This window comes from Vibrio algarum (genome assembly GCF_028204155.1).
GTDB lineage: Bacteria > Pseudomonadota > Gammaproteobacteria > Enterobacterales > Vibrionaceae > Vibrio > Vibrio algarum.
The window spans coordinates 3,111,864-3,227,206 of the sequence record NZ_JAQLOI010000001.1 but is presented as its reverse complement, the minus strand read 5'-3'; the positions used below and the strand labels follow the sequence as shown (position 1 = coordinate 3,227,206).

Annotated in this window: 97 protein-coding genes, 1 other RNA gene, 8 pseudogenes and 2 other annotated features (2 of these 108 cut by a window edge); of the genes and pseudogenes, 69 read left to right on the top strand and 37 right to left on the bottom strand. The window is 41.0% G+C overall.

The features are described 5' to 3' along the window. Positions 1-599 carry the 3' portion of a LysR family transcriptional regulator ArgP gene (locus PGX00_RS15065; protein WP_272137817.1) on the top strand. The gene continues 301 nt to the left of window position 1, outside the view, so 599 of the gene's 900 nt are visible here — the last part of the coding sequence; its start codon lies beyond the left edge, outside the window; its stop codon occupies positions 597-599. A 78-nt stretch (positions 600-677) separates the two neighbouring features. Continuing rightward, positions 678-1,379: an oxidative stress defense protein gene (locus PGX00_RS15060; RefSeq protein WP_272137816.1), complete on the top strand. Its 702-nt coding sequence runs from the start codon at positions 678-680 to the stop codon at positions 1,377-1,379. 63 nt (positions 1,380-1,442) lie between these two features. On the opposite strand, the gene serA is transcribed toward PGX00_RS15060, so the two are convergent. From serA to zapA, 5 genes are all read right to left on the bottom strand, one after another. After that, positions 1,443-2,672, bottom strand: a complete 1,230-nt coding sequence (gene serA / locus PGX00_RS15055; RefSeq protein ID WP_272137815.1) for a phosphoglycerate dehydrogenase — start codon at positions 2,670-2,672, stop codon at positions 1,443-1,445. 218 nt (positions 2,673-2,890) lie between these two features. Next, on the bottom strand, positions 2,891-3,547 hold the full coding sequence (gene rpiA / locus PGX00_RS15050) for a ribose-5-phosphate isomerase RpiA (protein WP_272137814.1): 657 nt from the start codon (positions 3,545-3,547) through the stop codon (positions 2,891-2,893). A gap of 79 nt (positions 3,548-3,626) precedes the next feature. Next, positions 3,627-4,232, bottom strand: coding sequence for a 5-formyltetrahydrofolate cyclo-ligase (locus PGX00_RS15045; protein WP_272137813.1), 606 nt, complete (start codon positions 4,230-4,232; stop codon positions 3,627-3,629). Positions 4,233-4,234: 2 nt separating this feature from the next. Further along, a non-coding RNA gene (gene ssrS / locus PGX00_RS15040) (6S RNA) lies at positions 4,235-4,420 on the bottom strand. A gap of 44 nt (positions 4,421-4,464) precedes the next feature. Further along, the gene (gene zapA / locus PGX00_RS15035; protein WP_272137811.1) at positions 4,465-4,761 is read right to left on the bottom strand and encodes a cell division protein ZapA; all 297 of its coding nucleotides are present in this window, start codon (positions 4,759-4,761) and stop codon (positions 4,465-4,467) included. Positions 4,762-5,024: 263 nt separating this feature from the next. Here zapA and PGX00_RS15030 point away from each other — a divergent pair, with 263 nt between their 5' ends. The 3 genes from PGX00_RS15030 to PGX00_RS15020 are packed head-to-tail and all read left to right on the top strand — an operon-like array spanning position 5,025 to position 8,032. Then, positions 5,025-5,597 (top strand): YecA/YgfB family protein, encoded by a 573-nt coding sequence (locus PGX00_RS15030; protein ID WP_272137809.1) that lies wholly within the window; start codon positions 5,025-5,027, stop codon positions 5,595-5,597. 14 nt (positions 5,598-5,611) lie between these two features. After that, positions 5,612-6,787 carry a 2-octaprenyl-6-methoxyphenyl hydroxylase gene (ubiH, locus tag PGX00_RS15025; protein ID WP_272137807.1) on the top strand — a complete coding sequence of 392 codons (1,176 nt, stop codon included), beginning with the start codon at positions 5,612-5,614 and terminating at the stop codon, positions 6,785-6,787. 3 nt (positions 6,788-6,790) lie between these two features. Then, the gene (locus PGX00_RS15020; protein WP_272137805.1) at positions 6,791-8,032 is read left to right on the top strand and encodes an FAD-dependent 2-octaprenylphenol hydroxylase; all 1,242 of its coding nucleotides are present in this window, start codon (positions 6,791-6,793) and stop codon (positions 8,030-8,032) included. Between the two features lie 82 nt (positions 8,033-8,114). On the opposite strand, the gene PGX00_RS15015 is transcribed toward PGX00_RS15020, so the two are convergent. The 3 genes from PGX00_RS15015 to ygfZ form a co-directional block, all read right to left on the bottom strand. After that, complete coding sequence (locus tag PGX00_RS15015; protein ID WP_272137803.1) at positions 8,115-8,321, bottom strand: DUF1107 domain-containing protein; 207 nt, start codon at positions 8,319-8,321, stop codon at positions 8,115-8,117. Between the two features lie 568 nt (positions 8,322-8,889). Continuing rightward, a complete protein-coding gene (locus tag PGX00_RS15010) occupies positions 8,890-9,357 on the bottom strand; it encodes an aminoacyl-tRNA deacylase (protein WP_272137801.1) in 468 nt (155 codons plus the stop codon). Then, positions 9,354-10,319 (bottom strand): tRNA-modifying protein YgfZ, encoded by a 966-nt coding sequence (gene ygfZ, locus PGX00_RS15005; RefSeq protein WP_272137799.1) that lies wholly within the window; start codon positions 10,317-10,319, stop codon positions 9,354-9,356. The genes PGX00_RS15010 and ygfZ overlap by 4 nt, the downstream gene beginning before the upstream one ends. Positions 10,320-10,495: 176 nt before the next feature. Between ygfZ and PGX00_RS15000 the strand changes: the two genes are divergently transcribed. Together PGX00_RS15000 and PGX00_RS22965 are read left to right on the top strand one after the other, a co-directional pair. Next, positions 10,496-10,756 (top strand): FAD assembly factor SdhE, encoded by a 261-nt coding sequence (locus tag PGX00_RS15000; protein WP_272137797.1) that lies wholly within the window; start codon positions 10,496-10,498, stop codon positions 10,754-10,756. Continuing rightward, positions 10,725-11,162, top strand: coding sequence for a protein YgfX (locus PGX00_RS22965; protein WP_407702364.1), 438 nt, complete (start codon positions 10,725-10,727; stop codon positions 11,160-11,162). Before PGX00_RS15000 ends, PGX00_RS22965 begins: the two co-directional genes overlap by 32 nt. Positions 11,163-11,178: 16 nt before the next feature. Here PGX00_RS22965 and nadB read toward each other — a convergent pair whose 3' ends face one another. Beyond that, positions 11,179-12,792 carry an L-aspartate oxidase gene (nadB, locus tag PGX00_RS14995; RefSeq protein WP_272137796.1) on the bottom strand — a complete coding sequence of 538 codons (1,614 nt, stop codon included), beginning with the start codon at positions 12,790-12,792 and terminating at the stop codon, positions 11,179-11,181. 410 nt (positions 12,793-13,202) lie between these two features. On the opposite strand from nadB, the gene rpoE reads away from it, so the two are divergent. The 11 genes and pseudogenes from rpoE (at position 13,203) to acpS (ending at position 22,385) form a co-directional block, all read left to right on the top strand. Next, positions 13,203-13,781 carry an RNA polymerase sigma factor RpoE gene (gene rpoE, locus PGX00_RS14990; protein WP_272137794.1) on the top strand — a complete coding sequence of 193 codons (579 nt, stop codon included), beginning with the start codon at positions 13,203-13,205 and terminating at the stop codon, positions 13,779-13,781. A 43-nt stretch (positions 13,782-13,824) separates the two neighbouring features. Then, positions 13,825-14,427 carry an RseA family anti-sigma factor gene (locus PGX00_RS14985; RefSeq protein ID WP_272137792.1) on the top strand — a complete coding sequence of 201 codons (603 nt, stop codon included), beginning with the start codon at positions 13,825-13,827 and terminating at the stop codon, positions 14,425-14,427. Next, positions 14,424-15,425 carry a sigma-E factor regulatory protein RseB gene (rseB, locus tag PGX00_RS14980; RefSeq protein ID WP_272137790.1) on the top strand — a complete coding sequence of 334 codons (1,002 nt, stop codon included), beginning with the start codon at positions 14,424-14,426 and terminating at the stop codon, positions 15,423-15,425. The genes PGX00_RS14985 and rseB overlap by 4 nt, the downstream gene beginning before the upstream one ends. Further along, a pseudogene (locus PGX00_RS14975) lies at positions 15,422-15,909 on the top strand (SoxR reducing system RseC family protein). The gene rseB and the pseudogene PGX00_RS14975 overlap by 4 nt, the downstream one beginning before the upstream one ends. A gap of 163 nt (positions 15,910-16,072) precedes the next feature. Beyond that, a complete protein-coding gene (lepA, locus tag PGX00_RS14970) occupies positions 16,073-17,866 on the top strand; it encodes a translation elongation factor 4 (protein ID WP_272137788.1) in 1,794 nt (597 codons plus the stop codon). Between the two features lie 77 nt (positions 17,867-17,943). Beyond that, positions 17,944-18,840, top strand: a complete 897-nt coding sequence (lepB, locus tag PGX00_RS14965; RefSeq protein WP_272137786.1) for a signal peptidase I — start codon at positions 17,944-17,946, stop codon at positions 18,838-18,840. 16 nt (positions 18,841-18,856) lie between these two features. Next, positions 18,857-19,537, top strand: coding sequence for a ribonuclease III (rnc, locus tag PGX00_RS14960; RefSeq protein ID WP_272137784.1), 681 nt, complete (start codon positions 18,857-18,859; stop codon positions 19,535-19,537). After that, positions 19,530-20,501, top strand: a complete 972-nt coding sequence (era, locus tag PGX00_RS14955) for a GTPase Era (RefSeq protein WP_272137782.1) — start codon at positions 19,530-19,532, stop codon at positions 20,499-20,501. The genes rnc and era overlap by 8 nt, the downstream gene beginning before the upstream one ends. Positions 20,502-20,542: 41 nt before the next feature. Further along, on the top strand, positions 20,543-21,262 hold the full coding sequence (gene recO / locus PGX00_RS14950; protein WP_272137780.1) for a DNA repair protein RecO: 720 nt from the start codon (positions 20,543-20,545) through the stop codon (positions 21,260-21,262). 6 nt (positions 21,263-21,268) lie between these two features. After that, positions 21,269-22,000 carry a pyridoxine 5'-phosphate synthase gene (gene pdxJ, locus PGX00_RS14945; protein ID WP_272137778.1) on the top strand — a complete coding sequence of 244 codons (732 nt, stop codon included), beginning with the start codon at positions 21,269-21,271 and terminating at the stop codon, positions 21,998-22,000. 4 nt (positions 22,001-22,004) lie between these two features. Continuing rightward, positions 22,005-22,385 carry a holo-ACP synthase gene (acpS, locus tag PGX00_RS14940; protein ID WP_272137776.1) on the top strand — a complete coding sequence of 127 codons (381 nt, stop codon included), beginning with the start codon at positions 22,005-22,007 and terminating at the stop codon, positions 22,383-22,385. A gap of 74 nt (positions 22,386-22,459) precedes the next feature. Here the strand turns inward: acpS and barA are convergent. Next, positions 22,460-25,245: pseudogene (barA, locus tag PGX00_RS14935) on the bottom strand (two-component sensor histidine kinase BarA). 135 nt (positions 25,246-25,380) lie between these two features. On the opposite strand from barA, the gene rlmD reads away from it, so the two are divergent. The 13 genes from rlmD (at position 25,381) to rpoS (ending at position 39,276) form a co-directional block, all read left to right on the top strand. Then, positions 25,381-26,715: a 23S rRNA (uracil(1939)-C(5))-methyltransferase RlmD gene (rlmD, locus tag PGX00_RS14930; RefSeq protein WP_272137775.1), complete on the top strand. Its 1,335-nt coding sequence runs from the start codon at positions 25,381-25,383 to the stop codon at positions 26,713-26,715. Positions 26,716-26,779: 64 nt separating this feature from the next. Further along, on the top strand, positions 26,780-29,002 hold the full coding sequence (gene relA / locus PGX00_RS14925; RefSeq protein WP_272137773.1) for a GTP diphosphokinase: 2,223 nt from the start codon (positions 26,780-26,782) through the stop codon (positions 29,000-29,002). A gap of 43 nt (positions 29,003-29,045) precedes the next feature. Next, a complete protein-coding gene (gene mazG, locus PGX00_RS14920) occupies positions 29,046-29,840 on the top strand; it encodes a nucleoside triphosphate pyrophosphohydrolase (protein WP_272137770.1) in 795 nt (264 codons plus the stop codon). Positions 29,841-30,112: 272 nt separating this feature from the next. Beyond that, the gene (locus tag PGX00_RS14915; RefSeq protein WP_272137768.1) at positions 30,113-31,753 is read left to right on the top strand and encodes a CTP synthase; all 1,641 of its coding nucleotides are present in this window, start codon (positions 30,113-30,115) and stop codon (positions 31,751-31,753) included. A gap of 77 nt (positions 31,754-31,830) precedes the next feature. Continuing rightward, complete coding sequence (gene eno, locus PGX00_RS14910) at positions 31,831-33,129, top strand: phosphopyruvate hydratase (RefSeq protein WP_272137766.1); 1,299 nt, start codon at positions 31,831-31,833, stop codon at positions 33,127-33,129. Between the two features lie 176 nt (positions 33,130-33,305). Beyond that, positions 33,306-33,587, top strand: a complete 282-nt coding sequence (ftsB, locus tag PGX00_RS14905) for a cell division protein FtsB (RefSeq protein ID WP_272137764.1) — start codon at positions 33,306-33,308, stop codon at positions 33,585-33,587. A gap of 13 nt (positions 33,588-33,600) precedes the next feature. Continuing rightward, positions 33,601-34,344, top strand: a complete 744-nt coding sequence (ispD, locus tag PGX00_RS14900; protein ID WP_272137762.1) for a 2-C-methyl-D-erythritol 4-phosphate cytidylyltransferase — start codon at positions 33,601-33,603, stop codon at positions 34,342-34,344. Positions 34,345-34,359: 15 nt separating this feature from the next. After that, on the top strand, positions 34,360-34,845 hold the full coding sequence (gene ispF, locus PGX00_RS14895; RefSeq protein WP_272137760.1) for a 2-C-methyl-D-erythritol 2,4-cyclodiphosphate synthase: 486 nt from the start codon (positions 34,360-34,362) through the stop codon (positions 34,843-34,845). After that, complete coding sequence (gene truD, locus PGX00_RS14890; RefSeq protein ID WP_272137758.1) at positions 34,842-35,888, top strand: tRNA pseudouridine(13) synthase TruD; 1,047 nt, start codon at positions 34,842-34,844, stop codon at positions 35,886-35,888. Before ispF ends, truD begins: the two co-directional genes overlap by 4 nt. 9 nt (positions 35,889-35,897) lie before the next feature. After that, positions 35,898-36,647 (top strand): 5'/3'-nucleotidase SurE, encoded by a 750-nt coding sequence (gene surE / locus PGX00_RS14885; RefSeq protein WP_272137756.1) that lies wholly within the window; start codon positions 35,898-35,900, stop codon positions 36,645-36,647. Further along, positions 36,644-37,270 (top strand): protein-L-isoaspartate(D-aspartate) O-methyltransferase, encoded by a 627-nt coding sequence (locus tag PGX00_RS14880; protein ID WP_272137753.1) that lies wholly within the window; start codon positions 36,644-36,646, stop codon positions 37,268-37,270. The genes surE and PGX00_RS14880 overlap by 4 nt, the downstream gene beginning before the upstream one ends. 3 nt (positions 37,271-37,273) lie before the next feature. Beyond that, a complete protein-coding gene (locus tag PGX00_RS14875; protein ID WP_272137751.1) occupies positions 37,274-38,230 on the top strand; it encodes a peptidoglycan DD-metalloendopeptidase family protein in 957 nt (318 codons plus the stop codon). Positions 38,231-38,292: 62 nt separating this feature from the next. Further along, positions 38,293-39,276 carry an RNA polymerase sigma factor RpoS gene (gene rpoS / locus PGX00_RS14870; RefSeq protein WP_272137749.1) on the top strand — a complete coding sequence of 328 codons (984 nt, stop codon included), beginning with the start codon at positions 38,293-38,295 and terminating at the stop codon, positions 39,274-39,276. A gap of 70 nt (positions 39,277-39,346) precedes the next feature. Here rpoS and mutS read toward each other — a convergent pair whose 3' ends face one another. Beyond that, complete coding sequence (mutS, locus tag PGX00_RS14865; protein WP_272137747.1) at positions 39,347-41,908, bottom strand: DNA mismatch repair protein MutS; 2,562 nt, start codon at positions 41,906-41,908, stop codon at positions 39,347-39,349. 281 nt (positions 41,909-42,189) lie between these two features. Here mutS and PGX00_RS14860 point away from each other — a divergent pair, with 281 nt between their 5' ends. Continuing rightward, on the top strand, positions 42,190-42,672 hold the full coding sequence (locus tag PGX00_RS14860) for a CinA family protein (protein ID WP_272137745.1): 483 nt from the start codon (positions 42,190-42,192) through the stop codon (positions 42,670-42,672). A gap of 3 nt (positions 42,673-42,675) precedes the next feature. On the opposite strand, the gene PGX00_RS14855 is transcribed toward PGX00_RS14860, so the two are convergent. The 6 genes from PGX00_RS14855 to gltB all read right to left on the bottom strand — a co-directional run bounded on the left by PGX00_RS14855 (position 42,676) and on the right by gltB (position 52,168). Then, the gene (locus PGX00_RS14855; protein ID WP_272137743.1) at positions 42,676-43,296 is read right to left on the bottom strand and encodes a TRIC cation channel family protein; all 621 of its coding nucleotides are present in this window, start codon (positions 43,294-43,296) and stop codon (positions 42,676-42,678) included. A gap of 188 nt (positions 43,297-43,484) precedes the next feature. Next, complete coding sequence (gene btuF / locus PGX00_RS14850) at positions 43,485-44,318, bottom strand: vitamin B12 ABC transporter substrate-binding protein BtuF (RefSeq protein WP_272137740.1); 834 nt, start codon at positions 44,316-44,318, stop codon at positions 43,485-43,487. A gap of 1 nt (position 44,319) precedes the next feature. Beyond that, a complete protein-coding gene (locus PGX00_RS14845; RefSeq protein ID WP_272137738.1) occupies positions 44,320-45,273 on the bottom strand; it encodes a cobalamin biosynthesis family protein in 954 nt (317 codons plus the stop codon). Between the two features lie 5 nt (positions 45,274-45,278). Further along, positions 45,279-45,974 (bottom strand): 5'-methylthioadenosine/S-adenosylhomocysteine nucleosidase, encoded by a 696-nt coding sequence (gene mtnN, locus PGX00_RS14840; RefSeq protein ID WP_272137736.1) that lies wholly within the window; start codon positions 45,972-45,974, stop codon positions 45,279-45,281. Positions 45,975-46,148: 174 nt separating this feature from the next. Next, positions 46,149-47,621 (bottom strand): glutamate synthase subunit beta, encoded by a 1,473-nt coding sequence (locus tag PGX00_RS14835; RefSeq protein ID WP_272137734.1) that lies wholly within the window; start codon positions 47,619-47,621, stop codon positions 46,149-46,151. Then, positions 47,621-52,168: a glutamate synthase large subunit gene (gene gltB / locus PGX00_RS14830; protein WP_272137731.1), complete on the bottom strand. Its 4,548-nt coding sequence runs from the start codon at positions 52,166-52,168 to the stop codon at positions 47,621-47,623. Before gltB ends, PGX00_RS14835 begins: the two co-directional genes overlap by 1 nt. Positions 52,169-52,767: 599 nt before the next feature. On the opposite strand from gltB, the gene PGX00_RS14825 reads away from it, so the two are divergent. From PGX00_RS14825 to PGX00_RS22960, 4 genes and pseudogenes are all read left to right on the top strand, one after another. Beyond that, positions 52,768-53,724 (top strand): TIGR01212 family radical SAM protein, encoded by a 957-nt coding sequence (locus PGX00_RS14825; RefSeq protein ID WP_272137729.1) that lies wholly within the window; start codon positions 52,768-52,770, stop codon positions 53,722-53,724. A gap of 42 nt (positions 53,725-53,766) precedes the next feature. Beyond that, positions 53,767-55,506: a sensor domain-containing diguanylate cyclase gene (locus PGX00_RS14820; protein WP_272137727.1), complete on the top strand. Its 1,740-nt coding sequence runs from the start codon at positions 53,767-53,769 to the stop codon at positions 55,504-55,506. A 79-nt stretch (positions 55,507-55,585) separates the two neighbouring features. Then, positions 55,586-57,505: pseudogene (gene arcB / locus PGX00_RS14815) on the top strand (aerobic respiration two-component sensor histidine kinase ArcB); the annotation flags it as partial. 80 nt (positions 57,506-57,585) lie between these two features. Then, a pseudogene (locus PGX00_RS22960) lies at positions 57,586-57,936 on the top strand (Hpt domain-containing protein); the annotation flags it as partial. Positions 57,937-58,041: 105 nt separating this feature from the next. On the opposite strand, the gene arcA reads toward PGX00_RS22960, so the two are convergent. Then, positions 58,042-58,758: a two-component system response regulator ArcA gene (arcA, locus tag PGX00_RS14810; RefSeq protein ID WP_272137725.1), complete on the bottom strand. Its 717-nt coding sequence runs from the start codon at positions 58,756-58,758 to the stop codon at positions 58,042-58,044. 333 nt (positions 58,759-59,091) lie between these two features. Between arcA and PGX00_RS14805 the strand changes: the two genes are divergently transcribed. Further along, a complete protein-coding gene (locus tag PGX00_RS14805) occupies positions 59,092-59,493 on the top strand; it encodes a DUF3293 domain-containing protein (protein ID WP_272137723.1) in 402 nt (133 codons plus the stop codon). 97 nt (positions 59,494-59,590) lie between these two features. Further along, positions 59,591-60,073: a putative 4-hydroxy-4-methyl-2-oxoglutarate aldolase gene (locus tag PGX00_RS14800; protein WP_272137721.1), complete on the top strand. Its 483-nt coding sequence runs from the start codon at positions 59,591-59,593 to the stop codon at positions 60,071-60,073. On the opposite strand, the gene PGX00_RS14795 is transcribed toward PGX00_RS14800, so the two are convergent. Further along, complete coding sequence (locus tag PGX00_RS14795; protein ID WP_272137719.1) at positions 60,070-60,543, bottom strand: ribonuclease regulator; 474 nt, start codon at positions 60,541-60,543, stop codon at positions 60,070-60,072. The two genes, PGX00_RS14800 and PGX00_RS14795, sit on opposite strands and share 4 nt — an antisense overlap. Positions 60,544-60,882: 339 nt before the next feature. Continuing rightward, positions 60,883-60,999 (top strand) — a sequence feature (Thr leader region). Positions 61,000-61,027: 28 nt separating this feature from the next. Here PGX00_RS14795 and thrA point away from each other — a divergent pair. The 3 genes from thrA to thrC are packed head-to-tail and all read left to right on the top strand — an operon-like array spanning position 61,028 to position 65,742. Further along, the gene (thrA, locus tag PGX00_RS14790; RefSeq protein WP_272137717.1) at positions 61,028-63,487 is read left to right on the top strand and encodes a bifunctional aspartate kinase/homoserine dehydrogenase I; all 2,460 of its coding nucleotides are present in this window, start codon (positions 61,028-61,030) and stop codon (positions 63,485-63,487) included. An 18-nt stretch (positions 63,488-63,505) separates the two neighbouring features. Beyond that, positions 63,506-64,462 (top strand): homoserine kinase, encoded by a 957-nt coding sequence (gene thrB, locus PGX00_RS14785; protein ID WP_272138093.1) that lies wholly within the window; start codon positions 63,506-63,508, stop codon positions 64,460-64,462. Beyond that, a complete protein-coding gene (gene thrC / locus PGX00_RS14780; protein WP_272137715.1) occupies positions 64,459-65,742 on the top strand; it encodes a threonine synthase in 1,284 nt (427 codons plus the stop codon). Before thrB ends, thrC begins: the two co-directional genes overlap by 4 nt. A gap of 57 nt (positions 65,743-65,799) precedes the next feature. Here thrC and PGX00_RS14775 read toward each other — a convergent pair whose 3' ends face one another. The 3 genes from PGX00_RS14775 to grcA form a co-directional block, all read right to left on the bottom strand. Continuing rightward, a complete protein-coding gene (locus PGX00_RS14775; RefSeq protein WP_272137713.1) occupies positions 65,800-66,204 on the bottom strand; it encodes a hypothetical protein in 405 nt (134 codons plus the stop codon). Between the two features lie 451 nt (positions 66,205-66,655). After that, positions 66,656-67,849 (bottom strand): MFS transporter, encoded by a 1,194-nt coding sequence (locus PGX00_RS14770; protein WP_272137711.1) that lies wholly within the window; start codon positions 67,847-67,849, stop codon positions 66,656-66,658. Between the two features lie 175 nt (positions 67,850-68,024). After that, on the bottom strand, positions 68,025-68,402 hold the full coding sequence (grcA, locus tag PGX00_RS14765) for an autonomous glycyl radical cofactor GrcA (RefSeq protein WP_272137708.1): 378 nt from the start codon (positions 68,400-68,402) through the stop codon (positions 68,025-68,027). Between the two features lie 349 nt (positions 68,403-68,751). Here grcA and nfo point away from each other — a divergent pair. From nfo to PGX00_RS14750, 3 genes and pseudogenes are all read left to right on the top strand, one after another. Further along, positions 68,752-69,607, top strand: a pseudogene (gene nfo, locus PGX00_RS14760) (deoxyribonuclease IV). Positions 69,608-69,979: 372 nt separating this feature from the next. After that, positions 69,980-70,656 (top strand): annotated as a pseudogene (gene ung / locus PGX00_RS14755) (uracil-DNA glycosylase). A 118-nt stretch (positions 70,657-70,774) separates the two neighbouring features. Beyond that, the gene (locus tag PGX00_RS14750; RefSeq protein ID WP_272137706.1) at positions 70,775-71,320 is read left to right on the top strand and encodes a hemerythrin domain-containing protein; all 546 of its coding nucleotides are present in this window, start codon (positions 70,775-70,777) and stop codon (positions 71,318-71,320) included. Between the two features lie 86 nt (positions 71,321-71,406). On the opposite strand, the gene PGX00_RS14745 is transcribed toward PGX00_RS14750, so the two are convergent. Then, entirely contained in the window at positions 71,407-71,592 is a 186-nt protein-coding gene (locus tag PGX00_RS14745; RefSeq protein ID WP_272137704.1) for a DUF3545 family protein, read from the bottom strand. 271 nt (positions 71,593-71,863) lie between these two features. On the opposite strand from PGX00_RS14745, the gene PGX00_RS14740 reads away from it, so the two are divergent. Next, positions 71,864-73,282, top strand: coding sequence for an alanine/glycine:cation symporter family protein (locus PGX00_RS14740; protein ID WP_272137703.1), 1,419 nt, complete (start codon positions 71,864-71,866; stop codon positions 73,280-73,282). A 115-nt stretch (positions 73,283-73,397) separates the two neighbouring features. Next, complete coding sequence (gene yaaA / locus PGX00_RS14735; RefSeq protein WP_272137702.1) at positions 73,398-74,174, top strand: peroxide stress protein YaaA; 777 nt, start codon at positions 73,398-73,400, stop codon at positions 74,172-74,174. 100 nt (positions 74,175-74,274) lie between these two features. Here yaaA and srmB read toward each other — a convergent pair. Further along, a pseudogene (srmB, locus tag PGX00_RS14730) lies at positions 74,275-75,503 on the bottom strand (ATP-dependent RNA helicase SrmB). Between the two features lie 80 nt (positions 75,504-75,583). Beyond that, positions 75,584-76,231 carry a tRNA1(Val) (adenine(37)-N6)-methyltransferase gene (locus tag PGX00_RS14725; RefSeq protein WP_272137698.1) on the bottom strand — a complete coding sequence of 216 codons (648 nt, stop codon included), beginning with the start codon at positions 76,229-76,231 and terminating at the stop codon, positions 75,584-75,586. 362 nt (positions 76,232-76,593) lie between these two features. Here PGX00_RS14725 and brnQ point away from each other — a divergent pair, with 362 nt between their 5' ends. After that, positions 76,594-77,907 carry a branched-chain amino acid transport system II carrier protein gene (gene brnQ / locus PGX00_RS14720; protein WP_272137696.1) on the top strand — a complete coding sequence of 438 codons (1,314 nt, stop codon included), beginning with the start codon at positions 76,594-76,596 and terminating at the stop codon, positions 77,905-77,907. Between the two features lie 65 nt (positions 77,908-77,972). Here the strand turns inward: brnQ and fldB are convergent, their stop codons facing one another. Continuing rightward, positions 77,973-78,491: a flavodoxin FldB gene (gene fldB / locus PGX00_RS14715; protein WP_272137694.1), complete on the bottom strand. Its 519-nt coding sequence runs from the start codon at positions 78,489-78,491 to the stop codon at positions 77,973-77,975. Between the two features lie 151 nt (positions 78,492-78,642). Here fldB and xerD point away from each other — a divergent pair, with 151 nt between their 5' ends. From xerD to PGX00_RS14635, 16 genes are all read left to right on the top strand, one after another. Further along, positions 78,643-79,536, top strand: coding sequence for a site-specific tyrosine recombinase XerD (gene xerD / locus PGX00_RS14710; protein WP_272137692.1), 894 nt, complete (start codon positions 78,643-78,645; stop codon positions 79,534-79,536). A gap of 31 nt (positions 79,537-79,567) precedes the next feature. Beyond that, positions 79,568-80,404 (top strand): thioredoxin fold domain-containing protein, encoded by an 837-nt coding sequence (locus PGX00_RS14705; RefSeq protein WP_272137690.1) that lies wholly within the window; start codon positions 79,568-79,570, stop codon positions 80,402-80,404. A gap of 115 nt (positions 80,405-80,519) precedes the next feature. After that, the gene (gene recJ / locus PGX00_RS14700) at positions 80,520-82,256 is read left to right on the top strand and encodes a single-stranded-DNA-specific exonuclease RecJ (RefSeq protein WP_272137688.1); all 1,737 of its coding nucleotides are present in this window, start codon (positions 80,520-80,522) and stop codon (positions 82,254-82,256) included. Between the two features lie 149 nt (positions 82,257-82,405). Further along, positions 82,406-83,504, top strand: a protein-coding gene (prfB, locus tag PGX00_RS14695) for a peptide chain release factor 2 (protein ID WP_272137686.1) whose coding sequence is annotated in 2 segments (ribosomal slippage) — positions 82,406-82,480 and positions 82,482-83,504 — 1,098 coding nt in all. Because the reading frame shifts where the segments join, the coding sequence is not laid out codon by codon here. A 24-nt stretch (positions 83,505-83,528) separates the two neighbouring features. Further along, positions 83,529-85,043, top strand: coding sequence for a lysine--tRNA ligase (gene lysS, locus PGX00_RS14690; RefSeq protein ID WP_272137684.1), 1,515 nt, complete (start codon positions 83,529-83,531; stop codon positions 85,041-85,043). 132 nt (positions 85,044-85,175) lie between these two features. After that, on the top strand, positions 85,176-85,550 hold the full coding sequence (locus tag PGX00_RS14685; protein ID WP_272137682.1) for a YacL family protein: 375 nt from the start codon (positions 85,176-85,178) through the stop codon (positions 85,548-85,550). Between the two features lie 43 nt (positions 85,551-85,593). Beyond that, positions 85,594-86,340: an MFS transporter gene (locus tag PGX00_RS14680; protein WP_272137680.1), complete on the top strand. Its 747-nt coding sequence runs from the start codon at positions 85,594-85,596 to the stop codon at positions 86,338-86,340. Beyond that, entirely contained in the window at positions 86,247-86,807 is a 561-nt protein-coding gene (locus PGX00_RS14675; protein WP_272137678.1) for an MFS transporter, read from the top strand. Before PGX00_RS14680 ends, PGX00_RS14675 begins: the two co-directional genes overlap by 94 nt. Before the next feature lie 329 nt (positions 86,808-87,136). Next, positions 87,137-87,475: a P-II family nitrogen regulator gene (gene glnK, locus PGX00_RS14670; RefSeq protein ID WP_272137676.1), complete on the top strand. Its 339-nt coding sequence runs from the start codon at positions 87,137-87,139 to the stop codon at positions 87,473-87,475. An 18-nt stretch (positions 87,476-87,493) separates the two neighbouring features. After that, the gene (locus PGX00_RS14665; protein ID WP_272137674.1) at positions 87,494-88,723 is read left to right on the top strand and encodes an ammonium transporter; all 1,230 of its coding nucleotides are present in this window, start codon (positions 87,494-87,496) and stop codon (positions 88,721-88,723) included. 165 nt (positions 88,724-88,888) lie between these two features. After that, positions 88,889-89,902: a Fe(3+) ABC transporter substrate-binding protein gene (locus PGX00_RS14660; RefSeq protein ID WP_272137672.1), complete on the top strand. Its 1,014-nt coding sequence runs from the start codon at positions 88,889-88,891 to the stop codon at positions 89,900-89,902. A gap of 198 nt (positions 89,903-90,100) precedes the next feature. After that, the gene (locus tag PGX00_RS14655) at positions 90,101-91,729 is read left to right on the top strand and encodes an ABC transporter permease (protein ID WP_272138091.1); all 1,629 of its coding nucleotides are present in this window, start codon (positions 90,101-90,103) and stop codon (positions 91,727-91,729) included. Then, positions 91,729-92,760 (top strand): ABC transporter ATP-binding protein, encoded by a 1,032-nt coding sequence (locus PGX00_RS14650; RefSeq protein WP_272137670.1) that lies wholly within the window; start codon positions 91,729-91,731, stop codon positions 92,758-92,760. The genes PGX00_RS14655 and PGX00_RS14650 overlap by 1 nt, the downstream gene beginning before the upstream one ends. Positions 92,761-92,917: 157 nt before the next feature. Then, on the top strand, positions 92,918-93,232 hold the full coding sequence (locus PGX00_RS14645; RefSeq protein ID WP_272137668.1) for a YbjQ family protein: 315 nt from the start codon (positions 92,918-92,920) through the stop codon (positions 93,230-93,232). An 8-nt stretch (positions 93,233-93,240) separates the two neighbouring features. Next, entirely contained in the window at positions 93,241-93,717 is a 477-nt protein-coding gene (locus tag PGX00_RS14640; protein ID WP_272137666.1) for a YbjQ family protein, read from the top strand. A 9-nt stretch (positions 93,718-93,726) separates the two neighbouring features. Then, on the top strand, positions 93,727-94,530 hold the full coding sequence (locus tag PGX00_RS14635) for a M48 family metallopeptidase (RefSeq protein ID WP_272137664.1): 804 nt from the start codon (positions 93,727-93,729) through the stop codon (positions 94,528-94,530). 185 nt (positions 94,531-94,715) lie between these two features. Here the strand turns inward: PGX00_RS14635 and PGX00_RS14630 are convergent, their stop codons facing one another. Beyond that, positions 94,716-96,461 carry a glycoside hydrolase family 9 protein gene (locus PGX00_RS14630; protein ID WP_272137662.1) on the bottom strand — a complete coding sequence of 582 codons (1,746 nt, stop codon included), beginning with the start codon at positions 96,459-96,461 and terminating at the stop codon, positions 94,716-94,718. Between the two features lie 243 nt (positions 96,462-96,704). Between PGX00_RS14630 and PGX00_RS14625 the strand changes: the two genes are divergently transcribed. Further along, positions 96,705-96,977 carry a D-fructose-6-phosphate amidotransferase gene (locus tag PGX00_RS14625; RefSeq protein ID WP_272137659.1) on the top strand — a complete coding sequence of 91 codons (273 nt, stop codon included), beginning with the start codon at positions 96,705-96,707 and terminating at the stop codon, positions 96,975-96,977. A 236-nt stretch (positions 96,978-97,213) separates the two neighbouring features. Here PGX00_RS14625 and rsmC read toward each other — a convergent pair whose 3' ends face one another. From rsmC to hemL, 3 genes are all read right to left on the bottom strand, one after another. Then, on the bottom strand, positions 97,214-98,239 hold the full coding sequence (gene rsmC / locus PGX00_RS14620) for a 16S rRNA (guanine(1207)-N(2))-methyltransferase RsmC (RefSeq protein ID WP_272138089.1): 1,026 nt from the start codon (positions 98,237-98,239) through the stop codon (positions 97,214-97,216). A 71-nt stretch (positions 98,240-98,310) separates the two neighbouring features. Next, positions 98,311-99,396: an AI-2E family transporter gene (locus PGX00_RS14615; protein ID WP_272137657.1), complete on the bottom strand. Its 1,086-nt coding sequence runs from the start codon at positions 99,394-99,396 to the stop codon at positions 98,311-98,313. Between the two features lie 402 nt (positions 99,397-99,798). Beyond that, positions 99,799-101,082, bottom strand: coding sequence for a glutamate-1-semialdehyde 2,1-aminomutase (gene hemL, locus PGX00_RS14610; RefSeq protein ID WP_272137655.1), 1,284 nt, complete (start codon positions 101,080-101,082; stop codon positions 99,799-99,801). 271 nt (positions 101,083-101,353) lie between these two features. Between hemL and erpA the strand changes: the two genes are divergently transcribed. The 3 genes from erpA (at position 101,354) to PGX00_RS14595 (ending at position 106,073) form a co-directional block, all read left to right on the top strand. Then, a complete protein-coding gene (erpA, locus tag PGX00_RS14605; RefSeq protein WP_272137653.1) occupies positions 101,354-101,695 on the top strand; it encodes an iron-sulfur cluster insertion protein ErpA in 342 nt (113 codons plus the stop codon). Positions 101,696-101,962: 267 nt separating this feature from the next. Continuing rightward, positions 101,963-102,967, top strand: a complete 1,005-nt coding sequence (locus tag PGX00_RS14600; protein ID WP_322107866.1) for an efflux RND transporter periplasmic adaptor subunit — start codon at positions 101,963-101,965, stop codon at positions 102,965-102,967. Between the two features lie 13 nt (positions 102,968-102,980). Beyond that, complete coding sequence (locus tag PGX00_RS14595) at positions 102,981-106,073, top strand: efflux RND transporter permease subunit (protein WP_272137651.1); 3,093 nt, start codon at positions 102,981-102,983, stop codon at positions 106,071-106,073. Between the two features lie 159 nt (positions 106,074-106,232). Here the strand turns inward: PGX00_RS14595 and PGX00_RS14590 are convergent. The 3 genes and pseudogenes from PGX00_RS14590 to ettA all read right to left on the bottom strand — a co-directional run bounded on the left by PGX00_RS14590 (position 106,233) and on the right by ettA (position 109,467). Then, positions 106,233-107,260 (bottom strand): annotated as a pseudogene (locus PGX00_RS14590) (M23 family metallopeptidase). Between the two features lie 5 nt (positions 107,261-107,265). Then, a complete protein-coding gene (locus PGX00_RS14585) occupies positions 107,266-107,634 on the bottom strand; it encodes a PilZ domain-containing protein (RefSeq protein ID WP_272137647.1) in 369 nt (122 codons plus the stop codon). Between the two features lie 165 nt (positions 107,635-107,799). Beyond that, the gene (gene ettA / locus PGX00_RS14580; protein ID WP_272137645.1) at positions 107,800-109,467 is read right to left on the bottom strand and encodes an energy-dependent translational throttle protein EttA; all 1,668 of its coding nucleotides are present in this window, start codon (positions 109,465-109,467) and stop codon (positions 107,800-107,802) included. 218 nt (positions 109,468-109,685) lie between these two features. On the opposite strand from ettA, the gene sltY reads away from it, so the two are divergent. After that, entirely contained in the window at positions 109,686-111,614 is a 1,929-nt protein-coding gene (sltY, locus tag PGX00_RS14575) for a murein transglycosylase (RefSeq protein WP_272137643.1), read from the top strand. 60 nt (positions 111,615-111,674) lie between these two features. Beyond that, entirely contained in the window at positions 111,675-111,977 is a 303-nt protein-coding gene (gene trpR, locus PGX00_RS14570) for a trp operon repressor (RefSeq protein ID WP_272137641.1), read from the top strand. Positions 111,978-112,101: 124 nt separating this feature from the next. Here trpR and yjjX read toward each other — a convergent pair whose 3' ends face one another. The 4 genes from yjjX to PGX00_RS14550 all read right to left on the bottom strand — a co-directional run. Further along, positions 112,102-112,629, bottom strand: a complete 528-nt coding sequence (yjjX, locus tag PGX00_RS14565) for an inosine/xanthosine triphosphatase (protein ID WP_272137639.1) — start codon at positions 112,627-112,629, stop codon at positions 112,102-112,104. 9 nt (positions 112,630-112,638) lie between these two features. Beyond that, entirely contained in the window at positions 112,639-113,817 is a 1,179-nt protein-coding gene (gene pheA, locus PGX00_RS14560) for a prephenate dehydratase (protein ID WP_272137637.1), read from the bottom strand. A 22-nt stretch (positions 113,818-113,839) separates the two neighbouring features. Beyond that, positions 113,840-113,961 (bottom strand) — a sequence feature (Phe leader region). Between the two features lie 117 nt (positions 113,962-114,078). Then, positions 114,079-114,435: a ribosome hibernation-promoting factor, HPF/YfiA family gene (hpf, locus tag PGX00_RS14555; RefSeq protein ID WP_272137636.1), complete on the bottom strand. Its 357-nt coding sequence runs from the start codon at positions 114,433-114,435 to the stop codon at positions 114,079-114,081. A 368-nt stretch (positions 114,436-114,803) separates the two neighbouring features. Continuing rightward, positions 114,804-115,343, bottom strand: partial view of an MltF family protein gene (locus PGX00_RS14550; RefSeq protein WP_272138084.1) — the final stretch only. The gene runs 867 nt beyond the window's last position; 540 of the gene's 1,407 nt are visible here — the last part of the coding sequence; its start codon lies beyond the right edge, outside the window — the gene reads right to left on this strand; its stop codon occupies positions 114,804-114,806.

The following is a 115,343-nucleotide window of genomic DNA, read 5'->3' as shown; positions in this document are numbered from 1 at the left end:
ATAGTCTAGCGACTTGGGTCCTGCCTAGCCTTGCTCCGCTTCTTGTTGAATCTAAGCTCGCGCTTAACTTTGTTGTTGATGATGAAAGTCGAACTTTAGAGAAGCTAAGAACAGGGGAAGTAGTAGGGGCAATATGTATAGAAGATACGTCTATACCAGGCTGTACAGCAGACTATTTGGGGGTTTCAGAGTATATATGCGTAGCTAGTCCGGATTTTTGCCAGCGTTATTTCCCTAACGGTGTTACGAGAGAGGCGTTGTTGGAGGCTCCAGCGGTTGTATTTAATCAATACGATCATATGCATGAACAATTTATTAAAAAACATTTTTCATTGTCTATTAGCAATGTTGTTAAGCATACGGTGAGAAGTTCGGAAGCCTTTGTTAGTTTGACTAGTTTAGGTGTGGCTTACTCACTGATACCTAAACTGCAAATTTGTCAGGAACTAGAACAAGGATGCTTAATTAATATTGTCCCGGAGCATAGTATCTCTAATGAGTTGTATTGGCATCATTGGCAGTTAGAAAGCGGAGTGTTAAAACAACTCTCTAACGCAATTATTCAATATGCGAAAGAAACGCTCCCACAACAGAAGTAAAACCTAACTTTTCGATGACCGAAATGAAGCTTTAATCGTTAAGATATCAAGTTATGAAGAATGACAAAGGTTATTAGAATGAAAAAACTGTTTACTTTAGCTATGGCAATTTTGTCATTTTACAGCTTTCCTTCTTGGGCTGAAAACTGGGACTTTCCTTACCTTGAGACGACGGGCTATGGACAGGTAGTTTTAAAGCCGGATATGGCTGAGTTTACTGTTAGGGTTGAAGAGTCAACGCTTACCGCCGAAAACGCTAAAAAAAGAGTGGATAGTGTCGTGAGTAAGTTTATTGAGAGATTGACTGACGCCGGGGTAAATAGAGATGAAATCACAGCAACCAACATCCATTTGTCTCCTAAATTTAGCTATCTTAAATCCGGTAAATCTGAGTTGGTAGGCTATCAGGCAACGAGAAGTATAACGGTAATGGTAAATCAGCTTGAGGACTTAAATCACTATCTAGATAGAGCATTAGACGCGGGAATAAATCGAATTGACTCAATCGAACTTAAAGTAAAAAATCAAAAAGAACATCAAATAATGGCGAGGAAGGCTGCTATTAATGATGCGAACGAAAAAGCAGAGTCATTGGCAAAGGGTTTTGATATAGAATTAGATGGAGTATGGCGCATTTCCTATAACAGTTCACATACTCAACCAACCATGATGAAAGCGATGGCAATGGATAACAATACCGGCATTTCCCCGAATGGGTACGAAGATTCGAAATTAGTTATTAGGGACAAAGTGACGGTCACATATAAATTGTCTAACTAATTTCAAATATGTAAAAGGCATCGAATTCGATGCCTTTTACATACGGAAGAAAGCGTAATTAAATTAGTGCAGCAATCGCGCTCTAATTGTACCCTCAATCTCTTTCAATTTAACAAGTGCTTCTTGCGAGCGACTTGCTTCAACATCAATAACGACATAACCCATTTCAGCATTTGTCTGAAGGTACTGACCAGCAATGTTAATCCCTTCTTCGGCGAAGATGGTGTTAATTTGAGTCAAAATACCTGGACGGTTTTCGTGGATATGTAGCAGTCTAGAAGCATTTTTATGAATAGGTAAAGATACTTCAGGGAAGTTTACTGAAGAGAGCGTTGAACCATTATCAGAATACTTAGCGAGTTTGCCAGCAACTTCAATACCTATGTTTTCTTGTGCTTCTTGAGTGGAACCACCTACATGTGGCGTTAAAATAACGTTATCGAATTTCATTAATGGAGATTCAAATGGGTCTGCATTTGTTTTTGGTTCCGTTGGGAATACATCAACAGCAGCGCCACCAAGGTGACCTGATTCAAGAGCCCCACACAACGCTGGAATATCAACAACTGTTCCGCGAGCCGCGTTAATAAAAATAGCCCCCGGTTTCATTAGTGAAAACTCTTCTGCACCCATCATGTTCTTTGTACCATCAGTTTCAGGTACGTGAAGTGAAATGACGTCACACTTATTAAGTAACTCAGCCATGGTATGAATTTGAGTGGCGTTACCCAAAGATAATTTGTTTTCTATATCGTAGAAATAAACGCGCATACCTAAGTTTTCAGCAATAATACCGAGTTGAGTACCAATATGGCCATAACCTATTATACCGAGTCTTTTACCGCGAGCTTCGTATGAACCATCTGCTGATTTTTTCCATATCCCTCTGTGTGCTAATGCATTTTTCTCTGGGATGCCACGGAGCATAAGTAAAATTTGGCCTAATACTAACTCTGCCACACTGCGCGTATTGGAGAATGGGGCATTAAAAACTGGAATCCCACGTTTTGCCGCTGATTTCAAGTTTACTTGGTTTGTCCCGATGCAGAAACAACCAACAGCAACTAACTTATTAGCTGCTTGGAATACTTCTTCAGATAAGTTGGTTCGGGAGCGAATTCCAATAAAGTGCACATCTTTTACGGCTTCTAGTAACTCTTTATCAGATAGAGAGCCTTTGTGGTATTCAATATTGGTATAACCAGCAGATTCCAAAACCTCTACTGTTGAAGGGTGTAATCCTTCTAATAATAGAATTTTAATCTTATCTTTTTCCAGTGATACTTTAGCCATTTATTCTCGTCCTTAAAATGGGGTGTTTTCGTCGGCACAAATTATAGTAATTAATGTATAAACCTTGTCTGGCGTAATCGCCAAATGATATTTCTGTACATTTTCTGACTACTAAATTATCAAAAAAACTGGCAAAAGGGTAAGAATATTACGGAATAAATAATAAAAAACGGTGCATAAATGCACCGTTTGTAGTCAAGTTACGGAAAACTTAAGATTTACTCTTCGATTTTTGCACCATTAGGTGTACCAGTAATGACGACATCGGCACCACGATGAGCGAAAAGACCAACAGTGACAACACCGGCCAATGAATTAATTTGATCTTCAAGTTGTTTTGGATTAGTGATTTTTAAACCATAGACGTCAATAATAATATTGCCATTGTCCGTTGTGACACCTTCACGGTAAGCCGGGTCACCACCTAATTTAACCAGTTCACGGCCAACATATGAGCGAGCCATTGGGATCACTTCTACAGGTAATGGAAACTCACCCATCACATCAACCGCTTTAGTACCATCTACAATGCAGATGAATTTTTCTGAGATAGCAGCAACAATTTTTTCTCGAGTGAGTGCTGCGCCACCACCTTTGATCATTTCTTTCGCTGGATTAATCTCGTCGGCACCATCAACATAGACATCTAGTTTGTCTACTTCATTACAGTCAAATACTTCGATACCCAAAGCTTTTAGCTTCTCTGTTGAATCTACCGAGCTTGATACGGCCCCTTTGATGTCATCTTTCATTGTTCCAAGTGCGTCAATGAAGTGCTTTACCGTTGAGCCTGTACCAACACCAACAATGCTTCCTGCTTCAACATATTTAAGCGCCGCCCAGCCAGCTTCCTTCTTCATTTCATCTTGTGTCATGATGTTCTCCAGAACGTATAATTAAATAATTAGGGTATGATAGTCTTTATAATGCGTGCGGATTATAGCGATTAATTGATTAATTTCCCAATGAAGCGAGTGACCATTGCCAAACTTTACGTGGTGTAATTATTATTGGTAAGGGGATATCCCAACTTTGATGCGGTAATCTATCAACTTTCTGACATTCGTGTGCAATGCCAATTGGGACTGCGCCTTGACCTGTTTTAAACCATTTTTCTAAGCTTCTGTCGTAATAACCACCTCCCATCCCTAACCTATTTCCCGTTTCGTCGAAAGCAACTAGTGGTGTAAATATGATATCCAGTTTGGCAATAGGAAGTAGTTTTGTTTGGTCGAGTTTCGGTTCTTTTATATTGAACTTGTTCTCGATCATTGGTGTGTCTTTATCATAACGTAGAAAAAGCAGATGTCCTTTGGAAAAAGGATGTAACACTGGTAAGTAAACGTTTTTGCCTTCTTGCCAGAGATATTCAATGATTGGGGTGGTGTCTAGTTCACCATCGACCGAAAGATAAAGGGCTATATTTTGTGCTTCTTGAAGTGGAGTCAGGTGCTTTATTTTTGACAGCGTATCGGCTGCCGCTAACGTTTGTTCAAGGGAAGAAAGGTTGTTTCTTTTTTGTCTGATATCATTTCGTATTGTTATACGTTTGTCTTGCATAAGGATACCCCAGAGTGCCGTTGAGGATTAATGGCCCTTGAACCAGCTGGTTCAAGGCGGATCAGCAATGACTACCGTAGGCTTCTCGATACGAGCCGAGCTTGCTCAATAGTAATCAAGTACTAACCCTTGGGTATTGCTTATCGGCTCAGGGACTTAAATCCTGCTGACAAACACCCCAGGGTAAATTAGGTTACAGCAATCCTAGCTAAACACTTATCCGAGTGAAAAATCACTTCGGTAAGTTAAGTGCCTCATCCAATGAAGCACTAAGTTGTTCTATACGCTTTGATATTTGATCTTGATTGTTGTTCTTTTCGCTCTTTATTTGTTGTAATTCATAGCAAACATTGAGCGCAGCGATAGTGAGCAATTTTTCTGTATTAGATACTTTAGTTCGCTCATTCATCTCTTTTAGTCGATTATCCAAGTCTAACGCAGCTTGACGCAAAGACTCTTCCTGACCTGGTGGACAATTGACCCGAGTCAGTTTACCTAATATCTCAATTTCAACCGCATGATTACTCATAGTGAATGAACTCTTATCACGTATATACCCAAATAACCTGCATTCTAAAATTACTTGGGTATATATTTGTGCTGCCACAGAGCAAGCACTATAGAAAATGCCTTGTGAAGATTCAAGTATTTCACGTTATTACTAGCAAAATGGCGATGTAACTACACAGTAAATCCCCAATATGTCCAAAAGGTAATCAATTTTTCTTTCAGTTTTCGCTAACATGTGGAAATGTTAGAATACGTTACCTTTACTAAACAATGTGAGCAACCATGAGCAAAACAACTCTTCCAGACTACGTAACTATAGCATTAGGACTTCAGTCTTCTAAACTTTCTGTCACTCCAGCAGAATTACATGGATTATTAGTCGGTATGCTTAGTGGTGGGTTGTCTATCTCAGACAAAAGTTGGCAACCACTGATTTTTGATTATACGAATGATGGGATGGGGTGGCCAGACAAGGCTTTAAAGTATGCAGAGTCTGTTTTATCGGTAAGTATAGATGAGTTAACCGGTACAGGGATGGATCTGTTTATGTTACTACCTGATGATGACGCTGACTTAATGGAAATGGCAGATGCTTTGTCTGAATGGGTTAATCACTTTATTTCAGGCCTTGGTTTAGTCAATGTTGCATTGAAAGGTGCATCTAGAGATGTCAAAGAAGCCCTGACTGACCTAGAAGAAATTAGTAAGCTAGGTATAGATGAAGATGACGATTTACAAGAACAAGCGGACATATTAGAGCAGGTTATTGAACATGTGAAGGCATGTGTACTCATTATCCATGCAGAGTTTGGTAAAAAGCCACTTCAAGAAAAAACAGCTCCAACGATTCACTAAGGTGAAATAACGAAATGAAAACTTACGATATTGCAATAGCTGGTGGAGCAATGGCAGGGGCAACTTTAGCTCTGGCTTTAAGCCAAGCATCTAATGGTGCACTTTCCATTGCGGTTGTTGAGCCTTTTAGGGTGGATAAAGATAATCATCCGGGGTTTGATTCACGATCTATCGCCTTGTCGTACGGTACTAAATTAATTTTAGAGCAGTTTAAGCTTTGGTCTAAAATTGAACCTTTGACTACCGCAATCAATCACATTCATGTATCTGATCGCGGCCATGCAGGAATGACTGAAATAGACAAGAATGAAGAAAATGTTGCTGCATTAGGTTATGTTGTTGAGTTAGCAGCTGTCGGGTCTCTTTACAGTCAGCTTATCTCACAATCAGGCAATATAGATTATTTTTGTCCAGATTCAGTAGCATCAATTTCAAGAGATATTGAAAGTAACTTAATTAAACTCGGTAGTGGCAACGAATTGAGATGCAAACTTTTGGTTGCAGCTGATGGCGCAGATTCGATATGCAGCCATAGTTTAGGCCATAGTAATAGTGAGCTGGACTTCAATCAAACGGCTGTTATTGCAAACGTAGAAGTATCCGAAAAACATAATGGTAGAGCGTTTGAACGTTTTACAACAAGTGGACCTCTAGCATTATTACCTATGTCTAAAAATAGAATGTCAGTTGTATGGTGTTTAGAGCCTACAGAAGCTGAAAAGGTGGTTAGGTTACCAGAAGAAACATTTATTGCTCAGTTACAACACGCGTTTGGGTGGCGGCTGGGTAAAATTACTAAGGTTGGTACGGCAGCTAGTTATCCCTTAGTTTTAAAGCAGAAAGATCAGGTTGTTTCTCATCGATTTGCTACCGTAGGCAATGCCGCTCAGTTGTTGCATCCTATTGCTGGCCAAGGGTTTAACCTTGGAATTCGAGATATCGCGAGTCTAGTTGATTGTATTACGGGAAAAAAAGATGTTGGAGACTATTCGGTATTGAGTCAATACCGAGAATGTCGAGAGCATGATCGTACTCAAACGATAAGTTTAATTGCTGGTATGGTAAGTGTTTTTTCTAATGATTGGCTCTCTTTACGCATAGGGCGAAACCTTGCACTTATGACTATGGACAATATTCCTTTATTCAAATCACCGTTGTTAAGAAGAACAATGGGCTTGGTGAAAAGATAAATTATGATGCAAAGTTTTGATATTACGATAATTGGCGGTGGAATGGTGGGGCTTACGTTAGCGGCAGCCCTTAAAGATGCGGATTTACGTATAGCGGTAATAGAAGGCTATGAACCGGAAAAAGAGCTAAGTGAATTGGCAGACGTCCGAGTTTCCGCTTTAAGTCGAGCAAGTGAGCAGATATTAAAAAATGTTGGTGCTTGGTCTGGAATAGAGCAGAGAAGAGCGTCACCGTATAGTGCTATGGAAGTCTGGGAGCAAGATAGTTTTGCGCGTATAGAATTTAATTCAACATATCTTGGCCAGCCCAATTTAGGTCATATTGTAGAGAATAGAGTCATCCAGCTTGCTCTGCTTGAGAAAATTGTAGCCCAAGAAAATGTATCTCTCTTCATGCCTGCTAAATGTAATACGCTTGCTATAGGGGAAAGTGAAGCGTGGTTGACGCTTGATACAGGCCAATCTTTAACTACCAAATTAGTTGTTGGTGCTGATGGTGCGAACTCTTGGGTTCGACAGCAAGCTGATATCCCGCTGACTCATTGGGATTATGGGCACAGTGCTTTGGTTGCTAATATTCAGACTGTCGAAAGCCATGAAAAGGTAGCAAGACAGGTATTTACTCCACTAGGTCCACTGGCTTTTCTTCCTTTATCTGATGAGAACCTAAGCTCTATTGTATGGTCAACTGAGCCGAATAGAGCCAGTCAGCTGCTTTCTATGTCTGAAGACGAATTTAATAAACAGCTAAGCGCAGAGTTTGATATGAGATTAGGTAAGTGCAAACTGATCGGTGAGAGGCAAGCGTTCCCGTTAAAAATGAGATATGCCAGAGATTTTGCCTTAGACAGAATTGCATTAGTTGGAGATGCTGCACATACGATCCACCCACTAGCAGGACAGGGTGTTAATTTAGGATTATTAGATGCAGCCAGTCTTGCACAAGAAGTCATTCGGTTATGGAACACTGGAGAAGATATTGGTAAACGCAGTAATTTACGTACGTATGAGCGTTGGCGTAAAGCCGAAGCTGCAAAAGTCATTGCAGCTATGCAAGGGTTTAAGGATCTGTTTGAAGGAAATAACCCTGCCAAAAAACTTATTCGAGGTATTGGTATGACGCTCGCTAGTCGATTGCCGGGAGCAAAAGATGAAGTAATGAAACGAGCTCTAGGTTTAAAAGGAAATCTGCCGGAATTAGCGATGCGAGAGCATTACTTTAGTTGCTCAAATGTTGATAACTAATTGAACTGAAAACTAAAAAGGTTGGCAATTGCCAACCTTTTTAGTTTATGTATTGTTTTATTCGTCAGTGTTATCTAAATAATTATGCGTATGCACAACGAAGTCTCATTATCTCTTGATTGACCTCTTTAACCGTTTTGAAATGACGCCTTTCTGCTTTTTCTGGGATGATTAACTTCCCATTATCAAATTCAAATTTACCTATTCCGTATATGTATATTCTTCCTTTAAAAAGTCTACTTATATGCTTAGCTATCATACTTGGAGCATAGCGCTTAAACAGCCTCATGTCTTATCCTTTTATATACCGTACGATGCGAATTATACCTTTCGGTACGTGAAAGTATTGTGACTGATTCGGTGGAATCTCGTTACAATAAACAGCAATTTGGATTTTTGTGCTGATTTCATCAAAATTGAAGAGTTATCTCTATCTGGATGTGATATGCACCTCAAATGTAATTATTAATTAGCAATTGATTAAATACTCAAAAACCACTATCGATGAAACTTTGTACAATCGACAATAGATACATTAAAAGGATAGACCATTTTTAATTTTTTGTATTAAGAGAGTGATCTATTGGGCAAAAAAAAGCCCGCCAAAAGTGGCGGGCGAATAGTCACAGATGCATTACACAAAAGTGGATATTACTGACTCAATCAGTGGATTCACTTTGCCTGTTTTTAGATGTTAATGGAGTATAAAAACAGGGTGAGAGAGCATATAGGAGATAACTCCAAATGAATAGTAATGCTTTTATATTTGAATAAAAATGCATGCTTGAGGTTGGATTATTGTGCATCTGTTCCAATATTTTTGTCTGCTGTTACAGTAATTCTCAACTTTGATAAAGTTAATCTCTAATAATATCGGTGATTTGAGGGAGGCAAAGTGAAATTAAATCGTGAATGTTGAGCGCTATGCCTGCCATATTACAACCACTACTAATCGTGATTTCTTGCATATCTAACAAGCTACTATCGAAGAAAATAGGTATGGGGAACTTTAATAGGAGTGGAGAAATAGTCCCAACTTGATATCCGGTTACTGCTTCTACCTCGTTGAGCGATACACATGTTATGCGTCGGCACTTTAAAAAGGCTCGGATTTTTTTAGGATCAACGGGTTTATTACCAGGGACGCAAGCGATGATGTAATTATCATCCATATCTCGTAAAAGTATGGATTTGACCATTTTAGATGTAGGTATACCTCTCTGTGCCGCTGTTTCAACGATTGATGTGCTTGGAGATGAATGAGGTAGCACACGATATGCCACCCCTTCTTGATCTAATAACGCGGTGATTTTTGTTTTTATCATTCTTCAATTTCATATGGAAGATCGACTATCTGCCAGATAGAGCTAGGCTGATTAGCTAATCTAAACTTTGTATCTTGTTCAAGATTATTAGGAAGAACAATTAAACCCATGGCCAAACCATCTGTATATCGATAATGAGTAAAGATTGTTCCGACTGAACGCCAGTTTTCGCCTACGCTTCTTTCTAGCTCCAAAGGTAAATCAGATGCAATTTCTATGTGCCCTTTAACTATCGACATGGATCTTTTATTTGTTCCTCGATATTTGGCTCTGGCAACGGTTTCCTGACCCGTATAACACCCTTTGCTGAAGCTGATGCCATGGATGGCTTGAAGGTTAAACGCTTGAGGAATTTGCGTATTCTGATTGCCTTCTACAATTCTAGGTATACCACTTTCAATATCAAATTTATCCCAAATATCGTCTTCTACAAAAATTGCGCTACTCATTTTATCTAGCGTTGTTGCAATTGAGTTGCGATCAACAACTAGAATCCATCTATTATCTTCGACTTTTATGGCGCTGCCATTCTCTACTGTACGAACGTTTCCCCTGGTTGAAGTAATACTATCTATAAAGTTGTCGGCATTTTTACCAAGTACTCCGAGCGTAATATCGGAACTGATATCTAATTCTACTTTAGAAAAAACAGAATATTTTTTAATTTCAGTTAAAGAGGATGCGGTTGTAGAGGCGTGATGAAAAAGCGCATAGCCATCATTGTGCTTAAAGCAACGGAATATACTTAACACTTTACCCTTTGCATCGCAGTGGGCACCAAGGGTCGACTCTTGTGGGTCGAGTGCGACTAAATCGCAAGTTAGTTGACCTTGTAAGTATGATTTTTGATCTTCACCTGTTACAGAGAGTAAGTTCCATGAGTTAAGGTCGCTTACCATTAATTCTGGGAGGGGATCTTTGGAGCCCAATTCTAGTTTTGTAAATCTGTTTTGCCATTCCATATTAGTATCGCCTTGGCTATTTTATTCTTTGAGTAGGTATATTATGGCCATTATGTTAATCCGCTTACATTTTTTTGTCAGCTATCGTTTCATTATTGTTTATACCTATACCATTAGCGTTATCATGTCTAGGTCGCTGTAATATTCAGTATAAAGGACTAATCAGAGGTAGTTAGATGTATAAACGAGAAGAAAGAGCACGTATTAAATGGGCATGTCGTAGAGGAATGCTAGAACTCGACGTTGTAATAATGCCGTTTTATGATGAGTGCTTTGACTCACTTTCTGAGGCTGAACAAGATGATTTCGTTGCTCTTTTAGAGTGTGACGACCCTGATCTTTTTAATTGGGTCATGCAGCATGGAAGAAGCGAAGATGAGAAGCTTGCTAATATGATAGACAAAATTGTCGCGCATAACCGAAGCAAACTACGCTAATAATAGCTTAGTTCATCTCTATTTAAGCCCTTCTAAAATAGCTCATATTGTTCAATCAGGTATATTGATTTTAATAATATGGGCTGTTTTAATTTCTCCTATGCCGATAGTCGTTTCTTTGTCTTTAATCGCATCTATAATTCGACAACTTTTAATTGAAAGGCAGCCTTCAATCTCTGGAAGGTTAGAGCTGTATTCCTCGGGTAAGCTGACCTTAAATAACCAGCGTTTAAGGTGTGGAAGTATTTTTACGTTATACAAACCATTAATGATTCAAATAGCCACCGTTCAAGGTGTCAAAATTAATATTTGGCGAGATGCTTGTGTTGAGAAAGAGTATCGACAACTTTTGGTGATGCTTAACTTTCTAGCAGCCCAAAAAAGGAGTGACTATATCACTCCATGATTTTCACAATAGTGATTTAGGATTCATCACCTGGAACCAATATTGTAGGCCCAGAGTCTTCCATTAGGTTTGGATAATCAAGGGTATAATGCAATCCTCTGCTTTCCTTACGTTTCATAGCACAGCGAACCATTAGCTCTGCGACTTGAAGCAAATTACGCATTTCTAACAGATTATTAGATACTCTGAAATTACTATAATAGTCATGAGTTTCTAACTGAAGCATTTGAATTCGCCTCATAGCCCTTTCTAAGCGCTTATCTGTGCGTACGATACCCATGTAATCCCACATAAATAACCTCAGTTCGTGCCAATTATGCTGAATAACAACTTCTTCGTCTGAATTACACACTTGACTCTCATCCCAAGCTGGTACTTCAGATGGTAATTCAGCAAGGCCGATATTATTAAGAATATCTTGTGCGGCAGACCAAGCATAAACGACACATTCTAAAAGGGAGTTAGATGCCATACGATTGGCTCCGTGTAAACCGGTATAGCTTACTTCACCAATAGCATATAGGTTTTTTAGGTCTGTTTGCCCTTGTTTATTTACCATTACACCGCCACAGGTATAGTGCGCAGCAGGAACTATAGGGATGGGTTCCTTTGTCATATCAATACCGAGGTCTTGAAGTCGCATATGGATAGTTGGGAAGTGTTTTTCAATAAAATCTTTGGATTTATGACTGATATCTAAATACATACAGTCAGCACCCAATCGTTTCATTTCAAAATCGATGGCTCTTGCCACTACATCGCGTGGGGCGAGTTCTTCTCTTTTATCAAAGTCTGGCATAAAGCGAGACCCATCAGGACGAAGGAGAAAAGCACCTTCGCCTCGCAAAGCTTCTGTAAGCAAAAAGTTACGAGCTTCTGGATGGAATAGGCAAGTGGGATGAAATTGATTGAATTCCATGTTTGCTACTCGACATCCAGCACGCCATGCCATCGCGATACCATCTCCAGATGAAACATCTGGGTTTGAAGTATATTGATAAACCTTAGATGCTCCACCAGTGGCTAATACAACAAATTTCGCACGAATAGTTTCAACATGCTCATCGTTACGGTTCCATATGTAAGCACCGATTATTTTTGTCTCATCGCCACCAATTTTATCTTCAGTAATCAGGTCGAGAGCATTGTATCTTTCAAAAATAGAAATGTTGGGGTGGTTATGCGCGTTGTCTTGCAATGAGGTTTGCATCGCCATCCCCGTTGCATCAGCTGCATGGAGTATACGACGATGGCTGTGGCCACCTTCTCGCGTTAGGTGATAGCGAGGTTTATCATCAGAATAGTCATCTTCTCTATCGAATGGAACGCCACCATCGATAAGCCACTGTACGCACTCTTTTCCGTTTTCAGCAATAAACTCTACGGTTTCTTTTTCACAAAGATCGGCTCCTGCTATGAGCGTATCCTCGACGTGTGACTCAATACTATCCGATTCATCAAAAACAGCAGCAATACCTCCCTGAGCATAGAAAGTAGAACCTTCGCTTCTTGGTCCTTTACTCAGCACAACAACTTTTGCATTTTTTGCAATACGAAGTGCTAAAGAAAGTCCAGCAGCACCGCTACCGATAACTAATACGTCACACTGATGATCTCGATTTGTGTCCATAAATCTATTTATTCCCGTTTAAGAACACGAAACTACGCATTCTTTATTTAACTGAGTTACACGATTGATTATGTGGCTAAAAGGCTTTGTCTTCAAATTTCTTTCACAATTAAGACAGAAGAACGGTTGCAATTCATTAATATCGCCTCCACTATCCCACTTAAAGAGGCCATTAGGCCGTGTTTAATAAGCGTATTAAAACGTAATTTAAACAACGAATAACCATCCAGTTTTTGTTTACACACCACACTGTTCAATAAATTGATAAAATATTCAATAATCATTGAACTTCTTTAATTTACTAGAGTCACAATAGTGCTCATGTAAGTGGTGGTGTCAACACTACATTTTGCATAATAAAAGCTCATATCTGAGAAGATAAGGCCGATAACATAGGAGTATGTGCTCGAATGAACGAGCAGTTGACAGATCAAGTACTCATTGAGCGAGTTCAGAATGGAGACAAGCAAGCATTTAATCTTTTGGTCATAAAATACCAAAATAAAGTGTGTAATCTTATCTCTAGGTATGTTGGTAATTCTGGTGATGTCCAAGACGTCGCGCAAGAAGCATTTATCAAGGCTTATCGTGCTATCCCAAATTTTAGAGGGGAAAGTGCCTTTTATACTTGGCTTTACAGAATTGCAGTTAATACCGCTAAGAACCACATAGTAGCGCAAGGAAGAAGACCTCCAGCAAGCGATGTGGACGCTGATGAAGCTGAATATTACGAAACGGGTAGCGCATTAAAAGAAATATCGAACCCTGAGAACTTAGCGTTGTCCAATGAATTGAAACGTGTGGTTTTTAGTGCGATAGAGGCGCTGCCAGAGGATTTAAAAACAGCAATGACACTTCGAGAGCTTGATGGTTTAAGTTATGAAGACATTGCTGTAGTAATGGACTGTCCTGTTGGAACGGTTCGTTCGCGTATTTTCCGAGCAAGAGAAGCGGTTGAAAAGAAAATTGAACCGCTTTTGAAACGTTAATGTTATTTCTGGTTGGTTCCAGAATACTGATATGGTGAATTAAATGGCTGACAAAGAACTACTTTCAGCGCTCATGGATGGAGAAACTGTGGATGAAGCTCTAATCGCAGAGCTCGAGCAGGATGTTGAAAGTCAGGATACTTGGAAAAACTACCATCTCATTGGTGATGTGATGAGAGGTGAAGCTCCTGAAACAGCAAATTGGAATATTGCCGAAAGTGTGGCAGCAGCGCTTGATGCAGAGCCAGCACATAGTCCAATAGTAACACCGTTAATAGAGTCTCAACCGACGCCAAAGCAAGCTCGACGTCAATTGCCAGCATGGTTAACGCAGATTGGTCAAGTTGGTGTGGCGGCATGCGTATCGCTTATGGTTATTGTTGGAGTTCAACAATATGGCGGTTCAGATTCATCTGAACTTGCATCTAAACCATTGTCTGTATTGCAAACAGTTCCTTTTGCAGGGAGTGTTGAGCCAGTTAGTTTGACCAGAGAATCTATACCTCAAAAGCAGAATAACGAGGCTCAGTTATTACAGCAACGCAAGCGTATAAATGCCATGCTGCAAGATTATGAGCTTCAACTTCGTCTCTCATCTGATCAGTCAGGTGTTAGCGGGCTAGAAACAGAATCGGTAATTGAATGAAGAAACTTCTGATCAGTGCTTTGACACTGTTCAGTTTGATACCAATGCAAGCCTCAACTGAAGAGATTTCAGCTGAGGCTTTGTTGCATCAAATGAACCATGCAAGTCAGCACTTAAATTACGAGCTCTCCTATATTTTAATAAAGAAAAATAGTATTGAGCCTCTTCGATATATCCACGCTAAAAATCAAGACATGGTGTATGCACATCTTGTTTATCTCAGCGGCCCAATTAGAGAAGTGATACGTCGTGGCAAAGAAATCAGCTACGTAGAGCCTGGCGTAGAACCATTTTCTATAGAGTCGGGCAATATGGTAGCTCCTCTCATTCCTATGCTAGACAGTAATATACAAGAATTGAGTGAGTTTTATGATTTTGTATTGATGGGTAGAGCAAGAGAAGCTGGGGCAGCGAGCCAAGTTGTTCGAGTTGTGCCGAAAGATGGTCAGCGATATTCTTATGTAATGTGGATAGATGAAAAATCAAAGTTACCTCTTCGTGCGGATCTTGTAGATAGAGATGGCGAAGTGTTAGAACAATATAGAACGATTTCTTATGCTGTAAACGAACGCATCGCTGAAGTATTGTCTCAACTAGATGATATTAAATTACCTAATGTTATAACCATGCCTAAACAAGAACCGACAGAATCTTTTTGGAACGTGAAGTGGGTACCGTCCGGGTTCAAAGCTCTTAATCTCAATCGTTATAAGATGGAGACAACACAAAAAGATGTTGAGAGCCAAATGTTTAGTGATGGGTTGTTTAGTTTTTCGGTATACGTCTCTGAAAGTGATGATTTTTCATTAAAAAATCAACTTGTTAGGCATGGTAGAAGGACGCTTCAAAGTTTAGTTGTAGGAAAGCGAGAGATCACGGTGGTTGGCGATATTCCACCAGCTACTGCAGCTCAAATTGCCAAATCAGTGAAATTTAATGTTCCTTCTATTACATCGGAAGCTAATGTTGCTTTGAAGGAAGAGGAGTCAGTTGAATGATGACTGCGCTGGCAACGGTTATTTCTGTGACAGAAACTACACATGGATATGAAGTTGGTTTGTCATGTGAACAACAAACTAGTTGCAGTCACTGTGCGTCTCAAAAAAGCTGTGGTACTGGTATTGTTTCTAAAGCAATAGGTAACAAAAGTCATTCATGGACATTAACAACTCAAGAGATAGTTAAGCCAGGGCAAACAATTGAGATCGGATTACCTGAAAAAAATCTAATTCAATTCGCTTCTGTGGTGTATCTCCTTCCTCTCATCGCTATGATGATTGGCGCGCTAGTTGGGCAGTCTTTTGTCGGTCCATTGCTCGGTGGGGGAGAGGGGGGACAATACTGACATCCGTCATTTTTATGGGAGGAGGTATCTGGCTTGCTCGTCACTTTTCAACTAAACTTCAATCGAAATCAGAGCAAGTAGTCACTCTATTACGAGTATTGGGTGACAAGATTGATATTGCTGAACGAATAACCTGACGTTATTCATCGGCAACAAATAACATCAAATTAACGTTTGAAGGTAAATGAAGATAGCGACAATGCCCGAAATTCGGTAGAATCGCGCAACTTGATCGAAATACCATCAGAGATGCGTATTTTTCCCATTCAATTTTTGCAACGAGTTAAGTCACACCAACCTATGAAGCACATTCGCAATTTTTCGATTATCGCCCATATCGACCATGGTAAGTCGACACTTTCAGACCGCTTGATTCAAGTTTGCGGAGGCTTAAGTGAACGTGAGATGGATGTTCAAGTTCTTGATTCTATGGATATAGAACGTGAGCGCGGCATCACGATCAAAGCACAAAGTGTTACACTAAATTATAAAGCTCAAGATGGCGAAACATACCAGCTTAACTTTATCGACACACCTGGACATGTAGATTTTTCTTACGAGGTATCTCGCTCATTAGCTGCATGTGAAGGTGCGCTTTTGGTTGTAGATGCTGGTCAAGGCGTAGAAGCTCAAACAGTAGCCAACTGCTATACCGCCATTGAAATGGATTTAGAAGTGGTTCCTATTCTAAATAAAATCGATTTACCAGCCGCTGATCCAGAAAGAGTTTCGGAAGAGATCGAAGAAATTGTCGGTATCGATGCATTAGAAGCAACGTGCTGTTCGGCTAAAACAGGTTTAGGGGTTGATGCAGTATTGGAAAATATTGTGACAGCAATTCCGCCACCGCAAGGTGATCCTGAAGCGCCCTTACAAGCTTTGATTATTGACTCTTGGTTCGACAACTATCTTGGTGTTGTTTCTCTCGTTCGTATTAAGAACGGTGTTCTAAAGAAAAACGATAAGATTAGAGTTATGAGCACCGGGCAAGATTGGGGGGTAGACAGAATTGGTATATTTACTCCTAAGCGCCTTGATACTACTCAACTTAGTACCGGAGAAGTTGGTTGGGTTGTTTGTGGAATTAAAGACATATTAGGTGCTCCAGTTGGTGATACGTTAACTCATGCTAAGCATGGAAGTGATGAAGCATTACCTGGTTTCCAAAAAGTGAAGCCTCAAGTATATGCTGGTCTATTCCCTGTTTCCTCTGATGACTACGAGAACTTTCGTGATGCGCTAGGAAAGCTAAGCTTAAATGATGCGTCACTTTTCTATGAGCCAGAAAGTTCTGCAGCTTTAGGTTTTGGCTTCCGTTGTGGCTTCTTAGGTATGCTTCATATGGAGATCATTCAAGAACGTCTTGAACGTGAATATGATCTCGATTTAATTACGACAGCCCCAACAGTTGTATATGAAGTGAAGAAAAACAACGGTGATATCCTTTACGTAGATAGCCCTGCAAAGTTACCTGCGGTAAACGATTTAGAAGAGATTCGTGAGCCAATAGCTCGCTGTAATATCCTGGTACCATCTGAATATCTAGGTAACGTTATTACACTTTGTGTTGAGAAACGCGGTATTCAAATTGATATGATTTATCACGGAAATCAAGTTGCTGTTACCTATGATATACCGATGGCAGAGGTTGTTCTCGATTTCTTTGACCGTCTGAAATCGACTTCTCGTGGATACGCGTCACTGGATTATAATTTCCATCACTTTGCTGAGTCAGATATGGTTCGCGTAGATGTACTTCTTAACGGCGAAACCGTAGATGCACTTGCGATCATTACACATAAAGATATCGCTCAATCTCGCGGACGACTTTTGGTTGAGAAAATGAAAGAATTCATTCCTCGTCAAATGTTTGATATCGCTATTCAAGCTGCTATTGGTAATCACATCATAGCCCGTTCCACCGTTAAGCAGTTACGTAAAAACGTAATCGCTAAATGTTATGGTGGTGATATTAGCCGTAAGAAAAAACTGCTAAAGAAACAGAAAGAAGGTAAGAAACGCATGAAGCAAATAGGTAATGTCGAATTACCTCAAGAAGCTTTCTTAGCGATTCTTCATGTCGGAAAAGATTAATAATACAATCTTCATAAAATAATAGTTAAGAAAGGGTATTCGATGCCCTTTCTTCTTTTAGAAATAAAGGGAAATCGATGGCTAATACATTTTCGCTCATCTTGGTAATAGTAACCCTAGTCACTGGAATTGTTTGGCTTCTAGAAAAGTTAGTGTGGGGTAAAAAACGCCAGTTAAAGGTAGCTGAAGTCGAGGCACAGACCAGTGGTTTAACGCAAGATATTACAAGTAAACTATCTGCACAACCATGGTGGATCGAAAATAGCGTGTCTATTTTCCCGGTGATTGCGTTTGTATTAATATTGCGCTCGTTTCTTTATGAGCCATTTCAAATTCCATCAGGTTCAATGATGCCAACCCTTTTGGTCGGTGATTTTATACTTGTTGAAAAGTATGCCTACGGGATTAAAGACCCTGTTTTTCGCTCTCAGTTAGTAGAAACAGGCAAGCCAGAACGTGGTGATGTTGTTGTATTTAAATATCCACCACAACCTAATATCGACTATATAAAACGTGTTGTCGGTATGCCTGGAGATACGGTTCGTTACAATAAGAAGAAAGAAATTTGTATTCAGCCACAAGGTGAGAAAACCTGCAAACAAGTTGGTTTATCTAATGTCGTGGAAAGTGAATTTCAACAACAAGGTATTCCTCTCATCCAGCTTGATGAAAAGCTAGGAGAAGTGGGACACCAAATTTTAATCAATCCTCTTCGCCAAGATAATGTTGGTGCGTATCAACCACGTGGTGGCGTGAGCGAATGGGTTGTACCTAATAATCAGTACTTTGTTATGGGTGATAACCGTGACAATAGTGCAGATAGCCGTTACTGGGGGTTTGTTCCAGAAGCGAATTTAGTTGGCAAAGCTGTCGGTATTTGGATTAGCTTTGAGTTTGAACGCGGTGCAAATAGTGCACTACCTTCATGGATTCCTACTGGTGTGCGTTTTAACCGCATCGGTGGCATAGATTAATATTAATAGAGAGAGCATGGTTACTACTCCTATTTCCAAATTAGAGAAAAAGATCGGCTATCAATTTAATGATGCTGATCTTCTTCATTTAGCGCTTACTCACCGTAGCGCTAACGGAAAACACAACGAACGTCTTGAGTTTCTGGGCGATTCAATTTTAAGTTTTGTCATTGCGGACGACCTATACCACCGCTTCCCTAAAATTGATGAAGGGGATATGAGTCGCATGCGTGCAACTCTAGTACGCGGAAAAACGCTTGCTGAATTAGGGCGAGAGTTTGTCCTAGGAGATTACTTAAAATTAGGTCCAGGTGAGCTAAAAAGTGGTGGTTTTCGTAGAGATTCAATTCTTGCTGACGCAGTTGAAGCAATTATTGGTGCAGTTTACCTTGATAGTGATATTGAAGTAGTAAGACGTATTATTCTCTCTTGGTATCAATCCCGATTAGAGTCGATTGAACCGGGAGTATCACAGAAAGACCCTAAAACGCGCTTACAAGAATTTTTGCAAGGTCGAAAAAAACCGTTGCCAATCTACACTGTGACTAATATTAAAGGTGAAGCCCATAACCAAGAGTTTACGGTTTCATGTAATTTAGCGGGTGTGGAAAAACCTGTTATTGGAATTGGAACCAGTCGTCGCAAGGCAGAACAAGCGGCTGCGGAATTAGCACTGGAGAAAGTAACCAATGGCTGAAGATAACAACGAATTTGATTTAGATGCATACTTTGCCAAAGATAGTAAAGAAAGCGCATCTGCAGATGATCAGCATTGCGGTTTTATCGCGATTGTTGGCCGCCCTAATGTAGGTAAATCTACGTTGCTTAATCATATTCTTGGGCAAAAAATATCGATTACATCGCGAAAGCCGCAAACGACTCGTCATAGGATTATGGGTGTAGAGACCGAAGGCGATTTCCAAGCTATCTATGTGGATACTCCTGGGCTGCACATCGAAGAGAAACGAGCGATCAATCGGTTAATGAACCGTGCTGCAAATAGCTCATTAAGTGATGTTAATTTGGTTCTGTTTTTAGTCGATGGTACGCACTGGACTAGCGATGACGAAATGGTTTTGAATAAACTTAAGAAAGCCAATTTTCCTGTTGTTCTTTGTGTAAACAAAGTGGACAACGTTAAGGACCGCAATGACGTAATGTTGCACATGCAGGAACTGTCGACCAAGATGGATTTTGTAGATGTTGTTCCTATTTCAGCGAAAAGTGGTAAAAACACAGATGTATTGCGAAAGCATGTTCGTGAACATTTACCTAAAGCTGTGCATCACTTCCCGGAAGAGTATGTAACAGACCGGTCGCAACGTTTTATGGCATCTGAAATCGTACGTGAAAAGCTCATGCGTTTCACCGGCGACGAATTGCCTTATTCGGTTACCGTTGAAATAGAAAGGTTTGATTATAATCCGGATACAGATGGTTTTCATATCAATGCTCTTATCCTCGTTGAACGCAGTGGCCAGAAAAAAATGGTTATTGGTAAAGGTGGCGACAAAATCAAAACGATTGGTCGCGAAGCTCGTTTAGACATGGAAGAGTTGTTTGGCCGCAAGGTGTACCTCGAAACTTGGGTTAAAGTGAAATCTGGCTGGGCAGATGATGAAAGAGCATTACGTTCTTTAGGTTATATGGATGATCTTTGATCGTATTGAATCGCTCTGAGAATTAAAATCTGGGACGCGCAATGACAGAAAATTTGCAAAGATGTTTTGTACTTCATAGGCGTCCCTATAGTGAATCCAGCTTAATTCTCGATGTGTTTAGTGAAGAATATGGACGCATCAGCCTTATGGCTAAAGGAGCAAGAGGAAAACGCTCAAATCTAAAAGGAGCATTACAGCCGTTTACACCTCTACTTATTAAGTGGTCAGGAAATGGCAGTATGAAGACACTTCGCCAAGCTGAACCAATCAGCTTAGGGCTGCCACTTCACGGCATTAACCTCTACTCTGCATTCTATGTTAATGAACTGCTTGACCGGGTAATAGAAAGCGGCACCCCTTACCCCGCACTTTTTCATGATTACCTTCACTCACTGACCGAACTAGCTCAAGCTGAAAACCCTGAGCCTGCACTGCGGCGTTTTGAATTAGCGCTTTTATCTGCTTTAGGCTACGGAGTCGACTTCATGCACTGTGCAGGCACAGGTGAGCCTGTTGAACCAGAAATGACTTATCGCTTTAGAGAACAAAAAGGGTTTATTGCTAGTATTCGCCAAGACAACCTCACTTTCTTTGGGAATGAGCTAATAGCAATTGCAGAAAGAAGATTTCTAACTAAAGAGCAGCTAAAAGCAGCAAAACGCTTTACACGTATGGCCTTAAAGCCTTATCTTGGCGGCAAACCATTAAAAAGTCGGGAACTATTTGCTGTAAGAACAGCAAAACCCAAAAACACGGAGTAATGAGAAATGAGCTCTATTTTTCTAGGGGTCAATATCGACCATATTGCCACTTTACGTAACGCACGTGGAACTAAGTATCCAGATCCTGTACACGCTGCTGAAATAGCAGAAAGAGCCGGAGCGGATGGTATTACGGTCCATTTACGTGAAGATCGACGCCATATTTTAGACCGTGATGTACGGATTCTTCGTGAGACAATCCAAACTCGCATGAATTTGGAAATGGCGGTTACAGACGAGATGGTAGACATTGCGGTAAAGACTATGCCTGAATTTGTTTGCTTGGTTCCGGAAAAACGTGAAGAGCTCACTACTGAAGGTGGGTTAGACGTTAAAGGTCAACTAGAGAAGGTTAAGGCTGCTACTCAAACACTATCTGAAGCGGGTATTAAGGTCTCTTTATTTATCGATGCCGACCGTGAACAAATTGATGCAGCCAAAGCATGTAAAGCGCCTTTTATCGAGCTACATACAGGTCACTACGCGGATGCCGAAACCGAGCAAGATCAGCAAGATGAGTTAAAGAAAATTGCTGCCGCAGCGAGTTACGCTGCTGATCTCGGTATTACTGTCAACGCAGGGCATGGGCTTACGTATCATAATGTAGGGGCTATAGCGGCACTTCCTGAGGTTTACGAACTGAATATAGGCCACTCTATTATTGGACGCGCCGTATTTGATGGTTTAGATAAAGCAGTTGCCGATATGAAAATGGCAATGATAGAAGCTAGACGATAAACCGATGGCTATCCTTGGGCTTGGAACTGATATTGCCGAGATAGAGCGATTAGAAAAAGCATTATCCAGAAATGGTGATGCTTTTGCTGAAAGAATTCTCGCAGAATCTGAATATCAAACCTATTTGACTCTTAAGCAAAAAGGCCGTTTTTTAGCCAAACGCTTTGCTGCAAAAGAAGCTGCCTCTAAAGCTTTGGGTACTGGGATTGCTCATGGTGTCACCTTTCAAGATTTCGTTGTTAGTAACGATGAGAATGGTAAGCCGATGCTAATGTTAGAAAACAAGGCGAAAGATATTGCGGACAAGCGAGGTATTGAAAGCGTTCATCTATCTATCTCAGATGAGCGGCACTATGCGGTAGCTACGGTTGTTATGGAAGCTTGAAACGGTATGAAGGTGTATATACTACGATGATACACCTTCAAATTCATGCCGCTTGTTATGTATTAGAGTAGGTCTTAATCAAGATAAAGCTTTGCTGTTTCGAGTACTTTATCCATCTCATCTTGTATCTCAAACAGCTCTGGTTCGATATCTTCAATACTGCTACCAGAGCGAAGTGATTTTTCTATCTCTTCGCACACCGCTTTCAATTTAGGCACACCACTATATGAGCAACTACCGTGAAGTTTATGGATATGGTGTAGAAGCTCATCGGTTGGATAATCATCGTCTTCTAACACTTGCTCAATAACTTCTGAAACCTCTGCAATATAATCTATAAGCATTTTCAGCATATCTTTAGCAAGATCGACCTTGTTGGCCGCTTGCTTCAACGCGGTTTGCCAATCCACGATAACGTCCTGATTTGCTGGTTTCGTGCTTTGTTCAATTGATACTTCTGCAGGAATTTCAAGTTTTTCAACGGCCTCTACTGAGTTAGGGTTCCAATGCACTAATACTTGCTGAAGAATATGCTCCTCTATTGGTTTAGTGAGGTAGTCATCCATACCCGCTTTAAGTAAACGGTCTCTCTCACCACTCATCGCATGTGCTGTTACTGCAATGACTGGAGTATCGTGATTGAGTTCGATTTCTTTTATTTTCTTACTCGCGGTCACTCCATCCATATGAGGCATTTGGATATCCATGAGCACAATATCAAATTTTTGCTTTGTCGCTTCTTCAACGGCTTTTTTCCCACTAGAGCAAGAGACAACGAAATCAACGCGCTCTGAGAGCAGGGCTGTAATTAATTTTAAATTTGCTGGATTGTCATCTACCGCCATCACTTTTAGATCAAGCTTTTCATGCTCATAAATTTCAACGGCTGTAGGCTCTTCAATGACAATATTGGTCTGCTGTTGATGCTTAGCAAGAGAGCTCAGTAGTTTTCTTCGAGAAAGTGGTTTAGTCATACATTGTATGTCGAATATTTCTGATATTTTTTCGGCAAGAGCAAGCTCAGTGCTTGGTATCGCCACGATAACTTGATCCGCATAGGTTTGCGTTTTCTTCACCCATTCACTGACTTCTTCAAAGCTATTCTCTTTTTTCGGTGAGAGGCTGATTAAGGCGCAATCTTGTCTATCGAAGTCGCTTGGTACACTGGTTTGATAAGTAACTAACAAGCCTTCTTGTCCAAGTTGTTGCTGTACAATTGAAGCTGCTTGCATATTAGGCTCAATAAGTAGTACACGCCTATTTTGCAGATATTGACTCTCAACTTGATGAAGTTGCGGTAGATCTGTTGTAGCAAGACGTAAAGTAAACCAGAATGTCGAGCCTTGGTGTAAGCGACTGGTGAGGCTAATTTCGCCCCCATCTGTCCAACAAGCTTTTGAGTAATGACTAAACCTAAGCCTGTCCCGCCATAGCGTCGTGAAATGCTCGCATCAGCTTGACTAAATGCTTGGAAAAGTTGAGATTGCTGCCTTTCAGATATACCTATGCCAGAATCTCGAACCATAAATTGAAGCTCAACGCTGTCTTCTTTTTTAGCGCGAAGTTCAACGCTGATATCGATGTTACCGCGTTCAGTAAACTTAATAGAGTTACCCATTAAGTTCGTTAATACTTGTTGAATTCTAAGAGGATCGCCAATAAGTCCCGCTGGTATTTTAGGATCAACTTTGAGGGTTATCTCCAGTCCTTTTTCATGAGCACTAGTGGCTTGCAGGCTAACCACTTCTTCTAAGCTTTCTTGGAATTCAAATGGAATATTTTCTAGTAATAATTTGCCGGCTTCTAACTTGGAGAAGTCGAGAATGTCATTGATGATGCTCAATAGGTTATTTGCTGATCGTTCGATGGTTTGTAAATAATCGGTCTGGCTAGAAGTTAAAGTGGTTTTGAGCATTTGGCGAGTAAAGCCGATAACGCCATTGAGTGGTGTTCTTAATTCATGAGACATATTTGCTAAGAATTCAGACTTCACTCGTGCAGCTTCTTGCGCCCGTTTCTTGGCTATGTCTAATTCAACGTTTTGGATTTCAAGTTGTTCTAGTGTTTCTCTAAGATCGGAAGTGGCTTGATCGATACTGTGTTGCATCTCTACGTGGTATTCAGATAGAGACATAGCCATTGCGTTGATACCATTTTTTAGTGAATCGAGCTCTCCATGCATATGGCCTTCAATCCGAGAGTCTAAGTGGCCTCTACGAATTCGGTCAACGGTTTCTTGCATGTTCGTTATCGGTTTTGTTACATCATGCATCAGCCGATAGGCGAATACGGAAGAAAGTCCAAGCCCAAGGATTAAAACAACAAGGGCGGCAAATATCTCCTGATATTGCTGTAATCTAAGTGTCGACAAATCGAGCTCCATGGCAATATAGCCAAGAGGTTGATTTAGGTCGGTCGCGGTTTCACTTTGTAGTGAAAACTTCCCCTCGGCAATGATGGGTGCTCTTAATATCAAATGTGAGTTAACCAACTCGATATTGGTTAAAAGAGGAATAGGCTTGTCTCGTGGAAAGGTGAGCGTTTCAAAATTTGGATGAAAATTTGAGGTAACAAACAATTGGTGGTTTGCATCAAAGACAGCAATACTCCGAACAATTGCCGAGTTTTTTCTATGGGCGTAACTAATAATACGACGAACGGCCTCATGGCTCTGTTGCGTCATGCCATATTCACTTGCAATGGCAAGAGGTTCTAGGATGCTCGCACCGGAAGAGATCAATTGAGTTTCCAAGTCGTTATAGCGATTGGAAGTGAAAAATGTACTCAATAGCAAGCCGACAATTAATGTCGGGGCTAGAGTTAAAGTGATTACGCGGGCACGCAAGCCATATCTGGTCATTATTATCTGATTACTTATTCTCTAATTACAATACGGTCTGGATATGGGAAAATATATCAATAGCTTAAACAAAGCACTGCAATTCGACAATCTTCCCAAGTAAGAATAGTGATACTAGGACAAAAGAGACTAAACATGGCGCGTTTTTATCAACCGAAAAAGAAAACCTCATTAGATACAAAGCATCAGCAAGTTCGTGTTGAAAGACTCGATCATCAAGGTGCTGGTATCGCATTCTTAAATAAAAAACCTGTTTTTATTGATGGAGTATTACCAGAGGAAGAGGTGCTCATTCAATTGACTGAGAGCAAAAGCAAGTTTTCTCGAGCAAAGTTGATCAAGATATTAAAATCGAGCCCAGAACGTATAGAAGCTTTTTGCCCTGTTTATAAAGAGTGCGGTGGTTGCAACATGCAGCACCAAAGTCATGCTGCACAAATTGAATACAAACAAGATTCTCTTCGTCAATTGATAAAAAAATTCTCTGGTCAAGAACTTGAATTAGCAGTTCCTATTATTGGTAACGAAAAAGGATATCGTCGTCGTGCGCGTATTAGTCTCTATTTCAATACCAAAGGTGGGCAGAGTAAGAGCAGTTCGAAACTCGAATTTGGATTTCGTAAAAAACAGAGTAAGCAGATTGTTCATATATCTCAATGTGCAGCCTTAGAACCCCAATTAAATGATCTTTTACCTGAATTGTACGTATTATTAACGAGTTTTAAAAAACCGACAGAGTTAGGTCATTTAGAGTTAGCTTTGGGAGATGAACGGCCAGTCCTTATGCTAAGGGTCATGAAACCCTTACCAGATAAAGATTTTCAGGCGCTACGTAAGTTTGCAATCGATAACGCATTAACGCTTTACGTTTTGTCCGATAAAGATACGTTGTCGCTTATCGAAGGAGAGAAGCCAGTTTACAGTGAAGGTGGCTTTGTTATTCCATTTTTACCGACTAACTTTATTCAAGTAAACCGCAATGTGAATCAACAGATGGTGAACCAAGCGGTTGAGTGGCTAGATATTTCTCCTGAAGACAGAGTGCTTGACCTGTTTTGTGGTTTAGGGAACTTTAGCCTTCCAATGGCAACTAAAGCAAAAGCCGTTGTTGGCGTTGAAGGCATGCAAGAAATGGTGGATCAAGCAGAAGCTAATGCGAGGGAAAACGGCATCAACAATGTCGATTTCTATCAAGCCAATCTGGAACAAGATATATCCGACAATATATGGGCGAAAACTAAGTTTGATAAAGTATTATTAGATCCAGCGCGAGCAGGCGCAAGCGGGGTTATAGATCAACTTTCTGAACTTGGTGCGACGAGTATAGTGTACGTTTCTTGTAATCCTGCTACGCTTGCCAGGGATTGTCAGAGCTTACTTGAACAAGGTTTTAAATTGACCCGATTAGGCATGTTGGATATGTTTCCTCATACAAGCCATTTAGAATCAATGGCTCTGTTTCAAAAATGAGTTGAAACCAAATTAATATGACAACAATGTCAGTTTTTAAAAATAGAAAAAGCTAGGAATTAAAATGGTTGCGGTACGTAGTGCGCACTTAAACAAAGATGAAGAATTTGAGCTAGAGACATGGATCTCTAGCTTAAATCAAGATAATAAAACCAGTACAAAATTACTGGAAGTTTATAGACAGTGTGAAACTCACTTAGAAGGCAAGGAGCAATCATCGTTGTTGCTTTGGCGTGGCAGAGAGATGATCGAAATATTGATCACTCTGTCAATGGACCGACCTACGTTGGTTGCAGCTCAATTATTTCCGGTGGTTTCTAGCGGATTTTTCGAAAGAGAAGAGCTAGAAGATGTCTATGGCAAGGAAATAATGAAGCTTATTGACGGTGTGGAAGAGATGGCTGCAATTGGTCAACTTAATGTCACGCTAGAAGGCTCTGGTGCCTCGGGTCAAGTCGATAATGTTCGTCGGATGTTATTGGCAATGGTAGATGATTTTCGCTGTGTCATTATTAAACTTGCTGAACGTATTTGTAACCTTCGTGAAGTAAAAGATAAGCCGATTGAAGTACGTCAAATGGCGGCAAAAGAGTGTGCGAACATATATGCACCGCTGGCCAATAGGCTCGGTATAGGTCAGTTGAAATGGGAAATCGAAGATTACGCTTTTCGCTATCAACAATCGGATATTTATAAGCAGATCGCTAAACAAATTTCAGAACGTAGAATTGTACGTGAACGTTATATAGACGATTTTGTGACAGATTTAATGTCTGAAATGAAAGCGACTAACATCAATGCTGAAGTAAGTGGGCGTCCTAAACATATCTATAGTATCTGGCGAAAAATGCAGAAGAAGAGTCTGGCATTTGATGAGCTTTTTGATGTTAGGGCCGTACGAATTATTGCTGATGAAATCCAAGATTGTTACGCCGCATTAGGTATTGTTCATACCAAATATAAGCACCTTCCTAGTGAATTTGATGATTACGTTGCCAATCCAAAACCAAACGGTTATCAGTCTATTCATACCGTTATTCTTGGGCCAGAAGGCAAAACAATCGAGATTCAGATCAGAACGAAACAGATGCATGAAGATTCTGAACTTGGTGTTGCTGCGCACTGGAAATATAAGGAAGGCGCATCTTCAGGTCGTAGCGGATACGATGAAAAGATCACATGGCTGCGTAAATTACTCGATTGGCAAGAAGAGATGTCCGATTCTGGCGAGATGTTGGATGAGCTTCGCAGTCAGGTATTTGATGACAGGGTTTATGCGTTTACCCCAAGAGGTGATGTTGTTGATTTGCCAATGGGGGCGACACCACTAGACTTTGCCTACCATATACATTCTGAGGTTGGTCATCGCTGTATTGGAACAAAAGTCGCAGGAAGGATTGTCCCTTTTACCCATAAACTTGAAATGGGCGACCAAGTAGAAATCATCACTCAAAAAGAACCTAATCCGTCTAGAGATTGGCTAAATAGTTCCTTAGGCTTTGTACATTCAAGTAGAGCTAGGGCTAAGATAAACGCTTGGTTTAGAAAAGAGAGCCGAGAAAAGAATTTAGAAGCCGGTCGCGAGATATTAGAAGCAGAGTTAGCGAAAATCGGAGCCACATTAAAAGATGCTCACGAATATGCACTTAGACGTTTTAATGTGAATACCACCGATGAGCTTTATGCTGGTATTGGTAGTGGTGACTTACGAATCAATCAAGTTGTCAATCATATCAATGCATTGGTGAACAAGCCAACGGCAGAAGAAGAAGATAAACAAGCACTCGAAAAGCTACAAGAGTCAGAACTTAAGTCTTCCGGCCAAAGCCGATCACATAAGGACGCTATTGTAGTTGAAGGGGTTGATAACCTTATGTCGCATTTGGCTCGCTGTTGCCAGCCGATTCCTGGTGATAGTATCTCGGGTTATATAACACAAGGTCGAGGTATTTCTGTTCATCGAAGTGATTGTGAGCAGTTAGCTGAATTAAGACTGCATGCATCGGAACGCATTATTGATACGGTTTGGGGCGGGAGTTTTTCTGGTAACTTTATTCTGACTCTGCGCGTTGAAGCACTTGAACGAAGTGGCTTACTTAAAGATGTGACTACTCTGTTGGCAAACGAGAAACTTAACGTTTCTAGCATGAAAAGCCGCAGTGATTATAAGCGTCAAATGTCGATAATGGATTTTAATATCGATGTCAGGAATGTTGAAATTCTCAGCCGAATTATTTCTAGAATCGAACAGATTAAAGATGTTATTTCCGTGAGAAGGCTAAGTTAGTGCTTTTTAAAGCTCAATATTTAATCATGAAGAAAGGTAGAATATGACACCGAATCCAATGGACGAGTTAAAGTCTATTATGGCGACGCTTCGAGACCCTGAAAAGGGCTGTCCTTGGGATCTTAAACAGAGCTTTGAAACGATAATCCCCCATACCATTGAGGAGACGTTTGAGGTAGTAGATGCAATACATAACCAAGATTGGGTTAACTTAAAAGAAGAGTTAGGTGATCTGTTATTTCAAGTCGTCTTCTATAGCCAATTAGCAAAAGAGCAAAACCTGTTTGAGTTTAACGATGTTGTTGAAACGGTGAACGAAAAGCTGATAAGACGCCATCCTCATGTGTTTTCCAATGCCCCTCTCAAGTCTGATGTTGAAATCAATGCGAACTGGGAGGCGGAAAAAGCCAGGGAAAAAGCGCAATTAGGTAAGGTAGAAGAGAGTATTCTCGACTCTGTACCATCCTCTCTACCCGCATTGTCCAAAGCAAATAAAATCCAAAAACGTTGCGCTAAACATGGATTTGATTGGGACACTATTGGGCCAGTGGCGGACAAAGTAAAAGAGGAGCTTGATGAAGTATTAGATGAAGTGATTCAATTGGAACCAAATGAAGAAGCAATTGAAGAAGAACTCGGAGACCTTCTATTTGCGACGGTGAACTTGGTTCGTCATCTAGGAAAAGACCCTGAAGTAGCATTACGTAAAGCTAATAATAAATTTGAAAAGCGCTTTAAAGGTGTAGAGCGTCTCGTTCGTGAGAAAGGAAAACAATTGGACGATTTTAGTTTGGATGAATTAGATGCAATGTGGGATGTTGTCAAAAAAGGTGGTTAATCATCTTTATTACAAAGAGGTCCCTTATTTTTCGTAAGATCGGACCAGTAGTAGGCTACCTTGCTAGTTCGAAGTAACGATGCCTATACTTTGTCCCAAGAATAAGCATGAAGGGTCTGTGTTGGCTTATGATTGTGGGAATTGATTTGAAGCAAAAAATAAATTAACCAAGTGTGATAAGTTTCACGTTGTGGCGATAAAGGGCTTCTGGTATATTTACATCCCGTCCAGACAGCACCAATTTCCCTCATTCAACCAATTTCAGGTTAAACATGACGACAAATTACATTTTTGTTACTGGCGGGGTTGTATCCTCACTAGGTAAAGGTATTGCAGCAGCATCTCTTGCGGCTATTTTAGAAGCTCGTGGTCTTAAAGTGACCATGATGAAGCTTGACCCTTACATCAACGTTGATCCGGGTACTATGAGCCCAACTCAACATGGTGAAGTATTTGTTACCGAAGATGGTGCAGAAACTGATCTTGATCTTGGTCACTATGAGCGATTTATTCGCACCAAGATGACCAAACGTAACAACTTTACAGCAGGTCGTGTTTACGCCGATGTTCTTCGTAAAGAACGTCGTGGTGATTACCTTGGTGCAACAATTCAAGTTATTCCTCATATTACGAATGCAATAAAAGACCGTGTTTACGCTGGTGCTGAAGGCCATGATATCGCGCTGGTTGAAGTTGGTGGTACTGTAGGTGATATTGAATCTTTACCATTTATGGAAGCCATTCGTCAGTTAGCCGCAGAAGTGGGCCGTGAACACGCAATGTTTATGCACCTAACGTTAGTGCCTTATTTAGCTGCTGCCGGTGAAGTAAAAACTAAGCCGACCCAACATTCTGTTAAAGAATTGCTTTCTATTGGTATCCAGCCTGATATTTTGGTTTGTCGTAGTGATCGTATGATCCCTGCCAATGAACGTAAGAAAATTGCTCTTTTCTGTAACGTACCAGAAAAAGCGGTTATCTCAATGAAAGATGTAGATTCAATCTACAAGATCCCTCAGTTAATAAAAGCGCAATCTCTAGATGATCTAGTATGTACTCGCTTTGGTATTGATGCGCCGGATGCGGATTTATCAGAGTGGGAACAAGTCATCTATGAAGAAGCGAACCCAACGGCTGATGTAACCATCGGTATGGTTGGTAAATATATCGAGCTTCCTGATGCGTACAAGTCTGTAAACGAAGCACTTAAACATGCGGGACTAAAAAACCGTCTAAATGTAAAAATTAAATACGTTGACTCTCAAGATGTAGAGAGCAAAGGCGATGAAGCACTAGCAGGCCTAGATGCTATTCTTGTTCCAGGTGGTTTTGGTGATCGAGGCATCGAAGGTAAAATTCTTGCAGCAAAATATGCTCGTGAAAACAAAGTCCCTTATTTGGGCATATGTTTAGGTATGCAGGTGGCATTAATAGAGTTTGCAAGAAATGTAGCAGGTCTAGAAGGTGCGCATTCGACAGAATTTAACAAAGATACAAAGTATCCAGTGGTCGGTTTAATTACTGAATGGGTTGATGGTGAAGGTAAAGTTGAAGAACGTACCGAGCAATCTGACCTTGGTGGAACTATGCGTCTTGGCTCTCAGCTATGTCACTTAGAAAAAGGGACATTGGCAAAAGAGCTTTATGGTAGCGCGACAATCCATGAGCGTCATCGCCACCGTTATGAAGTAAACAACAATCTTCGTCCGCAAATTGAAAAAGCAGGTCTAAAAGTTTCAGGCCTATCCGCAGACAAGAAGCTTGTTGAGGTAATTGAAAATCCAAATCATCCGTGGTTTGTCGCTTCTCAATTCCACCCTGAGTTCACATCTACACCTCGCGATGGTCATCCGTTGTTCGCAGGTTTTGTAAAAGCGGCTGGTGAATATCAGCGCGGTGAACTCGAAAAGTAGTACAAGGATCCGAATAGCTGCACATGAGGTGCAGTTATTCTTAGTTTTGACATACAAATGAACGAGAGGAAACATTAATGTCTAAGATCGTTAAAGTTCTAGGTCGTGAAATCATCGACTCACGTGGTAACCCAACTGTAGAAGCTGAAGTACACCTAGAAGGCGGTTTCGTAGGTATGGCTGCTGCTCCATCTGGCGCATCTACTGGTTCTCGCGAAGCTCTTGAGCTACGTGATGGTGACAAAGCACGTTTCCTAGGTAAAGGTGTTCTTAAAGCCGTTGAAGCTGTAAATGGCCCAATCGCTGAAGCTCTAGTTGGTAAAGACGCTAAAGCTCAAGCTGAAGTTGACCAAATCATGATCGACTTAGATGGCACAGACAACAAAGCTAAATTTGGTGCTAACGCAATTCTAGCGGTATCTCTTGCTAACGCAAAAGCAGCAGCTGCTGCTAAAGGCATGCCTTTGTTCGAGCACATTGCTGAACTAAACGGTACTGCTGGTCAATTCTCTATGCCTCTACCAATGATGAACATCATCAATGGTGGTGAGCACGCTGATAACAACGTTGATATCCAAGAATTCATGATTCAACCTGTTGGCGCTGCTACTCTTAAAGAAGGCCTACGCATCGGTGCTGAAGTTTTCCACAACCTTGCTAAAGTTCTTAAGTCTAAAGGCATGAGCACTGCAGTTGGTGATGAAGGTGGTTTCGCTCCTAACCTAGAATCTAACGCTGCTGCACTTGCTGCAATCAAAGAAGCTGTAGAGCTTGCTGGTTACGAGCTGGGTAAAGACGTTACTCTTGCTATGGACTGTGCTGCATCTGAGTTCTATGACAAAGAAGCTGGAAACTACAACATGAAGGGTGAAGGCAAAATCTTCACTTCTGAAGAGTTCAACCACTACCTTGCTGGTCTAGTTGCTGAATACCCAATCGTTTCTATCGAAGATGGTCTTGACGAGTCAGATTGGGATGGCTTCAAGCACCAAACTGAACTTCTTGGTGACAAGATCCAACTTGTTGGTGACGATCTATTCGTAACTAATACTAAGATCCTTGCTGAAGGTATTGAGAAAGGCGTTGCTAACTCTATCCTTATCAAGTTCAACCAAATCGGTTCTCTAACTGAAACTCTAGCTGCTATTAAAATGGCTAAAGATGCTGGTTATACTGCTGTTATCTCTCACCGTTCTGGTGAAACTGAAGATGCAACTATCGCTGATCTAGCGGTAGGTACAGCTGCAGGTCAAATCAAAACTGGTTCTATGAGCCGTTCTGACCGTGTTGCTAAGTACAACCAACTAATCCGTATCGAAGAAGCGCTAGGTGCTCGTGCTCCTTTCAACGGTCTTAAAGAAGTTAAAGGTCAATAATCCACTAGGATTGTTTGATTTTTAATTCTTTGAAATAGAAATTTATTGAAAGCGTCTCCTTGTGAGGCGCTTTTTGTGTTTTTATTCTTGGCTCCTGTCTTCTCGCCCCTTGCCCCAATTTATGCTATATATACGTCCCATCAATCCTATAATAAAAACTACGAGACTAATCTAGCGTGCGTCTATTAACTCTTGCACTAGTACTACTGTTTTCTTTATTGATCTATACCCTCGTTTGGGGAAAGAACGGTATGCTTGAACATGCCAATATAGTGAGTGAGATAGAGGTTCAGCAGATAGTAAATAAAGAGTTGTATGAAAGAAACGCTAAGATGTTTGCTGAGATCGAGGACTTACGACAAGGGCTAGACGCAATCGAAGAGAGAGCGAGAAATGAACTTGGATTAGTTAAAGAGGGCGAAACCTTCTATCGAATTATTGGCGACACTCCTCAATAGGCTAAATTAGTAAATGACAACTCAATACTCCCCAAAATTTTATGCCATCGTCCCTGCTGCAGGTGTTGGCAGTCGTATGAAAGCTGATCTTCCTAAGCAATATCTTAAACTACATGACAAAACCATCTTGGAACACACGGTTGAGAGGCTTTTAGAGCATCCGTGTATTGATAAGGTCATTATTGCCATTTCTGATGGCGATGAATATTTTTCCGACTTACCTCTGGCATCGAATGATAATGTTATATGTGTCTCTGGAGGTTCAGAGCGAGCAGATTCTGTTATATCCGGTCTCGACTATTTGTTATATGTTGCTGAGAAACCAGATGCCTGGGTATTGGTGCATGATGCCGCTAGGCCATGTTTCCATTTAACGGATATTAATAACTTGATCAAAGAAGCTACTGCAACAGGGTCTGTTGGCGGTATTTTAGCGGCACCTGTAAGGGATACGATGAAACGTAGCGACCTTTCAGGATCAATCGATAAAACCGTTGAGCGAGAAAATTTGTGGCACGCTTTAACACCTCAAATGTTTAAGGTACAGCCGTTATACCATGCTCTAAAAGGTGCGAAGAAGGCAGGGATTCGTATTACCGATGAGGCATCTGCAATGGAATGGAAGGGCTGTAAACCCAAATTAGTAGCAGGAAGATCGGATAATATTAAGATAACTCAACCCGAAGACCTCGCACTAGCAGCGTTTTATCTGGGCGAAATATCTTCGCTCAACAAGAACGGTTGTAATAGAATTTAGACGAAAGGAATAATGATGATCCGAATTGGCCATGGTTTTGATGTGCACAAATTTGGCGGTGAAGGCCCAGTGATTATTGGCGGTGTTTCTGTTCCTTATGAACAAGGATTAGTCGCTCACTCTGATGGAGATGTTGCTCTACATGCCTTAACAGACGCACTTTTAGGTGCGATAGCTGAAGGTGATATTGGTCGTCATTTCCCCGATACCGATCAAAAATGGAAGGGAGCTAATAGTCGAGAACTCATGAAAGAGGTATATCGACTAGTAAAGGAAAAAGGGTATCAAATTGGCAACCTAGACGTGACCATTATTGCACAAGCCCCTAAAATGTTACCTTATATTCAATTTATGCGTGAAGCGATTGCAGAAGACTTACAAACGTCTGTTAGCAATGTAAACGTAAAAGCAACAACAACAGAAAAACTAGGTTTTACCGGCAGGAAAGAAGGTATCGCATGTGAAGCTGTTGTTATATTAAAGAAGATAGATAACCAATGACAGATATCCTAGCGGAATTAGCTTACCTTCATGGCAAGCCGACGTCTAAAGCGAAAATCAAAGCGATACCAGAACATTTTGTTGTAAGAGAAAACCTCGGTTTCGAATTTTCAGGTACTGGTGAACATTTGATGGTCCGTATCCGTAAAACAGGTGAGAACACCAGTTTTGTAGCCAATGAATTGGCCAAGGTTTGTGGGGTTAAATCTAAGGATGTCGGATGGGCGGGCTTAAAAGATAGGCATGCAGTAACAGAGCAATGGCTTAGTATTCATCTCCCTAAGTCTGAAACTCCCGACTTTTCATCGTTTGAAGAACAGTACCCGAGCATTCAAATCCTCGAAACAGCACGTCATAACCGTAAGCTCCGTCCTGGTGATTTAATTGGAAACGATTTTGAAATTACTTTGTCAGAAGTGACAGATATCGATGATGTAGAATCAAGAATAAAACAAGTAATTGAAAGCGGTGTACCCAATTATTTTGGCGCGCAAAGATTTGGTCAAGATGGCAGCAATCTATCCGAAGCTAGACGATGGGGAAGGGATAACGTCAGAACTAGAAACCAAAATAAACGCAGCCTTTATTTATCGACAGCGCGTTCTTGGATATTTAACCATATTGTTTCTACTCGATTGATTAACGGTGTATTTAACAAGCTTATTCTTGGTGATATCGTGACCAAACCCGATAGCACTATCACAGTTGATCAAGCTAATATAGCTGTGTTTCAGGCTGAGTTAAGCTCAGGAAGTATAAGCCTAACAGCCGCGTTGGCCGGTGATAATGCGCTTCCTACGAAAGAAAATGCACTTGAAACGGAACAAGCTATCGTTGATGCCGAACCAGACTTAATGGCTTTAATACGCGGCAATAGAATGCGTCATGACCGACGAGACGTATTGCTTAAGCCTTGCGATCTAAGCTATGAAATAAAAAACAACTTGGTTGTTCTTTTATTCTCTTTAAGCTCCGGTAGTTTTGCGACTTCTATTGTGAGAGAGTTGATTGAAGAAATTCCAGTAGAGCGTCAGTTTGATTAAGGATAAACAATGAAGATTCTGCTTAGTAATGATGATGGTGTGTACGCCGAAGGGATCAGGGCTCTTGCCGATTCACTAAAGGATATAGCTGAAATCATTATTGTTGCACCAGACCGTAATCGTTCTGGTGCTTCAAACTCGTTAACGCTTGAAAACCCTCTAAGGGTTGTTGAAATTGAAAAAAACATTTACTCAGTTCAAGGAACGCCAACAGACTGCGTTCATTTTGCACTAAATGAGCTACTTAAAGATGATATGCCAGACTTAGTACTTTCTGGAATCAATCACGGCGCTAATTTAGGTGACGATGTACTTTACTCCGGTACAGTTGCGGCTGCAATGGAAGGGCATTTTCTTGGTGTTCAATCTATCGCATTTTCACTGGTAGGAAATCAACATTTTGAAACCGCAGGTAAAATTGTTCGAGCAATTGTCGATCAGCATATAACATCACCAATTCCTACTAACCGCCTACTTAATATCAATATCCCTGACGTACCTTTTAACCAACTAAAAGGGCAAGAAGTCACCAGACTTGGTGCTCGTCATCATGCAGAAACGATGATCAAACAACAAGATCCTCGAGGTCAAGATGTTTATTGGTTGGGGCCTCCAGGCAAAGAACAAGACGCTGGTATCGGTACCGATTTTTATGCAATAGAGAATGGATTTGTTTCTATAACACCGATGCAAGTCGATTTGACTGCACATGAGTCGCTGGCAAGTATGGGTACTTGGTTAAAAGGTGATATGGAATGAGTAACCCTCAAGCAGATGGATTAATAGACTTTCTATCTTCTAGTGGAATCGAGTGTTCCAAAGTTCTCGATGCAATCCGTCGAGTGCCTAGAGAATATTTTATATCAGAGGCATTGATGCACCAAGCCTACGATAATAACGCCTTACCAATATCTCATGGTCAGACTATCTCACAACCCTATATCGTAGCAAAAATGACTGAGCTGTTAGATCTCGTGCCAAATTCCAGATTATTAGAAATAGGCACCGGTTCTGGATATCAGACGGCAATATTGGCTCAGTTAGTCGATAAAGTGTACTCCGTTGAGCGTATTAAATCGTTGCAATGGGAGGCTAAAAGGCGATTGAAGTTGCTGGATATCTATAACGTATCGACCAAACATGCTGATGGTTGGAAAGGCTGGTCTACTCAAGCCCCTTTTGATGCTATTGTAGTTACTGCTGCTGCTGCTCAAGTACCTCAAGAGTTATTAACACAACTCGCAGACAATGGCTGCTTAGTTATTCCTGTTGGTGAGGAAAATCAACAATTGTTAAAGATAGTAAGGCGAGGTGACGAATTTATTTCAACCGCAATCGAAGCTGTTCGATTTGTGCCTTTAGTCGCAGGTGATTTAGCCTAAAGCATGAGAAATGAAATAAAGCTGGCCATTTTTGTAAGTATTTTTTGCAGTGTACTTGTTGGGTGCGCTGCAACTTCACCTGCACCTGTTTCGAGTATAAAGAAAGATTACAATAGCATTGAAAGGGGGAGTTATAAGGGAAGTTTTTATGAAGTGCAAAAAGGAGATACCCTTTATTTTATAGCATACGTCACAGATAAGAATGTAAATGATCTAGTTAGTTACAATGGTCTCTCTGCTCCTTACACAATTAGACCGGGTCAAAAACTTAAGTTATGGCAGCCAGCTTATAAAAGTCCAGCTTATGGAGGATCTGGCTCAGGATCTTCCGCAGTCGCTGTGGCATCAGTAACCACGGCTAGTACTGTAACTGGTGGAGCTTCTGTTGCATCGGTTTCTGAAGCTAAATCAACACCTCAGTCAGCGAAAAAATCTTCGGCTAATACGCAAAAATCGACTTCAAATAATTCAAACTCAAGCAAAACGAGCAATAAAAATGGTGTTGATCAGAGCAAATCAAAGGAGTATGTTAATTCTAAGAGTAAACAAAATGTTAACAAAACTGTCAGCACTCCAGAATCGAAGAATAATAAGATCTCAAAATGGCTTTGGCCAACAAAGGGTAGGGTTATTAAGAAGTTTTCTACTGGAGATCAAGGGAATAAAGGGATTGACATAGCAGGGCAGCGTGGTCAATCCGTTGTTTCAACGGCAAGCGGTAAAGTTGTTTACTCTGGAAATGCACTCCGAGGATACGGAAATTTAATTATTGTGAAACATAACGATAACTATTTAAGTGCATATGCCCACAACGACCGTTTGCTAGTAAGCGAAGGACAAAGTGTTAAAGCAGGACAAAAAATAGCGACCATGGGAAGTTCTGGTAGCAATAACGTAAAACTGCATTTTGAAATTCGTTATCAAGGTAAGTCTGTTAATCCACAGAGGTACTTGCCTTAAGATAAATTTACTTCACGACATTTATAAAGGAATGTCTTGCTAGCTCGCCAAGGGGAGGCACTATGAGTATCAGCAATGCAGCAACAAAAGTCGAAGAGTTTGAGACCAACGAAGAAGCGATAGGTTCTTTGGATTCGAGTCTTGTTCAAGAAGTTAAATCAAAAAAAGAAGCCAAAGAAGAGTTTGAAGTCACTGCTAAGAGTTTAGATGCGACACAGCTTTATCTTGGAGAAATTGGTTTCTCACCACTATTAACCGCGGAAGAAGAAGTATTATATGCTCGCAGAGCTTTGCGCGGTGACGAAGCAGCACGTAAACGCATGATTGAAAGTAATCTGCGACTTGTTGTGAAAATATCACGTCGTTATAGTAACCGAGGTCTCGCGTTACTCGATCTAATTGAAGAAGGTAACTTAGGTCTTATCCGCGCTGTTGAGAAATTTGATCCTGAACGTGGGTTCCGATTTTCTACTTATGCAACGTGGTGGATTCGTCAAACGATAGAACGTGCATTGATGAATCAAACTCGTACCATCCGTCTACCTATCCACGTTGTAAAAGAGCTAAATATATATCTACGAACAGCGCGTGAACTTTCGCAAAAGCTGGATCATGAGCCTACGGCAGAAGAAATTGCTGAGAAACTAGATAAGCCTGTAAGTGATGTAAGTAAAATGCTTCGGCTTAATGAGCGAGTAAGCTCTGTAGATACGCCTATCGGTGGCGATGGTGAAAAAGCATTACTAGATATCATCCCAGACAACAATCATTCAGATCCTGAAGTGTCTACGCAAGACGATGATATTAAGAGCTCACTTATTGATTGGCTAGACGAGCTTAACCCTAAGCAGAAAGAAGTACTCGCACGACGCTTTGGTTTACTAGGATATGAACCATCAACACTTGAAGAAGTTGGCCGAGAAATAAGCTTAACACGCGAACGTGTGCGCCAGATTCAAGTCGAAGGCTTACGTCGATTGCGTGAAATCTTACTTAAGCAGGGATTGAATATGGAATCTCTATTTGATGTAGACCAACAGGGTTAATCCATATCAGAAAATCGAAAGGCGTTTGCTTGGTTTATTCATAAAACCAGCAACGCCTTTTTTAGTTGTTTTAAAGTAGCTTTTTTAAACGATACAGTTCATCTAACGCCTGTCGTGGTGTTAGATCATCAGGGTCTATATTGGAGAGTGCCTCTTCAACTTCACTTGCTTCCGGTATCAAACTGAGTTGATTAGCAATATCGACCTCATTAGATCCACCACGTGGTTGGTCTGCTAATTTTTCAAGTTGATTTAACTTCGCGCGAGCATTCTTTATCACCGTTTTAGGTACACCAGCTAGCCCGGCAACGGCCAAGCCGTAGGATTTACTCGCCGCTCCTTCTTGAACCGCATGCATGAAAGCAATGCTGTCTCCGTGTTCTACCGCATCTAAATGGACATTGGCTAAATGTTTTACAAGATTTGGTAGCTCTGTAAGTTCAAAGTAATGGGTAGCGAACAGTGTCATTGCCCCGATTTGGTTGGCAAGCCATTCGGCACTAGCCCATGCCAAAGAAAGGCCATCGTAAGTACTGGTTCCGCGACCAATTTCATCCATTAGCACTAAGCTATGTGGAGTAGCATTATGAAGAATATTCGCTGTCTCTGTCATTTCAACCATAAAGGTAGACCGACCTGACGCGAGATCATCAGAAGCGCCTATACGGGTGAAAATTCTATCGACTGAGCCGATAACGGCTTCTTCTGCTGGCACAAAAGAACCAATATGAGCGAGCAATACAATCAATGCTGTCTGACGCATATAAGTGGATTTACCGCCCATGTTTGGACCGGTAATAATCAACATTTTGCGACTTGGGTTTAGGTCGATAGGGTTGGCAATAAACGGATCATTCATTACTTGTTCTACAACGGGATGGCGACCATTTTTTATCTGAATGCCAATAGCATCGGTCAATTGTGGTCGACAGTAGTTTAGGCTATCTGCTCTTTCAGCCAAATTTTGTAAAACATCTAATTGAGAGAGAGAAGAGGCTAAGTTTTGCATCTGTTCCAAATGCGGAAGCAGTAGGTCAAACAGTTGTTCCCAAAGCTGTTTCTCTATCGAGAGCGCTTTAGACTTAGAACTTAAAACCTTATCTTCATGTTCTTTTAGTTCTGGAATAATATAGCGTTCAGCATTTTTTAGTGTTTGACGACGCACATAATGTGGCGGCACTAAATGACTTTGGCCTCTACTTACTTGAATATAAAAGCCATGCACGTTATTGAAGCCCACTTTTAAGGTGTCTATTCCGTGTCTATCTCGCTCTTCAATTTCAAGTTTTTCTAAATACTCTGTTGCTCCGTCCGCTAATGCACGCCATTCATCCAGATCCGAATTATATCCCGGAGCAATAACGCCACCATCTCTAATGACGACTGGCGGATTTTCTTTAACCGCGATTTCTAATAGATGGCAGGTCTCTTCCATTGGTGCTGCATACTTAGCGAGTTTAGCTAAGTATGGGTCAGAGAGGGATTGTAATTGGCTTTCTAGCTCAGGAAGTTGCTGCATAGCGTGGCGTAAGCGCGCTAAGTCTCTTGGTCTGGCAGTACGTATTGCAAGGCGAGCGATGATCCTTTCAATATCACCAATCTGTTTCAGTACAGGCTTAAGTTCAATAAAAGCACCTTGATCTTTAATCTCCGTTATCGCAGATAGACGTTGATTTAAGGTCTCTTTACAGCGCATCGGTTGGTGCAACCAGCGTTGCAGCATTCTGCTTCCCATTGCTGTTGAGCTATGGTCCATTACAGCGGCGAGTGTGTTGTCATAGCCACCAGACAAATTTTGTGTGATTTCTAGGTTTCGACGCGTAGCCGCATCAAGAATTACGGAGTTATCCTGACTATCGAAAGTGAGGGAGCGAATATGTGGCAACGCGGTTTTCTGAGTATCTTTTACATATTGAATCAGACAGCCTGCCGCACAAAGACCTAAGCGAGCCTGCTCGACCCCAAACCCAACTAAGTCACGAGTACCAAACTGTTGGTTTAGTTGTTGTTTTGCTGTGTCTAGCTCAAACTCCCAGATAGGGCGACGACGACTGCCTTTACAGTTTGCTAGCACCTCTACAGGTTCAAAATCTTCAGGGAAAAGCAGCTCTTTTGGTGAGGTTCGCTGAAGCTCTGCGAGCATAGCCTCTTCTGTTTCAGGCTCCGATAATTGAAAACGACCAGAAGTAATGTCTAATGTGGCATAGCCATATTTACCTTTTTGATGATAAATAGCCGCAATCAAATTATCTGTACGCTCAGACAATAAGGCTTCATCGGTCACGGTGCCCGGAGTAATAATACGTACAACTTGTCTTTCCACCGGACCTTTACTGGTGGCAGGGTCGCCTATTTGTTCGCATATAGCGATGGACTCGCCCAGTTGCACCAGCTTCGCCAAATACCCTTCAACCGCATGAAATGGAACCCCAGCCATGGGAATCGGCTCACCGGCGGATGCACCACGTTTAGTGAGTGAAATATCTAAAAGTTGGGATGCTTTTTTTGCATCATCATAGAAAAGCTCGTAGAAATCGCCCATGCGATAAAACAGTAATATCTCAGGGTTTTCTGCCTTGAGTTTTAGGTATTGCTGCATCATAGGGGTATGAGTTTGAGTCGCTTTTGCCATGGTGACCTTAATGGTAGCTAGTTAACTAAATTTTGAGACGTTAAGGATACGTGAATCGAAATTACAGGCAAGATGATTTCAAGGAATTTTGGCGTGTGATTTACGTAAAGAATGGCGTAACCACATCAAATACAATAATAATGCATAACCATTCATTTTTATAAAAAATTGACTTTAATAAGCGAGAGCAAATAAAAAATGAGATCTTTGACATTGAATATTAGGGCGTTAGGATACGTAAACTAACAATAAAAATAGATCAGATTAGAGGGTTTTGACCGATGCTACCACTCAGTGAGCTAAGCCAAAAAGCAGGTGCTTTACTTGCAGAAAATAACCATGTATTGGTGACGGCAGAATCTTGCACCGGAGGCGGCATTGCGGCCGCTATTACTGATATTTCAGGTAGTTCAGCTTGGTTCGATAGGGCATTTGTTACCTATAGTAACGAATCAAAGATGGACATGATTGACGTCAATCCTAAAACGCTCAATATCTATGGGGCAGTGAGTCAAGAAACCGTAGAAGAGATGGCTTCAGGTGCATTGAGACATTCGAGGGGAACCGTAGCGATATCGGTGAGTGGTATTGCTGGGCCTACAGGTGGAACCGCTGAAAAGCCCGTGGGTACAGTATGGTTTGGCTGGAAAATCGGTAACTCGATTGAAGTTCAAGAGATGATCTGTTTTAGTGGTGATAGAGCAAGTGTTCGCAATCAGGCATGTTGCCATGCCCTCGCGAAATTAGTGGATTTACTTAGCTAATTCTTATCGATGAAGGGCAAACGTTGGCAGTGATAAGTGCCATTTGATAGCTCCCAGTCGAATGATTAACGTGGCGAGCGCACCGGAAATAAAGGCGACTCTGTTGCTGTAGTCGAGGTAGAGTGCGCCAACATGGATAGAACCGCCTATGATGCATGCTGTAGCATAAACTTCGCTTCTTAGGACCATTGGTACTTCTCTTGCTAGCACGTCACGGATAATCCCACCGCCACAGCCAGTTATAACACCCATAATGACAGCGATTAAGTAAGAGTCTTGAAACAACAGAGACTTTTCAACACCAATTCCAACAAACGCACCGAGCCCAATCGCATCAAAAACAGGTAATACGAACCAAGGCAAGCGTCTTGGATGGCGAACAATAAGTATTGTTAACAAGCATGTGATAATAATTATCCAGATGTAAGCGGTATTGGTAATCCAAAATACGGGTGTTGCTCCTAATGCCATATCTCTGATCGTGCCTCCGCCTATAGCAGTAACACTACCAAGTACGATGACGCCAAACGGATCCATCTTCAATCGTCCCGCAAGCAGTACGCCTGAAATAGCAAATACAGCGGTACCAAAAATATCGATAAAGTAGAGTAGAGTAGAATCCATAGGTTGCTAAAGGCGTTTAGGAAAAAGAAATTAACTAGATTCTACTCCAATTCATAGTGTCATGACGAAGTAATTATCCTAATCCGTCGCATTACATTATTGAACAAATCTGAGTAATTAAGCGAAAGGTAACCGGTAATCTTACCTACGAGGGGATGCTGAGTGGTATAAATTATCCATAGTTCTGGTTATTTTATCTGGTTTGTACTGTATGTTTTTCTCGCGATTTCAAAGTGCTGGCATGCTTGCTCAATTGCTTTTAGCGAGCGAGGAGTTGGGCGATTTAACCAATCGGCATTGAGTGACCAGATAAATTTATTGCTAACCGCTGGGATCTGTTTTTGCCATGGCGTCCACAATTCAGTGTTTTGCACAGTGTGGGGAGAAGTAAACATAACCTGTGGTGCTTTTACAATAACTTGCTCTAGACCTACTTGAGGGTACGGGGTTGGTGACTGTTCAAAAATATTAATCCCCCCACACAGTGAAAATACCTCACTAGGCCAATGATTGTTAGCAATGGTATAAATAGGCTTGCTACTAAGTTGATAGAAGTAGGAAATAGGGGCTCCGCTAGAATATTGGTCTTGTAGCCGTTTCAGTTCTTCTCTAAACGCCTTAGCATTTGTTCTACCCACATCTGGCTTGTCAGCATATTGACTTAACTCTTCAATTCTATCTGCAATGTCAGCCACGTAGGTAGTGTCAGAGTAATAGATGGAGAAACCGAGCCCCTTCAGTTGGTTGAGAGACTTAATTGATCCTCCGGATCGCCAAGCGACAATCAGATCTGGATTAAGCGCAATAATTCTTTCAATATTGACGCTATCAAAATTAGCGACTTTTTCTAATAATTGAGCCTCTTCTGGATAATCGCTGTATTCACTAACGGCAACCAGTTTGTCCCCAAGGCCTGCAGCGTAGACGAGTTCAGTAGAGGAGGGGGCAAGCGAAATAACCCGCTCTATTGAATGAGCTAATGGACTAACTGCGAATAATAAAACAAAAGTAATGAAACGCACGTTATATACCCTGATAGAGCAAAAACATCAGAGTACTTTGTAATGCTATCCAGACAAACAACCGCCATGCGAGCAGTTTTTGTATCTGACCAATATGCAGAGCGGTTGGCACAACCCTTCCACCGATTTTAGGCCTGACAGTCTTACTGTCTCCGTAAATAGCCGGTCCACCTAATGAGAGCTCAAGTTTACTCCCGACAGAGGAAAGGAGCCAAGCAGGCCCTGGCATTGGCCATGTTTTACTTTGCATTAATACTTGACCAAAAACCTGTGTGGCATTCTTGCCAAGGATAACCATGATGCTGAATATGCGAAGTGGAATAAACTCAAATAGCGCTAACATTCGAGTGGCAGGAAGGCCAAAGGGTAGAAATTGACTTCGGCTAGGAGACCATGCTCTGGCCAATTCAGAGATTAACCTAAACAGGAGTGCGCCAATTCCGCCAGTGAGACCAAACCAAAAAAGAACCGAAACGACATTTCGTCCGTAACCCAAAATCAGGGTTTCAGCGCCTGCTTTGCCAATACCGACAGGAGACAGTGACTTTGTTACTCTGTTTAGAATTGGCTCTAGTAGGCTTCTGGCAAGTTTTTTATCTTCTTTTGCAATAGCATCGGCAAGGCCATGTCCCAGCTTTTCACTATTTCGCCAGTCGATAGCGAGAAGAAGTAATGCAAGGTCGAAAAGTTGGGGTTGCCAAACTAAAGGTTTCAATGCGACCAATACAATCAAAGCCGGTACGGCCATTAATACCCAAGCTAAAGTGCCTGAAATTAGACTTTGTGAGTAGCTTTTGTTGGTATTGACCTTGTCCGCAAGGATCCTTGCAAAGGCTCTCCAAAGTGTTGCTGGATGGCCTGATATTGGGATAGGGAGAATCAAATGGAACAGTAAGGCTCCCCACAAAACTAATAGAGCGCCATTACTGTATATTTGATCGAATGCAGCTTGCATAATGGTTACTTCAACAACGTAACCATATTGGAAACCATTTCAGATGAGCTTTTTGCCGCCAAAGGCAAGAATTCGTCAAAGCTCATTGGGGATTCCTTATCAGCAACATCAGATATCGCACGTACAACAACAAAAGGAACGCCGAATTGATGGCAGGTTTGAGCAACCGCCGCAGCTTCCATTTCAACGGCAATCACCGATGGGAAGTATTTACGTATATATTCCTTTTTCTCATCTGAGCAGACAAAAGCGTCACCAGTACAGATAAGACCACGAACGGAATGTTGGCCTTTTTTTATCGCAATGGCTTTTTCTGCCACTTCAATGAGTGCTTTGTCGGCAACAAATGCAGCGGGTTGGCTTGCCATTTGGCCCATTTCATAGCCAAATGCTGTGACATCTGCATCGTGGTGACGAACTTCTGTAGAGACGACAACATCGCCTAAGTTAAGGCTTGAGTCAAAACCACCGGCTGAACCAGTATTGATAACGACATCAGGAGAAAATTGGTCTAAAAGAATAGTCGTACCAATGGCAGCGGCTACTTTTCCTATGCCAGACTGAAGCAGGACTACTTCGACACCGTTTAGTTGACCAGAATAAAAGGTACAGCTCGCTTTTTTCTCTTCAACACAGTTAACGATTGCTTCTTTTAAGATGGTGACTTCTTGTTCCATCGCACCAATAATGCCGATTTTCATGATTTTCTCTCAGAAATTTAAATAGATACTTAATGGGCGATTGTAGCATATAGATTTGGGCAAGGAATCTAGAATCTAGCTGGGCGAAACCTTTTGGATTGAAGACAAAAAAAGGCCAGCTAAATTAGCTGGCCAAAACAAAGTTTGGAAGGAAACCTTTGTTATATAAAAATATTAAACATTTGAAAGCATTAGCGAGTCCGCTTTCGCTTCCAAATTCGTCGTCCCCATTAGGAAGTCATCAACAGCACGGGCGCATTCGCGTCCTTCGTTGATACAACGAACGACAAGTGACTGGCCTGTACGCATATCACCCGCAGCAAATATGCCTTTTTGGTTTGTAGCAAAGCCTTCAGTAGCAACGTTACCGCGCTCATCCAGTTTGATATCTAGTTGAGCTAGAACACCCGTTGGTTCTGGGTGTAAGAAACCCATTGCCAAAAACGCTTTATCACAAGGAATAACGCGCTCACTGCCTTCTACTTCTTTAAAGTTTGGACGTTCACCAGGCTTAGCTTCTTCCCATTCGATATCCGCTAAACGCAAACCAGTTACTTGACCAGATTCATCACCGATGAACTCTTTAGTTAAGATATTCCAGTGACGCTCACAGCCCTCTTCATGAGAAGTGGATGTGCGCAGAATCATTGGATATTCAGGCCATGGCATGTTTACCGGGCGCATCTCTGGTGGCATTGGCATGATTTCTACTTGAGTAATACTTGTCGCACCATGGCGATTAGAAGTACCTACGCAGTCAGAGCCTGTATCACCACCACCGATAACCACCACGTTACAATCTTTAGCATGAATCTCTTCAGTTTTAAGATTCATATTGTTTGCACGACGGTTATTTTGACCAAGGAATTCCATAGCGAAATGGACGCCCTTAAGTTCACGGCCTGGGATTGGAAGATCACGTGGCACAGTTGAGCCACCTGTAAGCAACACAGCATCAAATTCTTGACGAAGCTGTTGAGCATTAATATCTACACCAATGTGAGAGTTGGTTTCAAAGATGATGCCAGCCTCTTCCATTAGATTAACCTTGCGATCAATGACATCCATACCTAGCTTAAAGTCTGGAATACCAAAGCGAAGCAGTCCACCCACTTTTTCGTCTCGTTCATAAACCGTCACGCAGTGACCTGCGCTATTTAGCTGCTCTGCAGCGGCAAGACCGGCAGGACCCGAACCTATAATCGCGATAGTTTTACCCGAGCGAATACGTGGTTTTTTAGGTTGAGCATAGCCTTCACGATAGGCGGTTTCTACAATGGTCTTTTCTATATTACAGATAGTAATAGGGTCTTGGTTTATACCAAGGACACAAGACGTTTCACAAGGAGCAGGACAAACTCGACCCGTAAACTCAGGGAAGTTGTTTGTACTGCTAAGAATGTGCCACGCTTCTTCCCAGCTATCACGATAAACAGCATCGTTAAACTCGGGGATGATATTACCGATCGGACAGCCGTTATGACAAAACGGCACACCACAGTCCATACAGCGAGAAGCTTGAGTCGCAATTTTCTCACCAAATTCTTCGTTTAGAACGAATTCTTTGTTGTTTTGAATACGAACACTTGGGTCGATCTTCTTTGGCAGTTCACGACCATGCTCTAAAAATCCAGTAGCCTTACCCATTATACTGCCTCCAACTCTTCCGTGTTTGCTGCTTGTGCTTCTGCTTTACGTTTTTGTAAAACCGCTTTGTAATCACGCGGCATTACCTTGGTCATTTGCGCTAAATTCGCGTCAAAATCGTCTAGGAAAGCTTGTGCAACTGTACTTCCAGTGAACTTAACTTGCTTAGTTAGCATGTCGTGTAGAAGGTCTTTATCTTCTTGTTCAATAGGATCTAGGTCAACGAGTTCAGGGTTAAGCTTAGTTTCAAAATCACCAGCTTTATCCCAAACATAAGCTGTACCGCCACTCATACCTGCAGCAAAGTTTCTGCCTGTAGAGCCAAGGATAACAGCGATACCACCAGTCATGTATTCACAACCGTGGTCACCAACACCTTCAACAACAACTTTAGCACCTGAGTTTCTTACACAGAAACGTTCACCAGCAAGGCCTCGAATGAAGGACTCACCAGAGGTAGCACCGTAGAAACAGACGTTACCAACAACGATATTTTCTTCAGGTACAATGCTTGCACTTGAATCAGGGTAAAGTACTAGCGTACCGCCAGATAGGCCTTTGCCCCAATAGTCATTTGCATTACCTTCTACTTCAAACTTCACGCCTTTCGCTAGGAAAGCACCAAAAGATTGACCTGCAGAACCAGTGAATTTCACTTCCATTGGTTGAGGTAGACCTTGGTCTCGATAGACTTTCGAAATCTCGTTCGATAGCATCGTACCCGTACTACGGTCTGTATTGATAATTGGTAACTGTGCTGAAACCGCTTCACCTTTCTCAAGAGCAGGTTTCGCAAGTTCAATCAATTTACGGTCAATAACTTCTTCAAGTTGGTGATTCTGTTTGATCTGGTTGTATATACCATCGGCTTCACGTGCTTCTTCAATATGAAGAACAGGAGAAAGATCTAGGTTTTTATATTTCCAGTGTTTGATATCGTCACGTACTTTCAGTTTGTGTGATTGACCAACCATTTCTTGAATCGTACGGAAACCCAGTTCAGCCATGACTTCACGTAAACCTTCAGCCATGTACTGGAAGAAAGTTACTACGTCATCAACACGACCATCGAAACGTTCACGTAATGTCTTGTTCTGGGTTGCGATACCAACTGGGCAAGTGTTTTTATGACACTTACGCATCATGATACAACCTTCAACGACAAGCGCTGCAGTCGCTACGCCCCACTCTTCTGCGCCCAGTAGCGTTGCTACTGCAAGGTCGCGAGGTGTTTTCATCTGACCATCAGACTGAACAACGATACGGTTACGTAGGCCGTTTTTCAGTAGCGTCTGGTGAGTTTCGGCCAAGCCTAGTTCCCAAGGAAGACCAGTGTGGCGGATAGATGAAATAGGTGAAGCACCTGTACCACCGTCAAAGCCAGCAATAAGTACAACGTCAGCTTTTGCTTTAGCAACACCTGAAGCGATAGTACCTACACCTGCTTCAGATACGAGTTTCACGTTAACTCGACCATCGCGGTTCGCATTTTTCAAATCGTAGATAAGTTGAGCCAAATCTTCGATTGAGTAGATATCGTGATGTGGCGGTGGTGAAATAAGGCCGACTCCTGGAGTGGAGTGACGAGTTGCACCAATCCAATCATCTACTTTATCACCTGGTAATTGACCGCCTTCACCTGGTTTTGCACCTTGCGCCATTTTAATCTGAATTTCGTCAGCATTGGTCAGGTAGTAAGAGGTAACACCGAAGCGACCTGAAGCGACCTGCTTGATAGCTGAGCGTTCCCAGTCACCATTTTCTTTTCTTTCGAAACGATCTGGGTCTTCACCACCCTCACCAGAGTTGGATTTTGCACCAATACGGTTCATCGCAACGGCAAGTGTTGAGTGAGCTTCGTATGAGATTGAACCAAAGCTCATTGCACCAGTAGCAAAGCGTTTGAGGATGCTTTCAATAGGTTCTACTTCTTCAAGAGGGATAGAACCTGCTGGGTTTTTAACGAAATCTAATTGGCTACGCAGTGTTGCTGCATCGTCACCCTGAGCATCAACCGCGCTGGTATACTGTTTGAACTGAGCATAGTCTTTGTTGCGCGTTGACTTTTGAAGTAGTGAAATCGTTTCTGGGTTAAACAGGTGTTTTTCACCACGCTGTTTCCATTGATAAACACCACCTACATCTAGCATCTGGATAGGGATCTCGCGAGTAGGGAAGCCAATACGATGACGTACAAGTACTTCTTTCGCAATATCGTCAATAGTCAGACCCTGAATACGAGTAACCGTACCAGTGAAGTACTTATCAACAACAGATTTACTAATACCAAGCGCTTCAAAAATTTGTGCACCGTGATAAGACTGAAGTGTAGAGATACCCATCTTAGAGAAGATCTTAAGTAGACCGCCATTTACACCGATACGATAGTTGTTGAACAACTCTTCTGATGGTGTTTCTGGATCTAGTTTTTTCTTCTTCTGTAGATCAACAATCGATTCCATTACTAAGTAAGGGTTAACCGCATTCGCACCATACCCGATTAGCGTGGCAAAATGATGGGTTTCACGAGCATCACCTGTCTCTATAACAATGTCACACTTCGCACGTAAGCCTTTACGAATTAAGTGGTGGTGAACAGCACCAACGGCAAGCATCGCAGGGATAGCTGCATGGTTAGAGTTGGTTGCACGGTCAGTTAAGAGAATAATCGAGTAGCCATCGTTAACGGCATCTTCGGCATATTGACAAACACGTTTTAAAGCGCGCTCTAACTTGCCTTCTTCTTCACTTGCACGGAATACGATATCAAGTGTTTTAGCTTGAAGGTGTTCGTTATCTATAGCACGCAGTTTTTCTAACTCTGAGTTAGAAAGTACAGGTGATTCAAGTTCAACCTTTTGACAGTGTTCTGCTGATTCAGTCAGTAAGTTCTGATCTTTACCTAGGTAAGTATTCAGAGACATAACCATGCGCTCACGAATCGGATCGATTGGTGGGTTGGTTACCTGAGCAAACAATTGCTTAAAATAGTTAGATAAATGCTGAGACTGATGTGACAGGATTGCTAGCGGCCAGTCAGCACCCATTGAGCCTAGTGGCTCTTTACCGTCTTTAGCCATAGGAACGATAATGTCGTTCACTTCTTCGGTAGTGATACCAAAGGCTTGTTGGCTATGAAGCAAACGCTCCGCAGAAGGTTGGTGGTGCATGTTATCAGCTTCAGGTAGCTTTTTAAGGCTAAGAAGGTTGTCTTTTACCCACTTTTGATAGGGTTGAGCTGAAGAAATACCATCTTTTACTTCTTCATCAGAAATAATACGGCCTTCTTCTAGGTCAGCAACGAAGATACGACCTGGCTGCAAGCGGCCATGATATTCCACATTGCTTGGTGCAATTTCGACCACGCCAGATTCAGATGCCATCACAAGGAAGTTATCCTTGGTCACAGTATAGCGAGAGGGACGTAGACCATTACGGTCCAAAGTTGCCCCTACTTGAACACCATCGGTGAAACAGACTGAAGCAGGACCATCCCATGGTTCCATCAAGTTAGCGTGATATTGATAGAATGCGCGACGTGTCTTGTCCATGTTTTTATTTTCTTGCCACGCTTCTGGAATCATCATCATTAGAGCATGTGGCAAGCTACGGCCCGAAAGAACAAGTAGTTCTAACGCCATATCAAAGTTAGATGAGTCCGACATTCCTTCTTGACAGATAGGAAGTAACATGTCGATTTCAGCTTGAGTAAACAAATCTGACTCTAGGATAGCCTCACGCGCTTTCATCCAGTTCAAGTTACCGCGTACGGTGTTAATTTCACCGTTGTGTGCGATATAACGGAAAGGCTGCGCTAGGCGCCATCTTGGGAATGTATTGGTAGAGAAGCGAGAGTGTACTAGCGCTAGAGCGGTAACCATGGTTGGGTTACCAAGGTCTAAGAAGTATTGAGGTACTTGCTCTGTCGTTAACTGGCCTTTATAAACAAGCGTCTTATAAGACATTGAGTTGATGTAAAACTCGTCTTTAATATTAGAGACACTTTCAAGACATACACGAACCGTGTAATTACGTAAAACGTACAGTTTACGCTCTAGCTCTTCAGGCGTTGTGCCAGGGCTACCGGAAATAAACACGTGTTCGAACTGCGGTTCAGTGCTTAGAGGGTCATCACCAAGCATAGAGTTGTCTACAGGCAGAACTCGATAGCCTACAATCTCTAGCTCTAGGCGGCGCGCATTACGCTCTAAGATATCGCGGCATTGTTGACGTTTATACTCGTCTTTAGGGAAAAGTATTACCCCAACGCCGTACTTTTCAAAAGACGGTAGTTTGATACCAAGTTTTACTGTCTCTTCAAGTAAAAATTCATGAGGTTTTTGAAGCAAGATTCCAGCACCGTCTCCGCTGCATGGATCACAACCCTGACCGCCGCGGTGTTCCATTCTCGCTAGCATATCTAGCGCTTGGGTTACAACATCGTGCGATTTACGGTTTTTTAAGTGAGCAACAAAACCGATACCACAAGCATCATGCTCCAATTCAGGAGTATAAAGACCTTGTGTTTTCTGCTCTCTATCTACCATAAGATACATCCTTCCAATTAAATTTCAGGCGTAACATGCCGAAGGCATTTCGACCCTATCGTTTTATTATTTGTTTAGTTCATAGCATCACCAAGTGTGGTGAGCTTGAGTCCATTCCGTTCTTCACAGGAAATTTATTTGTGAAGAAAACAATTCCGTTAGTGATATCTATTGTTGTTATTCCACTTAGTAGTGGTTTGTATTGGTGGGTTAGATATACACAGATTAATCCGCAATAAACAGCTGCCCTTTCCCTAGGGTATTAAATGCGAACGTTCATCCATCCTACAATTTTGTGTAGCTTAATTCCATCAAAAAGTTGAGCTTGATTACGTTTTTTTAATAACCATATGAATAACAAACAGTAAAAATGGTGAAAATATGGGGGATTCAAGCGAACATTATGCATCTTTATTAAAATCTGTATTGCTTTATTGATATGGGATAGTGAATCCTATCGTACCACTGCCTATAATTCTGCGGCTTAATTTTTCAGTGATGTAATATTCTTTCATATAGACCTAGCTTTATTATGGTTACTAGGCGTATTACATCCATATTAGTTTTACAACAGTAACAAATATAGGTAGTCCGGATAGATGCAATTACACGAATTAGTCAATACTCTTGGTCAAGACTTACAACATCGGTATGGTGAAAAAGTCCACAAGCTAACGTTACATGGAGGCTTTAGTTGTCCAAATAGAGATGGAACGCTTGGACGTGGTGGTTGTACTTATTGCAATGTTGCCTCTTTTTCTGATGAGAAAACACAGACACAGAGTATTTTAGGGCAACTAACCGACCGAGCTGGCGAAGTGAAGAGAGCTCAAAAATATTTAGCGTATTTTCAAGCCTACACAAGTACCTATGCTGAAGTGCAAACGCTTAAAAATATGTATGAAGAAGCCTTGAAATTAGCAGATATGGTGGGGTTGTGCGTCGGAACTCGACCTGATTGTGTTCCTGAAGCGGTTTTAGACCTATTGTCTGACTATGTACAACAAGGTTATGAAATATGGTTGGAGCTGGGTTTACAGACTGCCAACAACAATACATTAAAGCATATAAATAGAGGACATGATTTCGAATGCTATGCTGAAATCACTAAAAAAGCACGAGCATTGGGGATAAAAGTGTGTACTCACCTGATTATCGGCCTACCAAAAGAGACAAGATCAGATTATCTCGAGACGATGGACAAGGTTTTAGCTGTGGGGACTGACGGTATTAAACTACATCCTCTGCATATTGTTGAAGGAAGTACAATGGCTAAAGCATGGAAAGCAGGGCGTCTAGACGCACCTGAAATGGATGATTACGTTAGTGTCGCCAGTGAATTAATACGAATGACACCACCGGGCGTGGTATATCACAGAGTATCTGCTGCTGCTCGACGTCCTACGTTGCTAGCGCCACTCTGGTGTGAAAATCGTTGGTTAGGGATGACAGAAATAGGTAGAGCATTAGATAAAGATGGAGCACAAGGGTCGTTGATCTCTAAACCATTTGTGTATACAAAACCATTAATTAAAGAACAGAAGAGCACAAACTGATATATTTATCCATAATCCCCTTGAAAATGAATATAATACGAAATGGACAATTTGTTTTATCGAATAGCAGAATGGAATTACTTTGCTGAAATTGAAGTGCTGGTGGTGGTCATCGCACTTTCAATTATTGTTGCGCAGAGACTGAGATATAAGAAGCAACTTACCTCCTACTACAGAGATACACCTGTCGCGCTGATAGTAATTGACGCTCAATCTGGAGATTTATTGTTATCGAATCGCGGTTCTCAACAGTTACTTGGTATAAAGCAAGTGGGGAAAAACTATTCATATCCATCCGGTCTAGATCAAACATCATTTTTACAGTCATTTAATCAAATCAGCGGTAAGACCTTTCAAAATATTGAACAAGCTTGGACTATATCCAGTAGTCATCAAGTTAATATTGATTTTTCAGGAAGGAAAATTCGCTTTAATAATCGTTCTTCTTGGCTTATTTATGCGAGCTTGCATCAAAACTCAGGGCTTGAGAATGAACAAGTAAAAACGTCACTTCGTGTGGCTCGAACCTCTCTAGATTCCCTTTCAGAACTTATCTATATAAAGAATAAAGACGGTGATATTGTCGATACCAATCGGGCCTTTGATATATTTTGGAAGGGAAGATCGGAAGAGTCTGATGTTGATATCGATGAAATACTCCAAGGGCGAGGCACGCAAAGACGTTGGACAACCGATCCACAAGGTCGAGGTTGTTTGTTAGAAACTTCTCAATCAACGCTGTTATCGAGCGACGGTGAAATACTCGGGTCTTTGAGTATAAGCCATGATGTAACCGATTGGTTTAAGATGCAGCAAGACTTACGTGACGAAATGGAAAAGCGTAAGGGGACAGAGATTGCATTGGCACAAAGAGATACCATTTTACAGTCACTGTTAAAGTCTTCACCCGACGGTATTGCTTTATTCAATGAAAATAAAGTTTGCGAGGCGTGTAACCAAGCCTTTGCGGATACGTTAGGAATTACAGACTACACAACATTAGTGGGTAAACGCGTAGACGATGTATTACCACCGCATACATATAAAGACTTTTCTCGTACCGATGATGAAGTACTTAGAGAAGGGAAATCATTAAGGTATCGAGATCAGATGTTTGATGAGGATGGCCAACCTAAATGGTTCGATGTCGTTAAGTCTGCATATAAAGATCCTAACTCTGGTGCTAATGGCGTGCTGCTTATGGCTCGAGATGTCACAGATAGTTGCTTAGTTGAGATGCAATTGGAAGAGATGAATCAAGAGTTGGAAAGACTAAGCTTTTTGGATGGTTTGACTCAGATTGCAAATAGAAGAAGCTTTGATGAGCAGCTCGATACGATTTGGAATATGCATAAAAGACAAAAAATGTCGCTCACCGTTATGTTGTGTGATATCGATTTTTTTAAAGACTTTAATGATAATTACGGCCATCAGAAAGGTGATGAGACGTTAAGGCTGGTAGCACAGTCATTTAAAACAGTATTGACCCGTTCATCGGATTGCGTTGCAAGATACGGTGGTGAAGAATTTGGTTTTGTTATTCCTAATACTGATAAGGCAGAGGCACAAGTTCTTGCTACAAAAATTCACGATGTGATTAACCAGATCGATATCAAGCATGAGTTTTCGTCAGTGAGCGATCGAATCACATTGAGCATTGGCGTTGTGTCGATAATACCTAGTAGCCTCGATACTCCTGATATATTGGTAGACTATGCAGACCAAGCGCTCTATTTAGCCAAAAAGAAAGGTCGTAACCAAACGAGATATCACGAAGAATAATGATAAATAGTGATGGGCAATACTTACAAGCCCTTTTCTTATAGATAAAATAGCTCATCTTCTTTTTTCGGAGTAATAAATGAAACCAATCAAAAGCTTAGCTCAGTATTATGTTGATCTTCTCGTTAAGCTAGGCATCCTGCGGTTTTCAATTCTACTTGCATTAGCACTTGTGGCCCTGGCAGTTTTTGTTCAGGTTGGCATTACATTAGGCTTGCAGGGCAATGTAGATGATATCGACATTATTCGCTCTGTTTTCTTTGGGCTTTTGATTACGCCATGGGCCGTTTACTTTCTATCCGTTGTAGTCGATCAATTAGAAGAGTCTCGCCAGAGATTGTCTAAACTTGTCTCCAAATTAAAGGATATGCGCTCTAGAGACCAAGAGCTGAACAACCAGTTACAGTTGAATATCATTAAGCTTAATCAAGAAATAGAAGAGCGTCAAAAAGCAGAAGAAGCTCGACAAGATGCTATTAATGATCTTGAAAATGAAGTATTCCAACGGGAAAAAACTCAACTAGAGCTTGCTGAGAGAACCACTTTACTACGGTCTTTTATTGATACATCACCGGATCTTATTTATTACCGAAATGCGGATGGCATTTTTTCAGGTTGTAATCGCGCTGTTGAAGAGCTCACTGGTCGTTCTGAGCAAGAACTTGTTGGTTTAACGCCTTGGGACGTTTATAGCAAAGAGATTGCTCAAGAAGTCGTCACAACAGATGAACTGGTATTTAGTAATAATGAAGAGATCACTTATGAACAGTGGCTTGAATATCCAGATGGAAAAAAAGTTTATTTTGAGCTTCGCAAAGTTCCATTTTATAACAAAGAAGGGCGACATTTAGGTTTAGTAGGGTTTGGTCGCGACATTACAGAGCGGAAAAAGTATCAAGATGCATTAGAAAAGGCGAGCAGAGATAAAACGACCTTTGTGTCTACGGTGAGCCATGAATTAAGAACCCCCTAAACGGTATCGTTGGATTAAGTAGAATGCTGCTAGATACGTCTTTAACAGAAGAACAGCGGCAACATATGCAGACCATTAATGTAAGCGCCATTACATTAGGTAATATATTTAACGATATTATCGATATGGATAAGTTTGATCGCCGAAAATTAGAATTGTTGCCAAAAGCCGTCAGTTTGGAAGACTTTGTCTCTGAGATGGAGAGTATCTCTGCATTGATGGCCGAACAAAAAGGTCTTCGTTTTGATTTAGAAAGGCTCACAAGCTTCCCAAGCTTTATTGAAGTCGATGCCACACGTTTACGTCAGGTACTTTGGAACTTGATTGGCAATGCTACTAAATTTACTAAAGAAGGTGGCGTAGTAATGGGTGTCAGCGTTGATGTTGAAAATGGCATCGCTGATATCATGTTTGAAGTAGAAGATAGTGGTATTGGCATACCGGAAGCTGAACTAGAAAAAATCTTTGCCATGTACTATCAGGTAAAATCAGGCAAGGATAACCTACACGCAGTAGGAACAGGAATTGGACTCGCTGTCTCTAAGCAGCTTGTCAAAATGATGGGAGGGGATATTAGCGTTAGCAGTGAAGAAGGATTTGGAAGTACCTTTACCTTGAATATTCGTGTTCCTGTTGTGGAAGGCGTTGCTGAGGTTAAATGTAAACCAAAACAACAAAGGGCGCTTCGTATCTTCATGATAGAAGATATCCAGCTTAATATTACCGTTGCTAAATCTCTTCTGGAAAGTTTAGGTCACTCTGTTGATATAGCAATGAATGGTGAGGATGCTATCTCACAGTTTTCACCAGAGGCATACGATCTAGTCTTATTGGATATTCAACTGCCTGATATGACAGGTTTTGATGTTGCACAACATTACCGCGCACAGTTCTCTGATTTGCCCCCATTAGTTGCGCTCACAGCAAACGTGATGAAAGATAAAAAAGATTATATCGAAAAGGGCATGGATGATGCACTAAGCAAACCTCTCTCAGTAAAAGCCATTCAAAGAGTGATTGAAAAATGGTGTATTGCCGGTGAAGTAGAAAGCGGTAATGAACCAGTAAAAGAACAAGAAAAAATATCTCACTCAGATGTCGCTTCGAAACTCTTAGATATCGAAATGCTTGAATCCTATGTTGATATCGTTGGGACTCAGCCTGTGTTAGATAGTATAAAAATGTTTGAGGAGATGCTACCGGGCTATTTAGATATATTGGATTCCAATATGGTGGCACAAGATCAAGATGGAATCGCATCGGAAGCACATAAGATCAAAGGCGCGGCAGGGTCAATTGGGTTAATGCGTATTCAAAGCGTCGCACAAAAAGCGCAGTCTCCACAAATGCCTGCATGGTGGGAAAATATCGCTGATTGGGTAGAGGAGATAAAGAATGAATATCAAAATGATATTGAAGTGTTAAAAGGCTGGTTAGCTGCTATAGATAAACAGTAATGACGACCAGAGCCAATAAAATCTGATAGAACAAAAATACAAACTATCTGGTAATAAGCGTCAGACATCTGTTGCCTATTACCAGTAGTTAATCTATCTAATCGATTACTCTTCTAAATCACCACAAAAGCGGTAACCTTCGCCGTGAATAGTAGCGATAATTTCAGGAGTATCAGTGATAGATTCAAAATGCTTACGGATACGACGAATAGTTACGTCAACCGTACGATCGTGTGGTTTGAGCTCACGTCCAGTCATCTTCTTAAGAAGGTCCGCACGAGTTTGGATCTTGCCTGGGTTTTCACAGAAGTGAAGCAATGCTCTAAACTCAGAACGAGGTAACTTATAGCTGTCACCTAGTGGGCTTACTAAAGAGCGGCTGTTAATGTCTAAGACCCAACCGTTAAACTCATATTTCTCAACGCTTCTTTTCTCTTCAGGAGCGTTATTATCGTTCATTGAACGAGTAAGAAGGTTGCGAGCACGAATAGTTAGTTCACGTGGGTTAAAAGGTTTTGTAATGTAGTCATCAGCACCTATTTCTAGGCCCAAAATCTTATCTACTTCATTATCACGACCAGTTAGGAACATAAGAGCAACATTCGCTTGCTCTCTAAGCTCACGAGCTAAAAGTAATCCATTTTTACCAGGAAGGTTGATATCCATGATAACCAAGTTAACTTGGTTGTCTGCAAGTACATGATGCATGTCTTCACCATCACTTGCTTCGAATACTGTATATCCTTCTGCTTCAAAGATACTTTTTAGCGTATTACGAGTAACTTGCTCATCTTCAACAATGAGTATTTGCGGGGTTTGCATTGGCGATACCTAAATTGTAACGAAATTGTGTCATATTTAATAAATTCTAAGCAAAAAGTAACATATGGGCAAAGTGTTTGCGATGTTTCTTAACAAAAATTGCTACAAAGCACTTCAACTAGGTACGCCTGTCCCTGGGAATAACCTATTTTTACAGATACACATACAAATAGTATGTGTATTTACATTTCTGCTATATAAGTGATGGATTTTATTATCTTAAACGTGCAGCAACAATAACAGTTTGTTAATTTTTTTCACTTTGTTGATTTACATCAATAGATATAACATAACATTTTCTCGATTTATTGAGTTTTCTGTCAAGGAATGAAGATGAATATAAATTCAACATTATGGCGTCATTATAGAGATGTTTATTTCTTTATTAACAGAGAGTTAAATTTGTCTCAGTTTGCCATAATAACCGCATGGAATCCTTATAGTATTAAGGTGTCTAAAGAGCAAAATGAGAAGAAAAATAACGCACTTGAACAAAAATTTAATGATTTTAATTATTGCAAATTGTTGGTTGGTGATTTAAAAAGGACATGGCTCGAAGAGAGCTTTGCTGTAGAAATGCCTCAAAATTTAGCGATAGAGCTCGGAAAAATGGTTAATCAAAATGCCATATATTATGTGAAAAATAACCAGCTTTATCTCATTTCCTGCTTAGAAAACAACGGCTCAGAGATGATAGGAACATTATCTCAGAAGATCGTCATACAAAAAAATTAATAGCAGATAAGAATTATTATTGAATAAGTAGAACGGAATTTAAAATCAATCACAGTTGATCTGCGTTTTGTGAAACTGTGAAAATCAAGGAGGAAAAATGAACGATATACTTCCAGATATATGTGACAAGTATGAGGAACAAGTAACACTACTTGACCTGCCACTTCAAAACTTTGGTCAGCGTGATGCTTTCTTTGGTGAAGTGGTCACAGTACGTTGCTTCCATGACAACTCTAAAGTAAGAGATGTTTTGGAACAAAATGGAAAAGGTAAAGTTCTTTTTGTTGATGGAAATGGGTCTCTTAAAAAAGCACTATTGGGAGATCAACTTGCTATCTTAGCTATTGAAAATGGCTGGGAAGGCATTATTGTGAACGGAGCAATACGAGATGTTGCGGTTATGTCAGAGTTAGACATAGGCGTAAAAGCATTAGCAGCATGTCCATTTAAAACAGAAAAGAAAGGTGCTGGTGAGGTCAACGTATGCCTAACTATGAATCGCCAGATGGTTCACCCTGGTGATTATATTTACGCAGATTGGAATGGCACCCTGTTGTCAGATAAATTACTCGAACTCTAAAAGCGGAAACCTAATCCCACTTCAACACCTTGCTGCCACTGCTCGTAATCGAGGGTGGCATGCAAGTCTAAATTATCGGATATTTTTACTCGACTACTGACTTCTGCAGATACAGTACTTTCTTCAGAGCCATCTTCAAGAAATTCTGTTTTAGTATGAATAGTGCTTTTTAGAGAAACTCTTTCATTAAAGCTATAACTAACACCACTTAGAAAACCGTTTTCACTATATTGCTCATTAGAGGTGTCTAATCGCGCACCCACATAAATATCAACAGAATCAAACAAAGAATAAGCGTAGCCGCTATCTATCTTCCAAGTATCAAATTCGTTACCCGTTTGAGTTTGACTCGATAAAAAGAGCTTGTGAGAAGAACCCTGATCTTGAGAGGGGAGGTTTGGTAAGCTAACAGCGAAAGAATGTGCGGAAAACACAAAAAGGCTTATACATAAAAAAACTGCATTTTTCATCGTCGCCTCCCTGCTTACATCTAGCTTTTATTAATCAATTTAGATTTATATGCTGAATTGGTTTATCAGTGACTTTAATTAAAACACATATTTTGACAATCGGATCCTTCCATTTGGATCTTTATATAGATCATTTGGTTATTTAGAGACTAGTTTCATATGATATTCATTTAAAAAACAATAAGTTAACATTTATGTATCATTATTAACTTTTTACTAAAAACATGATGCGGAACGAAAAAAAATGAACTTTCAATTGACTCTATGAGTGAAAATCGGTAAACGTAGAGGTAAGCAAACACAAAATACGATTTTAATTACATAATATGCATTTAGCACGCCATACAATAATGACCACAACCATTATTACCGACATTACCGATGTTGGGGCAGGCTGCTAAGAGAAAGAAATTTCAAAAAAAGGCCTGTATCCAAGAAGATACAGGCCTTTTTTTATACGAGTTTAAATATACTGGAGGTAGGGATGCGAGTTCTCAAGTTTGGTGGATCATCGTTAGCAGATGCTGACCGTTTTTTAAGAGCGGCAGATATTATTGCGAACAATGCTCAACAAGAAGAAGTGGCGGTGGTTTTATCCGCGCCAGGGAAGACCACAAATAAATTGGTTGCCGTTATAGAGGGAGCGCTTCGTAATGGCGATGCTGATCTGCAGATTGCAGAGTTAGAGAACTCTTTTGCTCAGTTGTTTACTGACATCAAAGCGGTACTACCAAATGTAGACAATGCTGCATTTGATGAACAAGTAAATGTATCTATGCTGCAATTGCGTCAATTCGTTCACGGTATAGCGTTGTTGGGTATGTGTCCTAATAATGCAAATGCACGAATAATCAGCAAGGGAGAAAGAATCTCTATCAAGTTGATGCAGGCCGTATTAGAAGCGAAAGGCCAGTCAGCAAGCCTTATTGACCCAGTAAAGTATTTGTTTGCTAAAGGTGATCACCTTGAAGCAATGGTTGATGTAGAAACCTCTACGCTAAACTTCAAAAAAGAACCTCTTCCAGTTGGTCACGTGAATATTATGCCAGGATTCACAGCGGGCAACGAAGATGGTGAGTTAGTTACTCTTGGACGTAATGGTTCAGATTATTCTGCAGCGGTTCTAGCCGCTTGTTTGAGAGCCGACTGTTGCGAAATCTGGACGGATGTCGATGGTGTATACAATTGTGATCCTCGTTTAGTCGATGACGCCAGATTATTGAAATCACTGAGTTATCAGGAAGCAATGGAATTGTCCTATTTTGGCGCTTCAGTTCTTCATCCTAAAACCATTGCACCAATCGCTCAGTTTCATATCCCTTGTTTAATTAAAAATAGTTTTAATCCGCAAGGTGCTGGTACGCTGATTGGACAGGATACAGGTGAAGATAATCTTGCAATTAAAGGGATTACTACTCTAAATAAACTCACAATGGTGAACGTATCTGGCCCAGGGATGAAGGGCATGGTTGGTATGGCCAGTCGTGTATTCGGAGCGATGTCTTCTTCTGGTGTTTCAATTGTCTTAATTACTCAATCTTCTTCAGAGTACAGCATTAGTTTTTGTATTGAAGCGGCTGACAAACAAAGAGCAGAACAAGCGCTACATGATGCCTTTGAACTTGAACTAAAAGACAGCTTGTTAGAGCCTGTCGAGTTTATTGATGATGTCGCTATTGTTACCTTGGTTGGGGACGGCATGCGCACTTCTAAAGGGGTTGCATCGCAGTTCTTCTCCTCACTTGCAGAAGTTAACGTAAATATCGTTGCAATTGCGCAGGGCTCTTCTGAGAGAGCGATATCAGCGGTGATACCTGAAGATAAAGTCTCAGAAGCTATCAAGGCGTGTCACGAGAACTTCTTCAACTCTAAACATTTCTTGGATCTATTTATTGTCGGTGTTGGTGGCGTAGGTGGTGAGTTAGTCGATCAAGTTCAGCGACAACAAGCGAAACTGGCACAAAAAGGCATTGTTATCCGTGTGTGTGGCCTTGCAAATAGCAAAGGTGTCTTACTTGATGCGAAAGGCCTTCCATTAAGCAACTGGCGCGACCGTATGGGGCATGTTTCGGAAGAATTTTCTCTCGCCTCATTAATCTCTACAGTGCAGAGAAACCATATCATTAACCCAGTATTAGTAGACTGTACGTCAAGTGAAGTTATTGCTGAGCAATATGCAGACTTTTTAGCGGCTGGCTTCCATGTTGTTACGCCGAACAAAAAAGCGAATACAGCAAGTATGGCGTACTATCATCAATTACGTCAGGTAGCTCGTAGCTCTCGTCGTAAATTATTGTATGAAACAACAGTAGGAGCTGGTCTACCGGTTATTGAGAACCTTCAAAACCTGATCTCAGCGGGTGATGAATTAGATAAATTTAACGGTATTCTTTCTGGTTCTCTTTCTTTCATCTTTGGTAAATTGGATGAAGGTTTAACGCTTAGTCAAGCGACTAATATTGCTAAAGATAACGGTTTTACAGAGCCGGATCCTCGCGATGACCTTTCTGGTATGGATGTCGCTAGAAAGCTGCTTATCCTTGCACGTGAAGCAGGAATGGAGTTAGAACTAGATGATGTGGTCGTTGAACAAGCATTGCCACCGGGCTTTGATGACTCTGGTTCTGTCGATGAGTTTATGGCTCGCTTACCTGAAGCGGATGCTTATTTTAGTGACTTAGCAGAGAAAGCGGCACAAGAGGGTAAAGTACTGCGTTATGTTGGGGAAATCGATGCAGGTAAATGCCGAGTAAGAATTATCGCTGTTGATGGCAATGATCCGATGAATAAAGTTAAAGATGGTGAGAATGCGCTCGCCTTCTATAGCCGTTATTATCAACCAATCCCACTTGTTTTACGTGGTTACGGTGCTGGTACTGAAGTGACTGCTGCGGGCGTTTTTGCAGATGTAATGCGTACACTCGGTTGGAAATTAGGAGTTTAACTGATGAATTCAAGTGATATGGATGTTGTCGTTTACGCCCCCGCTTCTATCGGCAATGTAAGCGTTGGTTTTGATGTCTTAGGTGCGGCGGTTTCTCCGATTGATGGCACACTACTTGGTGACCGAGTATTGGTGAAAGCGGGTGATACGCCATTTGAGTTAAAGACAGCTGGTGATTTTGTCTCAAAGCTACCAGAGAACCCAAAAGAGAATATTGTTTACGATTGTTGGATTGTTTTTTCACGTGAACTGGACAAAAAGGGTATTGAGCTTAAGCCTCTTCAGATGACCCTTGAGAAAAATATGCCGATAGGCTCTGGCTTGGGTTCTAGTGCTTGTTCTATCACTGCGGCGCTTGACGCGCTTAACCGTTTCCATGGTCAGCCTCTAGATGAAATGGAATTGTTAGCACTGATGGGTGAGATGGAAGGAAAAATATCTGGCGGTATTCACTACGATAACGTCGCACCTTGCTACCTAGGTGGTTTGCAATTGATGCTTGAGGAACTTGGCATTATCAGCCAAGAAGTTCCTTGTTTTGACGAATGGTATTGGGTAATGGCTTACCCAGGTATTAAAGTCTCTACCGCTGAAGCGCGTGAAATTTTACCTTCGCAATATCGTCGTCAAGATGTTATTGCACATGGTCGTCATTTAGCTGGCTTTATTCACGCCTGCTATTCGGGACAACCTGAACTCGCAGCGAAGATGATCAAAGACGTGATCGCAGAACCATATCGTGAGAAACTACTGCCGGGTTTTGCTAATGCTCGTCAATATGCAACTTCAGCCGGTGCATTAGCGACTGGAATTTCTGGTTCGGGCCCGACACTGTTTAGTATTTGCAAAGAAAAAGATGTCGCTGAGCGAGTTGCTCGCTGGTTAGAACAAAATTATATCCAAAATGAAGAAGGATTCGTTCACGTTTGTCGTCTAGATAAACAGGGATCGACCGTTACAGGAAGTGAGCTATGAAGCTTTACAACATCAAAGAAAATGACGAGCAAGTCTCCTTTGGGCAAGCCGTACGCCAAGGGCTAGGCCGCAATCAAGGCCTATTTTTCCCATCTGAACTACCAACGTTTAGTGATGTGGACGCACTGTTAGAAGAAGACTTTGTCTCTCGCAGTAGCAAAATTTTATCCGCACTTATTGGTGATGAACTAAGCGAAGAGCAAGTTCTAGAATTAGTTGGGAATGCTTTTCAGTTTCCAGCACCAATAAAAAGCGTTAAAGAGGGTGTTTACGCACTTGAGTTATTCCATGGACCAACTTTAGCATTTAAAGACTTTGGCGGCCGTTTTATGGCCCAGTCTCTTGCTGCAGTAACCGATGGCGGAAAAATAACGATTCTAACGGCAACGTCTGGTGATACTGGTGCTGCTGTTGCTCATGCCTTCTACGGTATGGAAGATATCAATGTCGTGATCCTTTACCCGAAAGGAAAGATCAGCCGACTACAAGAGCAGCTCTTTTGTACTCTGGGCAAAAACATCCATACGGTTTCAATAAATAGTGACTTTGATGCTTGCCAGTCTTTGGTGAAACAAGCCTTTGACGATCAAGCGTTACGTGAAGAGATCGGCCTTAATTCCGCTAACTCGATCAACATTAGTCGCTTAATGGCGCAGATCTGTTACTACTTTGAAGCTGCCGCTCAAATGAGCAAAGCAGAGCGTGAGAACTTAGTTATCTCTGTTCCAAGCGGTAACTTTGGCAACCTAACTGCTGGGCTATTGGCTAAAGCTTTAGGCTTGCCTGTTAAACGCTTTATTGCTACGACTAACGTGAATGACACTGTGCCTCGTTATCTAGAGACAGGTAAGTGGGAGCCTAAACCAACCATTGCAACTACATCGAATGCAATGGATGTGAGTCAGCCAAACAACTGGCCCCGTATTGAAGAGTTGTGCCGTATTAAAGGCTGGGGCTTGGATACATTAGGTAAGGGCGTGGTAACAGATGAGCAAAGCGCAGAATCAGTAAAAGAGCTAAATGATCTTGGCTATCTATGTGAACCACATGGTGCTATTGCATATCGCAGCCTTAATGAGCAACTTCAAGACGGTGAAACGGGCCTATTCTTATGTACCGCTCACCCGGCAAAATTCAAAGAGGTTGTAGACGATATTCTAGGAACCGATATTGAAGTGCCAGCACCACTTGCTAAGCATGCAGTGATGGAAAACCTATCGGAAGAGCTAAATGCCGATTTTGAAGCGCTGAAAGCTGTACTGAGAAAAGCTCAGAAATAATTATAAGCAGTATGTACTAAAAACGGGTGGCTCTATTGAGTCACCCGTTTTTTATGCCTAAAGTTGCGCTTTGGGTGTTTTAAGCCGTTGGACCAGTTGTAATTGAATGGATTTCATCACAAGAAATCTTTGCGAAGATCGGCTGTTAGTAAGACGAACACTATTACCACCTAGATGGTCTGAAGCGATATACATCGCTCGTATCTGGTACAAAATGAGCAATAGAAAACTGCTTATAAAAATAACGATAAAGGTGAAAAAATTAACTTGAGGTATCAATGCCCAAGTGGTCGATGTGATCAGAAAAGACAAAGAAAATATATTAAAAATAGAGCGTTTCAGCCCAGGTTTTCCGGCCTCTCTTTGCACCATATCAGTTAAAAGGTCGTTATTTTTTCTAATGACTAACACGTTGTTGGTAAGTTGAGTGTTTGTTGCTAGGTGTCGCTCTAGGGCGTTCATTGATTTACTGCAGTGACGGTACTCATTATTCCACTCCTACTGGTTTGTGGGTTGAGCATACTGGCAACAAATGACACATATGGCGTGTTTAGCTACTAATGCATCATCGGTATCAACGATCCGGTGATCATCTCGCCTTAGCCATCTTAATGTATTTTCCGTACCTGTTTATCTACTCTGCTTCCAATACCCGAAACTATCTTTGCCGGAGTGATTATTGACTAATTTAAATTTAACAGGTGAGTTAACTTTCTATGTATGGACGTTATGACATCGAACTCCTGCGCTGTGCGACAGCTAGCAAGGCAGACCCAATAGTCGCCCGCTTCATCTGTACCATTAAACAGTATCCAAAAATCAGACGCTTTATAAGGTTTACGGATGATCGCTCATTTTAGTTTTCAGCAAAGCATGAAAAAACAGTATCTGCTGATTAGACAGATTAGCGCTATCAATCCATCACTTTTTTATCTCTCGCTGCCAAAGCAGCAAAGAAAGTACATATAAGAGCGACAGCGGCAATAAGCAAAATAGGAATGGTCCATGATTCACTTTGAGCGTGGATTTGGCCAACAATGGTGGGGCCTGTTGCAGCCAAGGCGTAGCCTATCCCCTGAGACATGCCTGAAAGCGCACCAGCTTGGCTTGCGTTAGACGTACGCAAGCCGACAAATGAGAGTGCAATAATAAAGGTAGAGCAGTTGGCAAGGCCAAAGAGTCCAACCCAAAATATCGCATAATCCGACAGATATAGAAGGCCGATTAAGCCAATAAATACACTAAAAGCACACAGCGTAATAAGCCATTGCTGATTGTTTTTTCTACCTAGAATAGGCAGCAATAATAATCCGGGTACCATAGTAGAAAATTGTAAAAATCCGTATATGTAACCCGCATCAATTTCGCTGTAGCCTAGGTCGCTGAGTATTTTTGGTAGCCATCCAGCTAAAGAATAGAAAGTAAAAGAGTTTAACCCTAATGCTAGTGTCACTTGCCATGCGACTGGGCTTTTTAACAAGCTTCGCATAGAGGTAGTGTCTTCGTTGTTTTGTTGGTTATTTACTCTTGATGTTTTATTTCTTAGTCTTGGCAACCAAATTGTCAGGGCGAGTATCGGGAACAACAGATTCATAAAGAGTGCGAGTTGCCACCCAGTTGAACTAAAAATCGTCAATTCTGAAAATGGAACCATTAGGCTAGAGCTTAACGTGGATCCAATACCCATAGTAAATATGTAAATAGAGGTCACTGTTGCTATGCGAGTGGGGAAATTGATTTTTACCACGACGGGTAAGAGGACATTTCCTATCGCAATGCCTATTCCGATGAGTATGGTACCCAAATAGAGCGTTGATATGGCTCCCCAAGACCTCAAAGTAATACCCAATGTAATTAGTATGAGTGCTAGCAACAAACTGGGTTCTAACCCTAGCCGGCGTGATAGCTGAGTCACAAGTGGTGAGAACAAGGCGAAAGTAAGTAGTGGCAACGCCGTTAGAAAGCCAGCAGCGGAAGAGGCTAAGCTTAAGTCATGCATGATCTGCGCGAGTACAGGCGCTAGACTAGTAAATGGTCCTCTTAGGTTGAGCGCTAAGAAAAGAATACCTAGCATTATTAAAATGCTTGCTCGAAGAGGCGCTCTCATGTGATTGTCTGCTTAGAAGTCGTTTAGGGCTTTATAGACTACAGATCATTACGTGTGGAAACAAATAGAATGGGTGAATATTCTTCTAGGTTTAGTTACGCAAAATAGAGAGTAACAGGATCAAAAAAGGCGCTAACTAGCGCCTTCTTACAATTAATTTTACTTTTTACAAATCTTATAGAGACTCAGTAAAAGTACGTGCGATAACGTCACGTTGTTGTTCTTGAGTTAGCGAGTTAAAACGAACTGCGTAACCAGAAACACGGATAGTAAGCTGTGGGTATTTCTCTGGGTTAGCAACGGCGTCTTCTAGTGTTTCACGCTTAAGAACGTTAACGTTAAGGTGTTGACCACCTTCAACGCGTGGTGCTGTTTCTACTGCAACTTCACGGCTTTCGAATTCACCTAAATCAGATGCGGTTACAACTTGGTCAGCTTCAAAACCAGCTACAGCTGCAACGCAACGAGCTTCGTTTTTCTCCGAGTCTAGTAGCCAGATAGAGTTTAGTAGGTCATCGTTTGCTGCTTTAGTGATTTGAATACCTTGGATCATAAATTTCTCCTAGTTCACTTAACGTGATTCAATTATTAAATTATTTAGCGTACTGCGTAACTTGTTGGGGCTATAATAATATTGATTTAAGTCAAAAGACAACTAAAAACCTTAATTATTTTGTGCTAATTTTATTGATGTAGGTCAAAAACCCTTTAATTTCAGTGTTTTTATGTAAAATACTGTTCTATATAATAATTTTATCGATTAAGTTTTGTAGTAATTTGACTACATATTGATAGCAATATGCTAACTGTGGCGTAAAAAGGCATTAACATTAATGGTGTTTGTATTGTTATGCTTATTACGATAACGTCTTTAAAAATAACTAATAGAAGAAAGAGTTCTAATGGTAAGTAAGAAATTTATTGGTGCACATGTGTCTGCCGCAGGTGGAGTTGAAAATGCGCCTATTAGAGCAAAAGAAATAGGAGCGAATGCGTTTGCTCTATTTACTAAAAATCAGAGGCAGTGGGTCGCTAAACCGTTAACTGAAGAGAGCATTAGTCAGTTTAAAAAAATTGTCTCGAATTGGGTTATGGACCAGAAAAAATACTTCCTCACGACTCCTATTTGATAAATTTAGGTGCACCAGAACTCGAAAAATTAGAGAAATCGCGTGCTGCCTTTATCGATGAAATGGAGAGGTGTCAGCAACTTGGCTTGCATTTACTGAATTTCCACCCTGGAAGTCACTTAAAAAAATCTCTGAGAAAGAATGTTTATCGGCGATAGCTGAGTCCATCAATATCGCTCATCGCGCAGTACCAGACGTTGTCGCTGTGATTGAAAATACCGCTGGGCAAGGTACTAATTTAGGTTGGCGATTTGAGCACCTTGCTGAAATTATCGAGCAGGTAGAAAACAAAGATAGGGTAGGCGTTTGCCTCGATACTTGCCACACCTTCACGGCAGGATATGACCTTCGTACCAAAGAGGCATGTGAAAAGACCTTTGCTGAATTTGATAGCGTTGTTGGTATGCACTATTTAAGAGCGATGCATCTTAATGATTCAAAAGTAGATTTTGATAGTCATGTCGATCGCCACCATTCTTTAGGCAAAGGAAAAATCGGTTGGGATTGTTTTGAATATATTGCTCAAGATAGTCGATTTGACTCTATCCCCTTGATTTTAGAAACAATTGAGCCGGAAATATGGGCCGATGAAATTCAAGCGCTTCGTCATTTAGAGATGCGAAAGTAAATTAAATCAACCGGTTGAATGTCAGAAAAAACGTAATAAAAAGTTGGCATATTTTTTTCATAGCTAGATTACGCAAAAGATTTTTTATCTTTTGCACTACATTACTAGCAACAAGAGGATGCCAATATGCTTTTTTCATCTTTATCAACCAGTCGTCCAAGAGCGCCCGTTCCTTATCGTCATGTTCAAGGTCGAGGCCATTTTAGAACCCCCAGAGACATGCTTAATTACACTTCTTTTATTAGAGTGTTAATTTAACCTTTCAGTCAACGTAACCTCCTTTAAAGTGGGGGTTACGGAGTGACTGAATCCCCTTCCTGTTTTTCTTTCAGTTGTATATCATATATTTCTAGCTTTAAAAGGAGCGAAGAGATGAGTGATAGAGTGACTTGGAAAAATGTCATAGAGCAAGAAAAAAAGAAGACTACTTTAAGCAAACTTTAACTTTTGTTCAGTCAGAGCGTGACCTTGGCAAGACTATTTACCCGGCTGAAGGCGATGTGTTTAATGCCTTTTTCTTGACTGAAATTTCAGATATTAAAGTAGTGATAATAGGGCAAGATCCTTATCATGGCCCAAATCAAGCCCATGGCCTCTGTTTCTCTGTTCTGCCCGGTGTAAAGACGCCACCATCGTTAGCTAACATGTACAAAGAGCTAGCTAACGATATCGATGGCTTTGAGATACCTAACCACGGTTTTCTGGAAAGTTGGGCTAAACAGGGGGTTTTGCTGCTTAATACAGTGTTAACTGTCGAGCAAGGCAAGGCACATTCGCACTCCAAAGCTGGTTGGGAGAAGTTTACTGACAAGATAATTTCTGTGATTGATAAACAGTGTGAAGGCGTGATTTTTTTATTATGGGGAGCGCATGCGCAGAAAAAAGGTAACGTTATCGACCGTAATAAGCATCATGTTCTGACTGCTCCGCATCCATCACCTTTGTCCGCGCACCGTGGTTTTTTCGGGTGTAAGCACTTTTCTCAAACCAATCAAATTCTTATAGATTCAGGGTACCCTCCGATAGACTGGCAACCGAATGTCGATTGATCTTAATATTAGTAATATCTCATTAATTGACTGAATTTCGACCGCAATCAAAGCACACTTTTTATTCTTTATATACACTTAATAACAATATGGATATAACTAAAAGGAGAAGGAAGCAATGATGATGGAGCAAATCCACCGTGAACACGGCTATATGGTGCGCCTCTTAGCTATCCTTAAGAGTAAATGGAATACACTTAAGGATGAGAAACCAATCAATTACAGTTTGGTAAAAGAGATTGTCGATTATCTATCGACCCACTCTGAATCAGTACATCATCCGAAAGAAGATATACTCTATCGTTATTTTGTTGAAAAGTATCCTGCGAGTTCTGAAATTAAGAGTCTGGAACTTGAGCACCAAGAGTTGTCTGAAAAAACGCGAGAATTTATCTTAACTGTGGATATGATTCTTCAAGATGCTGTAGTACCTCAAGATGTATTTTTAGATCAATTAGAAAACTTTATTCAAAACCAGAAGCAACATTTAGATTTTGAAGAAAAAGAGGTGTTACCGCTTATTAAGCGTACTTTTACAACCCAAGATTGGCAGGCAGTAGAAAGCCAGTGGGAACAAAGTGACGATGATCCTGTCTTTGGCGATACGATTGCAGACCGATATAAGCAACTCGCCGAAAGAGTTAGACAAGTTAAGGCAGAATAAGGGAACTAATTCAATAAATAGTGCGTAATTAAGAGAGCAAAACAGGCACCCAGTGCCTGTTTTTTAATTCGTAATGCGTCGATGTGTTATAGGTCGAGCTCTTCCAAGTTATAGTCGTTAAAACTATCTATATCCATCAACTCTTTTTGTAGACGCTGGCGATCTTTAATTGCTTCGATTTCTCGCCATCTGCGTTTAACTGGCTTAGCGCGACCAGAACGAGTTGGGTTAGAGTCCGATTCCATAATGTTGTCTAGTAGAAAGCCTTCCATGTTGACCTCTCTTATTCAATGTACTCCTAACGGAGCCTTTTAAGTACCATAAGTCCAGTTACAATAACTATGATGTGTTTCTCATTTGTTTCTCTTTGATGAAGCTTTTATTTAAAAATCCACTTTAATTCACAGTTTACAGTAACGTAACTGCCCAAAAATTAATCAGTTAGCGCTTATTTACAGAGTTCAGAGCTTGTGAGTTGACTTCTGAATGAGTTCAACCAGAATGTTGTAAGAAATATTCGCCATTATCCACGGAGAGGAACTTGTGGCAGAAACTATTAGTTTGCTGAATAATCTATTATGGGGATCAGTACTCGTCTATATACTTGTCGGTGTAGGGATCTTTTTTACCGTTAAATTAGGTTTCATTCAGTTTCGACATTTCACTCATACATTTCACGTGCTTAGAAACAGCCGAACAGTACATGGTTCCGGGATCTCATCGTTTCAAGCGTTGTGTACTAGTCTCGCAGCTAGAGTTGGAACAGGGAATATGGCAGGTGTCGCTATAGCGTTGACCGCCGGTGGCCCTGGCGCGATTTTTTGGATGTGGCTTATTGCAATGCTTGGCATGGCAACCTCTTTTGCAGAAAGCACCTTGGCACAGCTTTATAAAACCAAAGATGACGACGGTAATTTTCGTGGTGGTCCAGCCTATTATATGGAGAAAGGATTGGGGATGCGCTGGTTGGGTGCGTTGTTTTCCGTGTTCTTAATCATTACTTTTGGCTTGGTATTTAACGCTGTTCAAGCGAATGCTATCTCAAGTGCAATGCAGACAGCATTTGGCTGGGATCCTTTTTATGTTGGTACCTTCGTCGTTGTTCTTTCTGCTTTTGTCATTTTTGGTGGCGTTAGGAAAGTAGCACGGACTGCTGAAATTATTGTACCTCTAATGGCTCTAGCCTATTTAGCGTTAGCATTAGTTGTTGTTGTTTTAAATCTGGATAAAGTCCCTGGAGCACTATTTCTTATAATAAAAAGTGCGTTTGGTGTACAGGAAGCCGCAGCTGGTGGTGTTGGTTACTCTATTTCTCAAGCAGTTATTAATGGTGTTGAGCGAGGCCTATTTTCAAATGAAGCAGGTATGGGATCTGCTCCAAATGCTGCAGCAACAGCTACACCATACCCACCTCATCCTGCTTCACAGGGCTATGTGCAAATGCTAGGAGTATTTCTCGATACTATCGTGATATGCACAGCCACAGTGGCGATTATACTTGTCTCCGGTGAGTACGAGCTGCACAGCTCAGTTACTGGTATTGAGTTGACTCAGCGAGCACTTAGCTCTCAGGTAGGAGAGTGGGGGAGTTCATTTGTGGCTATTGCTATTTTTCTTTTTGCTTTTACCTCTATTATTGCCAACTATTCGTATGCTGAAACTAACTTGGTTTTTCTAGAACACAACCATAAAACGAGCAGTATTATATTACGTATAATGGTTTTATGTATGGTTATGTATGGGGCAGTGGATGCCTTGCCGACAATATGGGCATTAGCAGGTGTCTCTATGGGGATGATGTCCATAGTGAATTTAATGACAATAATGTTGCTGTCTAGCATTGTGATTAAACTTGCGAAAGACTATAACCGCCAGCTAAATATGGGTCGAGTACCAAAATTTAAACCAAATGAGTTTCCAGAGCTGGTGGCTCAATTAGAAAAAGAGGTATGGGACGACTAACTCGGATCGTTCATCGTTAGAAACTATTAAATAAATTGATAAAGTCGTGCTGACTGAGTGCAATTTTTTCTATAGTCTAGTCGTATAACAAATAGATACGCCATGGAAGAATACTATGCTCATTGTTGTTTCACCTGCTAAGACATTGGATTATGAATCCCCGTTAGTTATTGAAAAATATACGCAACCAGAATTGATTGACGATGCTAAATTGCTGATTAAAGAATGCCGTAAACTAACGCCTGTAGATATTGCTACTTTGATGAAGGTTAGCGATAAAATAGCAGGATTAAACGTAGCGAGATTCGAGCAGTGGAGCGAAACCTTTACTACGGATAATGCTCGTCAGGCTATTTTGGCGTTTAAGGGCGATGTTTATACTGGCTTAGATGCTCAAACCATGAAAGAAGACGATTTCGACTATGCTCAATCACATCTTCGTATGTTGTCTGGCCTTTATGGTTTACTAAAACCGTTAGATCTTATGCAGCCATATCGTTTGGAAATGGGCAGTAAGTTAGCGAATGAACGTGGTTCAAACTTATATCAGTTTTGGGGCAATGTTATCACTGATAAGCTTAATCAAGCGCTAAATGAACAAGGTGATAACGTTCTTATTAACCTAGCATCTAACGAATATTTTAAATCAGTCAAAACCAAACAGCTTGATGGCACTGTTGTTACACCAATATTCAAAGATCATAAAAACGGACAATACAAAGTGATCAGCTTCTTTGCTAAGAAAGCTCGTGGCATGATGGCGCGTTATATTATAGACAACCGTATCTCTTCTATCGAAGCGTTAACTAAGTTTGATGTGGCAGGGTACTATTTTGTAGAAGAAGAGTCGTCAACGACAGAATTGGTATTTAAGAGAGAAGAGCAGAATTAGAAACTAACCTCGTATTCCCCAGGGAAGTGAGGGGGATTGAGCAGGTTTCACGACAATAATCGGAAGCCTGCTGGTCGCTCATTACGGAAGTCAAAAGTGATTATTTTTTCTTTTTCTTCTTCTTAGCTGGTGCTTTTACTGCTGTTTTCGCTTTTACTTTTTCTTTTTACCAACGTTCGGCTTCTTGTGTGTTGGGCGCATACCTTTAACAAAACGCTCTTTCACATCGTCTTGAATATAGCGAGCGATACGCCCCATCATTGATTGGTCGTGTGCTTCTATCAATGAGATAGCAGTGCCTTTTTTACCAGCACGAGCAGTACGCCCAATACGGTGAATATAAACATCGGCTGTACGCGGCAGGTCATAGTTAATCACGTGAGAAACATCGGGTAAATCAATACCACGAGCAGCAACGTCAGTTGCGATTAGTACGTGTACCTCACCTTCTCGGAAACGACGAATAGCGTTATTGCGACGATCTTGAGGCATTTCACCTTGAATCCAACTACAAGGTATCTGAGCACTTTCTAGTAGCGATCTTACATCGGCTAGACGCTCTCTAGTTTTTACAAATACGATAGCGTGTTCAGCATCCTCAGTAAGGATATGCTTTAGCAGATCATTTTTGTGTTTCAGTGTATCGGCGCGATGATACCACTGAGTGATTTTTTTACGTTCGCGTCGAGAAGGGTCAGCTTCGATTTTAGCCGGCTCTTTTAAAAGATCTTCCGTAAATCCTTCGACGCCTTTACCTTCTAAAGTCGCAGAGAAAAGAAGTGTCTGTTTTCTCCATCGGCACTCACCAGCAAGTCGGTCTACAACAGGTGCAAAGCCCATATCTAGCATTCTATCCGCTTCATCCAGTATCAACCATTCGATTGCTCGGCAATCAAACTTTTCAGCATCGATGTATTCCATTAATCGACCCGGTGTTGCCACTACGATATCTTGTGTTTTGGCCAAAATGTCCGCGTGATCTTGATACATCACACCACCAGTAATGGTAATGATATTTAGGTTGGTGTTTTTAGCCAGTTCACGAGCTTGATCTGCGACTTGCATTGCTAGCTCTCGCGTTGGCGTTAAAATAAGAACACGAGCAGGACCGGCTCTGCGGCGTGGAAAATCTTGCAAAAATTGCAACGCAGGAAGAACAAAAGCTGCAGTTTTTCCTGTTCCTGTTGGTGCAGAAGCAAGAATATCTCGGCCATCTAATGCATGTGGGATCGCCTCAGCCTGAATTTGAGTCGGGCGCTCAAAACCCATATCGGTTATAGCTTCAACAAGATTTTCATCAAGCTCAAGATCAGCAAAATTATTGATCACAGTAGGATCTCCACAAGCAGTAGTTAAAAGTTCGGTCGCGCATTATAGAGGAATAATGGTTATATCGACATCATTATATGTTACATCTTCAAATAAAAGTCTTTTGTCAAAGTTACAAACTCTTCAGTGTATTGACCTGATTCATTAATAATCAATTTTGTATGTTTGGTTTTATGCTCTTGCAAGCTGAGTTCTATTAATAGCCGGTTGACGGGTTTGCTCTGTGTCGGACTGACTTGGCATAGCCTAGACACAGACCAGCCTGAATCCTTGGCAAGAGAGATAAATTCCGCGCCTTCAAATTGTGGAAGAATAAAGCTCGCTTTTCCATGTGGCTTTAATAATTGTGCACTCACCTTTAGTAATTGGGTGTGCGGCAAAGCGTCGGTATGTCGTGCCAATGCTCGATTAATAGAGTGAGACTGTTCTCCACTTGTGAAATAAGGTGGATTACAAACGATGGTATCAAACGTATTTGTCGTTTCCCAATCTAAGATATTGGCATGAATTAAATGAAGTCGGTTGGTCCAGTTTGAACGTTGAAAATTGATTAACGCTGTACTAAAAGCATCTTGGTTTATTTCAATCGCAGAAATTTGTGCACATAGAAAGCGTTGAGCACACATTAAAGAGAGTAAGCCAGTCCCTGCTCCTATATCTAAAATAGTGTCATTTTGTTCCGCGTTAATCCAGGCGCCTAAAAGTACGCCATCCGTGCTTACAGGCATTCCAGATAATCCTCCGTAAATGTTGAACTTTTTGAATTTAAAGTCTTTTGTTATTTCTTTTTTCTCGTCATTATATTCTGCTTTCAAGTCAATTTGCGGGATACATAACCAGTATGAATTAATTTGGCAAACTCATTGACTGTATATTGTTTTGTTTATTCCTGTGAATTAAAGCTTCTTAGTCTGGTTTTTTATTAAATACTAGTTAATAAATCTACTGAATCATTACCATGTTGAAGTTTAGCTCCGTTTTAATTGGTTATATTGATTGTTTTCATCTTTTTCTTCATTATTGTCGCCCTTAAAGAGTTGGATATTCTGGCTTTTGTTATATTTTCAAAATATTATTATAAGGTTTCTTTATGAGTCAGAGCTTAAAATTGACTGATGTTATCGCTGTAGGGTTTATGCTCTTCGCCTTTTTCTTAGGTGCAGGAAATATCATATTTCCTCCTTTAGCCGGGCAACTTGCTGGTGATCATGCCTTTTTAGCTATGATAGGTTTTCTATTAACTGCCGTTGGTCTACCACTGATAACTATCATAGCAATTGCCATCGCGGGTGGCACGTGGGAGTCATTGACCAAAGATCTACCAAAACGAGCTGCAACAATAATGGCTATTCTAATCTTTGTTATTATTGGCCCTGCTTTTGCTGCACCGAGAGCTGGACTTGTCGCTTACGAAATGGCGATAAAACCTTTCATCATCGATGCTACACAATCTGATTTGACGTTATTTTCAATCTTATTTTTCTCTGTTGCCATGTTTTTTGCCTGGTCTCAAGGTAAGCTTATCGACGTGATTGGTAAGTTTTTAACACCAGCGCTATTTGTCACACTCTCTGTTCTTGCCGTTGCAGTATTTGTCTTTCCTCAAGGCTCGGTATTAGCACCTCAGGGCGACTATGTTTCTCAACCGCTAGTTAAAGGGTTTCTAGAAGGTTACAACACGATGGACACCTTCGGAGCATTGATGTTTGGGATGTTGATTGTAGATTCTTTGCGTAGTAAAGGTGTGACAGATAAAGCCGCGACAACAAAATACTTAACTATCGCTGCTGTTATTGCCGCGTCTGGTTTGGCATTTGTTTATATTTCACTGTTTTATTTAGGTGCGACTAGCGGTGGTGTGGTTGAGGCGGCTGACAATGGCGGTGTCATTTTGAGTCAATATGTACAATTATTATTTGGCTCTTCAGGTCAGCTTGTTTTATCCACAATCGTATTACTTGCTTGTTTAACAACTGCTATCGGGCTTGTTTCAGCGTGTTCTGATTTCTTTAGTTCGCTAACCTCTATCACCTATAAAGCGTGGGTTCTAATTATCGGTGTTACCTGCGCTACGGTGGCAAATGTTGGATTAGCTCAGCTTATTTCAATATCTGTACCTGTGTTGTTTGCTCTGTACCCGGTTGCCATCGCGCTGGTTGCTTTAACGTTCTTTAGACAGCGTATACCAAACCCTCAGTTAGCTTATAGAAGCGTTATTTTAGTTTCACTGCTATTTGCCATGATAGATGCAGCTAAAATTGCTGGAGTGGATGTATCAATATTTAAGTTTTTACCCTTGTTTGATTACAGCATGGGTTGGTTACTACCGACGGGATTAGTGTCAATTACTATGTTATTTGTTGGTGAAAAAAAGCAAAAAACTTTAGTGGAAGAAACTGCTTAACTTCCGCCAGAAAAGTCTTCTCTTGATTCAATGCCCCAATGGTTTTCAATGGGGCATTTTTGTTATCAAAGCGTTTCGTGGAATTCAGTGAGGATCTGTTCACACCAATTAGCAATACGTTCGTCGCTCAGTTCATACTGAGAATCTTCATCTAATGCTAACCCAACAAATCGGTTACCATCTTCTGTTAGTGCTTTTGACGCTTCAAACTCGTAACCAGCAACAGGCCAATAACCCAGAAACTGAGCACCCGATGGTTTTAATTCTTCATGAAGTAAGCCCATGGCATCTAAAAACCACTCGCCATAACCTTCTTGATCTCCTAAGCCAAACAAAGCAACCGGTTTATTCTCTAATGAAACGCCAGCGATATTCTGCCAAATGGCGCTCCAGTCTTCTTGAATTTCACCAAAATCCCATGTTGATATGCCTAAAATTAACATGTCGTAATCGTTCATTATACTAAGTGATGTCTCTTTGACATTGTGAATATCAACGAGTTCTTCTCCAATTATGGCGCGTATTTTTTCTGCTGCCATTTCTGTATAGCACGTCGTTGATCCGTAGAAGAGTCCAATTTTCATGTTAGATTGATTCGCATATGTTGTCTTTGCTGAGGATTTTACCTGTAAAAAAGGTATGATTGCAGTCTTAAGTTTCTTTTTGGACAAAACACCTGTTAATTTAGCTTTTGCTGAATTAATCTGAAACTCAGTGTTTAAGTGATAGTGAAAGATGAATGATCGAGCTTTTGTAGAACAGTTTCTTGATGCTTTATGGATGGAAAAAGGGCTTTCCGAAAATACCTTAGCGTCCTACCGAAATGATCTTTTTAAGCTGATTAAGTGGATGGAAGATAAACAATTATCTTTTATCAGTATTACTGTTAATGATTTACAAGATTATCAAGCATGGTTGACAGATAAAAACTACAAACAGACTTCGAAGGCAAGAATGCTATCTGCGATTCGTCGATTGTTTCAATATTCTCATCGGGAAAAAATACGTAGTGATGATCCGAGTGCATTACTTATTACTCCTAAGCTACCAAAACGATTGCCTAAAGATCTATCTGAGCAACAGGTTGAATTTTTGTTAGATGCGCCAGACCCCAATGATCCTTTAGAACTAAGAGACAAAGCGATGTTGGAACTCCTATATGCGACGGGGTTACGTGTTACAGAGCTAGTGAGTCTAACGATGGAGAATATGAGCCTTCGTCAAGGGGTTGTTCGAGTTATTGGTAAAGGTAATAAAGAACGTTTGGTGCCAATGGGAGAAGATGCGATAGATTGGATTGAAACCTTTTTACAGGACGGACGGTCTACACTATTGGGTGAGAAGAGTTCTGATGTGGTTTTTCCAAGTAAAAGAGCTAGGCAGATGACGAGGCAAACATTTTGGCATCGCATCAAACATTATTCAGTGATAGCAGGAATAGATACAGACTTGTTATCACCTCACGTACTAAGGCATGCATTCGCGACACATTTACTCAATAATGGGGCGGATCTTCGAGTGGTACAAATGTTGTTAGGGCATAGTGACTTATCAACAACGCAAATTTATACTCATGTTGCGACTGAAAGGTTAAAACAGATTCATTCGCAGCATCACCCTAGAGCATAAATTTATAAGCAGTAAATATAAGGTGTTATTAATGAGCGTATTACGCAATCTATTGATTTTGGCTACTCCATTTTTCGTTACTGCATGCGATGCAGCGGATACAAACTCCCCAGAAACAAAAGTAAATCAAGCTGAAGTTGCAGCGGTTAAGCAAGATGCTGTAGAAGTTCTGGACATAGAATCTAGTACTGGTGAGTTTGATGAGGCAACACTAAGAGCTCGTTTCGAATCTATGGGCGTAAATGTTGTTTCGATTGCACCAGCAACCATTGATGGTTTGTATGAAGTTGATACAACAGGTGGGATGGTTTTCTCTAATGCTCAAGGTGATCAATTTATAGCGGGCACCTTGTATGCGCTTGATGATAATGGCCAATATGTCGATGTACTTGCGGAAAGGCAAGCCCCTAAAAACGCCGAAAAAATAGAACAATATGCAAGTGATATGATTGTCTACCCAGCGGAAAATGAAAAATACGTGATTACTGTATTTACAGATACAACGTGTACTTATTGCGTTCGCTTACATAGCCAAATGCAAGGCTACAATGACCTAGGTATTACGGTTCGTTATCTTGCTTATCCCCGCCAAGGGCCAACAGGTGAAGTAGCTCAAGAGATGGCTCGTATCTGGTGCTCCGTGGATCCTGAAAAATCAATGACGCAAGCTAAGTTGAATCATTCATTCAACGAAGACGTTGATAATTTAGAGCAGTGTGGGCAAAAAATCATGGAGCAATACGCATTAGGTCGCGATCTAGGTATTAGCGGTACACCTGCGGTATTCTTGCCAAATGGTAAGTTGTTGGCAGGATATATGCCACCAGCTGGGCTGTTTAAGCGTATACAACAAGAGATGACGCAATAAAAACGATTAAGTAAAAGCCTGACATGAAATTTAATGGTCAGGCTTTCGTTATACTGAAAATACAAGACGCATTTTCGCTACATACTTATCCCCTCAATGAGCACTTTAGTCCGCTATGATAGAAATTAAACGCCGTCCAGAAGTCGATATTTCAACTCTTCCTGAATCTATCCCTGAATTACTCAGACGTATTTATATTGCTAGGGGGATAGAGCATGTTGGTCAGCTTGAGAAGGCTGCTAAAGGTTTACATTCTTACCAATCACTTGGTGGTATAGAAAAAGCGGTAGAGTTACTTTTTTCAGCGGTTGAACAAGGTAAGCGGATTATTATCGTTGGCGACTTTGATGCGGACGGTGCGACTAGTTCTGCCTTGTCAGTGCTGGCATTACGTTCTCTTGGTTGTCACAACGTTGATTATCTTGTCCCCAATCGTTTTGAAGATGGTTATGGGCTCAGCCCTGATGTGGTTGATCAAGCGATAGAGTATAAAGCCGATGTAATTATGACGGTGGATAATGGGGTATCTTCAATTGAAGGGGTTAAATACGCTAAACAGAATAATATTCAGGTTATCGTGACCGACCATCACTTACCTGGAAACGTGCTTCCTGATGTTGATGCGATGGTTAATCCAAACTTGGAATCCTGTCAATTTCCATCAAAGTCTTTAGCGGGTGTTGGTGTCGCTTTTTATCTTATGCTCGCACTTCGCGCTTATATGAGAGAACGAAATTGGTTTGAATTGAAAGGTATACAAGTACCAAACCTTGCTGAGTTACTAGATTTGGTTGCGTTAGGTACGGTTGCTGATGTCGTTTCTCTTGATGAAAATAATCGTATCTTAGTTCATCAAGGTGTACAGAGAATTCGAGCAGGAAAAGGTCGTCCGGGTATTCAGGCATTAATCGAAGTATCGAAACGAGATGCACGTCGCTTGGTTGCTGCCGATTTTGGTTTTGCTTTAGGGCCAAGAATTAATGCTGCAGGGCGTTTAGACGACATGTCATTTGGTGTTGAACTGTTAATGAGCACAAACATACATGCCGCAAGAAGAATGGCAAGCGAGTTAGATGGGTTAAACCAAACTCGACGCGAAATTGAACAAGGGATGAAACAAGAGGCGATGGCCTTTTGTGAGCAGCTGCAATTTGGTAAAAATTCAGAGCTCCCATACGGAGTTGCACTTTTTCAGCGAGATTGGCATCAAGGTGTCATAGGTATTGTGGCTTCTCGAATAAAAGATCAATTTCATCGTCCAGTAATCGCCTTTGCTGACGGTGGGGATGGTTATATTAAAGGGTCGTGCCGCTCTATTCTTGGCTTACATATGCGTGACGCGTTAGATCGGTTAGATACACAAAACCCAGGTTTGATTGTCAAATTCGGTGGTCATGCAATGGCGGCGGGATTAACGATAAAAGAAAAGAACTTTCAAACCTTTGCTTCACTGTTCGATCAGCTTGTTCGTGATGAGCTAGATGAGTCTGCGTTACAGGGCGTCATTTTATCGGATGGCGAATTGAAGCCTGAAGAGTTTTCTATGCATACAGCCAACCAGTTAAGAGAAGGTGGGCCGTGGGGACAAAACTTCCCAGAACCTATTTTTGATGGTGAGTTTAAGCTATTGCATCAGAAATTGGTGGGAGAAAAACACCTTAAAATGATGGTAGAGCCTCTCTTTAAGGGGCTCCCTACCAATATAATGATTGATGCAATCGCGTTTAATGTCGATCTTCGGCGTTGGCCAGATGCGACAGCAAAGAGAGTAAAACTCGCTTTTAAACTCGATATTAATGAATTTAGAGGAAATCAGTCATTGCAATTGATGGTCGAAAATATTGATTGTTAAATGAGTAACGTATTATTTGTTCTATCGAACAGATATCGAGCGAAATAATTATTTAATTGAAAGAATAGTATTACAACTTTTTCTGTATCTTCATCACATTTTTGAGTAGAATTCTTCGGTTAAATTCTACGCATAAATGTTGAGTAAACATGTTTGAAATCAATCCAATTAAAAACCGCTTACAGGACGTGACTCAGCGCACGAATATCCTGAGGGGGTACCTTTGACTATGACGCCAAGAAAGAGCGTCTAGAAGAAGTAAATGCAGAACTAGAACAGCCGGATGTATGGAACGAACCCGAGCGAGCACAAGCCTTAGGCAAAGAACGTTCTTCTTTAGAAGCCGTTGTTGAGACTATTGATATTCTTGATCAAGGTGTTGACGATGTAGAAGGTTTACTAGAGCTAGCTGTTGAAGCCGAAGATCAAGAAACCTTTGATGAAATAGAACCAGAACTTGCCGAGTTAGAAGTTAAGTTAGAAAAGCTTGAGTTTCGCCGCATGTTTTCTGGTGATCATGACAGTTCAGATTGCTATATCGATCTTCAATCTGGCTCCGGTGGTACAGAAGCGCAAGATTGGACTGCGATGCTACTACGAATGTACCTTCGTTGGGCTGAATCTAAAGGCTTTAAAACGGAAGTGATAGAAGTATCTGAGGGTGAAGTTGCAGGCCTGAAATCTGCCACGGTTAGGATTTCTGGCGAATATACCTATGGTTGGCTACGTACGGAAACAGGTGTGCATCGTTTAGTTCGTAAATCACCATTTGATTCTGGTGGTCGCCGTCATACTTCTTTTGCATCTGCGTTTATTTACCCAGAGATTGATGACAATATCGCTATCGACATTAACCCAGCTGAATTACGTATAGATGTTTATCGTGCGTCAGGTGCGGGTGGTCAGCACGTCAATACAACAGAATCAGCGGTGCGTATTACTCACTTGCCAACCAATACTGTGGTTCAGTGTCAAAATGACCGTTCTCAGCATAAAAATAAAGATCAGGCTATGAAACAGTTAAAAGCAAAACTGTTTGAGCTTGAACTACAAAAACAAAATGCAGAAAAACAAGCGAGTGAAGATTTAAAATCTGATATCGGTTGGGGTAGTCAGATTCGTTCCTACGTACTAGATGACTCTCGTATTAAAGATTTACGCACCGGCATCGAAAACCGCAACACACAAGCGGTTCTTGACGGTGATTTAGACAAATTTATCGAAGCCAGCCTGAAATCAGGCTTGTAAGCGCACTATAAAGGGCAAATTAAAATGACTGAACAGGTACAACAGCCAAACGCTGAAGAGAATAAGCTGATTGCTGAGCGTCGTGCTAAATTGGATAATATCCGCACTAGCTGCAAAGCAAATGGTCACCCTAATGATTTTCGTCGCGATAGTTTAGCGGGCGATCTTCAAGCGCAATTCGGTGAAAAGACGAAAGAAGAGCTAGAAGAACTGAATCATATCGTTGCTATTGCTGGTCGTATTATGGCTAAGCGTGGTCCATTCTTAGTGATTCAAGAAACTTCTGGTCGTATTCAAGCTTATGCAGCTAAACCGGTTCAAAATGAACTAAAAGAGAAATATCAGGGCCTTGATATCGGTGATATCGTCGGTGTAAAAGGCGCTCTACATAAATCAGGTAAAGGCGATCTTTACGTGAATATGGAAGAGTACGTATTGCTAACTAAAGCACTACGTCCACTGCCCGAAAAATTCCACGGTCTAACCGATCAAGAAATGCGTTATCGTCAGCGTTACGTTGACCTTATCGTGAATGAAGATTCGCGTACTGCTTTCATTATTCGCTCTAAGCTTGTTACTGCTATACGTAACTTTATGACTTCTAAGCAATTCATGGAAGTCGAAACACCAATGATGCACGCTATACCTGGTGGTGCAGTTGCGCGTCCATTTATTACACATCACAATGCTTTAGATATTGATATGTATCTACGTATTGCTCCAGAGCTTTATTTGAAGCGACTAGTGGTCGGTGGTTTTGACCGCGTATTTGAAGTTAACCGTAGTTTCCGTAACGAAGGTCTTTCTCCTCGTCATAACCCAGAGTTTACGATGATGGAATTCTATATGGCGTACGCAGATTATAAAGATTTGATGGATCTGACCGAAGAGATGCTACAAACGGTTTCTATGGAAGTACTTGGTTCTACTCAAATGCCTTACGGGGAAGAAACGGTAGAATTTGGTGGTACATATCCTCGTATGAGTATGTTAGATGCGATTAAGCAGTACTGTCCTGACCGAGAAGACATACAGTCTATGACCTACGATCACGTACAAGATCGTGACTTCATGGTAGGTATCGCGAAGTCTTTACATATTGATGTAGAACCATTTTGGACCTGTGGTCAATTACTTGAAGAGATCTTTGGTGAAACGGCTGAACCACAATTGATCCAGCCTACATTCATTACAGAATACCCTGCTGATATCTCTCCATTGGCTCGTCGTAATAATGATAATGCCTTTATCACAGACCGTTTTGAGTTCTTTATTGGTGGTCGTGAAGTAGCAAATGGTTTCTCTGAGCTTAATGATGCGGAAGATCAAGATGGTCGCTTTAAAGCACAATTAGCGGCAAAAGATGCTGGTGATGATGAAGCAATGTATTACGATGCTGATTATATTACCGCTCTAGAGCACGGTTTACCACCAACAGCAGGTCAAGGTATTGGTATCGACCGTTTAGCCATGCTGTTTACGAACACGCACACTATTCGTGATGTCATCTTGTTCCCAGCGATGCGCCCACAAGCTTAATTACCGATTAATGTGAATAGCACTTAAGACCATCGCAATGCGGTGGTCTTATTTTTTGTAGTGAAGTTACAGTCAAAAATAGTAACTTTTCAGCACAATGGTATTAGAGCTGATTTATCGAGTATAGGATCTATGGAATATCAATTTGTAAAAGGTTTAACCGGTGAATACCGTATTAAGTGTAGTATGGGGCATGAAGTGATTGCTCGCTGGCTAGAGCAGGAAATATATACGGATAAAGTGCGCATTGCTTCCCTACTTGAAGCAATTGAGAAGATAAAATCGGAAGAGTCTCAAGAGTATTCTTTGCTTGGCAAAGAGATCAGCATTGTAATTCGACGAGACGAAGTGACCGTTCAAGAAAACTCATTAGATCAAGATGATGATTCGCTACAAGAGAGTGAATTCGATTTCTATGATTGTGAAAGTGATGCTGGTTGTGGCCTTGAAGATTTTGAACAACTCATTCAATCTTGGTGCGAGTTTATCCGGTATAACATCAAGTAAATTTCCTCCGTTCAAGCTACATTTTGTTTTGTAAAAGGGCATTATGAACAGTTATCTCAATTTCATTCGACTGCAATGGCCGTTGTTATCATTTGGTTTTTTGACCGTCTTCATTGGAAACGTTGGGCAATCCTTCTTTTTAAGTTGGTTTGGTGCTGACATTCAGAAAGACTTGGTTTTGTCGGCGACCGACTACGGAATGATTTACGCTTTAGCAACGCTTTGTAGCAGCATGACTATCATGTTTGTTGGTGGCCTCGTTGACAAGTGGGATATTCGACCGTTTGTGACTGTTGTTGCGGTCCTATTAGTTGTTGCGTGTGTTGTGATGTCTTACGTTGTTTCTCCTTTGATGCTGTTCTTCGCATTTTTTATGCTGAGACTAGCAGGGCAAGGTTTGCTACCTCATACCGCTCAAACCACAATGATCCGCTCTTATTCTCACCAGAGAGGGAAGGCAATTAGTTTGGCTTCTAGTGGGGTTGCATTTGGTGAAGTGATCTTACCTATTATTGTGGTACTACTAATAAGTTGGATCGGATGGCGCTCAAGTTGGTTGGTGTTTGCATCGGTTGTCGCTTTTGTTTATTTACCGCTAGCCTACATTTTGTTAGCTAAATCTACCCAGTTTAAAGGCAATACAAAAAAACCAATATCCAAGGAAATGTTGTCAGTAATAAAGGTCGGAGGCATGTATTGTCTGACTGGCGTTTTTGGGCCATTTTGCCTGCGGTGTTGGCAGCACCTTTTGTCGTTACTGGCGTGTTCATCCAACAACATTTTTTGTTAACACAAAAAGAGTGGTTACCAAGCTTGTTGGCAAATAGTTTTATTGCTTACGGTATTATGCACTGGTTAAGTTCTATGGTGGCCGGTAGCTTAGTGGATAAATACAGCGCTAGGCACATGCTTCCTTTTATGATTATCCCTTTATTCCTAGGACTTTGTGTACTTTCTTTATTTAACCAAAGTTGGTCTGCCGTTGCTTTTATGACGTTGTTTGGTGTGGGAATTGGTGTATCTTCTCCAGTGGTAAACGCATTGTGGGCTGAAGTTTATGGGACAGAACATATCGGTGCTATTCGCTCAATGATGACTTCTTTGATGATTTTTTCTACCGCTGCTGCTCCATGGGTACTGGGTCTATTCATTGAGCTTGGATGGAACGAACGGACACTGTTTGGAATGCTCTCTGTGATAATTTTTATGGTTGGTCTGATGGTTCTGCCAGCTTACAAAGCGTATTTAAAGCGGTAACACGAGTAAAAAGGTTATCTTTTAGTACGAACGTTTGTTAGATAAATACAGGTTCTTTATTTAGATTTCAGTGATTTTTTATCAGAAGTACAGCGAATGACTCTATTTTTTTAGGGTCTTTTTTTGGCTTTTTTAAAAGGTTGCACAATATTGGGGCTGAATGGTTTTTTGCATTAATTTAGTGAGCACTGTGCACCATGTTTGTGCATGGGTTTAAAGTTTTATTAACAAAAATACTTAAACATTATTAATAACAATAAGTTATAAAAGTGGCACAGCTCTTGATTGTTATTTCACTGTTAAAGGAATATATGCTCAGAGGGGATGCAATGAAACTTATTAACGCCATTATTAAACCATTCAAACTAGACGACGTACGTGAAGCTTTATCGGATGTTGGCATTGAAGGTATGACGGTTTCTGAAGTTAAAGGCTTTGGTCGTCAAAAAGGTCACACGGAACTTTATCGCGGTGCTGAATATCAAGTGGACTTTCTACCGAAAGTAAAACTGGAAATAGCTACTCAAGCTGAAAACGTAGATCGCGTTATTGAAGCAGTAAGCAAAGCAGCGCACACAGGGAAAATTGGAGACGGTAAGATCTTCGTTTATGACTTAAGCCAGGTAGTACGTATTCGTACTGGCGAAATGGACACTGAAGCACTTTAAGGGATTGGAGAATATATAATGGAACTATTAACAACAGTAACTGAACTTCGTTACGCACTGGATACTTTTTTCTTCTTAATTTCAGGTGCGTTGGTAATGTGGATGGCAGCTGGTTTTGCCATGTTAGAAGCTGGTTTAGTCCGCTCTAAAAATACCACGGAAATTTTGACTAAGAACTTCGTACTTTATGCTATTGCTTGTACTATGTTCTTATTGATTGGCTACAACATCATGTATGTAGACAATGCTGAAGGCGGTATTATGCCTTCGATTGGCGCACTAATTGGCTCACAAGGTGAAGGTGCTGATCATTCTTTAGAATCTGATTTCTTCTTCCAAGTTGTTTTTGTAGCGACAGCAATGTCAGTTGTATCTGGTGCGGTTGCTGAACGTATGAAACTTTGGGCATTCCTAATTTTTGCTGTTGTTCTAACTGGTGTTATCTACCCAGTCGAAGGTTACTGGACTTGGGGTGGCGGTTTCCTAGCTGCTGCTGGCTTCAGTGATTTTGCTGGCTCAGGTATTGTTCACATGGCTGGTGCCGCTGCTGCTCTAGCAGGTGTATTACTACTTGGTGCTCGTAAGGGTAAATATGGTAAGAACGGAGAAGTTCACCCTATCCCAGGTTCAAACATGCCACTTGCTACACTAGGTACGTTTATCCTTTGGTTCGGTTGGTTCGGCTTCAACGGTGGTTCTCAGCTAATGCTTTCTGATTTCGAAAACGCAACTGCTGTTGGTCAAATATTCCTAAACACGAATGCTGCAGCCGCTGCTGGTGCTATTGCTGCTCTACTAGTGTGTAAAACCACTTGGGGCAAAGCCGACTTAACAATGATTTTGAACGGTGCATTAGCAGGTCTTGTTGCTATCACAGCTGACCCACTATCTCCATCACCAGTTGCTGCCGTTATTATCGGTGTAGTAGCAGGCGCACTCGTTGTATTCTCTATCATCGCCTTTGATAAAATTAAGATTGATGATCCAGTAGGTGCTATCTCTGTACACGGTGTTTGTGGTTTCTTCGGTCTAATGGTTGTTCCTGTAAGTAATGCTGATGCTACTTTCGGTGCTCAGTTACTAGGTGCTGCAGTTATCTTTGCATGGGTATTCGGAGCAAGCCTAGCGGTTTGGGGTGTACTAAAAGCAACAACAGGTATCCGAGTTACTGAAGATGAAGAGATGGAAGGTATGGACATGCACGATTGTGGTGTTGGTGCTTACCCAGAGTTTGTTTCTCTAAAGTAATACTCGCTAGTTCAGTTATAAATAAGAACAAATTGTAATAAAAAGCCCGCTCTTGTAGCGGGTTTTTTTGTGTTTAATTGATTTTTGTCATTGCAGAAATTGGTTTTTTAAATATAATAACGAACGATAATTATTATCATTTGCATCTATGTTTAAGGAATTACAATGAAAAAAATGCTACCCCTTTCTATTCTCGCTTTGGCTTCTATCAGCTCACCTTCTTTTGCTGCTGATGAAGTAAATGTTTATTCTTATCGCCAACCTTTCTTGGTTGAGCCAATGTTTAATGAATTTACTAAAGAGACTGGTATCAAAGTAAACGTTAAGTTTGCTAATAAGGGCTTAGCAGAAAAATTGAAACAAGAAGGTGAATATAGCCCTGCTGATGTGATTTTAACCACGGATATTAGCCGCTTAGCGGAGCTAGTTGATAAAGAAGTAGTACAACCTGTACAAAGTGATGTGATTGAAAAAAATGTACCAGCACAGTACAGAGATAGTAACGATGAGTGGTTTGCACTGACACTTCGTAGCCGCAATGTTTATTCCTCTCGTGATCGTGTCGGTAAGTTAGGAGCTGAATTTGATTACGCCGATCTAGCAAACCCTGAGTTTAAAGGTAAAGTTTGTACCCGTTCTGGTAAACATGCCTATAACGTTTCTCTTGTTTCTGCGATGATTGCCCACAAAGGCGAAGCGGAAACTAAAGCGTGGTTAGAAGGGGTTAAAGCTAACCTTGCTCGCAAACCTCAAGGTAACGATCGTGGTCAAGTAAAAGCAATCAAAGAAGGCTTATGTGATGTTTCTTTAGGTAATAGCTATTACTTAGGTAAAATGGTTAATGATAAAGAACAAAAAGAGTGGGCTGATGCGGTTTATATTAACTTCCCTAACCAAAACACGACCGGTACTCACGTGAATGTAAGTGGTATGGCGATGGCTAAGTACTCTCCAAACAAAGATAACGCTGTAAAACTAATGGAATTCCTGACGGATGATACTGCTCAAAAACTCTATGCTGAAGTGAACTTTGAATACCCAGTTAAAGAGGGAGTTGAACGTTCTGAACTCGTTGCATCTTGGGGTGACTTCAAGGCGGATGAGCTTGCACTCGAAGAGATTGCAGCAAATCACAGCAAAGCAGTGAAGCTATTAGATGAAGTGAAGTTTGATCTTTAATAAAGACAATCTCACTCGTTACTTCCACGAAAGTGTGATCTTGTTCTATTAAGACTATATCCTTCGTCAGTACCGTCACCTTTGTCATTTCAGTGGAAAAGGGAGTCTCGTGATTGTGATTCCCTCCTTCGGCGGAATAACGCAGTGCTTAGGGTGAAGAGATATTAAATCGAGTGTGTTTATGTTTTATACTGTTATATAAATGAAAGAAAAAATCGAATATGGAAAGCCAGTAGCGGGAGTTTATCTCTTCTACTGGTTTTGCCGATCTTAGCTATCTTCTATTTATCGTTTGGTGATTCAGGTGATCTTTTCGAACATCTTATCTCTACGGTAATGCCTACCTATATCTATAATACTGTCGTCTTAGTTCTTGGCGTGATCGTTTTAGCCTTATTATTTGGTTTACCTAGTGCTTGGTTAATGGCGATGTGTCGCTTACCCGGTGAAAAGGTATTGCAATGGGCGCTTGTGTTGCCATTAGCCATGCCGGGATATGTAGTCGGCTATATATTTACTGACTGGTTTGATTATGCGGGACCTATACAGATATTTATTCGGGATATCATGGGCTGGCAAGCTGGCGATTATTGGTTTCCAGATATACGATCACTAAGCGGAGCTGCCGTTGTACTTGCATTGGTTTTTTATCCCTATGTCTATTTAATGGCTAGGGCGGCATTTATGGAGCAGAGTGCTAGCCTATTGCAATCAGCAAGGTTACTTCGCTGTACACCACTAGAAAGCTTTAGAAGGATATCACTTCCGCTTGCTCGTCCTTCAATAGCGGTAGGCCTTTCACTCGTTGCCATGGAAACGATTGGTGATTTTGGTACTGTGAGTTATTTTTCAGTCAATACGCTCACTACTGCGGTTTACGATACTTGGCTTGGTTATTCTAATATTAATGCAGCTGCAAAAATCTCTGCAATCATGTTGCTAGTCGTTATCCTGCTATTAAGTACGGAGCGCTATAGTCGTAGAAAACAAAAGCTCTTTCAGTCGAGTTTTACTAGCCATGAAGATATGCGTTATCAACTTAATGGTTGGAAGAAATGGCTGGCGGTCACTTGGTGTTGGGGACTAGTTTCTGTCGCGTTTATTTTGCCATTGGGACAATTACTTTCCTACGCCTACACGTATTTTGCTCAAAGTTGGACCGAAGAGTTTAGACAATATGCGGTGAATAGTTTACAGGTTTCTATTAGCGCCGCTCTTATTGCTATCTTAGTTGCACTGGTGGTTAACTTTTATCATCGACTTGATAGTAGCCGCCTGAGCGTCACGTTTATGCGCTTATCCTCGCTTGGCTATGCGGTGCCTGGAACGGTATTAGCGATTGGTGTTATGGCTCCGGTACTTACAATGGATCACTTGATAAATGATGTGGCCAAACAGATGGCATGGGGTAGGCCTGGATTGGTTTTATCTGGGTCGATGTTTGCGCTGATTTTTGCAATGGTCGTGCGTTTTTCAGCGGTTGCGATTGGTAGCGTGGAAAGCAGCTTAAACAAAATTTCGCCTTCTATGGATATGGCAAGCAGAACCATGGGATGTAATCAAAATCAGATGTTAAGACGTGTTCATATGCCTTTGGTCAGACGGGGAATATTGGTTGCTGGCTTATTAGTATTCATTGAGTCGATGAAAGAACTTAATGCCGCTCTGCTGCTTAGGCCGTTTAACTTCGAAACCCTCGCTACCTATGTATTCAATTTTGTCTCAGATGAGCATTTAGAGTTAGGCGCACTACCTGCGGTTTTACTCATATTGGTAGGTTTAATTCCACTTATAGTTATTAATCGATCTTTGGAGCAGGCACATTAATGAGTCGTACGTTAACCATCAACAATTTGACCTGCCAGTACGAGAACCAAAATGTTCTCGAGTCACTTTCTCTTGAGGTAGAGCAGGGTGAAATTGTTTGCCTTCTTGGCGCTAGTGGCTGTGGTAAAACAACGTTATTGAAAGCGATCGCAGGGCTACTTCCTTTATCAAGCGGCACCATGAGTTTGAATGACTTATTGCTCGATGATGGGAATACTTGGTTACCACCAGAACAACGGCATATCGGCATGATATTTCAAGACTATGCGCTGTTTCCACACCTAACCGTAGCTGAAAATATTGCTTTTGGTCTTGAGGGTATCTCAGGTGATGAAACACAGAAGATTGTCAGAAATATGTTGGAGCTGGTGCATTTAGATGGCTATCAAAGCCGGTACCCTCATCAATTGTCTGGCGGCCAACAGCAACGAATTGCCATTGCTCGCTCTCTTGCCTATAAGCCAAACCTTCTCTTGTTAGATGAACCTTTTTCTAATATTGATACTCAGGTAAGACATGATCTTATCTTACAGATCCGAAAAATTTTCAAGCAACAGGGGGTAACCGCGATCTTTGTAACGCATAGCCGAGAGGAAGCGTTTGCTTTCGCAGATAAGATGGCAGTGATGAACAATGGCGTTATTGAACAGTTTGGTGAAGCTTCAGAGCTTTACTATCAACCGTCTAGCAAGTTTGTCGCAGATTTCCTTGGTGGTGGTAGTTATTTGCTTGCTACTAAGATCAGTGAATCAGAATTTGATACGGTGCTAGGCGTCGTTTCAGCGCAATCAAAAGACAACATAGTCGTGGGAGAGGCTTGCCAATTGTTGTTGAGACCACAATATGTGCAGGTTACCTATGATAAATCTGGCGTTGCCAAAGTGGTAGAACAGCTTTTTATGGGTGATCAATGCCGTTATGTAATAGAAGTAAATAATACAAAATTAATTGGCGTGGCCACGGCCGAGATAACCGTAGGTGATACGGTAAGTGTAGAATTAGAAGAAAAAGGGGTACTAGCGTTTTTATGATCCTATAAAACGGAACCCACCATAGTACTCATATCTGGCATGAGTGTAGTAGTTAATCTACATAACTCTACACAATCTTTGACATAACAATAAGATAGTCTGTAATGTGGCGTTATTATTTTAAGTATGCTTTTTGAACGTTTTGTGGGAGATAGCAATGATTTACACCAATATTGAAACGGTACCAGGCAAGGAAATCGTCGAGCATTTTGGTATTGTTCAAGGTAGCACCGTAAGAGCTAAGCATGTTGGCCGAGATTTTATGGCTGGCCTTAAAAATCTTGTTGGTGGGGAACTAAAAGGCTATACCGAGTTGCTACAAGATTCTCGTGAAGAAGCGATGACTAGAATGGCCGAGCAAGCGGAGATAATGGGCGCAAATGCCATCGTTAATATACGATTTGCGACCTCATCTGTTGCGCAAGGCGCTGCAGAGCTTTTTGTGTACGGGACCGCAGTTAGAGTGGAGTAAGTACCCTTATGGAACTAATACTGCAGAACCTAAATATTGTCATTTTCCTTGTGTTGATCTGTGTCGGTTACGGTATGGGGTCATATTTTGAAAGGCGTCATTACATCTCGATTGAAAAACGAGAAAAAGAACTCATCCACCTACCTGTTATTACGACAAAATGGGAACCCAAAGATAGCCAATCACAGCATGCGGAACTTGTCACCGGCAGCGTTGTTATTTCTATCGATTACTTCAAGCGCATGCTGGCCATATTGAGAAATATATTTGGCGGTAATGTGGTTTCCTATGAATCACTTGTTGATAGGGCTCGTAGGGAAGCAATATTACGCATGAAAGAAGAGGCGTTGTCTAAAGGGGCAAATAGGGTGATTAACCTTCGCTTAGAAACGTCAGCCATAGGCAATAGTGCCAATCAAAAGCGACAAGTTGGCAGTGTCGAAGTTGTTGCATACGGTACGGCGTTTATTAGGCGTACGTCATAGTGATTGGTGATGATTAAATATACGCCTAAGGTTTTAGTCGATAACCACAATGTAAGTAAAACACATCCATTAGTCGAATTATTTTGGCTAGCTGGTGGCTTACTATTACTGACTGGAGTGATTTTTCTTTCACTCGGTCTTATGACGGATTGGGCGGTTTCTAAAACATCGCCAGAAATAGAAGCGCTATTTGCCGATAGTATCATTGAAAATTTTGATGCTCAGCCTAGTCCAGAATTGAGTCGGCAACTTGATAAAATTGTAGATAACCTCCCCAACGACTCGATTTTAAAGCAGTATGATTTTAAGGTTTATCTCTCAAAAGGGGATGTAGTTAATGCCTTGGCGTTGCCCGGTGGGAATATTGTTGTCTATTCTGGCTTATTGGATGTCATTGAGTCCGAGAATGAATTAGCCATGGTACTCAGTCATGAACTTGGGCACTTTGCTTCTAGAGATCATTTGCGTGGCGTGGGCAGAGGCTTATGCATTGTGGTTATCTCAACGTTTTTATTTGGCGTTGATAGTGAAGCGAGCGAACTTATTTCGAATGCGACAATGAGTTTTCAAGCCCAGTATTCGCAAGATCAAGAAGAAGTCGCCGATCTTTTTGCCCTTGATCTACTGGTGCAGACCTATGGTCATGCGGGTGGCGCGACAGATTTTTTTGAAAGAGTTTCAACACACACTGATCAAGATTATCGTTTTCTTTCTACTCACCCAACCCCTGAGTCAAGAGTCGAAAAACTGAACCTTCGAATTAAGCAACGTAATTACCCAATAGATGACGTTAAACTATATCAATTCGAGTAGTTATGGTTGAGAAAAAGCGAGAACATGAATGGAAACGTTGCAATCAATCTGGCCAACACATACCCCCGGTTAACCAAAAAACACAATCCGCCTCTTTGTCCCGTTTTGGATTATTCCGGTCATTAAGTAGCAGTGAGGCTTTTTGCATAATTATTAATAACCCATCTCATAGAATCAGCATGATCTTATGAATTCCTTTTGTAATTAGATGCCTGCGCGATGATAGCAAGTAGATACCATGCTCCGTGTGGAATCCATTGCTCGCCCCAACGCCAGTTGTGCAGCGTGTCATTTTTTTGATTATCGGGGTTGAATGCAATGCCATTTTCATCTTCAAAGCCTGAGGTTATGCCATTACAAATACCGCCTTCAACGTTAACAAACCCATTTTCAGATGGGTAATCAGGACCATTCTTACCGTGACCATCTAACATACAAATATCAAAAGGGTTTAGCCCCAAAATCCAATCTATACAGCTGTGTCCGTATTGCCTAAGTTTCGGTGCTAAATTGCTCCCTTCCATATAGGGAAGGGCTAAAAATGTAGCAACGCTTAATGACGCTAACCGTGCATTTTCACCTTGCCACCAATAGCCAGTTTCATTGTTGTGTGGAATGAAGAAAGCGTCTTGTTTTTCTCTGTCGATGGCTTTGACATATTGGCGAGGGTAGCCAAACGGGTTAGATACTTTTTGGCTTATAGTAAGTTCAAAGGACATAGAAAGCCCTACTGTTGATTTTATTGGTTTTTTTAGGATTTCTGACGGTTCTATCGACAAGTATTCGCACAATGCTATAACAGGTAAACCAGCTTCGCTTGCGTGGAAATAAGGGCGGGAACCATCTTCATTCGCTGACCAGAAATTTTCAATATTACCGTCAGTGTGTTGCCTTTTGCATAGATGTAGGGCCCAGGTTCTCGCTTCATGGAGATAAAATGGTGTGTCAGTTGCGCGATAAAGCTCTATGCAGGCCAGTAAGGCACAGTACTCATCAATAATGTTTTCTTCGCCGTCGTCTAAATAGTGCGCATTGTTTTCGAGCAGATGTTGATAACCTTTTTCTGCGCTCGTTAGGTAGTCTGACGACTCATACTGTCCATGGATTTCTAATCGCGATGCAGCCGCAAGAGCAGCAATGGCTATTCCTCCTCCTTGACGGAAACCGGCTTGATAATCGCTAGATTTGTGGCCATTTTGGGTAGCGTAAGAACAGATTTCTCTCTGATTTATATCCTTGCTCCATTTATCAAAGACAGTGGTGTAGAAGAATCCTTCTTCCGCCTGCATACGCATAAGGAAGTCAGCGCCATGCAAGGCTTCTTGAGTTAATCGATTGCGGAAGCGTTCACCAAAGATAATACGATTGTTAGATTGCCCATTCCCTAAATTCATTGAGTCCATGATGGATAGCCCTTTGATCATATTCCAGACAACCATTGGCGTTTGTTGTGGGTTCATATAATTGGCATAAGAGAGATGACTAAGATATTTGCTGACATCACCTGATGCATCGAACCAACCACCATGAACATCAACGGTTTTGTCGCTGTTGAGTAAGGGGATATGCTTGTCTTTTTGGTTATAAATACCGTCACAACGCTGTGACGTAAAGTAACTCAGTACATCAGAGAAGGTACGTTGCATTAAAATACCGTTATTCAACTCAAATACTGGTGAGCATGTCGTGTTAACGGTTAGGTAGAACAATCCTGAATGAGCAAAGGAACTAAAATCAACGCTTGAATAGAACCCAGTATGCCAATTTTCTACTTTTCCGTGGTACTCCAAAGGGTATGAAGCCACTGGTTTTTTGGTTTGTGCGCAATGTAAGCAGGCTAACTCAACCTCAAAATAGGGTTCATGATGAGAGATAATCGCCTGTTTGGGGCCATGAACTTCATAACCTACGTGATTGGTTAATATTTGCATATTTTCTCTCCAAGATTTAATGACGATGTTTTACTAAGTACAGGGTGATTGAGCTACTTGTTGAACTGGTGTCAGTTTTTTCTGGTTGATTAACTTCAAAAAGAAAACACAAATCATGCTGATGTATTTTATTCGAGCAATCGATTCTTGAAATATTACTTTGCATAATAATTGAGAGATAAGATTCTTTTTTTATCTATCTTTGAAGAGTATTTTGTTTGGAAAGATGAGGGGGTCATGGATATGACGGCATCAAAAATTTTTTTAAGAGATTTATTAGGGCTACTATTAATACTATCTTATATTTCAGTCGTTCTTGCCATTTTGCTTGACGTACTTGCATTGCTCACACATTTTTCCCATGAAGACGTTATCGCTCATGTTTTTTTCTATGAATCTCTACCCTTGTATATTTGTGTTGTCCCTGTGGTGGCGATAGGTCGATATATTAATCGACCTAATTGGGTCTCAGCGGTTCTGGATTATCAATTAAACATGGCAAAAAAGTCTGGTTAATAATGCGTAATGCCGATCGGTTAGAGCTAAATACTTCGTCATTCCCGTGAAAACGGGAATCTTGGCTGTACTAGATCCCCATTTTCATGGGGATGACGTCGGTTTTCGTCGGGATTACAGGTTTAAATGACCTTAACCGAACGGCATTAGGTTAATAATGCGTGGGTTTATCGCTTTTAAGTTCGCGGGCCAACGATTGTGCTAACCCTTAAATTTGTTACGTTTTAAGGGTGTTTTTATTGCTTTATTGCATGGTATATAGCAAATTTCGAGGTCTTATTTATCGTCGAACAATTAGTGAATGCGCTCTTGATAATTGGAGGGTATTTTAAAAAGCTATTCGCGACGATGTAAAGTTCCGCTCGTTTGCTCATTTGTTTAGGGGCATTAGCTAACAAGGATTCGGTTGCGCTATAGCTCGTATCTAAACCGGAGTGGAAAGGCGGGTTGCTAATAATAAATCGATAATCGTCACTCGTATCAGAATAAACATCTGATGCAAATACCCGACCTGTTAATCCGTTTGCTTTTAATGTCTCGATAGAGGAGGCGATAGCAAAAGCACTTATGTCGCACATTTCTAAGTCAATGTCTGGATTTTTAAGTGCTAAAGTTGCTCCGATAACACCTGCACCACAGCCAAAATCGAGTACTTTTCCTGACAGATTTGGCAACGAATCCAGTAGCAGTTTACTTCCCACATCGAATTGACCATGACTAAATACACCCGGAAGGCTTTTGACTACGAGTTCCTGACCTGAGATATCGAGATTATAGGTTTTGTACCAATCCGTTAGAGTAAATGACTTTGGCTGAGTATCACATTGCCCCCAATAAAATGAGCATCGGCGAGCGGAATCGAATTTTGTGATTTTGCCGTATTTAGTAAACATTTTTTCAATGCTTTTAACACCTGAGCGGTTTTCACCGACCACTACGATTTCCGTTTCAGGCCCTAAGTGTGCAAAAAGCATAGCAAGAAGGTATTCAGCTTCAGCTTTTGCTTTAGGCCAATAGAGTAAAACCATGTTAATTGGTGTGTCTTCTTGAAACTGAATACCAAAGTAGCTGGTAATTGTGCTTTTGCCTTTGAGTTGGCGATGATAGCTATAGTTTGATGTGAATACAGAAACGGATTCGCAATGTTTAGCCAGTTCTACAGGAAACAGATCTTCTGCTTCTCCGGCAATCAGAACGTGTTTCCCTTCAAAGTGGGCAAGTTGACGTTCTGCTATCTGACTAGGTGCGGTATAGGACATGATTTTTTCCGAAAAACTAAAGTGGGCAGATTTTCGCATAATCTGCCCACGGCATGAAGCTATTTTAGTTCGCTCTAGCTTTTGTCTTGGTTCTTGAGAAATCCGTGGAACTCTTCTTCATAGATGTTGAATAGAACAATAGTGACAGCAAAAATAATCGGTCCATATATTAAGCCAATCAAACCAAATAATTGAATCCCGCCTAGAAGTGAGAAGAAAATCATTAAGGTATTCATTCCCGCGCTACCTTGCATCAGCAGTGGACGCAGAACGTTATCAATTGAGCCAACAAGTGCTATCGACCAAACCGCCAAGAATATTGCCCAGTTAGTCTCCCCTATAACGAACAGATAAAGAGTCGCAGGGATCCAGATAAGCGCTGTGCCGACAACCGGTATGAAAGAAGCGAAACCAAACATTGTTCCCCAGAAAAGGCCCGGAAAGCCACAAAGCCACATACCAATTCCGCCAGCAAAGCCTTGAGCGATAGCCGTTAGAAATGAGCCAAGAACGGCAGATTTAGATACTTTTTCGACCTCTTCTAATAGCTTATCTTCTTGGCTACGAGAAAGTGGAAGAATATGGCGCATAGCGAGGATTATCTTATCGTGATCTCTTAGTAGGAAGAACAAGACAAATAACATCAGCATGAAATCCATCAAGAAGTTGGTAGCGTCCCCTAATATCTTTGCACTAATGGCAACAAGGTTACTGCCGAACGTCGTTGCTAGTTGTCCAATCTTTTGTGCAATTTGTTGAGGGTCGATCGTTTCAAATGGCAAGTATTCATTAACAAAATCAAGCGCTTTTACTATCCAAGGTAATTTGAAGAACTCTTGTATACCACCACCTGTTACCCAATGGTAAATCTGTTGGGTGGCAGATGAGCCCTGCTGAACAATAGCCGCAAATACGGCAAGTAACGGAATAACAATGATGAACGTTAGTACGACGCATGATAATAAAGATGCAAGGTTGTTGTGTTTAGGGATCTTTTTCTCGATCCATTCATGTAATGGAAACATTAATAGCGAAATAATAAAAGCCATTACGATAGAGTTCATATAGGGTGCAACGAGTAGGTAGCAAGCATAACCGGCAACTAATAAAGCAGCGATCAGCACCCAATGACTTGAGGATATTCGGAGTTTTTCTGGCACTAGGTGATCCCTTGTATGTCAGAGCAAAGATGGTGATTATAATGGATGTTAACGCTCTGGTTTTCAAATAATTTGTTTCAAATGGTTTATTGTGGAGTACTATCGATAGAATATGCGTCAATAAGTTCGTTTAGCGCTCAACGAATATTCGCTTAAAATGATAATTAAAGCCTAATCAGAGGTAAGTATGGCGTGTTGTGGTGGTAATAAAAAATGTTCTAAATCGAAAATGAAAATTGGCAACATCCCTTGGTTTAGCGGTTTTATTGGTGTGATTTTGATTTTAGTGATAGTTAATTGGCATTAACTAAAAAGGGCAGATTTTAATCAGCCCTTTTTAGTTTCTTTGTGACCACTACTTTTATATTTTGGTCAGCTAATTCGCTTAATGGTATTAGATAATTAAGCGAGTTTAGCAAAGCTACGATCGGCGGCTTCTAAGGTCGCTTCAATCTCTTTTTCACCATGAGCAAGGGAAGTAAAGCTAGCCTCAAATGCTGAAGGCGCAAGGTAAACACCTTCTTCTAGCATTAAGTGGAAGAAGTTTTTAAAGCGTTCAACATCGCATTTGGCAACTTCTTCATAACAGGTTACTTTTTCTTGGTCTGTGAAAAAGAAACCAAACATTCCTCCGACTTGAGAAACAAGCAGTGGGATATTGTGTTTGTCGGCTAGTGCTTTAAATCCATCGGCAAGTTGTTTAGTTTTTGCTGCTAGAGCGGCTTCATTTCCTTCCGCTGTGAGTGTTTTTAAACAAGCTAGGCCAGCAGCCATTGCTATTGGGTTACCTGATAAGGTACCAGCTTGATAAACAGGTCCAGTCGGGGCGATGTGCTGCATAACATCTTTGCGGCCACCAAATGCACCAACTGGCATGCCACCGCCGATGACTTTACCCAGACAAGTTAAGTCCGGTTTAATGTTGTAATATGCCTGAGCACAACCTTGTGCAACCCTAAAGCCCGTCATTACTTCATCAAAAATGAGCAATGCACCTTCTTTGTCGCAGATGTCGCGAAGACCTTCATGAAAGCCTTCTATCGGTGGAATGCAGTTCATGTTGCCTGCGACTGGCTCTACGATGATGCACGCTATTTCACCTTTATTCGCATCAAAAAGCGCTTGAACAGAGTCAAGGTTATTAAATGTTGCGGTTAATGTATATTTTGCGAAATCTGCTGGTACGCCTGGTGAGCTTGGTTGGCCTAAAGTTAGCGCACCTGAGCCAGCTTTAACCAGTAGGCTGTCGGCGTGACCGTGATAACAACCCTCGAATTTGAGTATCTTGTCTCTACCTGTGAATCCTCGAGCCAAGCGTATTGCACTCATCGTGGCTTCTGTGCCGGAGTTCACCATACGGAGCTGTTCCATAGACGGAACTATTTTGGATACTAGCTCGGCCATTTCAACTTCCACTTCGGTAGGAGCACCAAAACTCAGCCCTCTATGGGCAGCTTCGATAACCGCATCGCGAATGACAGGATGGTTGTGACCTAGAATCATAGGGCCCCAAGAACCAACGTAGTCGATATAAGATTTACCATCTGCATCAATAATCAAAGGGCCATCTGCTTTTTCTATAAATACTGGAGAGCCGCCAACACCGTTGAATGCACGAACGGGAGAGTTCACGCCACCAGGAATGATTTGTTGCGCCTTTTGATAGAGTTTTGCTGATTTGGTCATCAATTTTTCCTTGTTGTTCTGACTTGAAGCAATAGTTTGGCATTGTAGCGAACTTGTACTGGTTAGGTTTAGAAAATTTGCTTAAATAATTAAAATAGTGAGTTGGTGCAAAAATTGAAGAATTCGCTAGGTTTACAGATGACTCATAAGAATACTTGAATGATTTAGTCAGGTACTAGATAATCAGCAGATATTGAAAAAATAAAATATTGACTCATATAAGAGAGATAAGAAAAGACGAGTTGATATGACACGAAAGAGAGAGGTTATCGTGAGCGAATTAAATGTACCATTATCTTTTTCTGATGCGGCAGCAATAAGAGTAAAAACGCTGATCGAAGAAGAAGAGAACCCAGAATTAAAATTGCGTGTGTATATTACTGGTGGAGGCTGTAGTGGCTTTCAGTATGGCTTCACTTTTGATGAAAAAGTGAATGATGGCGATACGACCATTATTAATAGTGGTGTCACACTCGTCGTAGATCCTATGAGCTTACAATATCTGATAGGTGGTGTTGTGGATTATACCGAAGGTCTTGAAGGGTCTCGCTTTTTTGTCAATAACCCTAATGCAACGACAACATGTGGCTGCGGAGCATCTTTCAGCGTCTAGATCTGCTACACAGTTTTCTTTGAATAAAGTGCTATAGTCTCGAATTAAATTATCATTAAAGCCTTATGTTTTAACATCTTACATAAGGCTTTGCTAATTTTGTCTACCTAAGCATAATAAAACAATAGTATATGTAGTCCGTATTTTTTGTTTTGCTTGTGTAACTAAAAGGAACTTTGTTATGGCAATTGGCCGCTTTTTTCTCGACGCCCTTGGCTTATCTCTTTCATACTTCTTATTGGCTTATCTCTTTGGTTAGGTTTAGGGATGTTAAGTGCTGAGGAACAGTCCTCAAAAGGCAACATGGCAGAAGAGCCTGAAGCGTTGTTGGCCAAAGTCGAATTTCAAACGTTTGAAGCAGTGTTGACGGCAAAAAAAATAGACTTGTATGGAAGAACTGCGCCAGATAGGCAAGCTAAATTAGGTGCAGAAGTTGCTGGTCGTGTAGTGACTTTGATGGTGAGAAAGGGCGATGAAGTTAAAAAAGATCAATCTATCGCCCAAATAGATAAGGCCGATTTAGAAATTCAGCTTGAAAGAGCAAGAGCCAATTTGTCGGTTAAAGAGAAAGAATTCAAAGCCTCTAAATCATTAAAGAGCAAAGGATTACAGGGTGAAGTTGCTTATAGTACCGCCCAAGCCAATCTGGTTGAAGCAAGAGCGTTAGTTAAAAAAGCTCAGCTTAACCTTCGTAACACTCAAATTAGAGCCCCATTTGATGGAATCGTAGACGAACTCCTCATTGAGCTCGGTGATTATGTTGGTGTTGGTGATCCTGTCGCTACGGTTATCGATCTAAATGTCTTGGTTATCGAAGCCGATGTCAGCGAACGTCATGTTCAAAACCTGAAAGTAAACCAAAAAGCACAGATCAGATTAATTGGTGGGGAAAAAATTGAGGGTACGCTTAGGTATATTTCTAGGGTTTCTTCTAATGCCACCAATACTTTCCCAATTGAAGTAGAAATACCTAACCCCGACCAGAAAATACCAGCGGGAGTCAGTGCAGAGGTTGAACTGAACCTTGAGATGCAAAAAGCGATTAAGGTATCCCCTGCGATGCTAGCGCTTGATGAAGGTGGTAATTTGGGTGTGAAAACCCTTAAAGATAACGTCGTTCATTTTGTTCCCATTCAACTTGTTAAAGCGGAGCAAGATGGCGTTTGGTTAACGGGCTTGGGTTTCAGCGTTGATATTATAACGATCGGTCAAGGTTTTGTGAGAGATGGTGATTCGGTTATTGCTGTGAAACACGAATCAGAAAACCAATAGGGCGGAGGTAACTATGTTTGCGATTATAGACGCGGCTCTATCCCGTTCTAGAACAATGCTCACGCTACTGATACTGATTTTAGTAGCAGGTGTGATTACCTATATTACGATTCCAAAGGAGTCGAGCCCAGATATCACAATACCGATTATTTACGTCGGTGTGAGCCATGAAGGTATCTCACCGGATGATGCAGAACGATTATTAGTGCGCCCAATAGAACAAGAATTACGTTCTATTGAGGGGGTAAAGGAGATGAGCGCTACGGCCTCTGAAGGCTACGCCTCTGTCACGTTAGAGTTCAACGTCGGAATTGATCTGGATAAAGCGATGGCCGATGTCCGAGATGCGGTTGATCAAGCAAAACCGAAACTACCAGCGGACAGTGATGAACCGACTGTTAACGAAGTGACTTTGGCTTCTTTTCAGCCGGTATTATCGGTTGTTCTATACGGTACCGTACCTGAAAGAACCATTGTACAGATTGCTCGAGTTTTACGTGACAAGCTAGAAAGCTATAAACAGGTTTTAGAAGTCGATATCGCTGGAGATAGAGAAGATATAGTCGAAATTGTTGTCGATCCTTTATTAATGGAAAGTTACAACTTAGACCAAGGTGATATCTACAATCTGATTGCACTGAATAACCGTGTTGTCGCTGCTGGTTTTGTCGATACGGGTTATGGTCGATTTTCAGTAAAAGTCCCATCTGTTTTTGAATCGTTGAAAGATGTTTTGGAAATGCCAGTAAAGATAGATGGCAAACAGGTGATTACTTTTGGTGATATTGCGACGGTCAGACGCTCGTTTAGAGATCCAGAAAGCTTTGCTCGATTGGATGGTGAGTCTGCAGTTGTTTTAGATGTTAAAAAGCGCGCTGGCGAAAATATTATTGAAACGGTTGATTTAGTTAAACAAATAATTGCCGTGGCCCAAGAAACGGAAGATTGGCCAGACAACTTAATGGTTGAATATACATGGGATGAATCTGAAGACGTTAAGCTGATGTTGAGCGATCTGCAAAACAACATCCTTTCTGCCATTATCCTTGTTGTTATTGTGATCATCGCAATTTTGGGTGTCCGTACGGCATTTTTGGTTGGCGTCTCTATCCCAGGTTCTTTCCTTACTGGGCTATTGGCTTTGGCTGTCTTTGGTTTGACCATCAATATTATTGTCCTTTTTGCTCTAATTATGGCAGTAGGAATGCTGGTTGATGGTGCCATCGTTGTCACTGAATTTGCTGATAGGCGAATGCATGAAGGGATGCCTCGACGTGAAGCGTATCGCGATGCGGCTAAACGGATGGCTTGGCCTATTACCGCCTCTACAGCAACAACCTTGGCTGCATTTGCTCCACTTCTATTCTGGCCAGATACTACTGGCGAGTTTATGAAGTATTTGCCAATAACACTGATAGCAACCTTGTCAGCGTCTTTAATTATGGCGTTACTTTTTGTCCCTGTGCTTGGTAGTTTAGTGGGCAAAGAACAATATATTAAACCTGAACTCAGACAAGAATTGGTCGCATTACATAACGGTGATTTTTCTAAAGCGACGGGATTTACCAAGCTTTATTATAAGACGCTCGCTATTGCGGTTAATCACCCTTGGAAGATCTTGTTTAGTGCTATTTTACTCGCAATCGGTATTGGTGTTACATATTCCAAAGCGGGTTTAGGTGCGGAGTTCTTCCCAGAAGTCGATCCTCCATCGTTTACCATGAAAGTTCGATCTTATGGTGATCTCTCTATCAATGAAAAAGATAAGATCATGCGTGATATCGAATCTGAAGTTCTTGGAGGCGAAGAGTTCGAGAGTGTTTATACCAAAACAGGTGGTGACGATTCTATTGGTCAAATTCAGATAACTCCGGTTGATTGGCAATTTAGAAGACCAGTTAAAGATATTATCGAAGAATTACAGCAACGCACGGCTAAATTTGCTGGTGTAGAAATTGAGTTTAAAAAACCAGACGCTGGGCCTCCTAGTGATCACGATTTAGTTATTGAGCTCTCTTCACGTCAATACGATAAGCTAGATGACGCAGCGGTCGTAGTTAGACATTGGGCAGATACATATCCGGCTTTTACGAACCTAAGTGATACCTCTGCGAAACCAGGAATTGACTGGCAAATAGACATTAAACGAGATGATGCAGGACGTTTTGGAGCAGACGCTACATTGGTGGGCAATACCGTTCAGTTTGTAACTAATGGGCTTAAGATTGGCGATTATTTACCTGATGATGCAAATGAAGAAGTCGATATTCTCGTTCGTTTCCCTCAAGAACAGAGAGATATTGGAAGATTCGATCAGCTACGAGTGAAAACCTCTGCAGGCTTAGTTCCAATGACTAATTTCGCAGAAATAAAGCCTCAGCCGAAACAAGATACTATTCAGCGTAAAGACGGCCAACGTATTCTTGAAGTTAAAGCGGATATGAAAGAAGGCTATAACCTCGCGTTAGAACTTCCAAAGATTGAAGCACAGCTAAAAGAGCTTGGTTTGGATGGGATTGAGTTCAAGTTACGTGGTCAAAATGAAGATCAGGAAAAATCGTCGGCATTTTTAATGAATGCGTTCGTTGTCGCTCTTGCCGTTATGGCTTTGATTCTTATTACTCAATTTAATAGTTTCTATCAGGCATTCTTGATCTTAAGTGCGGTACTATTTTCTACGGTAGGTGTTTTTGCAGGGCTACTTATATTCCAAAAACCATTTGGTATCGTGATGTCAGGTATCGGAGTTATTTCATTGGCGGGAATTGTTGTAAACAATAATATTGTTCTTATCGATACCTTCAATCAACTTGTTGATAGAGGATTGGATCGTAAAGATGCAATATTGAGAACCGGTGTACAGCGTTTACGACCAGTCATGCTAACTACTGTCACAACCATACTCGGTTTAATGCCAATGGTACTTGAGATGAACATAGATATCATTAATCAGAAGGTTGAGTTTGGTGCTCCAAGTACGCAATGGTGGTCGCAACTCGCAACGGCTGTTGCTGGTGGTTTGGCTTTTGCCACCGTTTTAACTTTGGTGTTAACACCTTGTTTGTTGATGCTTGGTCGAGGTAGAAAGTCAAAAAATCAGACCTGATTCCGGCATGCAAATAGGATAGGGATGTTGTGCATGATTATCCCCACAAAAGTGGGGATATAATTCCACCAAGATTCCCGTTTTTACGGGAATAAGAAGGTATTTAGTACTCATCGACCAGTATTAGTCGAAATGAGCTTTCTAGTTTATTGAAACGTTTTAGTTTACTTGAACGTTATCTTCACTATCACTTTTTGCTGTATCGACAGAGTCATCCGTATATGGGTGATTAGTAAGGTTGACCTGTAATCGAACCACATTATCGATAAGCTTAACCAAAGGCGCCCATTTTACACTATTCTCTTTTTCAAACAGTGTGTCGAAGTTTTCAGGTGTCCATTCCATAAGGTATTGCGGATTTAGAGAGCGACCTAAAAAACGTACTTCATAATGTAAGTGTGGTCCTGTTGAATTACCTGAGTTACCACAGGTTGCAATAGTCTCGCCTTTGCTAACGAATTGACCACTTTTAACATTAAATTTTTGTAAATGAGCGTATGAGCTCATAAAACCCAATGAATGTCTTACTATGAGGAAGTTGCCAAACCCTTTATTGCTTGGTCTAACTGTTTCAACTACACCATCTGCAGGCGCTAAAATTGGTTCTCCGCGATTGCAGGTTAGATCAATACCTGTATGCGTATGTCGCTTACCCGTAATAGGATTCAACCGGCGACCGTAGGATGACGATATACGGTTATAAGCCATTGGACTGTCATTAGGGATCAAACGGAACATAGTTGCTCTAACGGCTGAATCCACTGCAGCAACGTCCACTCTCTGTTCTAGATCCAATGTGTCTGGTTCAGTCGTTTCATCGCTTAAGCCCAACACCGATTCCACATCATAGATGCGTTTACTTAATGTCACGAGTTGATTGTTCTTCTCTGCGAGTTCTTGATTAAGTAAGTGATTCGTATTTTCGAGTTGGACAATTTGATTGGACTTATCTCGATTAAATTGTTCCGTTTGCGCGATTAAGCGTTCAGATTCATGAATCTTTTCTGCCGATTGGATAGCTGCAAGCTTTGCCGAATCTAGGCTGAGTTTGTGGCTATAAATAGAGGTACCCAATAAGACAGGTGTACCGACTAAGACTGATAACAGGGTAATTGTCGCTTTTTTACCGACAAAAAAGTTTGCTCCCCACCAGAGGTAGGGATAATAATTTTAATTTTATGGGGCATATTTTTTAGGAATGAGCGCCTAAATCAGATAATTGCTCAATCTCTCGATGTAAAAGTTGTTCATCACCTACATTCAGTTCGACTAAACGTTTAAGGTGGCTAATGCTATCAATATCAATGTGCTCAATGCTTACGCGAGTATAGTTCTCGGTTAGTTCAATCACATGAGCTTGAAGAGATATAATAATATCGCTTTCTGGTAAGTGAAAAAATAGATCTATAGGCACAGAAACATCAATTGGCGCAGCGATAGAACTTAATAGTAATCCGTGTAGGGAAAGATCGACTATCGAACAACTGACTTTCAGTGGCCCTTGGTGTATTTCTGCTGGCGCGTTGTAAATTATCCGAGAAAAACGACGACGTTCGTCCATACTCCCTCTCTTACAATAATATTAATAGCTTGGCTAGGTTACCATTTTAATAAGCATAAAGAAAAAAATGCACTTTATCCTGCCTATATCGACTTATGAGTGTTTAAATTAACAAGAAAAAGCCGCTACGATAGCGGCCTTTTTGTTAGCACAATCAAATGAAGCCTACTTGGTCATACGCTTATACTTGATTCGATGAGGCTCAGCCGCCTGAGCACCTAAAGTTTGCTTCAACCACTCTGTGTATTCAGTATAGTTACCTTCATAGAAATTGACCTGACCTTCATCACGATAGTCAAGAATATGCGTAGCGATACGGTCCAAAAACCAGCGGTCATGCGAAATAACCATCGCGCAACCAGGAAACTCTAGCAGTGCTTCTTCTAGTGCTCGCAGTGTTTCAACATCTAAGTCATTGGTTGGTTCATCGAGTAGTAATACGTTGCCACCCGTTTTTAGTAATTTCGCTAAGTGCACACGGTTTCTTTCACCACCGGATAGCTCACCGATAATCTTTTGTTGATCGATGCCTTTGAAATTAAAGCGAGAGCAGTAAGCACGCGCTGGGATTTCAAAGTTGTTTATCTTAATGATATCTGCACCTTCAGAGATCTCTTGGAATACGGTTTTCTTATCGTCCATACTGTCACGGAACTGATCAACGGAAGCCAATTGCACTGTTTCGCCCAACTCAATGCTGCCTGAGTCTGCTTCTTCAGTACCACTTAGGATCTTAAATAATGTTGATTTACCCGCACCGTTAGCACCGATAATGCCAACAATTGCCCCTTTAGGTATGCTAAAGGAAAGGTCATCAATTAAGACTCTGTCACCAAATGATTTAGTGAGATTGTTTACCTCAATAACTTTGTCACCTAAACGCTCACCTGGTGGGATAAACAGTTCATTGGTTTCATTACGTTTTTGGTGATCGGTGTTGTTCAACTCTTCGAAGCGCGCCATACGTGCTTTAGATTTTGCTTGTCGACCTTTTGGATTCTGACGAACCCATTCAAGCTCTTTCTCTATGGTTTTTTGACGCGCTTTTTCTTGTGAGGATTCTTGCTTTAGACGCTCATCTTTCTGTTCTAGCCAAGAGGTATAGTTACCTTCCCAAGGAATACCTTCACCTCGGTCGAGCTCTAAGATCCAACCTGCAGCATTGTCTAAGAAATAACGGTCATGGGTAATAGCTACGACTGTGCCGCTATAGTCGACTAAAAAGCGCTCTAGCCAGCCTACAGATTCTGCATCTAAGTGGTTGGTTGGTTCATCAAGTAGCAACATATCTGGCTTTTCTAATAGAAGACGGCAAATAGCAACACGGCGTCTTTCACCACCAGATAAAACCTCAATTTTAGTGTCCCACTCAGGTAAACGAAGAGCATCAGCAGCACGTTCTAGAGCGTTCTCTAGATTGTGACCATCTTTAGCTTGGATGAGTCCTTCTAGTTCACCTTGTTCTTTAGCAAGAGCGTCGAAATCAGCATCCGGTTCTGCGTAGGCAGCGTAAACGGCATCAAGTCGTTTTAGAGCGCCAGCAACATCTGCAACCGCCTCTTCAACTGCTTCACGTACGGTTTGAGATTCATCAAGTCTTGGTTCTTGAGGAAGGTATCCAACATTTAAACCAGCTTGAGGACGAGCTTCACCATCGATGTCGGTATCAAGCCCAGCCATGATACGTAGTAATGTTGATTTACCAGACCCGTTAAGACCTAAAACACCGATTTTCGCACCTGGAAAAAAGCTAAGAGAGATGTCTTTTAAAATTTGACGTTTAGGTGGTACAACTTTACTCACCCGTGACATGGTATAAACGTATTCAGCCATAGCCGATCGAACCTATTGTTTGAGAAAAATTAGCAAGTATTTTAACTTAATTTGTTACTCCTGAGAATGAAAGATAATTTAACAAATAAAAGCTTGCGTAAAGGAACGATCGTTTTCTAACATGTGAGTTACAGCTTATTAACTTTAGTAAGCAGCAAGGCCTGTATTAGCTTTTCGCTAACAGTATGGTCTTCATTTGATAAGGATATAAAAAACAGATGCATAGGTTTAAAAAGCTTGGCTCTGCTGTGTTGCCAATATTGGCATTTTCTTCTGGAGTGTTTGCCGCTCCTGCGTCTCTTGAACAGCAGCGAGTTATTTACCAAAAAGCGCAAAATTATTTGGATAAAAAACAAGTAGACGAATATTTAGAAATTCGAGATTTAATCTCTGATTACCCATTAACCCCTTATGTCGATTATCGAACGTTTCTTATTGATATTGGAAAGAGAACACCAGAGGAAGTCGATGCTTTTACCGAAAAATATAGATATTTCCCATTTTCAAATAATATTCGGTCACGCTATCTAGACGCACTGATAGCAAAAGAAAAGTGGAATGATTTGTACCAGTATCAAGCGGATGAGCCACGGATGGAGAAGTACCAGTGTAGTTATTACTATGCTCGGTTGAAAAATGGCGAAAAAGAACAGGCTTTCAAAGGTGCAGAGAAGCTTTGGCTAAGCGGAAAAAGTGTATCCGATAATTGCGAAGGGCTTTTCAAAGAATGGCAACAGGCTGGCTATAGAACCGATGACATGGTGCTTAGACGTATGTTGCTTAGTTTTGAGAAAAACAGTAATAACTTAATTAACTATTTAGCAAAAATGCCAACGGATAAACAGAGTATTCAGCAGGCAAAAGAGATCAAACTTCTCGCTAAAAATCCTGAAAATGTCATTGAATTCTCTCAGAAATATCCAGCATCGGACTTTAACCGTAAGAAATCTCAGATTGCACTGAAGAAGCTTGCAAGAAAAGATATTGATTTGGCCCAACGAGCATTACCTATCGTATTTAAAGCTCAAGATTTTTCAGTTGATGCTCAGCAAAATGTTTCCGATTACCTAGCGGTAAGATTGTTTAATACTGAAGAATTAGGTTTAGCCGAGTGGCGAGATAAAGTGCTTACAACCTCTAAGAGCCTGTCTGCATTAGAGCAACGTATTCGCTTAGCCATTCGTCAGGCTGATTGGCAAGGTGTTTCAGATTGGATTGTTCGCTTACCTCAGGATGAGAAAGACTCACTTCGTTGGCAGTTCTGGCTTGGCAGAAGCGAATTAGAGTTAGGCAATAGAAATAAAGGTATCGAGCGGCTACAAGGTCTTTTAGGAAAGCGCAACTTCTACAGTGTAGCAGCGGCGAAGACACTTGATAAGCCGGTTCTATATCAAGTAAGCAATGAAAAACCAGCAACTGAAATTCTAAAACCCTATAGCGCTAGTTTGGTTCGAATTAATGAGCTTATTGAGGTCGAAAAAATTGCTGCTGCAAAAAGCGAGTGGAATTGGCTACTTTGGCAGGTAGGATCGAAAGAGAAAGAGGCTCTGGCTGTCTATGCGGCTAAGAAAAAATGGCATCATTTGTCTGTAAAAGCCACGATTGAAGCAAAAATGTGGGATAACACTGCACTGCGTTTTCCTTTAGCTCATCAATGGTGGTTTAATTTTTACGCAGAGAAACACAATATTGATCCCATCACGTTAATGTCAGTGGCTAGGCAAGAAAGTGCAATGGATGTAGAGGCTCGTTCTCCAGTTGGTGCCCGTGGAATCATGCAAATCATGCCAAAGACCGCAAAATACACCGCTAAGAAGTATAAGATTAAATATAAAGGAACAAGTGAGTTATACGATGTTGGTAAAAATATCGAGATCGGCAGCCACTACCTAAATGGTTTATTAAAGCAGTACGATAATAACCGAATATTTGCTTTTGCTGCATACAATGCAGGACCGCATAGAGTCAAAGTTTGGCGAGAAAGGTCTAACCAACAACTTGATGCTTTCGCATTTATTGAGGCGATTCCATTCAAAGAAACCCGAGGCTATGTGCAGAACATTTTGATGTTTGAGACATACTATCGAAATATCATGAAGGTAGATGGAGAGTTTTTACACTCGAATGAAATTTCGACTAAATATTAATTTAAAACAAAGCAGAACACTTTACAATAGGGGTTCTGTTTTGAAAAATGAGTACTAGTAATGCCTTTAACCCCAGATATCTCAGATTGGCAACACGTGATGAAAATAGTTAAAAATGCAGCAGATAGTGAGCAGCATGAAATGCTATTAACCATGTTGATGACAGCAGATGAGAGGGATGCATTAGTGGCGAGAGTTAATATCTTCAATGAACTATTGAAAGGTGAAATATCTCAACGTCAGATTAGTCAGATGTTAGGGGTTGGAGTGGCCACCATAACTAGGGGTTCAAATGAGTTAAAATCGCATTCAAAAGATGAACGTGAAGCTTTGACTCGATTATTAAAAACTTCTGATAGTTAATACCCTGTTAAGAACAGGGTATTTTATTTTGTTACCAATCAAAGCAACGCTTTGATTTCGTTAATTGCACTAAATCCCAATTAATTACGATTGGTTTCAAGTAGTGGTGTTATTTATATGAGCACTATAAGTTTTTGGGGAAGTGCTCAAAATTTATAAATGGAATCAATGCCAGAATAAGTGCTTGATGATAGACAGAGCTTCGAGTCAATAGATGGTTAGTTAGTAGGCCAATAGCGCCACCTTTTTGCTTGATATTCTCGGTAGAAAACACCTCATCCATTACATGTCCTAGCTCTTTTCCTTCTTTTAGCTTCTCTAATACAATAGGAGGTAGCATCAAGCTTGCTGAGCGAGATTCTCCTCTTTTATCGGCTGATTCAATGACCATCCATGCGAAGGTAAAATCGCCTTCATTACCAGCCTCTAAACCGACATAAAAATCGGCATCTTGTACAGATGCCTTGGCATTTTTAACTCGATTTAGTGCACCGAGTTTTGTTTGTGGGTCAGATATCGGTTGATCGGGTACTTCACTTGCAACGCTCACACCTTCAAACTGAAACACCTGTGTAGGAAATACATCCGAAAAAGCGTCTTTAACAGCGTTAATTTTGGCTGGATTGAGGGAAGCAACAATGACTTTGTTCATTCCATTTCCCTATGTGAGCTGTACTTGTGTGGGTTTTACATTTTCACTTGGATAGCAGCCTAATACCTTGAGGTGTTGGGTTATCTTAATGAGTTCATGAATAGCTTGTTGCATTTCAGAGGATTCGACATGAGCTTCCAAGTCAACATAAAACATCTCTTCCCATGGGTTACCCATGATCGGTCTGTTTTCTAGCTTAGTCATGTTAATACCGTAGCGTTGCAAGACTAGAAGAGTCTCTACCAACGAACCAGCCGCTTGAGATGTCGACATGATGAGTGTTGTTTTCGCAGGTATTTGGCTTGATACTTCAACCGGCTTACGAGCAACTAAAATGAAACGGGTATGGTTCTCAGTTTGGTTTGCAATGTTGTTTTTTACTGGCTGTAAGCCATACAATTTACCGCTAGAAGCGTTCCCAATTGCTGCGACATCGGCTCTATCTATCTCTTTGACTTTTTGCATTGCATCAGCTGTACTGGCGCATGACTCTAAAGTAACGCCTTTTAATCGGCTAAGAAATTCACTGCATTGTTGATGTGGTTGAGGATGCGAATAAAGGGTTTTGATATCTTCGATATGGATATCAGAATTCGCCAATATACAGTGCTCAATAGGTAAAGTGATTTCACCGACAATATACAGTGTTGTATGCTGAAGTAAGTCATATACTTCATTTATTGAACCCGAGCTGGTGTTTTCAATGGGTAACATTCCAAAGTCGGCATGACCTGATTCTACGGTCTTTGTTACTTCCCTAAAGTGATCACAATTTAGCTCAACCAATTCGGTGTTTTTACGGCTGAAATATTCACGACTAGCAAGGTGTGAGTAAGAACCTCTTGAACCTAAAAAAGCAACACGAGCAATCGGCTTACGACTTTGAGTTGGGTTAGCAAGGTTCTGCAAATACGATTGCTGTAATAAGACAGAATCTTCGATAACTGTGTGGAATAGCTTTGTTATGTATTGAGCATCTAAATCGTATTTATTTTTGCCGTTATTAATTAATTTGACCAATAACTGTTGTTCTCGCTTAGCGTCCCTAACTGGTTTAGAGGTCTCGATTTTGCTTTTTGCTACTTCAATGCTTAGTGAGCGTCTTTCTGATAGTAACTGTAGAAGTTGGTCATCGAGATCATTTAAGCGGATTCGAATCTCATCAAGAGAATATTTACTGTCTGTCATGCTAAGTAAGTCCAATTTAGTTATAAAAAAGCCCCCATTTGGGAGGCTTCCTATTCGTTTTTGACTTGTTTTTCCTAAAACGATTTCAGCCTCCAAGATTAGGAGTTAAAAAAGAAGTCAAAAAAGAACAAAGAAATTTTGGTCATAGCTAAATTACTATTTAGTGAGTGTAGTGACACAATAAGCAAGGGACACAAACCCGTCAAGCAAAAAAATAGCGCCCGAAGGCGCTATATAACTGAATTTATTTAGACGGTTTTCTTATATAGCTTCATCTAGCTCAGTTTCCGTTAGATCTTGCTCTTCAGGTTTTTCTGCGTGAGTGGCTCGACGCGCTTCAGGCTTATGACGCAACTTATTAAGTTGGCGCTCTAGTTTTTGTTCGACTTCTGTAACTGCTTTATATAAATCTTCATTGCTTGAAGATGCAACAAGCTTCCCTTTGGGTACCGTAATGCTTGCTTCAAATTTCATTTGCTTATTTGGTTCTTCGCTGATCGCAGTCTGGCAACCAATGATGTCGACTTGCCATTTTTCAAGTTTCTCAAACTTTGACTCTATGTGAGTGCGTATTGCAGAGGTGATTTCTAAGTTTTTGCCGGTAATATTTACTTTCATATAGTGTTGTCCTCTGTAACTTCCCTTATGGGTTGAATTCAGATTACTGTTTTAAGAGGAATATAATGTGACCCAGGTCACTATAGTTACGCTGTATTAGTCAATGTTTATTTAATGTGATCTGTAACAAATCTACTAGAAATATTCGACAAAAAAGCTTGTGCTGAGAGTTGAAAGCTATAGATTGGTAAGAAGTAACGTACTAGAAATAACCCTATTTTTAGGGGCTTTTCACAGTCTTTAATATTTATTGGTTACTTACTAGTCAATATGAAAGTGTGATCTAGATCTTTTGTATTAAACTATTTAATTCTAAAAATGCCGCACTCTTATGGTTGCGGCATTTTTATTTGCAAAGCTAATAATGTTTACTCAGGAGCGACTAGCTTTAGTAGTGCTGCACTTTTTTCTTCTCTTAGTTTTCGCATGTCTTCTAATTGTTTATAAATGACAAAATAACGATTGATGTTTGCAACATAATTGACTGGCTCTCGGCCGATATTCCTACGTGTAATAATCTCTACATTTTTAAACCAGATATTTGGGTCATACCCGTGTTTTACAGCTAGCCTGCGCATTTTACGAATGTTTGCAGGGCCTGCATTGTATGCCGCTAGCGATAGGTAAACTTGATTATCACGAGTAATTTCATCATCAGAAAAGTAGCGGTCGGTAATGAAGCGCATGTACTTTACTCCAGCATGAACATTATTGTCGAGCTGCTTAATATCTTTGATATTTACATTCGGATCGGCTGCTGTAGAGGGGAGCACTTGCATGATACCAACGGCTCCCTTGTGGGACACTAGACTATTATCTAGGCCTGATTCTTGGAATGCTTGAGCTGATACCATTAACCAATCGAAGTCATATTGCTCGGAGTATTTCTCAAATACGTTAGTTAATGA

What these genes read in the sequence shown, in the direction of transcription:
- trpR (WP_272137641.1), top strand. Translation starts at nt 111,675, where the DNA reads ATGCCTTTAACCCCAGATATCTCAGATTGGCAACACGTGATGAAAATA.
- gltB (WP_272137731.1), bottom strand. Translation starts at nt 52,168, where the DNA reads ATGGTAGATAGAGAGCAGAAAACACAAGGTCTTTATACTCCTGAATTG.
- PGX00_RS14665 (WP_272137674.1), top strand. Translation starts at nt 87,494, where the DNA reads ATGGAACTATTAACAACAGTAACTGAACTTCGTTACGCACTGGATACT.
- PGX00_RS14705 (WP_272137690.1), top strand. Translation starts at nt 79,568, where the DNA reads ATGAGCGTATTACGCAATCTATTGATTTTGGCTACTCCATTTTTCGTT.
- relA (WP_272137773.1), top strand. Translation starts at nt 26,780, where the DNA reads ATGGTTGCGGTACGTAGTGCGCACTTAAACAAAGATGAAGAATTTGAG.
- mazG (WP_272137770.1), top strand. Translation starts at nt 29,046, where the DNA reads ATGACACCGAATCCAATGGACGAGTTAAAGTCTATTATGGCGACGCTT.
- PGX00_RS15030 (WP_272137809.1), top strand. Translation starts at nt 5,025, where the DNA reads ATGAGCAAAACAACTCTTCCAGACTACGTAACTATAGCATTAGGACTT.
- lysS (WP_272137684.1), top strand. Translation starts at nt 83,529, where the DNA reads ATGACTGAACAGGTACAACAGCCAAACGCTGAAGAGAATAAGCTGATT.
- PGX00_RS14855 (WP_272137743.1), bottom strand. Translation starts at nt 43,296, where the DNA reads ATGGATTCTACTCTACTCTACTTTATCGATATTTTTGGTACCGCTGTA.
- PGX00_RS15060 (WP_272137816.1), top strand. Translation starts at nt 678, where the DNA reads ATGAAAAAACTGTTTACTTTAGCTATGGCAATTTTGTCATTTTACAGC.
- PGX00_RS14805 (WP_272137723.1), top strand. Translation starts at nt 59,092, where the DNA reads ATGAATATAAATTCAACATTATGGCGTCATTATAGAGATGTTTATTTC.
- thrA (WP_272137717.1), top strand. Translation starts at nt 61,028, where the DNA reads ATGCGAGTTCTCAAGTTTGGTGGATCATCGTTAGCAGATGCTGACCGT.
- PGX00_RS15015 (WP_272137803.1), bottom strand. Translation starts at nt 8,321, where the DNA reads ATGAGGCTGTTTAAGCGCTATGCTCCAAGTATGATAGCTAAGCATATA.
- mtnN (WP_272137736.1), bottom strand. Translation starts at nt 45,974, where the DNA reads ATGAAAATCGGCATTATTGGTGCGATGGAACAAGAAGTCACCATCTTA.
- rseB (WP_272137790.1), top strand. Translation starts at nt 14,424, where the DNA reads ATGAAGAAACTTCTGATCAGTGCTTTGACACTGTTCAGTTTGATACCA.
- era (WP_272137782.1), top strand. Translation starts at nt 19,530, where the DNA reads ATGGCTGAAGATAACAACGAATTTGATTTAGATGCATACTTTGCCAAA.
- PGX00_RS15020 (WP_272137805.1), top strand. Translation starts at nt 6,791, where the DNA reads ATGATGCAAAGTTTTGATATTACGATAATTGGCGGTGGAATGGTGGGG.
- acpS (WP_272137776.1), top strand. Translation starts at nt 22,005, where the DNA reads ATGGCTATCCTTGGGCTTGGAACTGATATTGCCGAGATAGAGCGATTA.
- rnc (WP_272137784.1), top strand. Translation starts at nt 18,857, where the DNA reads ATGGTTACTACTCCTATTTCCAAATTAGAGAAAAAGATCGGCTATCAA.
- rpoE (WP_272137794.1), top strand. Translation starts at nt 13,203, where the DNA reads ATGAACGAGCAGTTGACAGATCAAGTACTCATTGAGCGAGTTCAGAAT.
- PGX00_RS14985 (WP_272137792.1), top strand. Translation starts at nt 13,825, where the DNA reads ATGGCTGACAAAGAACTACTTTCAGCGCTCATGGATGGAGAAACTGTG.
- PGX00_RS15010 (WP_272137801.1), bottom strand. Translation starts at nt 9,357, where the DNA reads ATGATAAAAACAAAAATCACCGCGTTATTAGATCAAGAAGGGGTGGCA.
- PGX00_RS14770 (WP_272137711.1), bottom strand. Translation starts at nt 67,849, where the DNA reads ATGAGAGCGCCTCTTCGAGCAAGCATTTTAATAATGCTAGGTATTCTT.
- PGX00_RS14685 (WP_272137682.1), top strand. Translation starts at nt 85,176, where the DNA reads ATGGAATATCAATTTGTAAAAGGTTTAACCGGTGAATACCGTATTAAG.
- PGX00_RS14845 (WP_272137738.1), bottom strand. Translation starts at nt 45,273, where the DNA reads ATGCAAGCTGCATTCGATCAAATATACAGTAATGGCGCTCTATTAGTT.
- mutS (WP_272137747.1), bottom strand. Translation starts at nt 41,908, where the DNA reads ATGGCAAAAGCGACTCAAACTCATACCCCTATGATGCAGCAATACCTA.
- serA (WP_272137815.1), bottom strand. Translation starts at nt 2,672, where the DNA reads ATGGCTAAAGTATCACTGGAAAAAGATAAGATTAAAATTCTATTATTA.
- ettA (WP_272137645.1), bottom strand. Translation starts at nt 109,467, where the DNA reads ATGGCTGAATACGTTTATACCATGTCACGGGTGAGTAAAGTTGTACCA.
- PGX00_RS14630 (WP_272137662.1), bottom strand. Translation starts at nt 96,461, where the DNA reads ATGCAAATATTAACCAATCACGTAGGTTATGAAGTTCATGGCCCCAAA.
- ispD (WP_272137762.1), top strand. Translation starts at nt 33,601, where the DNA reads ATGACAACTCAATACTCCCCAAAATTTTATGCCATCGTCCCTGCTGCA.
- PGX00_RS14750 (WP_272137706.1), top strand. Translation starts at nt 70,775, where the DNA reads ATGATGATGGAGCAAATCCACCGTGAACACGGCTATATGGTGCGCCTC.
- glnK (WP_272137676.1), top strand. Translation starts at nt 87,137, where the DNA reads ATGAAACTTATTAACGCCATTATTAAACCATTCAAACTAGACGACGTA.
- PGX00_RS14725 (WP_272137698.1), bottom strand. Translation starts at nt 76,231, where the DNA reads ATGCCTGTAAGCACGGATGGCGTACTTTTAGGCGCCTGGATTAACGCG.
- PGX00_RS14835 (WP_272137734.1), bottom strand. Translation starts at nt 47,621, where the DNA reads ATGGGTAAGGCTACTGGATTTTTAGAGCATGGTCGTGAACTGCCAAAG.
- grcA (WP_272137708.1), bottom strand. Translation starts at nt 68,402, where the DNA reads ATGATCCAAGGTATTCAAATCACTAAAGCAGCAAACGATGACCTACTA.
- rpiA (WP_272137814.1), bottom strand. Translation starts at nt 3,547, where the DNA reads ATGACACAAGATGAAATGAAGAAGGAAGCTGGCTGGGCGGCGCTTAAA.
- PGX00_RS15045 (WP_272137813.1), bottom strand. Translation starts at nt 4,232, where the DNA reads ATGCAAGACAAACGTATAACAATACGAAATGATATCAGACAAAAAAGA.
- hpf (WP_272137636.1), bottom strand. Translation starts at nt 114,435, where the DNA reads ATGAAAGTAAATATTACCGGCAAAAACTTAGAAATCACCTCTGCAATA.
- hemL (WP_272137655.1), bottom strand. Translation starts at nt 101,082, where the DNA reads ATGACCAAATCAGCAAAACTCTATCAAAAGGCGCAACAAATCATTCCT.
- ispF (WP_272137760.1), top strand. Translation starts at nt 34,360, where the DNA reads ATGATCCGAATTGGCCATGGTTTTGATGTGCACAAATTTGGCGGTGAA.
- PGX00_RS14640 (WP_272137666.1), top strand. Translation starts at nt 93,241, where the DNA reads ATGGAACTAATACTGCAGAACCTAAATATTGTCATTTTCCTTGTGTTG.
- PGX00_RS14660 (WP_272137672.1), top strand. Translation starts at nt 88,889, where the DNA reads ATGAAAAAAATGCTACCCCTTTCTATTCTCGCTTTGGCTTCTATCAGC.
- PGX00_RS14650 (WP_272137670.1), top strand. Translation starts at nt 91,729, where the DNA reads ATGAGTCGTACGTTAACCATCAACAATTTGACCTGCCAGTACGAGAAC.
- nadB (WP_272137796.1), bottom strand. Translation starts at nt 12,792, where the DNA reads ATGGACACAAATCGAGATCATCAGTGTGACGTATTAGTTATCGGTAGC.
- PGX00_RS14915 (WP_272137768.1), top strand. Translation starts at nt 30,113, where the DNA reads ATGACGACAAATTACATTTTTGTTACTGGCGGGGTTGTATCCTCACTA.
- recO (WP_272137780.1), top strand. Translation starts at nt 20,543, where the DNA reads ATGACAGAAAATTTGCAAAGATGTTTTGTACTTCATAGGCGTCCCTAT.
- PGX00_RS14820 (WP_272137727.1), top strand. Translation starts at nt 53,767, where the DNA reads ATGGACAATTTGTTTTATCGAATAGCAGAATGGAATTACTTTGCTGAA.
- fldB (WP_272137694.1), bottom strand. Translation starts at nt 78,491, where the DNA reads ATGAAAATTGGACTCTTCTACGGATCAACGACGTGCTATACAGAAATG.
- ubiH (WP_272137807.1), top strand. Translation starts at nt 5,612, where the DNA reads ATGAAAACTTACGATATTGCAATAGCTGGTGGAGCAATGGCAGGGGCA.
- PGX00_RS14680 (WP_272137680.1), top strand. Translation starts at nt 85,594, where the DNA reads ATGAACAGTTATCTCAATTTCATTCGACTGCAATGGCCGTTGTTATCA.
- PGX00_RS14635 (WP_272137664.1), top strand. Translation starts at nt 93,727, where the DNA reads ATGATTAAATATACGCCTAAGGTTTTAGTCGATAACCACAATGTAAGT.
- lepA (WP_272137788.1), top strand. Translation starts at nt 16,073, where the DNA reads ATGAAGCACATTCGCAATTTTTCGATTATCGCCCATATCGACCATGGT.
- PGX00_RS14745 (WP_272137704.1), bottom strand. Translation starts at nt 71,592, where the DNA reads ATGGAAGGCTTTCTACTAGACAACATTATGGAATCGGACTCTAACCCA.
- PGX00_RS14585 (WP_272137647.1), bottom strand. Translation starts at nt 107,634, where the DNA reads ATGGACGAACGTCGTCGTTTTTCTCGGATAATTTACAACGCGCCAGCA.
- PGX00_RS15000 (WP_272137797.1), top strand. Translation starts at nt 10,496, where the DNA reads ATGTATAAACGAGAAGAAAGAGCACGTATTAAATGGGCATGTCGTAGA.
- yaaA (WP_272137702.1), top strand. Translation starts at nt 73,398, where the DNA reads ATGCTCATTGTTGTTTCACCTGCTAAGACATTGGATTATGAATCCCCG.
- PGX00_RS14625 (WP_272137659.1), top strand. Translation starts at nt 96,705, where the DNA reads ATGACGGCATCAAAAATTTTTTTAAGAGATTTATTAGGGCTACTATTA.
- eno (WP_272137766.1), top strand. Translation starts at nt 31,831, where the DNA reads ATGTCTAAGATCGTTAAAGTTCTAGGTCGTGAAATCATCGACTCACGT.
- rlmD (WP_272137775.1), top strand. Translation starts at nt 25,381, where the DNA reads ATGGCGCGTTTTTATCAACCGAAAAAGAAAACCTCATTAGATACAAAG.
- yjjX (WP_272137639.1), bottom strand. Translation starts at nt 112,629, where the DNA reads ATGAACAAAGTCATTGTTGCTTCCCTCAATCCAGCCAAAATTAACGCT.
- PGX00_RS14860 (WP_272137745.1), top strand. Translation starts at nt 42,190, where the DNA reads ATGCTACCACTCAGTGAGCTAAGCCAAAAAGCAGGTGCTTTACTTGCA.
- PGX00_RS14775 (WP_272137713.1), bottom strand. Translation starts at nt 66,204, where the DNA reads ATGAACGCCCTAGAGCGACACCTAGCAACAAACACTCAACTTACCAAC.
- arcA (WP_272137725.1), bottom strand. Translation starts at nt 58,758, where the DNA reads ATGCAAACCCCGCAAATACTCATTGTTGAAGATGAGCAAGTTACTCGT.
- PGX00_RS14880 (WP_272137753.1), top strand. Translation starts at nt 36,644, where the DNA reads ATGAGTAACCCTCAAGCAGATGGATTAATAGACTTTCTATCTTCTAGT.
- rpoS (WP_272137749.1), top strand. Translation starts at nt 38,293, where the DNA reads ATGAGTATCAGCAATGCAGCAACAAAAGTCGAAGAGTTTGAGACCAAC.
- PGX00_RS14825 (WP_272137729.1), top strand. Translation starts at nt 52,768, where the DNA reads ATGCAATTACACGAATTAGTCAATACTCTTGGTCAAGACTTACAACAT.
- PGX00_RS14595 (WP_272137651.1), top strand. Translation starts at nt 102,981, where the DNA reads ATGTTTGCGATTATAGACGCGGCTCTATCCCGTTCTAGAACAATGCTC.
- PGX00_RS14795 (WP_272137719.1), bottom strand. Translation starts at nt 60,543, where the DNA reads ATGAAAAATGCAGTTTTTTTATGTATAAGCCTTTTTGTGTTTTCCGCA.
- pheA (WP_272137637.1), bottom strand. Translation starts at nt 113,817, where the DNA reads ATGACAGACAGTAAATATTCTCTTGATGAGATTCGAATCCGCTTAAAT.
- surE (WP_272137756.1), top strand. Translation starts at nt 35,898, where the DNA reads ATGAAGATTCTGCTTAGTAATGATGATGGTGTGTACGCCGAAGGGATC.
- truD (WP_272137758.1), top strand. Translation starts at nt 34,842, where the DNA reads ATGACAGATATCCTAGCGGAATTAGCTTACCTTCATGGCAAGCCGACG.
- xerD (WP_272137692.1), top strand. Translation starts at nt 78,643, where the DNA reads ATGAATGATCGAGCTTTTGTAGAACAGTTTCTTGATGCTTTATGGATG.
- sltY (WP_272137643.1), top strand. Translation starts at nt 109,686, where the DNA reads ATGCATAGGTTTAAAAAGCTTGGCTCTGCTGTGTTGCCAATATTGGCA.
- PGX00_RS14645 (WP_272137668.1), top strand. Translation starts at nt 92,918, where the DNA reads ATGATTTACACCAATATTGAAACGGTACCAGGCAAGGAAATCGTCGAG.
- recJ (WP_272137688.1), top strand. Translation starts at nt 80,520, where the DNA reads ATGATAGAAATTAAACGCCGTCCAGAAGTCGATATTTCAACTCTTCCT.
- zapA (WP_272137811.1), bottom strand. Translation starts at nt 4,761, where the DNA reads ATGAGTAATCATGCGGTTGAAATTGAGATATTAGGTAAACTGACTCGG.
- pdxJ (WP_272137778.1), top strand. Translation starts at nt 21,269, where the DNA reads ATGAGCTCTATTTTTCTAGGGGTCAATATCGACCATATTGCCACTTTA.
- lepB (WP_272137786.1), top strand. Translation starts at nt 17,944, where the DNA reads ATGGCTAATACATTTTCGCTCATCTTGGTAATAGTAACCCTAGTCACT.
- PGX00_RS14800 (WP_272137721.1), top strand. Translation starts at nt 59,591, where the DNA reads ATGAACGATATACTTCCAGATATATGTGACAAGTATGAGGAACAAGTA.
- ygfZ (WP_272137799.1), bottom strand. Translation starts at nt 10,319, where the DNA reads ATGGAATGGCAAAACAGATTTACAAAACTAGAATTGGGCTCCAAAGAT.
- PGX00_RS14600 (WP_322107866.1), top strand. Translation starts at nt 101,963, where the DNA reads ATGTTAAGTGCTGAGGAACAGTCCTCAAAAGGCAACATGGCAGAAGAG.
- brnQ (WP_272137696.1), top strand. Translation starts at nt 76,594, where the DNA reads ATGAGTCAGAGCTTAAAATTGACTGATGTTATCGCTGTAGGGTTTATG.
- thrC (WP_272137715.1), top strand. Translation starts at nt 64,459, where the DNA reads ATGAAGCTTTACAACATCAAAGAAAATGACGAGCAAGTCTCCTTTGGG.
- thrB (WP_272138093.1), top strand. Translation starts at nt 63,506, where the DNA reads ATGGATGTTGTCGTTTACGCCCCCGCTTCTATCGGCAATGTAAGCGTT.
- PGX00_RS14875 (WP_272137751.1), top strand. Translation starts at nt 37,274, where the DNA reads ATGAGAAATGAAATAAAGCTGGCCATTTTTGTAAGTATTTTTTGCAGT.